At 57.4% G+C, this 115343-nt stretch carries 101 protein-coding genes and 8 pseudogenes (1 of these 109 cut by a window edge); 46 read left to right on the forward strand and 63 right to left on the reverse strand.

All coding sequences use genetic code 11. The features are described 5' to 3' along the window. Positions 1-128: 128 nt before the first annotated feature. Together C3L37_RS05090 and C3L37_RS05095 are read right to left on the reverse strand one after the other, a co-directional pair. Positions 129-458 carry a helix-turn-helix domain-containing protein gene (locus C3L37_RS05090; RefSeq protein ID WP_164974670.1) on the reverse strand — a complete coding sequence of 110 codons (330 nt, stop codon included), beginning with the start codon at positions 456-458 and terminating at the stop codon, positions 129-131. Between the two features lie 353 nt (positions 459-811). Further along, a complete protein-coding gene (locus C3L37_RS05095; protein WP_228546112.1) occupies positions 812-1315 on the reverse strand; it encodes a DUF2270 domain-containing protein in 504 nt (167 codons plus the stop codon). A 470-nt stretch (positions 1316-1785) separates the two neighbouring features. Between C3L37_RS05095 and C3L37_RS05100 the strand changes: the two genes are divergently transcribed. From C3L37_RS05100 to C3L37_RS05115, 4 genes are all read left to right on the forward strand, one after another. Further along, positions 1786-1992, forward strand: a complete 207-nt coding sequence (locus tag C3L37_RS05100) for a hypothetical protein (RefSeq protein ID WP_129113556.1) — start codon at positions 1786-1788, stop codon at positions 1990-1992. Then, positions 1993-3012 (forward strand): hypothetical protein, encoded by a 1020-nt coding sequence (locus C3L37_RS05105; RefSeq protein WP_129113557.1) that lies wholly within the window; start codon positions 1993-1995, stop codon positions 3010-3012. Positions 3013-4142: 1130 nt separating this feature from the next. Then, on the forward strand, positions 4143-4370 hold the full coding sequence (locus C3L37_RS05110; protein ID WP_129113558.1) for a UPF0175 family protein: 228 nt from the start codon (positions 4143-4145) through the stop codon (positions 4368-4370). Then, complete coding sequence (locus C3L37_RS05115; protein WP_129113559.1) at positions 4367-4891, forward strand: hypothetical protein; 525 nt, start codon at positions 4367-4369, stop codon at positions 4889-4891. The genes C3L37_RS05110 and C3L37_RS05115 overlap by 4 nt, the downstream gene beginning before the upstream one ends. Before the next feature lie 262 nt (positions 4892-5153). On the opposite strand, the gene C3L37_RS05120 is transcribed toward C3L37_RS05115, so the two are convergent. The 7 genes from C3L37_RS05120 to C3L37_RS24160 all read right to left on the reverse strand — a co-directional run bounded on the left by C3L37_RS05120 (position 5154) and on the right by C3L37_RS24160 (position 10199). Next, complete coding sequence (locus tag C3L37_RS05120) at positions 5154-5786, reverse strand: metal-dependent hydrolase (protein ID WP_228546157.1); 633 nt, start codon at positions 5784-5786, stop codon at positions 5154-5156. Between the two features lie 661 nt (positions 5787-6447). Beyond that, positions 6448-6771 carry a hypothetical protein gene (locus C3L37_RS05125; RefSeq protein WP_228546113.1) on the reverse strand — a complete coding sequence of 108 codons (324 nt, stop codon included), beginning with the start codon at positions 6769-6771 and terminating at the stop codon, positions 6448-6450. A gap of 71 nt (positions 6772-6842) precedes the next feature. Then, on the reverse strand, positions 6843-7880 hold the full coding sequence (locus C3L37_RS05130; RefSeq protein WP_129113561.1) for an NAD(P)/FAD-dependent oxidoreductase: 1038 nt from the start codon (positions 7878-7880) through the stop codon (positions 6843-6845). Then, entirely contained in the window at positions 7881-8240 is a 360-nt protein-coding gene (trxA, locus tag C3L37_RS05135; protein ID WP_129113562.1) for a thioredoxin, read from the reverse strand. 157 nt (positions 8241-8397) lie between these two features. Next, positions 8398-8802 (reverse strand): helix-turn-helix domain-containing protein, encoded by a 405-nt coding sequence (locus C3L37_RS05140; protein WP_129113563.1) that lies wholly within the window; start codon positions 8800-8802, stop codon positions 8398-8400. A gap of 184 nt (positions 8803-8986) precedes the next feature. Continuing rightward, on the reverse strand, positions 8987-10045 hold the full coding sequence (locus C3L37_RS05145) for a sulfite exporter TauE/SafE family protein (RefSeq protein WP_129113564.1): 1059 nt from the start codon (positions 10043-10045) through the stop codon (positions 8987-8989). Beyond that, positions 10035-10199 (reverse strand): DUF7512 family protein, encoded by a 165-nt coding sequence (locus tag C3L37_RS24160; protein WP_164974671.1) that lies wholly within the window; start codon positions 10197-10199, stop codon positions 10035-10037. Before C3L37_RS24160 ends, C3L37_RS05145 begins: the two co-directional genes overlap by 11 nt. A gap of 270 nt (positions 10200-10469) precedes the next feature. Here C3L37_RS24160 and C3L37_RS05150 point away from each other — a divergent pair, with 270 nt between their 5' ends. Both C3L37_RS05150 and C3L37_RS05155 read left to right on the forward strand, forming a co-directional pair. Next, the gene (locus tag C3L37_RS05150; RefSeq protein ID WP_129113565.1) at positions 10470-11315 is read left to right on the forward strand and encodes a universal stress protein; all 846 of its coding nucleotides are present in this window, start codon (positions 10470-10472) and stop codon (positions 11313-11315) included. 285 nt (positions 11316-11600) lie between these two features. Continuing rightward, positions 11601-12941: pseudogene (locus tag C3L37_RS05155) on the forward strand (RNA-guided endonuclease TnpB family protein). Between the two features lie 43 nt (positions 12942-12984). On the opposite strand, the gene C3L37_RS05160 reads toward C3L37_RS05155, so the two are convergent. From C3L37_RS05160 to C3L37_RS05175, 4 genes are read right to left on the reverse strand one after another with little or no spacing between them, the layout of a single operon-like run. Then, the gene (locus C3L37_RS05160; RefSeq protein ID WP_129113566.1) at positions 12985-14160 is read right to left on the reverse strand and encodes an inorganic phosphate transporter; all 1176 of its coding nucleotides are present in this window, start codon (positions 14158-14160) and stop codon (positions 12985-12987) included. Positions 14161-14175: 15 nt separating this feature from the next. Further along, positions 14176-14634, reverse strand: coding sequence for a YeeE/YedE family protein (locus tag C3L37_RS05165; RefSeq protein ID WP_129113567.1), 459 nt, complete (start codon positions 14632-14634; stop codon positions 14176-14178). Continuing rightward, on the reverse strand, positions 14634-15191 hold the full coding sequence (locus tag C3L37_RS05170) for a YeeE/YedE family protein (RefSeq protein ID WP_129113568.1): 558 nt from the start codon (positions 15189-15191) through the stop codon (positions 14634-14636). The genes C3L37_RS05165 and C3L37_RS05170 overlap by 1 nt, the downstream gene beginning before the upstream one ends. 8 nt (positions 15192-15199) lie before the next feature. After that, the gene (locus tag C3L37_RS05175) at positions 15200-16393 is read right to left on the reverse strand and encodes an MBL fold metallo-hydrolase (RefSeq protein WP_129113569.1); all 1194 of its coding nucleotides are present in this window, start codon (positions 16391-16393) and stop codon (positions 15200-15202) included. Positions 16394-16641: 248 nt separating this feature from the next. Here C3L37_RS05175 and C3L37_RS05180 point away from each other — a divergent pair, with 248 nt between their 5' ends. From C3L37_RS05180 to C3L37_RS05190, 3 genes are read left to right on the forward strand one after another with little or no spacing between them, the layout of a single operon-like run. Continuing rightward, the gene (locus tag C3L37_RS05180; RefSeq protein WP_129113570.1) at positions 16642-16887 is read left to right on the forward strand and encodes a sulfurtransferase TusA family protein; all 246 of its coding nucleotides are present in this window, start codon (positions 16642-16644) and stop codon (positions 16885-16887) included. A gap of 2 nt (positions 16888-16889) precedes the next feature. Then, positions 16890-17462 carry a DsrE/DsrF/DrsH-like family protein gene (locus C3L37_RS05185; RefSeq protein WP_129113571.1) on the forward strand — a complete coding sequence of 191 codons (573 nt, stop codon included), beginning with the start codon at positions 16890-16892 and terminating at the stop codon, positions 17460-17462. Continuing rightward, the gene (locus C3L37_RS05190) at positions 17462-17686 is read left to right on the forward strand and encodes a HalOD1 output domain-containing protein (RefSeq protein ID WP_129113572.1); all 225 of its coding nucleotides are present in this window, start codon (positions 17462-17464) and stop codon (positions 17684-17686) included. The genes C3L37_RS05185 and C3L37_RS05190 overlap by 1 nt, the downstream gene beginning before the upstream one ends. A 274-nt stretch (positions 17687-17960) precedes the next feature. On the opposite strand, the gene C3L37_RS05195 is transcribed toward C3L37_RS05190, so the two are convergent. From C3L37_RS05195 to C3L37_RS05205, 3 genes are all read right to left on the reverse strand, one after another. After that, positions 17961-19211 carry a M20 family metallopeptidase gene (locus C3L37_RS05195; protein ID WP_129113984.1) on the reverse strand — a complete coding sequence of 417 codons (1251 nt, stop codon included), beginning with the start codon at positions 19209-19211 and terminating at the stop codon, positions 17961-17963. A gap of 2 nt (positions 19212-19213) precedes the next feature. Next, positions 19214-20563 (reverse strand): FAD-dependent oxidoreductase, encoded by a 1350-nt coding sequence (locus C3L37_RS05200; RefSeq protein ID WP_129113573.1) that lies wholly within the window; start codon positions 20561-20563, stop codon positions 19214-19216. A gap of 76 nt (positions 20564-20639) precedes the next feature. Continuing rightward, positions 20640-21887, reverse strand: coding sequence for a hypothetical protein (locus C3L37_RS05205; RefSeq protein WP_129113574.1), 1248 nt, complete (start codon positions 21885-21887; stop codon positions 20640-20642). A gap of 198 nt (positions 21888-22085) precedes the next feature. Here C3L37_RS05205 and C3L37_RS05210 point away from each other — a divergent pair, with 198 nt between their 5' ends. Then, positions 22086-22670: a helix-turn-helix domain-containing protein gene (locus tag C3L37_RS05210; protein ID WP_228546114.1), complete on the forward strand. Its 585-nt coding sequence runs from the start codon at positions 22086-22088 to the stop codon at positions 22668-22670. A 301-nt stretch (positions 22671-22971) separates the two neighbouring features. Continuing rightward, a complete protein-coding gene (locus C3L37_RS05220) occupies positions 22972-23400 on the forward strand; it encodes a universal stress protein (protein WP_129113576.1) in 429 nt (142 codons plus the stop codon). Positions 23401-23876: 476 nt separating this feature from the next. Here the strand turns inward: C3L37_RS05220 and C3L37_RS05225 are convergent, their stop codons facing one another. The 5 genes and pseudogenes from C3L37_RS05225 to C3L37_RS05245 form a co-directional block, all read right to left on the reverse strand. After that, entirely contained in the window at positions 23877-25256 is a 1380-nt protein-coding gene (locus C3L37_RS05225) for a dihydroorotase (RefSeq protein WP_129113577.1), read from the reverse strand. Between the two features lie 112 nt (positions 25257-25368). Then, positions 25369-26418, reverse strand: a complete 1050-nt coding sequence (locus tag C3L37_RS05230) for an LLM class flavin-dependent oxidoreductase (RefSeq protein WP_129113578.1) — start codon at positions 26416-26418, stop codon at positions 25369-25371. A gap of 3 nt (positions 26419-26421) precedes the next feature. Further along, positions 26422-27657: a Zn-dependent hydrolase gene (locus C3L37_RS05235; protein ID WP_129113579.1), complete on the reverse strand. Its 1236-nt coding sequence runs from the start codon at positions 27655-27657 to the stop codon at positions 26422-26424. Positions 27658-28045: 388 nt separating this feature from the next. Next, a pseudogene (locus C3L37_RS05240) lies at positions 28046-29275 on the reverse strand (RNA-guided endonuclease InsQ/TnpB family protein). 3 nt (positions 29276-29278) lie between these two features. Next, positions 29279-29425, reverse strand: a complete 147-nt coding sequence (locus C3L37_RS05245; protein ID WP_129113580.1) for a DUF2080 family transposase-associated protein — start codon at positions 29423-29425, stop codon at positions 29279-29281. Between the two features lie 462 nt (positions 29426-29887). Here C3L37_RS05245 and C3L37_RS05250 point away from each other — a divergent pair, with 462 nt between their 5' ends. Next, on the forward strand, positions 29888-31249 hold the full coding sequence (locus C3L37_RS05250) for a cytosine permease (protein WP_129113581.1): 1362 nt from the start codon (positions 29888-29890) through the stop codon (positions 31247-31249). A 307-nt stretch (positions 31250-31556) separates the two neighbouring features. Here the strand turns inward: C3L37_RS05250 and C3L37_RS05255 are convergent, their stop codons facing one another. Together C3L37_RS05255 and C3L37_RS05260 are read right to left on the reverse strand one after the other, a co-directional pair. Then, entirely contained in the window at positions 31557-32045 is a 489-nt protein-coding gene (locus tag C3L37_RS05255) for a hypothetical protein (protein WP_129113582.1), read from the reverse strand. After that, a complete protein-coding gene (locus tag C3L37_RS05260) occupies positions 32045-32347 on the reverse strand; it encodes a CopG family transcriptional regulator (protein WP_129113583.1) in 303 nt (100 codons plus the stop codon). The genes C3L37_RS05255 and C3L37_RS05260 overlap by 1 nt, the downstream gene beginning before the upstream one ends. A gap of 638 nt (positions 32348-32985) precedes the next feature. Here C3L37_RS05260 and C3L37_RS05265 point away from each other — a divergent pair. From C3L37_RS05265 to C3L37_RS05280, 4 genes are all read left to right on the forward strand, one after another. Continuing rightward, positions 32986-33390 (forward strand): MarR family winged helix-turn-helix transcriptional regulator, encoded by a 405-nt coding sequence (locus C3L37_RS05265; RefSeq protein ID WP_164974672.1) that lies wholly within the window; start codon positions 32986-32988, stop codon positions 33388-33390. Between the two features lie 7 nt (positions 33391-33397). Next, the gene (locus C3L37_RS05270) at positions 33398-33784 is read left to right on the forward strand and encodes a nuclear transport factor 2 family protein (RefSeq protein ID WP_129113585.1); all 387 of its coding nucleotides are present in this window, start codon (positions 33398-33400) and stop codon (positions 33782-33784) included. Positions 33785-33980: 196 nt separating this feature from the next. After that, positions 33981-34883, forward strand: coding sequence for a VOC family protein (locus C3L37_RS05275; RefSeq protein ID WP_129113586.1), 903 nt, complete (start codon positions 33981-33983; stop codon positions 34881-34883). Then, positions 34873-35379: an SRPBCC family protein gene (locus tag C3L37_RS05280; protein ID WP_129113587.1), complete on the forward strand. Its 507-nt coding sequence runs from the start codon at positions 34873-34875 to the stop codon at positions 35377-35379. The genes C3L37_RS05275 and C3L37_RS05280 overlap by 11 nt, the downstream gene beginning before the upstream one ends. Before the next feature lie 48 nt (positions 35380-35427). On the opposite strand, the gene C3L37_RS05285 is transcribed toward C3L37_RS05280, so the two are convergent. The 3 genes from C3L37_RS05285 to C3L37_RS05295 form a co-directional block, all read right to left on the reverse strand. After that, the gene (locus C3L37_RS05285; RefSeq protein ID WP_129113588.1) at positions 35428-36546 is read right to left on the reverse strand and encodes a winged helix DNA-binding domain-containing protein; all 1119 of its coding nucleotides are present in this window, start codon (positions 36544-36546) and stop codon (positions 35428-35430) included. 110 nt (positions 36547-36656) lie between these two features. Continuing rightward, positions 36657-37241, reverse strand: a complete 585-nt coding sequence (locus tag C3L37_RS05290) for a YdeI/OmpD-associated family protein (RefSeq protein WP_129113589.1) — start codon at positions 37239-37241, stop codon at positions 36657-36659. Positions 37242-37257: 16 nt separating this feature from the next. Continuing rightward, positions 37258-37548 carry an SRPBCC family protein gene (locus C3L37_RS05295; RefSeq protein WP_129113590.1) on the reverse strand — a complete coding sequence of 97 codons (291 nt, stop codon included), beginning with the start codon at positions 37546-37548 and terminating at the stop codon, positions 37258-37260. A gap of 31 nt (positions 37549-37579) precedes the next feature. Between C3L37_RS05295 and tnpA the strand changes: the two genes are divergently transcribed. After that, the gene (gene tnpA, locus C3L37_RS05300) at positions 37580-37975 is read left to right on the forward strand and encodes an IS200/IS605 family transposase (protein ID WP_129113591.1); all 396 of its coding nucleotides are present in this window, start codon (positions 37580-37582) and stop codon (positions 37973-37975) included. After that, on the forward strand, positions 37972-39264 hold the full coding sequence (locus C3L37_RS05305) for an RNA-guided endonuclease InsQ/TnpB family protein (RefSeq protein ID WP_129113592.1): 1293 nt from the start codon (positions 37972-37974) through the stop codon (positions 39262-39264). The genes tnpA and C3L37_RS05305 overlap by 4 nt, the downstream gene beginning before the upstream one ends. 114 nt (positions 39265-39378) lie before the next feature. On the opposite strand, the gene C3L37_RS05310 is transcribed toward C3L37_RS05305, so the two are convergent. After that, a complete protein-coding gene (locus C3L37_RS05310) occupies positions 39379-40764 on the reverse strand; it encodes a M20/M25/M40 family metallo-hydrolase (protein ID WP_129113593.1) in 1386 nt (461 codons plus the stop codon). Between the two features lie 618 nt (positions 40765-41382). Between C3L37_RS05310 and C3L37_RS05320 the strand changes: the two genes are divergently transcribed. Then, positions 41383-42333 carry an LLM class flavin-dependent oxidoreductase gene (locus C3L37_RS05320; RefSeq protein ID WP_129113595.1) on the forward strand — a complete coding sequence of 317 codons (951 nt, stop codon included), beginning with the start codon at positions 41383-41385 and terminating at the stop codon, positions 42331-42333. Positions 42334-42424: 91 nt separating this feature from the next. Then, on the forward strand, positions 42425-43150 hold the full coding sequence (locus C3L37_RS05325) for an SDR family NAD(P)-dependent oxidoreductase (protein WP_129113596.1): 726 nt from the start codon (positions 42425-42427) through the stop codon (positions 43148-43150). A 24-nt stretch (positions 43151-43174) separates the two neighbouring features. On the opposite strand, the gene C3L37_RS05330 is transcribed toward C3L37_RS05325, so the two are convergent. Next, the gene (locus C3L37_RS05330; RefSeq protein ID WP_129113597.1) at positions 43175-44902 is read right to left on the reverse strand and encodes a M28 family peptidase; all 1728 of its coding nucleotides are present in this window, start codon (positions 44900-44902) and stop codon (positions 43175-43177) included. A gap of 53 nt (positions 44903-44955) precedes the next feature. On the opposite strand from C3L37_RS05330, the gene C3L37_RS05335 reads away from it, so the two are divergent. Further along, the gene (locus C3L37_RS05335; protein ID WP_129113598.1) at positions 44956-46101 is read left to right on the forward strand and encodes an amidohydrolase family protein; all 1146 of its coding nucleotides are present in this window, start codon (positions 44956-44958) and stop codon (positions 46099-46101) included. Between the two features lie 53 nt (positions 46102-46154). On the opposite strand, the gene C3L37_RS05340 is transcribed toward C3L37_RS05335, so the two are convergent. The 7 genes from C3L37_RS05340 to C3L37_RS05365 all read right to left on the reverse strand — a co-directional run bounded on the left by C3L37_RS05340 (position 46155) and on the right by C3L37_RS05365 (position 52415). Continuing rightward, positions 46155-47258, reverse strand: a complete 1104-nt coding sequence (locus C3L37_RS05340) for a mandelate racemase/muconate lactonizing enzyme family protein (protein ID WP_164974674.1) — start codon at positions 47256-47258, stop codon at positions 46155-46157. Between the two features lie 47 nt (positions 47259-47305). Then, positions 47306-47497 (reverse strand): hypothetical protein, encoded by a 192-nt coding sequence (locus C3L37_RS05345; protein WP_129113600.1) that lies wholly within the window; start codon positions 47495-47497, stop codon positions 47306-47308. A gap of 1 nt (position 47498) precedes the next feature. After that, on the reverse strand, positions 47499-48923 hold the full coding sequence (locus C3L37_RS05350; protein WP_164974675.1) for a sodium:solute symporter family protein: 1425 nt from the start codon (positions 48921-48923) through the stop codon (positions 47499-47501). An 86-nt stretch (positions 48924-49009) separates the two neighbouring features. Beyond that, complete coding sequence (locus C3L37_RS24165; RefSeq protein ID WP_164974676.1) at positions 49010-49162, reverse strand: hypothetical protein; 153 nt, start codon at positions 49160-49162, stop codon at positions 49010-49012. Next, the gene (locus tag C3L37_RS05355) at positions 49152-49895 is read right to left on the reverse strand and encodes a hypothetical protein (protein WP_129113602.1); all 744 of its coding nucleotides are present in this window, start codon (positions 49893-49895) and stop codon (positions 49152-49154) included. The genes C3L37_RS24165 and C3L37_RS05355 overlap by 11 nt, the downstream gene beginning before the upstream one ends. Positions 49896-50050: 155 nt before the next feature. Further along, positions 50051-51256: an RNA-guided endonuclease InsQ/TnpB family protein gene (locus tag C3L37_RS05360; RefSeq protein ID WP_228546115.1), complete on the reverse strand. Its 1206-nt coding sequence runs from the start codon at positions 51254-51256 to the stop codon at positions 50051-50053. 103 nt (positions 51257-51359) lie between these two features. Then, the gene (locus tag C3L37_RS05365) at positions 51360-52415 is read right to left on the reverse strand and encodes a zinc-binding dehydrogenase (protein WP_129113604.1); all 1056 of its coding nucleotides are present in this window, start codon (positions 52413-52415) and stop codon (positions 51360-51362) included. A 117-nt stretch (positions 52416-52532) separates the two neighbouring features. On the opposite strand from C3L37_RS05365, the gene C3L37_RS05370 reads away from it, so the two are divergent. Together C3L37_RS05370 and C3L37_RS05375 are read left to right on the forward strand one after the other, a co-directional pair. Next, a complete protein-coding gene (locus C3L37_RS05370) occupies positions 52533-54308 on the forward strand; it encodes a M28 family peptidase (RefSeq protein ID WP_129113605.1) in 1776 nt (591 codons plus the stop codon). 1 nt (position 54309) lies between these two features. After that, the gene (locus C3L37_RS05375) at positions 54310-55074 is read left to right on the forward strand and encodes an aspartate/glutamate racemase family protein (RefSeq protein WP_129113606.1); all 765 of its coding nucleotides are present in this window, start codon (positions 54310-54312) and stop codon (positions 55072-55074) included. Between the two features lie 427 nt (positions 55075-55501). Here C3L37_RS05375 and C3L37_RS05380 read toward each other — a convergent pair whose 3' ends face one another. After that, positions 55502-57115: an alkaline phosphatase D family protein gene (locus C3L37_RS05380; protein WP_129113607.1), complete on the reverse strand. Its 1614-nt coding sequence runs from the start codon at positions 57113-57115 to the stop codon at positions 55502-55504. A gap of 187 nt (positions 57116-57302) precedes the next feature. Between C3L37_RS05380 and C3L37_RS25655 the strand changes: the two are divergent. The 4 genes and pseudogenes from C3L37_RS25655 to C3L37_RS05400 all read left to right on the forward strand — a co-directional run. Continuing rightward, positions 57303-57665: pseudogene (locus C3L37_RS25655) on the forward strand (zinc ribbon domain-containing protein); the annotation flags it as partial. Positions 57666-57999: 334 nt separating this feature from the next. Continuing rightward, the gene (locus C3L37_RS05390) at positions 58000-58419 is read left to right on the forward strand and encodes a hypothetical protein (RefSeq protein WP_129113985.1); all 420 of its coding nucleotides are present in this window, start codon (positions 58000-58002) and stop codon (positions 58417-58419) included. A gap of 174 nt (positions 58420-58593) precedes the next feature. Further along, a complete protein-coding gene (locus tag C3L37_RS05395; protein WP_394345777.1) occupies positions 58594-60702 on the forward strand; it encodes an alkaline phosphatase PhoX in 2109 nt (702 codons plus the stop codon). 194 nt (positions 60703-60896) lie between these two features. Then, positions 60897-61286, forward strand: a complete 390-nt coding sequence (locus tag C3L37_RS05400) for a hypothetical protein (protein ID WP_129113609.1) — start codon at positions 60897-60899, stop codon at positions 61284-61286. 679 nt (positions 61287-61965) lie between these two features. On the opposite strand, the gene C3L37_RS05405 is transcribed toward C3L37_RS05400, so the two are convergent. The 5 genes and pseudogenes from C3L37_RS05405 to C3L37_RS05425 all read right to left on the reverse strand — a co-directional run bounded on the left by C3L37_RS05405 (position 61966) and on the right by C3L37_RS05425 (position 65250). Then, positions 61966-62268 carry a transcriptional regulator gene (locus C3L37_RS05405; protein ID WP_129113610.1) on the reverse strand — a complete coding sequence of 101 codons (303 nt, stop codon included), beginning with the start codon at positions 62266-62268 and terminating at the stop codon, positions 61966-61968. A gap of 395 nt (positions 62269-62663) precedes the next feature. Continuing rightward, the gene (locus C3L37_RS05410) at positions 62664-63158 is read right to left on the reverse strand and encodes an Lrp/AsnC family transcriptional regulator (RefSeq protein ID WP_129113611.1); all 495 of its coding nucleotides are present in this window, start codon (positions 63156-63158) and stop codon (positions 62664-62666) included. A 274-nt stretch (positions 63159-63432) separates the two neighbouring features. Further along, positions 63433-63945: pseudogene (locus C3L37_RS05415) on the reverse strand (zinc ribbon domain-containing protein); the annotation flags it as partial. Between the two features lie 122 nt (positions 63946-64067). Next, complete coding sequence (locus tag C3L37_RS05420) at positions 64068-64856, reverse strand: endonuclease/exonuclease/phosphatase family protein (protein ID WP_164974677.1); 789 nt, start codon at positions 64854-64856, stop codon at positions 64068-64070. 109 nt (positions 64857-64965) lie between these two features. Then, on the reverse strand, positions 64966-65250 hold the full coding sequence (locus C3L37_RS05425) for a hypothetical protein (protein WP_129113613.1): 285 nt from the start codon (positions 65248-65250) through the stop codon (positions 64966-64968). Positions 65251-66246: 996 nt separating this feature from the next. On the opposite strand from C3L37_RS05425, the gene C3L37_RS24170 reads away from it, so the two are divergent. Beyond that, the gene (locus C3L37_RS24170; RefSeq protein ID WP_164974678.1) at positions 66247-67089 is read left to right on the forward strand and encodes a creatininase family protein; all 843 of its coding nucleotides are present in this window, start codon (positions 66247-66249) and stop codon (positions 67087-67089) included. Positions 67090-67249: 160 nt separating this feature from the next. Here C3L37_RS24170 and C3L37_RS05435 read toward each other — a convergent pair whose 3' ends face one another. Then, complete coding sequence (locus C3L37_RS05435) at positions 67250-68497, reverse strand: threonine synthase (RefSeq protein ID WP_129113615.1); 1248 nt, start codon at positions 68495-68497, stop codon at positions 67250-67252. 117 nt (positions 68498-68614) lie between these two features. Next, on the reverse strand, positions 68615-69304 hold the full coding sequence (locus C3L37_RS05440) for a hypothetical protein (RefSeq protein WP_164974679.1): 690 nt from the start codon (positions 69302-69304) through the stop codon (positions 68615-68617). Between the two features lie 130 nt (positions 69305-69434). Here C3L37_RS05440 and C3L37_RS05445 point away from each other — a divergent pair, with 130 nt between their 5' ends. After that, positions 69435-70454: a dipeptidase gene (locus tag C3L37_RS05445; protein ID WP_164974680.1), complete on the forward strand. Its 1020-nt coding sequence runs from the start codon at positions 69435-69437 to the stop codon at positions 70452-70454. A gap of 761 nt (positions 70455-71215) precedes the next feature. Here the strand turns inward: C3L37_RS05445 and C3L37_RS05450 are convergent. The 3 genes from C3L37_RS05450 to C3L37_RS05460 are packed head-to-tail and all read right to left on the reverse strand — an operon-like array spanning position 71216 to position 76057. Beyond that, positions 71216-73246 (reverse strand): hydantoinase/oxoprolinase family protein, encoded by a 2031-nt coding sequence (locus C3L37_RS05450; RefSeq protein WP_129113618.1) that lies wholly within the window; start codon positions 73244-73246, stop codon positions 71216-71218. Beyond that, positions 73243-74994, reverse strand: a complete 1752-nt coding sequence (locus tag C3L37_RS05455; RefSeq protein ID WP_129113619.1) for a hydantoinase B/oxoprolinase family protein — start codon at positions 74992-74994, stop codon at positions 73243-73245. Before C3L37_RS05455 ends, C3L37_RS05450 begins: the two co-directional genes overlap by 4 nt. 43 nt (positions 74995-75037) lie before the next feature. Beyond that, a complete protein-coding gene (locus tag C3L37_RS05460; protein WP_129113620.1) occupies positions 75038-76057 on the reverse strand; it encodes an LLM class flavin-dependent oxidoreductase in 1020 nt (339 codons plus the stop codon). 129 nt (positions 76058-76186) lie between these two features. On the opposite strand from C3L37_RS05460, the gene C3L37_RS05465 reads away from it, so the two are divergent. After that, positions 76187-77671, forward strand: coding sequence for an amidase (locus C3L37_RS05465; RefSeq protein ID WP_129113621.1), 1485 nt, complete (start codon positions 76187-76189; stop codon positions 77669-77671). 105 nt (positions 77672-77776) lie between these two features. Here C3L37_RS05465 and C3L37_RS05470 read toward each other — a convergent pair whose 3' ends face one another. Both C3L37_RS05470 and C3L37_RS05475 read right to left on the reverse strand, forming a co-directional pair. Further along, a complete protein-coding gene (locus C3L37_RS05470) occupies positions 77777-78148 on the reverse strand; it encodes a M20/M25/M40 family metallo-hydrolase (protein WP_129113622.1) in 372 nt (123 codons plus the stop codon). A gap of 547 nt (positions 78149-78695) precedes the next feature. Beyond that, a complete protein-coding gene (locus C3L37_RS05475; protein ID WP_129113623.1) occupies positions 78696-79499 on the reverse strand; it encodes a DUF2848 family protein in 804 nt (267 codons plus the stop codon). Positions 79500-79501: 2 nt separating this feature from the next. On the opposite strand from C3L37_RS05475, the gene C3L37_RS05480 reads away from it, so the two are divergent. Further along, positions 79502-80212, forward strand: a complete 711-nt coding sequence (locus C3L37_RS05480; RefSeq protein ID WP_129113624.1) for a maleate cis-trans isomerase family protein — start codon at positions 79502-79504, stop codon at positions 80210-80212. An 11-nt stretch (positions 80213-80223) separates the two neighbouring features. Here C3L37_RS05480 and C3L37_RS05485 read toward each other — a convergent pair whose 3' ends face one another. The 3 genes from C3L37_RS05485 to C3L37_RS05495 form a co-directional block, all read right to left on the reverse strand. Beyond that, a complete protein-coding gene (locus C3L37_RS05485; protein ID WP_129113625.1) occupies positions 80224-81450 on the reverse strand; it encodes an RNA-guided endonuclease InsQ/TnpB family protein in 1227 nt (408 codons plus the stop codon). Between the two features lie 341 nt (positions 81451-81791). After that, entirely contained in the window at positions 81792-82367 is a 576-nt protein-coding gene (locus C3L37_RS05490; RefSeq protein ID WP_129113626.1) for a thiamine pyrophosphate-dependent enzyme, read from the reverse strand. Continuing rightward, the gene (locus tag C3L37_RS05495) at positions 82364-82876 is read right to left on the reverse strand and encodes a thiamine pyrophosphate-binding protein (RefSeq protein WP_129113627.1); all 513 of its coding nucleotides are present in this window, start codon (positions 82874-82876) and stop codon (positions 82364-82366) included. Before C3L37_RS05495 ends, C3L37_RS05490 begins: the two co-directional genes overlap by 4 nt. Positions 82877-83030: 154 nt before the next feature. On the opposite strand from C3L37_RS05495, the gene C3L37_RS05500 reads away from it, so the two are divergent. After that, positions 83031-84677 (forward strand): thiamine pyrophosphate-binding protein, encoded by a 1647-nt coding sequence (locus tag C3L37_RS05500; RefSeq protein ID WP_129113628.1) that lies wholly within the window; start codon positions 83031-83033, stop codon positions 84675-84677. 290 nt (positions 84678-84967) lie between these two features. Here C3L37_RS05500 and C3L37_RS05505 read toward each other — a convergent pair whose 3' ends face one another. Continuing rightward, positions 84968-86437 (reverse strand): sodium:solute symporter family protein, encoded by a 1470-nt coding sequence (locus C3L37_RS05505; protein WP_129113629.1) that lies wholly within the window; start codon positions 86435-86437, stop codon positions 84968-84970. A gap of 291 nt (positions 86438-86728) precedes the next feature. Next, a pseudogene (locus tag C3L37_RS25660) lies at positions 86729-87207 on the reverse strand (cell division control protein Cdc6); the annotation flags it as partial. Positions 87208-88104: 897 nt separating this feature from the next. On the opposite strand from C3L37_RS25660, the pseudogene C3L37_RS05520 reads away from it, so the two are divergent. Beyond that, a pseudogene (locus C3L37_RS05520) lies at positions 88105-88836 on the forward strand (IS6 family transposase). A 487-nt stretch (positions 88837-89323) separates the two neighbouring features. Beyond that, positions 89324-90097 carry a fumarylacetoacetate hydrolase family protein gene (locus tag C3L37_RS05525; protein WP_129113630.1) on the forward strand — a complete coding sequence of 258 codons (774 nt, stop codon included), beginning with the start codon at positions 89324-89326 and terminating at the stop codon, positions 90095-90097. 720 nt (positions 90098-90817) lie between these two features. Here C3L37_RS05525 and C3L37_RS05530 read toward each other — a convergent pair. Next, positions 90818-91501: a 4-carboxy-4-hydroxy-2-oxoadipate aldolase/oxaloacetate decarboxylase gene (locus C3L37_RS05530; RefSeq protein ID WP_228546159.1), complete on the reverse strand. Its 684-nt coding sequence runs from the start codon at positions 91499-91501 to the stop codon at positions 90818-90820. A 250-nt stretch (positions 91502-91751) separates the two neighbouring features. On the opposite strand from C3L37_RS05530, the gene C3L37_RS05535 reads away from it, so the two are divergent. The 9 genes and pseudogenes from C3L37_RS05535 to C3L37_RS05570 all read left to right on the forward strand — a co-directional run bounded on the left by C3L37_RS05535 (position 91752) and on the right by C3L37_RS05570 (position 101413). After that, positions 91752-93194: an amidase gene (locus C3L37_RS05535; RefSeq protein ID WP_129113632.1), complete on the forward strand. Its 1443-nt coding sequence runs from the start codon at positions 91752-91754 to the stop codon at positions 93192-93194. 198 nt (positions 93195-93392) lie between these two features. Then, entirely contained in the window at positions 93393-94184 is a 792-nt protein-coding gene (locus C3L37_RS05540) for a fumarylacetoacetate hydrolase family protein (RefSeq protein WP_129113633.1), read from the forward strand. Between the two features lie 97 nt (positions 94185-94281). Further along, positions 94282-95004, forward strand: a complete 723-nt coding sequence (locus tag C3L37_RS05545; protein ID WP_129113634.1) for a thioredoxin family protein — start codon at positions 94282-94284, stop codon at positions 95002-95004. 240 nt (positions 95005-95244) lie between these two features. Continuing rightward, positions 95245-95454: pseudogene (locus C3L37_RS25665) on the forward strand (hypothetical protein); the annotation flags it as partial. A 120-nt stretch (positions 95455-95574) separates the two neighbouring features. Further along, positions 95575-96150: an ABC transporter permease gene (locus C3L37_RS05550; RefSeq protein ID WP_228546117.1), complete on the forward strand. Its 576-nt coding sequence runs from the start codon at positions 95575-95577 to the stop codon at positions 96148-96150. Position 96151: 1 nt separating this feature from the next. After that, positions 96152-97195 carry an ABC transporter ATP-binding protein gene (locus C3L37_RS05555; protein WP_129113636.1) on the forward strand — a complete coding sequence of 348 codons (1044 nt, stop codon included), beginning with the start codon at positions 96152-96154 and terminating at the stop codon, positions 97193-97195. Continuing rightward, on the forward strand, positions 97192-98223 hold the full coding sequence (locus C3L37_RS05560; RefSeq protein WP_129113637.1) for an ABC transporter ATP-binding protein: 1032 nt from the start codon (positions 97192-97194) through the stop codon (positions 98221-98223). Before C3L37_RS05555 ends, C3L37_RS05560 begins: the two co-directional genes overlap by 4 nt. Positions 98224-98362: 139 nt before the next feature. Further along, a complete protein-coding gene (locus C3L37_RS05565) occupies positions 98363-99364 on the forward strand; it encodes an ABC transporter permease (protein ID WP_129113638.1) in 1002 nt (333 codons plus the stop codon). A 273-nt stretch (positions 99365-99637) separates the two neighbouring features. After that, positions 99638-101413 (forward strand): ABC transporter substrate-binding protein, encoded by a 1776-nt coding sequence (locus C3L37_RS05570; RefSeq protein ID WP_129113639.1) that lies wholly within the window; start codon positions 99638-99640, stop codon positions 101411-101413. A 291-nt stretch (positions 101414-101704) separates the two neighbouring features. Here the strand turns inward: C3L37_RS05570 and C3L37_RS05575 are convergent, their stop codons facing one another. Next, positions 101705-101929, reverse strand: a complete 225-nt coding sequence (locus tag C3L37_RS05575; RefSeq protein ID WP_129113640.1) for a hypothetical protein — start codon at positions 101927-101929, stop codon at positions 101705-101707. Next, positions 101926-102312 carry a MarR family transcriptional regulator gene (locus C3L37_RS24710; RefSeq protein ID WP_129113641.1) on the reverse strand — a complete coding sequence of 129 codons (387 nt, stop codon included), beginning with the start codon at positions 102310-102312 and terminating at the stop codon, positions 101926-101928. The genes C3L37_RS05575 and C3L37_RS24710 overlap by 4 nt, the downstream gene beginning before the upstream one ends. A gap of 290 nt (positions 102313-102602) precedes the next feature. On the opposite strand from C3L37_RS24710, the gene C3L37_RS05585 reads away from it, so the two are divergent. Next, on the forward strand, positions 102603-104123 hold the full coding sequence (locus tag C3L37_RS05585) for an aldehyde dehydrogenase family protein (protein WP_129113642.1): 1521 nt from the start codon (positions 102603-102605) through the stop codon (positions 104121-104123). A gap of 783 nt (positions 104124-104906) precedes the next feature. Here the strand turns inward: C3L37_RS05585 and C3L37_RS05590 are convergent. Further along, complete coding sequence (locus tag C3L37_RS05590; RefSeq protein ID WP_228546119.1) at positions 104907-106205, reverse strand: glutamine synthetase family protein; 1299 nt, start codon at positions 106203-106205, stop codon at positions 104907-104909. A gap of 237 nt (positions 106206-106442) precedes the next feature. Between C3L37_RS05590 and C3L37_RS05595 the strand changes: the two genes are divergently transcribed. After that, positions 106443-107069, forward strand: a complete 627-nt coding sequence (locus tag C3L37_RS05595; RefSeq protein ID WP_129113643.1) for a type 1 glutamine amidotransferase — start codon at positions 106443-106445, stop codon at positions 107067-107069. A 179-nt stretch (positions 107070-107248) separates the two neighbouring features. Further along, on the forward strand, positions 107249-109030 hold the full coding sequence (locus C3L37_RS05600) for a Na+/H+ antiporter NhaC family protein (protein ID WP_129113644.1): 1782 nt from the start codon (positions 107249-107251) through the stop codon (positions 109028-109030). A 144-nt stretch (positions 109031-109174) separates the two neighbouring features. Here C3L37_RS05600 and C3L37_RS25670 read toward each other — a convergent pair whose 3' ends face one another. The 6 genes and pseudogenes from C3L37_RS25670 to C3L37_RS05630 all read right to left on the reverse strand — a co-directional run. Continuing rightward, complete coding sequence (locus tag C3L37_RS25670; RefSeq protein WP_129113987.1) at positions 109175-109429, reverse strand: helix-turn-helix domain-containing protein; 255 nt, start codon at positions 109427-109429, stop codon at positions 109175-109177. A 368-nt stretch (positions 109430-109797) separates the two neighbouring features. Next, positions 109798-110925, reverse strand: a complete 1128-nt coding sequence (locus C3L37_RS05610) for an ABC transporter ATP-binding protein (RefSeq protein WP_129113645.1) — start codon at positions 110923-110925, stop codon at positions 109798-109800. A gap of 11 nt (positions 110926-110936) precedes the next feature. Continuing rightward, positions 110937-111773: a carbohydrate ABC transporter permease gene (locus C3L37_RS05615; protein ID WP_129113646.1), complete on the reverse strand. Its 837-nt coding sequence runs from the start codon at positions 111771-111773 to the stop codon at positions 110937-110939. Continuing rightward, positions 111773-112792, reverse strand: coding sequence for a carbohydrate ABC transporter permease (locus tag C3L37_RS05620; protein ID WP_129113647.1), 1020 nt, complete (start codon positions 112790-112792; stop codon positions 111773-111775). Before C3L37_RS05620 ends, C3L37_RS05615 begins: the two co-directional genes overlap by 1 nt. 264 nt (positions 112793-113056) lie before the next feature. Further along, entirely contained in the window at positions 113057-114250 is a 1194-nt protein-coding gene (locus C3L37_RS05625) for an extracellular solute-binding protein (protein ID WP_129113648.1), read from the reverse strand. Positions 114251-114534: 284 nt separating this feature from the next. Further along, positions 114535-115343: pseudogene (locus C3L37_RS05630) on the reverse strand (transposase) (its annotated part continues 1 nt past the right edge of the window); the annotation flags it as partial.

The raw sequence follows: 115343 nt of genomic DNA on the forward strand, positions 1-115343 counted from the left end.
TTTTCCTGGATCAAGCCAGTAGCACTAGATCAGTACCATCGGGCCTCAGCGAGCACTTGTGCGAGAGCACGACCGAGACTGCGTTTTTCGCCGGTGATGGTCGCTGTTTTCCCGTCGAATCTGGACTCTCAAAGACGCTGCTCTCGGGGAGAGGTGGCAGTTCTGCCACTCTTTGCGGAGAATTCCTTTGGTCTCCTCTCAACAGCCCAAATCTCCTTCTTCCAGGTCTTCAGGAACTGACTTCTCGAATGTTGTCTCCCCCATTGCACGAGAAGCGCCTGAACGCCACGGCGCATCCGCTCAGAAACTGCTTGTCCAGAGATCCCGAGTATCTGTACGAGTTCAGCCTGACTGGTCTCACGTGAGACCTCGAAGTACCCTTCCTTGAGGACGGTTGTAAGCAGATCGTATCGTGCTTGAGTGAGTCCCTCGTCAGCAGAATCGGTGAGATCGACCAAGTAGACCAGTTCCGTCGCGCTAATATGGACGCCGTTGACACGACAACGTTTATGAAACTCACCTTGGGAGCTTCGACTGAAGCAATCCAGGCAAATGTTCCATTATATGCTACCGATCCGATGGATTCAACGGAAATAGAAATATAAATTTACCAGTCTGTTTCTTTCCATCTTCCCGATTCCTGGCCGTGGAACTCACCTTTTGCCTCTCGTTTGCGTGGCCAGAACGTCAACATGAATAAGCTCAGATAAAAGATTCCAACGACACTGACGACAATTTCACCGGGAATACCAGGTATAGCCGCTGTTACGCTCCAAGTTTGGTTCGGGACAAAGATCGTGATGCGGAACAGTCAGGCGAGGCCAATCAGTACCAGTAGTGGAAGATAAATCCGTTTAAGACGGCGTGAAAGCGATTCTAGATACGATACTTTATATCTGGGGTTTTTCAGATCGTTTGCAATTTCTTCCCGCCAATTAGCGAGTGGAGCTCCTTCTGGATCGAATGCATTCGCAAGAACATTTTCCTCAATAAGACGAACGCGTGCACGGTAGGCATCGTACATCCGATATCGACGCACATCAAACAAAAGAAACATAGAGAGTGCAACCATTCCGATAAGCAATAAATAGGAACCCCGGCTTTCAAACGACAATGCGAGAATCGCTGTAACAACCGCAATAGCCCAATCAACGGTCAGGTCGAGTCGGCTAAGAAAGGTCGCTGATTGAGACATCTCGCCACGATAGTATTGTTGAAGTAGCGAAAGCAGCTCAGAGCGATCGTACGCAGCTTCTTCGGCCACCTCGCGTGCTTTTTCTCCTTCTGGTTTGAACTCGTCTGTGGTTTCCCCCATACAATACATCTGTAAGCTACTCACTGGCTTAACCAGCATTGCTAGAACTCGAATATATCTATGTAACCGTAACGTCATTTCTCGATTCGTCTATCTCCGAAGCTGATTACGACTTGGTGGATAATTAACAACTTGGATCCATTATATTTTCTTTATGAACTTGCGATCGCGTTTTTGTTCTCACGGTCATCGCCGGAATCCTTGAGGCGAGAGGCGTCGCTGGTCTGTCCATGCAGACTACGAAATAACAGAGAATCGAGCGCATGCCCACGTCTTCAGGCGCGGGAGGATGTCAATTGTGATTATCTTCCTCGTTCTCGCAGCCATATTATTCATGTCCGATATTTAAATTCCAACTTAAAAGAGAGGAATTTTTGATCTTCCTCTGCTAAGAGGTTGGCTACGGCATTCTCGCTCAATAGCACTCTCCGGGTGAAGGCTAATATGCTAAACACACGAAAAGTAGATTGATGTGCGCTCAGGCTATCACCCAGTGGGAGTATTACAGCCTCAGACCACCACGTGAGGAGACACAAAAAGAAGCGAGTGATCCAACAGACAAGCTCAACGAACTTGGAGCCGATGGGTGGGAGTTCGTCAGTACAATTGAGTATGAGGACGGTGGCACGAAATACCTCGTTCTAAAACGACCCCTGGAAACCGGCACGGAGAATTGAATGAGTAATAACGAGAGCGATATCAGTACTGCAAATACGATGCGAGGACGGGCGGAAGAGAGTCGGCTCAAAATATGGGTCTTATTCCGAATGAACCGATTTCTCCTTACTGGATTGCTTGCCCTCCTTGTTTTCTTTTCATTTCTCATGTTCAGTCTCACTCTCGATCCCTCACTCCCGAGTGAAATCAAATCCACCGACACAATTGAAACGATCTTTTCTGCGATGATTGGTGTCATCGTCACGGGGACAACACTTGTCGTCACTATCAGTCAGCTCGTTCTCTCACAAGAAAATGGGCCACTAGGTGACCAGCGTAAGCGGATGAGTGATGCGATGGACTTTCGCACCTACACAAAAGATTTGTTCAACTCTGTAGTCCCAGCTGACCCGTCTGCATTTCTTGGGCAACTCGTGAATGAAACTGAGCGACGAGCAGAGGTTCTTGATCGACTTGTCAAGGAGAGTGACAATGATGACTTAATCAGTCAAGTATCTGAATTTATCGATAGTCTGCATGGAAATGCTAAAGAAGTGCAAGGTGAACTCGAGGGAGCCCAGTTTGGCACCTTTGATGTCCTCTTTTCGGCGCTGAACTTCAATTACGGGTGGAAGATATACCAAGTAGAACGCATGAGTGACGAGTTTTCCGATTCATTGACCGATGACCAACGAATGGCCTTCGCTGATCTGGAAACAGCTCTGGCTATGTTCGGTCCAGCCCGAGAACACATTAAGACGCTGTATTTCCAGTGGGCGCTCGTTGACCTTTCCCAATATATTCTCTATGCAGCAATTCCAGCGATCATCGTTTCCGGTGGTATGCTGACCTTCATTGGAGCAGAAACATTCAGTGGTACATTTCTTGCAATCCCTATTATTACGTGGGTCGTGAGCGGGGCGTTCACTGTGACGCTTATTCCCTTCCTCTTATTTACCTCCTACATTCTTCGGATTGCCCCTGTTGCCAAACGAACGCTTGCTATTGGCCCGCTTATCCTCCGTGAATCTCAACGGTAGTAACATCCTCTCCGCCGTGAACGACGGAGCTTCCCACAATGGTCACCCTTAGTTCGGTGGGTGGTGGCAGGTTCGCACACTGACGAGGTGCTGGCAGTGTCGTTCGAAAGACGCTCCCGCCTTTCGTGATGACGAGACGGCGAAGCCGTCTCGAACCACGCTCACGCCACCTGAACGGCTCAGACGAACCATGACACTCAACAACTTCTTAGGCCTCACTCGTTCACCTCTCGTTGAGCCGTGGATATTCTTTTGCAAGCTCTTTCTCACTCATCACAGCGTGTGTGATCCGTCACATCCTTCGCGACGAACCGCACTCGCTCTTGGTTTGCCGTCAACTCCTCGTCGGCCATCGTATCCGGAAGTGCAACAATCCGTTCGAACGGCGTGCTGAGGGAAGCGGATCGAGACGCATCCGCTTTCGTCTCGGCTTCCGTCGTCTCACCGAGCGAGTCCTCCAGTCGGCGACCCACCGTCGAATTTCGGCCTTTCCTTTCTCGTTCTGCTCGCGGTACGCTTCGAGCTCGTCGACGCGCTTCGAGAGCGCTTTGGACCGCTTGCAACTCGAATCGAGAAGTCTGCCGACAGGCTGATCGGCGATCCAGATGTTGTCGAGTGCCGCGTCAGCATCGTCGTCGACATCACGGAGTTCGACGTGCTAGCGTGCTTCGAGGTCGTCGAGGCGTGCTTCGTAGGCGTCGAGTTGGGCGTCCTATTCGGTGAGTTGCTCTCGTAGACGCTCGTTTTTGGTCTGGAGGTGCTCAACCGTTGTTTCAAGCTCGCCAAGGTGCTCCGTGATCGCCTGAAGATCGATCTCGACAGACCAGTTCGAGCGACCTCTGGAAGAATGAGCGCTCATTCAGGCACCTCCTGTGCAGCGTGGTAGATGACGTATGTCCGGCGCGTGGTCTCGATAATCGTCGGACTGACGAGGACGGGCCAGGTCTGCTGAGTCTGGCCGTCTTGGGTGATCCCGATGCGTCCTTCACAGAGGAAGTGGGTACCGAGTGTGGGCGGGAGCTCCTCGAAAGAGAGGGGTGCACAACTCAGATAGTAGCACGCGGCGGGGTGTCACTTGAGGTTGGTAGTGGGTACATTGAAGGGGTCACGGCGCACATCTTTAAAAAGAGATGGGAACCCGAGCTGATGCCGGCGGAGGGGGAAAAACCGACCTTGCAGAAGCGATTGGGCTGTTTATCCTTGGAGAAATTTCTCTCGGAAAGGCAGCCGAACGCGCAGGTGTCTCCCGCTGGCAAATGGAATCTATCCTGCAGAAAGCCGGCGTAGAGCGCCGATACGGCCCTCAATCGCTGGAGGAGCTTGACAACGAGATTCAGACCGCATTACAACTTGAATGAGCGAGATAGGCTCAAGAGCTCTCGTTTTTGATTCAACGGCCCTCAGCAATTTCGCGAGTTCGAACGCTCTCGACTGGCTCACCGACGCATTCGACGAGTTGTATACGGTTCCTGCAGTAGAAGACGAAATCGCCCAGGGAATTGCTGCAGGGCACACGTTTCTCCGACCAGCGCAGGTTGCGCTCCAAGCGGGTGAATTTCAAATCGTCTCCATCGACTCAGCGCTCCGAACCCGATTCGAATCTGAAGCTAATCGGCTCGACCGTGGTGAATTTGAGGCCTATCTGCTGGCGTGGGAGAAGGGTTGGGCACTCGTCACTGATGATGCGGCTGGTCGTCGCGTTGCGAACGAACACGATGTCGCGGTCACTGGGTCGATTGGATTGCTGGTTCGTGGTGTTGTCAGCGATGATCTGTCACTTGCCCGGGCAAACAAGTGGCTCACGATGTGGACGACGGAGCGTGGCTATTTCGCCCCAGTCGACAGTGTAGATGAGGCGCTTCCGGATGACTACGAGTAGCGAATCACAGTTTCGTCGTCGTACCGTCTACGATTTTACGCTCAGAATTCAGTACTCGCGTTCATGAGATCGATACAATTCAATTGACACCGAGGCTCTCACCGTTGACGGAGGAGGCGAACCGAGGGTTCCCTCGACTCTCACTCATCACAGCATGTACGATCGGAGAAACCGACTGCTTCGCTCTCAATCCGGTTCTTTCCCGTCTCCTCCTCTGAAATCACGGGGGGTGACACGTCCCCGCCGGAGTCGGTAAGCTAATTTAGACGGAACTGTCACGGGATGCTCCAACGTACCTGGCAGGGATGTGGGAATGGAGCCAACTCGGTAGGCGATCGGTAAGAATACTAACGACCGTTACAGCGAGGACTGGGAGCACGCGCCGGACCAATGCATAGCTGATTGCGACCACCAGTAACACGAAGATCAGCCGCCGAAATACGCCATCCACTGTGAGTGCCAGCGGTCCGGCTAGCACGACCGACAAGCCCAGATCTTCAGGTGCCCCATCGTATCGAATCCAGCGGCGAGGAGCGATCCACCGGCCGGTGTAATGATTGTACACGGCGCGGTCAGACGAAGCCTCCCACGGCCGGAGTTCGAGCCCTCTGCCAAAAATATCCATTACGCTGTGCACGGCAGCTGCCGCAAGGAAAACCACGCTACATACAGTTACCGGCGTTGGCATAGTGATCGCAATTGCTCCGACCCCGACCGCCAGTACCGAGGAGTACACCGGGTAATGGAGCGTCTTTCGATGGCTCAAGTACATGTCGAAATCCGGGAAAACACCGCCGAGGAACCCTGCGGAAAGCGCGATAACTGCGTACTCAGGTGCGACTAACGTAAGCGGGAGGGCAAGCGCCATCCCGACGAGCGCATGAGTTGGCAGCATCATCGTGTCGAGACACAGACGACGGAACACTATTAGCGCATCGTTCGTCTTTGTCCCCTGAATCGTGACCATCTTTGTCAGCTTTAGCGGATAGCGCGGAGCCCCCTTCCCTAACCGCGAGCGAAGCGAGCGGTAGCGAGGGGAGGAGCGCGTTTCGCAACGGGTTAAGCCGATGTACTGCCGATCCTGAGTTACTGCTCTCCCGGCACACGTCCGGGTGGGTAGGAGCCACCAGTAAACTGGCTCCTGTGGTGCGATCCCAACGCACCCTCTACTCGGGGACGACGACCACGAACGGGTTCGATTCCCGTTCCCCGATTGGGGATAGAGCGCGAGAACAACGGGAATTAAATCGGCGGGACAATCCACGGAACGGGTCCGGTAGGCGGGTCGCAGCAACAACTCCGACGCGTCGCCCGTCCGTGGACGGTAATAGGAAGCCGGGCCGCGTCCATGCATGGGGTCGCGGGGACACTGTCGGTGCGGGAACGCCCCGTCCTCAAGGAGTGACCGACCGCCGCACGGCGGGAGCGAGCGAGTAGGGCGGGGTAGTTTACATTGCAATTCGTCACCTCTCGATATTCGGGAACACGAAACCGCATTCTTCCCCTGACAAAGGCGGTCTGACACCCAGAACCACTTGATACGTGACTGAAATAACCTACTGCTCGTCGTCAGTCGACGCGTCGAGAGAAACACTTTCGACGACAGCTTTCCGTGAGACCACTTCGATTGTCGTTTCCGACCCAATAGCCGTTCCACCGTTGATTTCCTCGACGCGGAGGATTACGTCCTCAGGACTGGCACATCCGCAGTTGACAAACTCGTCCCACTCGTCGCCAACTGCGACGGGCCCGGCATGAGTCCATCGAAGATACCGTCGGTACGTGTGTTCGATCATGTTCTCTTGCAGCCATTCGCTGTCTGCGACCCACCAGCCGTCGTCTTCGTCGGGATCGGTTTCCAGCGGCCGGAACGAGACCACGATCCGGTCAGCCTGCTTCTCGACCGTCGATGGGTCGGTCGTGTTGACGTTTCGCTGCTTAGTCGTTCCTATTAGTCTCCAGCCTCCATCGAGATCTGTCGTGCGCTATCACGTGAGGCTGCAGTGGTTGCTTCGAGCCACTCCTCTGCGTCCAACGCGGCCATACTGCCCGTGCCAGCAGCAGTCACTGCTTGCTGGTAGTCGCGGTCCATCACGTCGCCCGCAGTGAAGACGCCGTTGACGGCAGTCGCCGTCGTCGCCCACGCGTCGGCGTCAGTCGTCTGTGTATACCCGTCGTCGTCGAGTTCGATCGGTGTGTCCTGCAAGAAGTCAGTGTCCGGGTCGTGGCCGATGCCGTAGAATACGCCGCTAACGTCGACCTCTTCGACCGTGACATCTTCTCCAGCCTCGTACTTCTCCCCCGGATACCCGTCGGGGTGAGAGACGAGCGTCGCACCGGTTACTCCATCTTCCTGCGACCCCTGGATAGCGACGAGTTCCGTTTTCCAGGCGAACTCGATGTCCTTGTGGTCACGGGCGCGGTCAGCCATAATCTCCGAGGCCCGGAGCTCATCACGGCGGTGGACGACGGTCACGGAGTCGGCGAATTTCGCAAGGAACAGCGCCTCCTCCATCGCGCTGTCCCCACCGCCCACGACGAGGACATCGTCCCCACGGTGGAATGCGCCATCGCATGTCGCACAGGTCGAGAGGCCGTAACCCATCAGCTCGTCCTCGCCCTCGGCACCGACCCAGCGGGCACTCGCGCCGGTCGCGACGATCAGCGCGCGGGTCCGGAGTGTCTCCCCAGTCGACAGCGACAACTCTAACGGCTGTCCGTCGAGATCGGCGGCCTCGATGCTGTCGTGCTGGAACTCGGCGCCGAACTGCTCGGCCTGCTCCTTGCCACGCTGAATCAGTTCGATCCCGCCGACGCCCTCGGGGAACCCGAGGTAGTTCTCGACGTCGGTCGTCAGCGTCAGCTGGCCGCCTGGCTCGTCACCCTCGAGCACGAGGGGGTCGAGATCGGCGCGGGCGGCGTACACCGCTGCCGAGAGCCCAGCGACGCCTGAGCCAGCGATGACCAGTTCGTGTGTGTCCGAACTCATTTATTCCGTGTAGGACTCGATGAGCGTTCGAAGCTCCTCTTCGCCCTGAACGCCGACGATCTGCTCTACCTGCTCGCCGCCGACGAACAGGACCAGCGTCGGGACGCCCCGGACGCCATAGGCGGCGGCGAGCTGTTGGTTCGCGTCGACGTCGACCTTGGCGACGGTCGCGTCAGTGTTCTCGGCCAGATTCTCGACGATGGGTTCGAGCATCCGGCAGGGGCCACACCAGTCAGCGTAGAAGTCCGTGAGAACGACATCGTTCTCGGCGACGATGTCATCAAGTTCGGCTTCACCGTTAACGTAGAGCGGCTCGTTCGGGGGAATGTTGCCAGTGTCGGATGTAGTATCAGTTGCCATCACCAGTCTCTAGGCACCAGCGCCAAATAAGAGTTTTGGATGGTATTTACAATACTAACCAATACAGGAATGGGCCATAGTATCAATGATAGTATACTGCGTTGTCACGAGAGGAACCTCATCGATGTAGAGATCGCTACGTAGCGGAAAAGCGAAGTTAGCCTTCAGCAGCAGGGGCCGAGGTCTCGGACTGCTCGTGCTTGTTCTCGAACTCCTGAATCAACTGGCCCATCTTCGCATACCAGTCGTTGAGCATCCGCTGCATGTCGTCGGTGATCTTCGACGAATCGGTCGGCGAGTAGACGTGGTAGTAGCCGCCCTGGTCGTAGTTGATCTGCTCCTTCTCGATGAATCCCGTCTGGAGCAGGCGCTGGACAGCGCGGTAAGCGGTCGAGCGCTCACGATCCACGCGCTCAGCGAGTTCGTCGACAGCCAGTGGTTCTTTAGCCTTGACAAGCGCCTGGAAGCACTCCCTGTCGAGTTCCTTGAGCCCGTGGAAACACTCTAGAAGTCCCTCACACTCCATGTCTCGACGGAGCTGTTCGGACATCGAATCTGGCATTATTATCGATGCTACGTAGGCACTGGACCATTAAAAGGATTTTGTACGGATTGCACAATTGCGTGAGAATCTAGACCGGAGCGAAACGGAGACGCAGTGTAAACGGTAACCGTCGACCTGTGATTTCAATCGGGATAGCCGTATATACAAATACGGACAAGTTGTGTTTCAGGTCAAGACCGAACTAATCCGCGGTAGAAGTGCGTTGTCGGTGCGTCATACGTAGCGAGGAAATCGTCGTGTAGATAATCGCGAGTGCGACGATGACAGCTGCGCCAACAACGAGCACTAGACCGAGCAACTCAAGGTTCGGACTACCGATGTAGGAGCCAATCTCACCGACACCAACTGCTGCGGCACCGACCAGCAACATAGCGCCGAAGTAGATCTTGATACTGTTGGCGTCGACGACCGCGGTCGCTGCAGAGCCGATACGAGCGCCGAGCGCACTTCCGAACAGCAACGGCGCGACGATACCGAGGTCGACGCCGCCACCCTGACCATAGAGGTAACTCCCCAGACCACCGGAGAAGACGATCTCGAAGAGGTCCGTCCCAACGGCGACGGGGACCGGGACGCCGATCGCGTAAATCATCGCGGGCATTCGGATAAACCCGCCACCGACGCCGAGGAAGCCCGACAAGAGCCCAGTCGCGAACGCGACAGCCGTGATGACCCACGCGGAAACACGGACGTCACCGCGGAGCGTCACCATCGGTGGAATCCGAACCGTCCGCTGGATCGTCTTCGCGATCTCGGGAATCTCGTACTCACTGAGGTCCTTGACATCTGTCTCGTGGTCGATACTGCCGCCACCGTCGCCTCGCAGGGCGTCACGGGTGACCATCGCCCCGACGCCGCCAAGGAGGACGACGTAGGCGACACTGATGATACCATTAGCAAGTCCAAGCGACTCGAGGTAGTAGACGCTGGCGCGCCCGGCCTCGATACCGATGGTCGTCCCAGTAATCATGATCACGCCGAGCTTGTAGTCTACCTGCCCCAGGTCGTGATGTTTCAGGGTCGCGATGACAGCCGTCCCAAAGACGAACGCCATCCCGCTACCGACCGCAACAGGCGCCGGGTAGTCCAGCATCAGTAGGGCGGGGGTCACGAGGAATGACCCACCCATGCCGAAAAACCCGAACAAAACGCCGACGACTAGGCCAAACCCGACGAACAGGACCAGCATCTCGGGACTCGTCCCCAAGATCCCGAGTCCGTCGAGTAGCCTATCGAGCATTCTCTTCACCCCCGACCAAGAGGTCGACGAGATAGGGGCCGAACAACCGTTCGAGACCGCCGTATCCCACGTACAGTACGACCGCTTCCAAGAGGATGGTGCCGATGAGCAAGGCCGTCTCTGGATCCCATGCGGGGATCTCTAATCCTGCCATTGATCCTCCATCCAGTATCCGATTCCGGGAATTCGTTGTTGCCACATTTCTGTTCAATACTCCTTACCAGATTCGCACCCTTAACGGTTTTGGGTCTACTACACAATACTATATTCAGGTAACTTCTGCTGGAGTATCGATAACTTATAGAGAACATATCTGGCCGGTCGGCTCCAGAAACCGGCCACTGCCAGTCTACTCCGTGAACCATATAGATAGTGACAACAGCCGAACAAAACCGTGTTGGTATCGGTCGACAAACCTGTTCGTATGAGGGCGCTGTGCGCGACTGACCTATCGGCCGCAAGTGAGGCTGCAATAGAGAACGAGACCTGCCTTGAGTGTCTGGGCCGTATCGGCATCGATACGATCCACCTCGTGACTGTCGTTCCATCGAACGTCCACTCTGGGATGCCTGGTGTGAACTTCGACGAGCGACGCCAGCGGGGATTGGACCGATATCGGGCGGTGATAGAAGCTGCGGGATTCAGCGTCGAGACCCATGTTGTCCGTGGAACGCCCCATCGTCGTATCAACGGCATCGCCGAAACCGTCCGGGCAGACCTATCGATCGTGGGTTCCCGGGGTCAAAGTCCGCTGGAGAACCGGATCATCGGCTCGACCGCGCGTAACCTCGCACGGACGACTGTCGTTCCGTTACTGGTCAACCGCATCGAACGGGCAACCGAAGAGCCCACAGTCCTCCGCGAGCACCTCTTTCGGCGAATTCTCTTCGCTACTGATTTTTCGGAAAATGCGGACCGGGCGTTCGATGCCTTCTCCTATCTCCGCCACGCCACCGAGACGGCGACACTCGTTCACGTTCGGTCACCAAAAGACGGAGGGGTCGAAACCAACAGTGATGCTCGCGAGCAATTGGCCGAGCGTGCGAGAACACTCGAAAGCTGGGACATCGAGACACGAATTGAGGTCCGACAAGGGGATCCCGCAGACGAAATCCTCACCGTAGAGGAGGAGGTGAACCCAACCACGATCCTCGTTGGATCGAGAGGACGAAGCCGCATCCGCCGGCTCCTGTTGGGCAGTGTCTCGGAGGAGATCGTCGCGCGGGCGACTGGAAACGTCTTCCTCGTCCCGCCGCCCCGGGCGGTCTGAAACGGATTCTACAGAAATACAGCGAGAGTTCCTCGGGGCTTGACCCCGAGGTACTTCACCGGGTCACTACCTTTGACAGCGAGAGAGTCCCCGCCCTTCCCGTGAGTGACGAGTGTTCCGACGTTCAGTCGGAACCGAAGAGCAGGGCGAGAGTGAATCGCGTCCGCCCCGGTGAGAAACCGCCACGTTACTGCCGGCGTGAGTCTCCCACAGTCAGTAGCAATTTCGCATTCACCGTGGATCGCTGGCGTTCAAGGTTCCACGATCCGTACCGGCAGATCGCAGATGAAGCGTACCACGTTCACCGTGCGCCCACTCTCCGACACCGGAGAGCACCTGCTTCAGGATCTGTTGGACGCTTCCGCCGCTCTCTAGAACGAAACCAATTACCAGCGCCTCATGCGGTACAACGACGTGGACGGATTCGAGGGCGACGTATTCGAGGCCGATACTGGCAGTCTCGAAGGCCGGTACAAAGGCGTTCTCGGTGCGTCCACCGCCCAACAAGTGATTCGCAAGAATAGCGAAGCTTGGCGGGCGTTCTTCCGGCTGAAAGAGCAGCATAACGACGAGTCGAACACGTCGTCACGGACCACCCCGAACCGCCGGGCTTCCGTGGAAATGAGGACGACGGGCGACAAACCAAAACCGTCATTCGCAACACATCGTACACTGTCGATGGGGCGAGCGGTCCCGACTCGAGATACTTGTCGGCAAAAAGCTGAAAGACAGATACAACCACACCGGGCGGCTCCGGCTGGAAATCGCTGGCGACCCGAACTGGCCCGACTACGAGACACAGGCCGGTTGGACCTGTGGTACGACGAGACTGATAGCACCTTCCGAGCTTCCCAACCCGTGACTATTTCTGCCGATGCATGGGCGACTCCACTGGCCGACGAAACGGACGCTCTGGACATCGGTGCGAACAACCTCGTCGCCTGTACCACCACGACCGGCGAGCAATATCTGTACGACGGCCGCGGGTTGTTCTAGCGATTCCGTGATACAACCTGGCACATTGCCGAGTTGCAGTCGAAACTCGAAGACGGGCGGTACAGTAGCGAGCACATCCGGCGGCTGTACCGCAAGCGAACACGTCGCCGTGACCATGCCCAGGAAGCGTTGTGTCGTGACCTGCTGGACCGACTCTACGAGAAGGGCGTCAATACCGTGTATATCGGTGGATTGACCGACGTGCTGGACACGCACTGGTCGGTCGAAACAAACGCGAAGACCCACAACTTCTGGTCGTTCAAGAAGTTCACCGAGCGGCTGGTCTGTACCGCCGAGGAATACGGTATCTCGGTCGAGGTGCGGTCGGAAGCGTGGACAAGTCAAGAGTGTCCACGGTGTGGGGGCACAGACCGAACGTCACGGCACGAGGACACGCTCACCAGCCCGTGTGGGTTCGAAGGCCACGCCGACCTCACAGCATCAGAGACGTTCTTAGAGCGGCAGATAGAACAGGCAGTCAGGCCGATGGCATGGCCCGTGCGATTCGAGTGGGACGACCACGACTAGTCGGAGTCACCACGCTCTCACCGTCCCAAAGAACAGCGCACAGACCCGAGTACCGTCCACCTCGACGGGAATGTTGCCTCCGGCGAGTCGGAAACCGGCTGAGACTCCCACGGAGGAAACCACTCCCTTCAGGGCGCGGAGGATGTCATAGGAAGACAACAGCGGCAGCGTACGCGAGCACGAACGAGAGTGAGAACGACCCCGCCCACGCTCCCAACGTCACGAGAATCTTCCGGGCGTCGACCGCACCCCAGCCGCCGACTGCGGCACCACTTCCGATAATCGAGCTGACAATAATCTCGTTGAACGACACGGGGACGCCCAGCAGGACGGCCAGTTGTGCAATCAGGAACGACGGGACGAGCGCCGAGATAGCGCGTCGCGGCCCGAGCGACGAATAGTCCTGCGCCAGGGACTTGATCATCCTGGGAGCGCCCGTCCACGAGCCCGCGAGCATCCCAAGACCACCTCCGACGAGCACCACGACCACCGACACCATCTCAACCTCGTCGAGGAGTGGAATCAACGGCCCGACTGCAAGTCCGACCTGACTGCCACCCGCGGAGAACGCAACGAGCGATCCGAGTACGAGCAGTACGTGCTGCAGTCCCCCGCGTTGGTGGCGACCAACATCCCACCAGACGACGGCAGCGACAGCCAGCGCCGCACCACCGGTAACGACGACCGCCGACGCGGGTCCCTCGACCGCTAGCGTGTGCTGTCCGACTTCTCGGACGGTCCCCGCGGAGTTCGTCCCACCGAGGAAGCTGAACTCGACGTTCACGAGGACGACAGTGACGAGGCCGACGAGGACGGGGATACTGTACCGTTCAGGTACGTCAGGTCGTGGGAGGACGCTCGCAATAGCGAACGCGATCCCACCGCCGACGACCGGCGTCAACACCCAGACGGCGGCGATCTGCTGGTACTTCGACCAAACCGGCGTGCCACCGAGCGCGAGACCGACGCCGATGACGGCACCGGTCACGGTGAAGGCGGTCGCAATCGGGTACCCCGTGATGATGCCGATCGCCATCAGTCCAGCACCCAACACCAAAACTAGGATGACCCCAGCGACGGGCATACTCAGACCGCCGACGAGGCCGCTCCCGACGGCCTCTGAAACGTTTCCGCCCTGCGTGACTGCGCCGACGAACCCGAAGATGCCAACCAGGAGAGCGGCCCGCATCGTGCTAATGGCGTTCGCGCCGACGGCGGGCGCAAAAGGGGTCGCTCCGCTTGATCCGGCACCGATAACCCACGCCATGAACAGGCTGGCGAGCGATGCACCGACGAAGAGGGCGATAAGAGCGGGGTCCATCTGAACAGGGGGGAGTTAGTCAGCGCCCGCTGGGGTGGTGTCGGGGGCTTGGCTGCGACTGCGCCAGTAGCCCTGGATGTAGGCGCCGATGAACATCCCGGCGAGCGCCCACAGGATGGTAACATTCCCGACACCGAGGCTAGCGTACGCCGCGCCCGGGCAGATGCCGGAGAGCCCCCAACCGACGCCGAAGATGGCGCCGCCCACGAGGACGTTCCGGTCGAAGGGCTTCAGCCGCCGCTCGTAGAGGTCGCCCGTGAGCGGTGCGGCGTCCCGAATCCGAGGGAGCAGGGCGAACGCAACCCCGGAGACGATTGCGGCACCGAACATGACAAAGAGGAGTCCGAGATCGTCGAACTGGAGGAAGTCCAGCACGACCTCCGGTCGCGCCATGTGGCTGAATCCGAGCCCGAACCCGAAGATCAGGCCGCCGACGAAGATCAGCGGCTTGAATAGGGGATGTCGGTCCGCCATTACGGGCTCACCCCCAGTGCGGCGACGATCTGTGCCGTCCCGATCGCCACGGTCAGGAACGTCAGCACGCCGACGAGCGACGTCTTCGACGCCGATCCGACGCCACAGACGCCGTGACCAGACGTACAGCCTTTGCCGATCCGGGTGCCGATACCGACGAGGATGCCACCCAGGAACAGTCGCCACGGCTGGACGTCGGTCATCCACAGCGTCACGCCAGCGACCTCGTACAGCTGTCCGGTAGTTCCAGGCTCGTACAGCGAGCTCGATAGTAGACCGGACTGGAACGTTGTAGCGAAGACCAGCCCGCCGAGGATGATGCCGGCCGTGAACACGAGCCGCCAGTCCCGCGAGGCAACGTACTGCTGGAACCGCGACTGGTCGGAGAGGTACGACAGCGTCGACTCGAGGAACGTGCTCGCCCCGGCGGGGATGCCCGTCCCGAGGTAGATGACGACGGTGCCGAGGCCGACGAGTAACCCACCGACGGCGTACCGACTGATGCCGTTGGGGAACAGCTCGGCGGCCATCTGGAGCGGGACTGGATCAGTCATCATCGGCGTCGTTAGTCACCCGCGAGCGACTCTTGGCTCGCTGCGCAGTTGTTCGGGCCGAGCTCCAAGGTGAATGCTTCCTCGTCGTCGACGGCGTTCTGGCCGAGGTTCGTCGCGATGATGTCCTCGTAGTTGGCCGGTCTAGGCGGCATATCCGAGAGGATCAGCTCGACGAACTCGTCTTCGTCCATTGTGAGTGCGTCCATCTCCTCGACGAGGTTGCCGATAGGCGCGGTGTAGGTGCCGTCAGCGGCCGGTTCAGCGGCATCACTGAAGTGCGCACCACCGATTAGCGTGTCGTCTGGCAGCGTCAGCACGCGTTCCTGGAGGGACTCGTAGAGCAGGCGTGCCGCGTCGGGCGCGCCGTCGTCGCCTTCCTCGAGGTCGGGGCGGGCGACGCTCTCGATGAACAGCCCGTCACCGGTCGCAAGTAGGCTGTCGTCCACCAGGTAGGAGGTCATCCCCGTGGTGTGGCCGGGCGTGTAGACGGCCTCGATGGTAGTATCGCCGACCTGGAATTCGTCACCGTCCGCGGCGGTGGTCATGTCGTCGGCGTACGTGACGCCGCGGTCGACGGCCGCCTCGGGGATGACGCCTTCGACGCCCTCGGCGTCGAGATCACGCACACCCGAGATGTGGTCGGCGTGGATGTGTGTGTCCAGCGCGAACTTCAGGTCGACGTCGAGGTCGTCCGCATCCGCGAGGTAGCGGTCGGTGAACGCGCGAAGTGGGTCGATGATCGCGGCTTCGCCGTCGTCGTAGAGGAGGTAGCCGAGACAGCCCGAGGAGGGGCGCTGGTACTGCAGGAGCGTGCCAGTACCGTCATAGTCGGTGACTTCGACGGTCTCGTAGATGCTCGCCCAGCCGTTCATCCCGTCTTCGAGGTGGTTGACGTCGTACCCGCGTTCCGCGAGCGTGCCTGCGACGTACTCGCTGGCACCGCCCTTCGCGCACAGGACAGTCACTTCGCGGTCGTCGGGGATTTGGTCGAGGACGTCCTCTCCGATCTCGTCTTCGAGGAACTCGAAGTACGGGATATTTATCGACGTGACGTTCTCGCCGTCGATACGCCACTCGTCGTAGTCGGATTGCATACGTGCGTCGAGGAGCGTGATGTCCTCGCCGGCGTCGATGCGGTCCTTCAGTGCTTCCGGTTCGACCGTTTCCACGGCGACATCCGGAGTTGGGAAATCGTCAGCGTTCATCTTGTGCAGTCGCTTCTACCGGTCGGATACACAAAAGCATTCTCATAGTATTTCCTATATCGAACAATACTAATCGGGGACGTAGACGTCAGATTTTCTCAAATATGCCCTATATCGCCCTATCAGAGTGTGTACTGAGAGAACTATACAAGTGAGTGTTTGCAGTAGACACAAGAACCGACAATCTTTTGGTCGGGTAGTGAGTATTGTGCGATAGCTCCAATACAAACCATCGGAGCAGATAACCAATGAGTGCCGAATTCAACACCGCAGAGACGCTCGACGTGAAAGGTGCATCGTGCCCCATGCCAGTGGTGAAGACGAAGTCCGCCATCGACGACCTCGCAGCCGGCGAAATCCTCGAAGTGCTGGCGACTGATCCCGGCAGTATGAGCGACATCGACGGCTGGGCGTCCGGAACCGATGGCGTCGAACTAGTCGCCCAAGAGGAAGGCGACGACGTGTACAAACACTACGTGCGCAAGACGGAGTAACGATGAGCACGGATATACCTGACACGCCGTCCAACGACGTCCCCTCCCGCGAGGAGCTGGCCGCACGCATCGACGAACTCGAAGATGCGCTTGCGGAGGCCACAAGCGAGGACGACACCAAGAAGATGAGTATCATCGCGACGAAGGGCACGCTCGACATGGCGTACCCGCCGCTCATCCTCGCCAGCACCGCGGCCGCATTCGGCTACGAGGTGACCGTCTTCCACACGTTCTGGGGACTGGACATCCTCCACGAGGAGCGCTCGAAGAACCTCAAGCTGAGCTCCATCGGCAACCCCAACTTGCCGGTCCCGAACGCGGTCGCCGCGCTCCCCGGCATGGACCACGTGACAACGAAGATGATGGAGAAGAAAATCGCGGACAACGACACCGCGACCATCGAGGAACTCATTGAGACGAGCCTCGACATGGGCGTGGAGTTTCAGGCCTGTCAGATGACCATCGACCTGATGGACTACGACGAAGACGACTTCTACGACGGCGTCACCACCGGCGTCGGCGCCGCGACGGCGATCCAGGACATGGCTGAGGCCGACATCCAGCTCCTCATCTGATGGCGGTGACTACTTTTCCTCCGGCTGTTAGAATCGTCGACGCCATCGCCAACGAAGCCAACGTCGATCCCGGGGAGCTATCCCCGCCACTCGCTGACGTTATCGATCCAGATGCGCTCGATGTGCTCCTCGAACAGGCGGACCCGTCCGCGCAGGTCGAAGTGCGCTTCACATACCGGGGGTACGAAGTCGTCGCCCACCCGAACGGCGATGTCGACGTCTAGGAGTTCTCAGTTCCGGCTTCTATCCCGCAACGTCCGGTTGATAGCCGTCATTCGGCGGACTCGTTCGTCCGAGACGCCGTCAAGATCCTGTCTGAGGGAACAAGAGCATCTGAAACCGAGAGAATTGCGCAGCGCCCGTATCCGCGGAGAGGAGTGATCACGCACCCAGAAACTACGAGATCGTTCTAGTGCTCGTGGTCATGATGATGGTGATGGTTCCCATCGTGTCCCTGATGCGTGAATTGCCCTGTAATAGCGCCGGACGGGCGGTGATCTAGTCATCGACCGACTCTGACCACGCGGCCGGGAGCCTGATGTACACGGCTGCGTTCTCAATCAACGCGCCAACGGTCGTGTACTCGTCGACGGCGTGGACGGTATCGGTCCCGAGCGCAAACTCAACCGTCGGGATTCCTTCCTTCCGGAGGCGCTTCGCGTCGCCGCCGCCCGTCGCGCTCCGGAGGTAGACGCGCTCATCCGTCACGTCCTCGGCGGTCGACGCGACGGCCTCGACCAGCGGGCTATCGATCGGCTCCGCCGTCCCGACGCTCCAAGAGACGTCGGCGATCTCGATTCCCTCGCAGTCCGCGACACAGTCCCGGATGTCCGCGAGGACGGTCGAGGTGTCCACGCCCGCGGTCAGTCGGATGTCGACCTCCGCGCGGGCGGACTGCGGGACACTGTTTATCGCCTCACCGCCCTCAAGGACGCCAAGGTTGATAGACGGGTACCTGAAGAGTTCGCGGGCAGTCGCCTCGCCCATACTTGGCGCGTAGTACTCGACGGACTCCTTGATGATCGGCTCCATCTCAGGGGCAACACGGAGTTCGCGTGTCCCGAAGCGCTCGTGCATCGTCTCGACGGCCTCGTAGAGCCGGTCAATCGCGTTCTCACCCAGTACGGGCCGCGAGCCGTGTGCAGCCTCACCAGTCGCTCGGAGCGTCAACCAGATACTCCCTCGGTCGGCGACAGTCACAGAATGATGCCCCGCCTCGCAGGTCGGTTCGCCGATAACGCAGGCGTCCGCGTCGAGTCGGCCAGCCTCCAAGAGTGCCGGAAGACCCGCGTCGCCTCCGATCTCCTCGTCGCTGACGAACGCGAACAGGAGGTTCACCGGCGGGGTGGTCCCGGTCTCGGCGTAGGCCCGGAGGGCAGTCACCATCGCCGCGACCGCGCCCTTCATGTCGGTCGCGCCGCGGCCGTAGACGTGATCGCCGTCGCGCTCGCCCAGCGGATCGTGGGACCACTCGTCGGTATCAAACGGGACCGTGTCTGTGTGGCCGTTGAATAACAGCGTTCGGTCTCGCTCGCCCGGCACGAACGCGAGCAGGTTCGGCTTCGCTGGGTCGACCGCGAACCGTTCGACGTCGACGTCGAGCAGGTCTAGCCGCGACTCGATTACGTCGACGATTTCGCGCGTGTCGCCAGGCGGGTTTGACGTGTCCACAGCAAGCAGGTCGAGCGTTAGGTCTACGAGCTCCTCTCGATGGACACTTGCGTACTCCTCGGGGTCCACGTCCTTCATGCTCATTCCAGCTGCCCCTGTAGGACCTTCGCGGCCGTTAGCACCGGATCCCACACGGGGCTAAACGGCGGCGCGTACGCCAGGTCCGCGTTCTGTAGCTCGGTCACGGTCATACCGGCGTGCAGAGCCATCACGACGGTGTCGATGCGCTTGGCGCCTTCCGCGCCGACGACGCTGCCGCCGAGCAGCCGCCCGGAACCCCGATCCGCGACGAGCGTGATCCTGATCTCCTCGCTGCCCGGGTAGTAATCCGCTCGCGACTCATCGGTGATAGTCACAGTGACGGGCTCAAAGCCGGCCTCGCGGGCCCGCTCCTCGTCGACGACTCCGGTTCTCGCAGCGCCGAGGTCGAAGGCCTTCACGATGGCTGTGCCCGCGATGTCACCGGTCGGCGTCGGCGAGCCCGTCACCGTCTGTCCGATGGCCCGGCCGGCGCGGTTGGCGGTCAGCGCCAGCGGTACGTGGTCTGGCTCGCCCGTCACGACATGGCGGGCCTCGGCGCAGTCGCCCGCCGCGTAGACGTTCTCATAGCTCGTCCGTCCGTACTCGTCGGTCGCAATGGCCCCAGTCGAACCGAGGTCTATCCCGGCCTCCTCCGCAAGGTCAACGTTCGGCATCACGCCCACGCCGACAATGACGACCTCTGCCGGGTCAGCCTCGCCGTCTTGGAGGGCGATGCGGTCGACGTGGCCGTCACCGTCGAACCCCGAGACGGCGGTGTCAAGGCGCAGGTCGACGTCTCGCTCGCGAAGGTGGTCCTCGACGATCTCGGCGACCGGCTCGCCGAACGGCTGCAGGACGTGCGGCAGCATCTCGTAGAGGGCAACGTCAACGCCGCGGGCCGACAACGCCTCGGCCATTTCGACGCCGACGTAGCCGCCGCCAACGATCGCAGCCCGCTCCGGAGACTGCTCAGTGACGTACCGCTCGATCGCCCCCGCTTCGTCCATGTCGTGGATCGTGAACACGCCGTCGAGCCCGATCCCGTCGAACGGAGGGACGTTCGCGCTCGCTCCGGTCCCCACGAGGAGGTCGTCGTACGGCTGCTCGAACTGCTCGCCGTCGCTCTCGACAATGACCGTCTCGCCTTCCGGATCGATGCTGACGACTTCGTGGCCGGTCCGAAGGTCAATGTCGCGCTCTTCACGGAACTGCTCCGGCGTCATCGCGACGAGATTCTCCAGCTCGTTGACCTCGCCCTTCACGTAGTAGGGCATCCCGCAGGCGGCGTAGGATACCCACTGTCCCTGCTCGAAGACGATCACGTCCAGACCGGGGTCCTCGCGCTTTGCCTTGCTCGCCGCGCTCATCCCCGCGGCGTCCCCGCCGATGACCACGAACGTGTCGCTCATACCTCGTAGTTAGAACGGCAAAATCAAAAATATTCTGTGGTATACCCAATATTGAGATAGACTGCCCTATCGCGGGTTACCTGGACGGGGTATCGGTCGCGGGACTAGTCGCTAGAGATCGCGAGACCAATGCAGCCCAGATGTCGACGACGAGATAGGCCCACCCGACGGCGATCAGCAGGTAGCCAACGAGCGTCAGTGAATCTGCGAGTCCCGTGAGTGGGGGCATCGCTGTCGCCCAGAGCGCGAGCATCCCGAGATTCACGCTCGTGATCTGAAGCCACGACGGCTGGCCGACAATCTCACTGGCAGCATCCAGCCGGCTACTGAATTCCCCGGTTTCACTACTGAGGGTAACTACGACAGTGGGCAGGAATGCCATTGCCAGCTGAAGCATCCACCCGAACACGAGACCATTAATCGCTGCTATCTCGATCGCTCCCGCAGGCACGGTCTCAGGGAACAATAACACGAGCGGTGCCCACGGAACCGGGAACGCCAGCCAGAGATACGCTCCAAGGATGAGAGCGAGCCGCCTGGGTTGAGCCCGAGTACCGGTGCGGTACGTACCGATGACGTTCGCTAAAAGCGCCGCGGTCCCGATGACATACACCACTAGTCCTGCCATCGTGAGTTCGTGACGCGCGAGCCACGGTCCTGCGACGAGTCCCGCCGCCCCAACAATAATCCCCCAGTAGGCGACGTCCCGGAGGCGTGGATACTGGAGGTCAGCCTCGAACAGCCGCGGTGTCGTGGTGAGGAGTGCGCCGGCGGCGACCAACGCGAGAAAGCCCCAGACATTCGCGTGGACGTGTGCCTCGATCAAGCCAAAATATCCACCAGGCCCGTGGATATTCAGGAGCATCCCGAACGCGGCGAGGATACCGATGACGAGAAACCACGGCGCAGTTCTGAAGAACCGCGTTCGGGAATTACTTGATGTAGTCGAACGGTAAACCGTTACCAATAGTCCAGCCAGCCCGATGAGGACGAGCGTCGCACCAACTACCGTAGTAGTCGTGTCCCCTGTTGCCATACCGATCAAGATGAGTGGGTAGCCCGCGTTCAAGGAAAGCCATTGCACCCACCGGTTCCGGGTAGACGCGGATCCTGCCGTCGACGGCACACTCCCCAAAGCAGGAAGCGCGCCGAATAGGGCCTGCGTCAAGCCTCCGATTGTGACGAAGTGAATTGTTAACCACCGGAGGCGCGGCAATGCATCTACCGCCCCGACCTCGACGCCAAGCTTGCCGACGACGACTAACAGGCCGACGGAGAGGTACAGTCCGGCCATTAGGAAAAACGGATTGTTCCGTACGTGCATCGGATGAACACCTTCCAAATGCTAATCACTCATGCTAAGTAGTGGTTCGTCCGAACCCGTTGGTAGGAATCGAACATGTTGGTCTCATGCGAACGTGTCAGGGGATAGTTCAAGGGAATTCGGAGGAGTCGGTTCAGTATGCCCCGAGCTCAGCTCTCGATCTCGCTTCCCGAGGACGTCTGGATGCGAGAAATATCGATGGCTCACGACGCGACCAAATTCGAAGTCGTCACCGCACTTGCGGGCGAAGACGCAGGAATTGCGCTTCTCCGGATCGAGAGTGACGATCCCCTCACGATCCTCACGGATATCCGCGGTCAGTCGGATATCCTCGACGTCGACCTGCTCTGGAACCGTGCGTCGACCAGCTTAGTGCAGGTCGAAACCGAGAGTCCGCCACTCCTCTTACCTCTGTGGCAGGCCGGTGTCCCCGTCGAGATGCCGTTTTCCGTTCGCGATGGGACCGCGATTTGGGAGTTGACGACGTCATCAGATCGACTGTCCGATCTCGGCGAACACCTCGATGAGGCGGGAATCGAGTGCGAACTCCAGTCAGTCGTAGAAATCGGTTCATCGGAAGCTGACCGACTATTGACGCCTCGACAGAGACAGGTGTTGACTGTCGCAATTGAAGCGGGCTACTATACTGTCCCCCGCGAGGTGACACTCACCGAGGTTGCTGAGGAACTAGGCGTCTCGAAGTCAACCTGTAGCGAGATCCTCCATCGGTGTGAGAGTAACATCGTCACGTGGTTCGCCGCGGAGGAGTTCGGCCAGCCCTGAGGAATGCCTGAGCGGGGTGTGCCAGGGTTCGCAATCATTTTGAGTCGTGACGGGGAGGACGAATTCGAGTGTCTGAAGTACGGAACGGAGTTGCACGCAGCTTACAACGCTGCGTGGAACGTGGCGTGGCGTCTTGTCCAGAACTGGCTCAAGTATGGTTCTGGAAAGGCCACCAGTCACTGACCCTGAAGTCAGGAACGGTGAACGCGACCGGCGATTTCAACGCCTCCGCGTAAGTGCAGCATAGTAGGAGTTCACTTGTATGCCTCGAGGCTTGACCCCAAGGTAGTTAACATTTACCATGCCTACCGACGTTCTGGTCGCTTTTGACGGGTCTCCGCTTTCCAAGCGTGCACTGACGTACGCTCTCGAGACGTTCCCGGATGCGACTATCACGACGATCTACGTCATCAATCCGCTCGACTCGGTTATCGACGTCGAGGCTGGTGGCTTGCCAGTCGCTGAAGACTGGCACGAGAAGGCCCAGGAACGAGCAGCAAACATCCAAACGACGGCCGTAGACTTCGCGGCAGAACACGGGATCGACCTCGATACGGTCACGGAAGTCGGCAGACCTGCACGAGTGATCCTCGACTATGCTGACGACCATGACATCGATCAGATCGTTATGGGCAGCCACGGCCGCTCAGGAATCGATCGTGCGCTCCTCGGAAGCGTTGCCGAGACCGTCATCCGTCGAGCATGGACTCCAGTGACAATCATCGGATAATCCGACCGTATTAGAACGAGTAGAACTAGATGATCTCTGAGGACTTAAGAACTCGAACTCGATTACAGTCGGACGGAGACTTGCTGGCGTTCCTAAAACGTAAAACCCAACCAAAGCAGAGGTATAGAGACCGTGGCCGTTACAGAGATTCGAGGAGAAAGCCCACGACTGTCGTCGTGAGATGAATCCGACATTGTTACGTTTTATGCCAACAGTTTGCATGGCACGGGAGGGATGAGTAGAACCGACCCGACCCGAACGCCTCTAGAGACTGAGACCGCGTTGCCGCCTGTTGCGGTGACAGTCCTGTCGTGGAACGAGGAAGCCCACGACTGTAGTCGTGGGAGACTATCACTACTCGTGATCGGTCACCTTTCCCGTTGCCGTGAGCGGTATTTCGAGGTGACTTCGGCTTTCTCAGTGCGAGTTGCGTGTGACCACACCTCCTACTATCTCATTCCCTCCCGTCGACGGTGTTAGACGTCCCAGTCGGGACGCTCGCGGTTGATGAACTCGCCGTGGCCAGCATCGGCGACGATCTTTCCGTCGTCGGCCACAAGTTGGCCGCGAACGAACGTCTTTTTTACGCGTCCCGTGACCTCTCGGCCCTCGTAGATCGAGAAGTCGGCATTCGACGCGTTGTCTTCGGCGGTGATGGTGTACCTCTCATCGGGGTCAAACAGGACAATGTCAGCGTCGGTACCGGGGTCGAGAGTGCCCTTGTTCGGCATGCCGAAAATGTGCGCCGGGTTCCGACTCATGACGCGTACGAGGAAGGGATACGAGAATCCCCGTTCGTTCACTGCCTCGTCGTGGAACACCGGCAGCGACACCTGTAGTGCATTTGCGCCGAACGTGGAGTCCCACCAGTTCTCTACCTCTTTCGACTCGCGCTTGTAGCCGCAGTGATCTGTCGACACCACGTCGAGCGTGCCGTCTGACAGGTGCGTGAACATCGCCTCAACGTCGTCCTGCTTCCGAATGGGTGGCGCTATCATTGGGAGGTTTCCGAGTTCCTCGAACACGTCGTCTGTAAGCGTCGTATAGTGGGTACACGTCTCGGCACGGATCTCCGAGCCGTCCTCACGGAAGCTCTTTATTACCTCTGCCGACTTCCGACACGATGTGTGGATGCCGTAGTACTTCGCCCCCGTCTCCTGGGCCATCCGAACGGCATCCTCGGCCGCCATCGCCTCGGCGTAGTCCGGGCGAGATTGTGGGTAATCCGTCGGATCACCTCGACCTTCTTTCTTGAACCGTTCGGTGAGCATGTCGGTGACCGAGGAATCTTCCGTGTGGTAGACGCCGACTGCGTCAAGGTCGGCTATCTCCTCTATCACCTGGTGCATGAACCCGTTCGAGAGCCCGTGTTCGTAGGCCGTGAACATCTTGAACGAGGGAACGCCGGCCTTGATCGCGTCCGAAAGCTCGTCCAGGACCGCAGGATCCTCCCGGGTAATGGCCCCATGGAAGCTGTAATCGACGTAGGCGTCCTCGGCCTTGTCTCGTTTACGTTTGATGCCCTCCATCAGCGTCCCCTCCTCGGAGAAGATTGAGAGGTCGCCTTCCCACGCTTGCCACGCGAAGTCGATGTACGAGGTCACGCCCCCGAGCGCCGCCGCCGCCGAGGCTGTCTCGTGCGTATCGATGGAGAACATGTCGTCGACGTGGACGTGCGGGTCGATGACGCCAGGCATAACCAGAAGTCCGGACGCGTCAATATGCTCGTCGGCGTCGGGCATCGACGATGGCACGCCGACGCCGACTATCTCTCCCTCGTCGACCGCAACGTCGGCCTCGAAGGTCTCTGTCGCCGTCACTATCGTCCCATTAGTGATGATGGTATCGATTGGCACGATCCTATGGAGAATCTCGATTAAGTAAAAAGTTCACTATATAGTGGCAGATCTACCATGTGTTCTACCCCAAGGGCGTTCTGCTGGAGGATGTTCGAAGACGATTCGACGACTACGTCTCGGCTTTGGCCTCGGCCAGCGCGTCGACAACGTCCTCCATGTTGTCCGTCAGCGGATAGACCACCGGTTCGGTACAGCCGGCCGCACAGTAGTCCCGAACGCGTTCGATCACGTCATCGCGGGTCCCCGCTGCGACGATATTAGTGACAATGTCGTCGCTGACGTACTTGGAGGCCTGTTTGATGTCGGCAGCGGTGGCCGGCCAACCGCCCAGCTCTGCCTTGACCTTCTCCGCCTGCTCGTCATCAATGCCGCACGCCTTCGTGATATGCGGTTGCTGGCCGATATACTGCGTGGCGAGGTTGCGCGCTTGGTCGATAGCATAATCGACATCCTCGTCCATCGACACTGCGATGAGCTGTGGCCGGTCGACGTCTTCCAAAGATCCGTCCTGCTTCTCGACTCCCTCTTTCAGTTTCTCCAGACCTCTGAGGTTGTGCTCGGGAGGGATAAGATAGTTCATGAATATCCCCCCGGCGATACCGCTTCCAACGAGTTCGCCGGTGAGTTTGTGCATCGTCTCGCCGGTCGCTCCGACGTATATTGGTACGTCGCGCGGTTCGGCGTTGGAGCGGACGAGATCCAGTTCGATGTCCTCGACACGGAGCGTATTACCCTCGTAAGTGACGTTCTCGAGGTTGAGCAGGCGCTTGGTCACGGTACAGTACTCCCACATCCGCCGGAGTGGCCGTTCGCGGTCGATCCCGACTTTCGAGGCCAGCGGGTCCCACCACGCGCCGATACCGAGTTTCATCCGCCCACCCGAAAGCTCGTGAAGCGTCGAGAACGTCTGGGCCATCAGCGCCACGTTCCGCGTGTAACAGTTCGTAACACCCGGAGCGATATCTATCTCGTCGGTCACCTGCGTGTACGCGCCCATCAGGGTCATAGCGTCCCGGACTAGTCGCGATTCGCCTTGCCACACTGAGTCGAGACCCGCCTCTTCCGCGTATTGGGCGTGTCTCACCTCATCTTCGACGTGCGGTTTCTCCCAGTTCCAGATACCGGCCCGCGTGAATTCGCGATCGAAATTGGCTTTCATGAGTTATGGCTCCGTTGTGAGTTCGAAAGCCGCGTTCGCGAGCGTGTTCGCCGCCGCGTAACAGTCCGACCAGCTCGTGTATTCCTCCTCGGTGTGACTTTTTCCATTCTCCGAGACGGAGAACACCATCCCGGTGTCCATTACCTTGTGCGTGTGCGTTGCGTCGTGACCAGCACCACTGAAGATCCGCATACCATTGTAGTTGAGCTGCTCCGCCGCGCGCGCTACGGCGTCGACGCATCTATCTGCGAAGTGAACGGGATCGGCCCACATACGGTCTTCATAGTCCCAGTCGACCCCCTCGCGTTCGGCGGCCCATTCGGCCTCAGCAAGGATTCGGGTCCGCGCCTCCTCAATCACGTCGGTGTCAGGATCTCGAAAACCCCAAGTAAACGTCACTTCCTCAGGGATGGTGTTGATAGAGTTAGGTTGAGCGTCGATGTAGCCTGTAGTTCCGACAGTGCGTTCACCTAGGGTGCCCGGAATCCGTCGGATCTGGGAAATGACGTCGGCGGCCGCCACGAGTGCGTCACTCCGGTAGTGCATCGGGGTCGGACCGGAGTGGTCGGCTTCACCGTGGAAGGTGATCGCACCCCACGTGAAACCCACGATACCCGTGACGATACCCACATCTGTGTCGTTCTCCTCCAAGTACGGACCCTGTTCGATGTGGAGTTCTAGATACGAGTCATACCCTCTTTGAGGTTCCGCTGACGTCTCGCCCTTGTAGCCGATCCGCTCGAGTTCCTCCTCGAAGATATCTCCGTTCGCGTCAGTCTTAGCATGTTCCTTGTCGATATCGTGTGAGCCCGCCCATACGCCGGATCCCTGCATAGCAGGCTGAAATCGTGAGCCCTCCTCGTTCGTCCAGTTGACGATCTCAACCGGACGTTCCGTTTCGATACCTTCGTCGTTTAGCGTTCGGACCAGTTCGAGCGCTGCGACGACGCCCATCGCACCGTCGTAGATCCCGCCGTAAGGCTGGGAATCCAGGTGCGAACCCACGAGGACGGTATCGGCGTCGGGATCGGTTCCCTCTCTGTACCCAAACATGTTGCCGAACTCGTCGACGGTGATCTCGAGCCCTTCGCTCTTCATCTGGGTCGCGAACCAGTCACGGATCTGCTTGTCTTCGTCAGAGAGGGCAAGCCGGTGCAGGCCGCCACCATCCGTAGCCCCGATTTCCGCTTGCTCATTCATCGTAGCTACAAATCGTTCTCTGTCTATCTCTATCGGCATTGCTCACTATTTATGAATAATATACTAAAAAACTTTCTTCCAATCGGATCATATTCATAGTTCGACGAGGTAGGGTGTATATCGTAGAAGGTCACCTATTTCGCCGTAAAATACTGAGGTGGCTATCAACCGTCCCGATCACAGGGTGAAGTACCTCGGGGACAAGCCCCGAGGCGTCACCGTTTTGGCCCGCATCGCCACCGCAGGTGAATGTAATTCCCCTCGGGCTTCCCTTTCGGGTCGCCTTCGAATTACCACCCGAACGCCCGATACGTCCATGAGGGTCGGCGGCTCCACCCCGCCCGACACCACCCGTCTCACCGGCCGTAGCAAGGTGTTGAGAGGTGCCGCATTCCTCCGCAACTGCATGCAGTTGCGACGAAGTGAACTACCCCGCCCTGCTCGGCCTGACGGCCTCGCTGAGGACGGGGCTTCCTGTTTCCAAGACGCGCTCTGCAGGAACCGCAACGGTTCCCGGAGGGAGCGCAGTCTCCGCAGGCATTGAATCGGGGTGAACCACCCCTACTTGATCGAATCCGCGTGAAAGGATGTTGTACGCCGCGTTGAGGTCCCTGTCCGCTTCGAATCCGCACGAGGGACACGAGTGTTCGCGCACCCACAGCGGCTTCTCGGTTTCGACGCCGCACTTCGAACACTCTTTCGTCGTTCCGCGTGGATTGACCGCGACGAAGTGCGTGCCTTCGCGGTCGCATTTGTATTCGAGCATACGAAGGAACGTTCCCCACGCCGCTCCCGCACGGTTCCGACTGTTGGACGGGAGTTCCATCAGACCTTTGGCGTCGAGATCTTCGACCGCTACGAGGTCGTACTCCCGAGCGTAGTAGTTCGAGAGTTTGTGCAGGAAGTCCCGACGCTTTCGCTTCAGGTCGGCATGGCGACGGGCTACTACGCGCTGTTGCTTCTCGTAGTTCGCCGAGCCGTGATCCTTCCGCGAGAGGTCGCGTTGCGCGCGTTCCAACCGCTCGCGTTCGTCAGTTAGGTCGGGACCTTCGACGGCGGTTCCGTCGCTGTCGTGAGCGTACTTCAGGATACCTACGTCGATCCCGACGCACTTCTCGGGATTCTCGGGCTTCGGTGGTGCTCCGTTCTCGGTTTCGATCCCGAGAACAGCGAACCACTCGCCCGTCGGCTCCTGTTTGACGACGACCTCTTTGATCGTCGCGTCGGCGGGAACCTCGCGGTGGGAGATCATCGGAATGTCGCCGATTTTGGAAAGAGAGAGTACAGGCCGACCGCTCGTGTTGTTGAGCTTGAAGCCGGTTTGACTGTACGTGATCGAGCGATATTCCTGCGGGGCCTTCTACCGGAGTTCGCCGACGCGGTAGCCGTTGTCCTTCCGCCCCTTCAGAGTTGAGAGGTTGTCGTACAACCGTTGAACGACTTTCTGAAGCACCTTCGAGTGAACGTCCTTCAGCTCGGACCACTCGCGTTTGAGGTCGGGGAGAAGCGACTGTTCGGAGTAGGCGGACGTTCCGTCTACTCGGTTGAGCCGGTGAAGGAAGTGGTTGTAGACTTGCCGGCAGGTATCGACGGTCCACGCTAACCGCTCGTGAAGTTCGTCGGTCGGTTTGAGTCGATACCTGTAGTTGTAGCGCATAGTCTACTCGTCTTTGGATGGATCGGTGACGCGAACGACCTTGACGGTGGCACCTCGCCACCGCTTCGGAACGAGGACGTGAGCACCGTTCCCGGTGGGTTTGACCTCGCCTTCGTGGACTTCGCGCCCTTCGATCTCGTATCGATCCATTACCGATGTTTACACGAGGTAGAAACATAAAGCTACCGGTAGCGTGGGCCTGCGGGCCGGCAGTATCGCATTGATGAAAGATGATGACGGCGCTGTATCCTCTCCCTACTCGCTCCCTGCGGTCGCTAGTTGAGGAAGGGGCCTTAGCGCCTGCGTTCAGGTAAGGTCTTTAACTCGCCCAACTGTGCCGTGAGAGACGGTTGAACGTGCATTACCCATGTCGGCATTCACCCCCGAGGTCAAGCCTCGGGGCACTCTGCCTTGAGTTCTGTAGAAAATCCTCGTACACCAGTGAAGCGAGTCGTACTATCGAATACCCTAACGACCATCCCCCGTTTGGATTTCTTTTTTCCTTGCACTTCTTTCTCTACCGAGTTTCTACAAATCGGTTCAACTCTCCAAAAGAATTAAGCGAGGTCCGAAACACGTTGATTGTTGTCTCATGTCATGGAGGACTGAGCTATGAGTGATAGCACCGAACTTGAAGGCTTAGAACCGATCTCAAAGGACGAACGGACCATGGGACTTCTCCACTACATTCCGGTATGGTGGTCGTCTCTCATCATCGTCCAGGCGTTCGCTGTTGCGTTCTTCGCAGTGTATCCACACGGGACTCTCAACCTACTGCAGGCGGGAATCGCGATCGGAATCGGTTCCCTAATCGTGACTGTAGGGTTCATCGCGAATGGATTCCCGGGATATGAAAAAGGAATCCCTTTCGTGGTTCAAACCCGATCGGCGTTCGGAACCAAAGGCTCCATCATCCCCAATTATCTGCGTATCATCCCGGCCATCGGATGGCTCGGAATCGGAAATTGGATCGGAGCTCTCGCTCTTGAGAGCATTACCAGTACACTCTGGGGGTTCGGGAATGTCTGGGTGTACTTTGTCCTGTTTCTCCTCCTTAATCTCCTGTTAGCCCTGAACGGGGTAACCTCGATAAAGTGGTTCGATTCCTTAGCCGCCGGCGTCCTCACGATTTTGCTCGGGTATACGATATACGCGGTTCTGACCACGCAGACGATCCCGGCGGAAGTGATCAACTATCCTGGATCATGGGGTATGCAATTCTTTGCCACCATCACCGCAACCGTCGGGTTCGTCGTGACGGGTGCGCTAAACGCCTCCGACCTCAGTCGGCACCTGAAGAATCCAGGTAGCAGTCGAAATCAGGTGTTCGGTCATCTCTTCGGTATCGCGCCGCCGATGCTGTTCATGTTGGTCGTCGGACTCGTGTTCGGAGTTTCGACCGGAAATCCGAATCCGGTAGACGCGATCATGATCGTCGCTCCGAATCCTCTCATGGGTAGTCTGATGCTCCTCTTCATTCTCGGCGCCCAGATATCGACCAATCTGACATTGAACATTCTCCCTCCGACACACGTGTTTCAGGATTCTCTCGGACTGAGTTGGAGACAGGGCGTCGTTCTTACGAGCGCACTCTCTGTCGTCTCGTTCCCATGGGTACTGTTCACGAGCGATATCTTCTATGCCTTCATCAACACCTACGCGGCATTTCTCGGCCCTGCGCTCGGCGTGCTTCTCGCGGACTACTGGATCATCAGGAACCGAGATACCGATATCGACGCTCTCTATCGGACGGACCGGGAATCGAAATTCTGGTTCGTCAACGGTTACTCTGTAACGGCCATCATCAGCGTCCTCGTGGGGGCCGTGGTGAGTCTCCCCCTACTGAACATTTCGCTTTTGATCGGACTGCCGACCGGGTTCGGCATCTACACTGTTCTCCGACGGACGGACCTCGATGCGACCATCCAGTCGTACCTATCGGACGGGGACAGAGCCGCCTCCGGTGCAGACTGAGGCGGTATCTTCAGTTTCCCTCGCCGAGTGTCGACTGAGTGCGGGCAGCCACTTAAGCGACCTGTACAGGCGCTGTCTTTCTCACCTCTCGTTGAGCTGTGAGAGATCCCCTGTACGCTCTTCCTCGCTCATCACACCATGTGTGATCCGCGAAACCGACCGCTTCGCTCTTGTGCGCGCTGTATCCCCTCCCTGCTCGCGCCTCCCGTTCGGTCGGCGCTCGCTGAGGAAGGAGGCTTAGCGCCTCAATTCAGCTAACTCACGCTTTAGGAAGCGTTTCGTGCCCGTTCTCGGAGTGAGACGTCACTCAGTCGAACAGCTGGCGGGCGTACCGATAGATAGGCGCACCGAGCCAATCTCTTCGGTCAGCAATCGTGCGGAGTGCGGTTGTCGCTTCTTCCTCGCTGAGTACATTTCGTTTGACCAACGCGCGAAGCACAATAGGAGACAGTGCGACTTCTGCGTCGATGAGGTGCCGGAGTTCTGGAAGCGCGCGGTAGTCGTCGGTGATGAGGAATGCAGCTCCGACTTCTTGAACGGCGACAACACAGCTTGCCTCGCCCACATCGATACGGCTAGTTACGAGATCTTGGCCGTCGGTCTCGATGAGCTCGGCTTTGTCCACGAGAGCGAGTGCGGTAGATGCGCCTCGTCCATGGGGGTCATCGTAGTCAGCTGTCTGTTCGAGTTCGTCGATGACCGTGTGGGTCGTCACGATGACGAATTCCTCAAGCGTCAATTCGAGAACGTCACCGACCGCGAGCGAGATGAACGCACTCGTGTCGACAACGAGCATTAGAGATCCGCGAGTTTATCCGCTAGCTCTTCACCTCGGTCGAGTACCTGTTTTGACGCACGGACAGCTTCAGCGTCTTGTCGCCCGATAATGTCGGTGAGCGCTTTGAATTCGATCTGATCGCTGAGATAGAGGTCGACAACCGCTTCTCGGAAGCTCTCCTCTGACCCCTTCTCTTCGAGATACTGACGAAGCGCCTCGATGAGGACCTCTGTTCGATTCTTGTGTGTGACTTCTGCAGCGATGTCCGCGTGCGTCAGTAACTCCTCGGGAAGCCGGAAGTTGATCCGCTTCGTGCTCATGCTGTACGTACGTTGTACGTACAGATGTAAAAGCGTGTTGCTCATCGGAACGACTTTCACAGAACAAAAGAGCAGGAGATCGATTAGGTTGATGTGGGGACATATACGGTTCGTGATAGTCACCCACGACTACAGTCGTGGGCTTTCTCCTCGAATCTCTGTAATCACAGCTCACAGGGTTGGTCCATGTTGAGTAGCGCTGGTAGCGATCACACTCGTTCACGCATTGCTCAGCTCGTTAGGACCACCAGCTGAACGACGTCGTCCCTCTTCCTTACACGTTAAGTGGTGATTCACTGACGATGGATTTATATCGCTCAACCTGAGGACCGAGTCCAGCCGTAAGATCACGTCTGAAACCAATCCTGGGATAGATTACTCATAAGCCAAAAGTTCCACGGAACGAGAACTCCTCGCTCGTGGGCTTCGCAGATCTAGATAGCTGTGAGAACGTTGCCAATTGACGCCCAGGATGCCTCCTGAATCGGCTTTCGTGACCGGGGAATCAGACACACATGCTTTGCGCCAGTCAACATCGACACGACCTACATCGAGTAGGCATCCGGGGAGAGCTGACGGTGGAAGTGCCGAGCGAAGCGGACAGATACGTGTATATACACGTACAGCGTTCTAGTGCCGTGGATCTCTCCGCCACTAGGAACTGTCACTGTCTCGCTGCGCGCAAACACGCACGGGAAATCACGCGGCTCTACGACGAGAAGCTCCGTCCGCACGGGCTCCAGTCGACACAGTTCTCCGTCTTGGCTGTACTCGGAGTCAGGGGCCCGACGCAGCTCGGAGAACTCGCCGACATCCTTGGCCTAGAGCGGACGTCGCTCACGCGTAGCGCGGATCGCCTCGAAGACGAGGGGTGGGTCACCGACGCCGAATCGGACGATGCGAGGGTGCGCCGATTGAAACTGACCACCGCCGGTCGCGAGAAGATCGAGCACGCCTATCCTGCCTGGAAAGAGGCCCAGGACGAGATAGAGCGCCAGAAGACACACTCGGAGACGGAGTATTCCACGACAGGAGAAGTGTAACGACCCAATGACGACGATCAACGTCAGCGAGGAGTGCGGAAACGCCCCGAAGAAGCGGGTGCTCCGGGACCTGAACATCGCCTTCGCCGAGAATGATGCCGAGTTCATCCTTGACACCGTGGCCGACGATGTCAAGTGGACCACCGTCGGCGACGAGGAGATTCGCGGGAGAGACGGCGTTGCCGACGCACTGAAGCGAATGCAGGATGCGGACGTATCGGAGTTGACCATTCACGACGTCATCACGCACGGCACAGCTGCTGCGGTCGACGGCGAGTTGAAGATGGCGGACGGAGCGACCCACGCGTTCTGTGACGTCTACGGATTCACCAGCCACGCGAGGGACGCGAAGATCCGGTCGATACGATCCTACGTGCACGAAGTCAGTGACTGAGCGTACCAACACCGAAGGAAGACACTACCCATGACGATTCACGACACGAAACCGCTGGAAGTTCCCGGCCGCGATCGGTGGCGCGCGACTCCGGAAGCGCCGCTCGATACGACAGAGCGTTGCAACCGTCCGAGAAACGAACTGAACGCCGAACGGCCCGAGCCGATGTCGATCGCGTTAGATGGGGCGTGATCGCATGCAAAAGATCACTCCGAACCTCTGGTTCGACGGCAACGCAGGAGACGCAGTGGAACGGTACACCAATATCTTCGACGACGCGCGGATCGGAGATAGCACCCGATACGACGCGGCGTCGACAGCCGCCTCGGGGCAGCCGGAAGACAGCGTCATGACCGTGGAGTTCGAACTAGAGGGGCAGTCGTTCGTCGCGCTCAACGGCGGTCCCCAGTTCCAGTTCACGCCCGCCATCTCATTCGTCGTCAACTGTCCCACGACGGACGAGGTGGATGAACTCTGGTCGGAACTGTCCGAGGGCGGCGAGGAACTCATGCCCCTCGACTCGTACCCGTTCAGCGACCGGTACGGATGGACCACCGACGAGTTCGGCGTGTCATGGCAGGTGATCCACGCCGACTACATCTCGGAACGGAAGATCGTCCCGTCACTCATGTTCGTCGGCGAGCGGTGCGGCCAGGCAGAAGAAGCGATCGACTTCTACACCTCGGTGTTCGACGATTCGGCGGTCGGTGACATCGCTCGCTACGGGCCGGGTCAGGAGCCGGACGAGGAAGGGACAGTCATGTTCGCCGACTTCACGCTCTGTGGCCAGCACTTCGCAGCGATGGATAGCGCCCAGGATCACGACTTCGACTTCACCGAAGCGATCTCGTTCATCGTCGACTGTGCGGACCAGGTGGAGGTCGACTACTATTGGGAGGAACTCACGGCCGAGGATGGCGAAGAGGGCCAATGCGCCTGGCTTAAAGACAAGTACGGTGTGTCGTGGCAGGTCGTTCCCAGCGTGTTACCCGAACTCCTGCAGGACGAGGACGCCGAGAAAGCCGGGCGGGTCACGGAGGCGATGCTCCAGATGCGGAAGATCGATATCGACGCGTTGGAGGAGGCGCATGCCGGGTAGATCGAGAGAGGCACGCGTCCCGACTGGGGGAGCGAGCACGACCGTGTCGCAGGTCATTTACGCCCCCCGAGAGGACGTCTATCGAGCGTTCCTGGATCCGGAAGCGATGGCTGCGTGGCTCCCGCCGGACGGAATGACCGGCCACGTGCATCGCTTTGACCCACGCGAGGGTGGCGAATTCCGAATGTCGCTTACGTATCAGGATACAGGGGCTTCACCGGGGGGAGCAGGTGGGAAGACCACCGAGGACACGGATACTCATCGAGGACGGTTCGTGGAATTAGTCCCCCACGAGCGGATCGTGGAGGTCGTCGAATTCGAATCGGACGAGCCGAGGTTCGCAGGGGAGATGCGGATCACCGTGACGCTAGCGGACATCGAGGACGGAACCAAGGTCACCTACCGCTGTGAGAACATTCCGGAGGGGATTCGACCCGAGGACAACGAAGCCGGCTGTCGGTCGTCTCTCGGGAAATTGGCGAAACTCCTCGAGTAGGTAGATGCGGGATATCGACCCGGATTGCGCGGAGTGCGATTATGCCTCTCACGTCAGTTTGGTGATCCGGTACTCGACATCTCTGCCAAGGAAGCGTCCGATGTCCTCGACCTCGGCTTCGATTCCAGTTTCGACGGCTTCCGCGAGTGGCTCGAACGGTTCGACCACGACCGTTGCTACCGGCCTCGTCTGGTCCAGAGTCCAGGTCCCAGCGGCCAGCCCGTCGACGGTCACGGTAGCGCGTATCACGCCACCTCCCGGATAGACGCGGTCGATATACTCGTCCGGGACGACGAGCTCGCGATCCTCGTGACCGAGAAAGTAACTGTCGTACATCGGAAGGAGCCGAACGATCGGGGTGTCGTCCGGTTCGACTGTCGCCGGTGCTGAGAGCGTCCAGGCCCGCTCGCCTGCGATGTCTACCTCGGTCAGTTCGTCCTCAATCGCTTCCCATCCGGATCGAACGTCGCGCTTGTATAGCCCCGACCACGCGTAGAAGTCGTCCAGGGTCGCAGGCTCATAAGCGGCGACGTACCACCGTGCGAGTTCGGCGAGCGCGTCTATCTGCTCCGGGGCGGGATCGAGCGACAGCCACTCGTCGAGGAGCCCGTACCGCTCCCGGTCGTCAGCGGCTCCGACCTCAATCGCGATTCCCTCGAGACAGGCCCGCCGAACGACGTGAATCGGCGCCTGCCCGTCGGGATCGAATGCGAACCCCTCGGCGAGGAGTCGTTCGGCAATCTCCCCCCGCGTGAGTGGTCCATGATCGGCGAGTGCGCTCCGAACGACCGCCATGGCACGCTCGCAGTCGTCTTCGTTCAGGCCCAGTTGGGTGAGGCGTCGCTGGCCTCGGTCGACGTACAGCGGACCGAACAGTGGGAGAAGCCACGACACATCCTCGGTCGTAAGATAGTGGAGCGTGCCGCGCATGCACCACGTCCGGATGACCGATCGATCCTCGATTCGGGCCGCTTCCACGTCGGCAACCGTCACCTCACGACTCCGTGCACGAATAGCAAGTGGAGCCTGTCTGGCATCCTGTGCCTGTACCCCGCCACAGTCGTGGATGACCGTGGGGATGGCTGCCGCTGGGTTATCATCGTTCACGAGACTCTGCGCTCGCAAACGGAACAGTCGGGCCTGCTCGCCTGACAACCCTGTCACCATCGTTCGTTGAATGGGAATCGAACTGTGATAGTCGTTCGCTGCTCCGATTAATAACTCGACCCTCTTACCCGAAGGGTCAGATGAATCGAGGAGCGGGCGCTGTCGGGTGCTCAGAGCCGCCGCTTGTTGTTTTCATCGTACGCCCGGAGATCCTGTTCCGCGAGTTCGACGGTTCGCTCGATCCGCTTCTGCTTCGTCTCCGCCGTCTTGGCTGCCTCGACAAGCGCGATGAACGCGTGCTGATCCGTGTTCGAGAACGCCTGGAAGTGCTCCCAGGCCGTGTCGTTCTTCCGTAGGGCGCTCTCGAGTTCGTCCGGAATCTCGTGGTCGTCGGCCAGCCGATAGGCCTCCTCCCACTCTCCAGATTCCTTGGCCGCCTCGACGAGTTCCATTCCGGCAGGTGTCATCTTCCCGGCGTCCATCATTGCCTTGACGCGTTCCTTGTTCTTCTTCGACCACTTGCTGTCGGGCTTCCGTGGCGTGAACCGCCGCTTGTACGTCTCGTCGTCGATCCCATTGATGAGGCCGTCGATCCAGCCGAAGCAGATCGCCTCCTCGACCGACTTGTCGTAGCCGATGCCGGACTGCTCCGCGTCGGCCTTGTAGTAGCCGACCCACAGCTCGTCCCTGGTGTCGTGGTGCTCCTCGAGCCAGTCGCGGAACGCCTCTCGGGTTTCGAAGAATATCGGATCCATCGTCAGGGGGTACGACTCACGACTCCAGCAGCTCCTTCAGGTTGCTCAGCACCATCTCCCAGTTCTCCTCGGAGTGGGCCCGTGCTTCCTCGGTATCGTTATTATCCTGGGTGAGCGTCACGTCGGTCTCATCATCTCGTCCGGTAAGCTCCCACGTAACCGTGTGGTAGTTCTCGTGCACGTCGGGCTTGTCCGAGATTGGTGACGTGAATTTCGAGCGCAAGCCTCGCCCTTCAGGGCGGGGTCGAGCGGACACTCCGGCCACACCGTCCACCGAGATGCCATTGCCGGGGTTCGACCGGAACACTTACCGCCCGTGCTAACGATGGTATACACACATGGTAAAGAGCACCCGTCACGCTGTCTACGAACTCTACTACCACGTAGTGTTCATCCCGAAGTACCGGGAGCAGCGCCTCACGGGTGCGACCGCCGACCGGCTTCGGTCCATCTTCGAGGAAATCTGCGATGGCAAGGACCTCGAACTGGTCGAAGCCGAAATCATGCCCGACCACGTTCACTTGTTCATCGGCAGCCCGCCGAAGAACGCCCCGTCACTCATCGTCAACTGGGTGAAGGGCATTTCCGCCCGGTGGTACAATGAGCGGTCCGACGACCGTATCAAGTGGACGCGCTCGTACTACGTCGGGACTGCCGGCAGCGTCTCGAAAGATGCCGTCGAGCAGTACATCCGCGAGCAGAAGGACAAGCAAGACGGAGAGTGGACCGCATGAGGCGCGTCAACTCCTTCACCGTCGTCCCGCGCTCCGACGCCGACGAAGAACTGCTTCGCCGGCTATTGGACGCCTCTGCCTCGCTATGGAACCAACTCACCTACGAGCGCCGGCAAAACTTCACCGACCCCGACATCGACAAGTCGGTGTGGGACACCGAGGACTACCGCAAGCAGTACGTCGGTGTCCTCGGGAGCGCCACCGCCCAACAGGTGATTCGCAAGAACACCGAAGCGTGGCGGTCGTTCTTCGCCCTGAAAGAGAAGGGGGAAGCCAACGGCCTGCCGGGCTACTGGGGCAACGAGGAAGAAGGACGGGAGTTGCGGACGTACATTCGCAACGACCAGTACACGCTCCGCTGGGGCGACCGTTCGACCATCGAAATCACGGTCGGCAGCGACCTCAAGGACGAATACGGAATGGGCTACCGCGAACGGCTCACGCTCGACGTTCGTGGCAAGCCGAAATGGTCGGGCGACCAAGGCCGGCTGGAACTGTACTACGACGAGTTGAGCGACCAATACAGGGCCATACAACCTGTCACCACGGACGATTCTCGACAGGACTCACCATTAGCCGACGAGACGGCTGCTCTGGATATTGGCGCGAACAACATCGTCGCGTGTACGACCACAACCGGCCAACAGTACCTCTACGAAGGGCGCGACTTGTTCAAACGGTTCCGCGAAACGACCCGGCGAATCGCGGAACAACAGTCGAAAGTGAAGCGCGAAGAGGGACGGTACACGTCGAAGCGAATTCGACGCCTGTACCGACGCCGGACGCGACGGCGCGACCACGCGATGGACGCGCTGGCCCGCGACCTCTTCGAGCGACTGTACGACGAGGGCGTTTCCACCGTGTACGTCGGCGACCTCACCGACGTACTCGACACGCACTGGTCGGTGCGGGCGAACCAGAAGACGCACAACTTCTGGGCGTTCCGCGCGTTCATCGACCGGCTGGCGTGTACCGCCGAGGAGTTCGGCATCACCGTCGAAGTCCGCCCCGAAGCGTGGACCAGCCAAGAGTGTCCGCAGTGCGGTTCGACCGACCGGACGACTCGGCATCAGGACACGCTCACCTGTCCGTGTGGATTCGAGGGCCACGCGGACCTCACGGCGTCGGAGACATTCCTTCGACGGCACGAAACAGACGTACCACGGCCGATGGCACGGCCCGTATGCCTCAAGTGGGACGACCACACTTGGTCGGAGTCACCACGCTCTCACGAAAGTCTCAACGAGGAGCATACGAACCCGCAAGTTACCGCCGGGAACTCGGCATAGCCGAACCCCCACGGTGGAATCCTCGCGCTTTAGCGCGGGGAGGATGTCAACACCAGTGAATATGATTCGTTTTCTCGTCACCTTTTCGCGGGAGCAGTCGATTAAAGAGGTCAATCACTCTCGCTCGCCGTCGGCAAACTCTGCAAGCAGCCGTATCGTCGTTCGAATACCATTGCGGAAGCAATCAAGTGCGAGGTTCTCATTTGGCGAATGGTTGTTCTCGTCCTCGTTCGCGTATGGGACGGTTATCACAGGAAGGTTCAGCTCGCGTTCGAAGACGGCTGTCGGAAGCGATCCGCCGAGTGTCGGCTTGAGGATGGGCTCAGCCCCCCAAGCGTTCGCGACGGCTGCCATCACGGAGTCGGCGGCCGGGTGGTCAAGCGGTGTGCGCTGCGGGGACATCGTTCCCAGGCGAGAGACCTCTAAATCCACGGCCCCTGAGGCATGTTCGTGGACGTGCTCGCGGTACTTCTCCCAGATATCGTCAGGGTCTTGGTCGGCGACGAGGCGCATATCCATCTTCACCTGTGCCTTGGACGGGACGATCGTCTTTGTTCCCTCACCGCCGTATCCTGACGTGAAGCCGGCAATATTGCACGTCGGATAGTAGAGCAATTGTTCTAAATAGGACTCACCTGGACCCAAGGTGAAGTGGTCAACGCTGAGGTCTTCCTTTACTGCCTCCGCGTCGAATGGCATCTGGTCAAGGGCTTCGCGATCACGGTCGGTGATCGGACGGACATCGTCGTAGAACCCGTCGATGGTGACGTGGCCATTCTCGTCTTTCATCGACGCGAGTATGCGGACGAGTTCCCACGCTGGGTTTGGAACGGGACCGCCATAGTTTCCTGAGTGGAGGTCACGATTTGGCCCTTCGGTGTCGATTTGGACATAGAGCATGCCACGGGCACCCATCAACACGTGTGGTGTTCCCGAAGTGTCGATAGGGCCGTCGGCGACGAGCGCGAGGTCTGCTGCAAGAACGTCGGCATACTCTCGGACGACAGTGCCGAGGTTGGGGCTCCCGCTTTCCTCTTCGCCTTCCAGCAAGAGTATCACGTTGACTGGTATATCATCTGCCTCGCTCCATGCTTTCACGGCACAAAGGTGTGCGAACCACTGTCCCTTGTTGTCTCCAGCGCCACGGGCGTAGATACGCTCACGGCCATCGGGCCCAGCGCGTCGGGTAGGTTCAAACGGCGGCGACGTCCACTGCTCTGGATCAACTGGTTGGACGTCGTAGTGGCCGTAGATGAGGAGCGTCGGCGCATTCGGATCTACTGCCTCGGCATGGGCGATGACAGATGGTTGCCCGTCGGTGGAGACAGTGACCGCATCGTCGAACCCATACGCGAGACAGAGCTGTGTGACCAGTTCCGTGCACTCGTCGACGCCTTCCCCGGTTGCGGAGATAGACGGCTGGGCGAGAAGCTCCTCGAGATCGTCGAGGAAATCCTCGAAGGTGTTGTCAACGTAGCTGTCCGCACGTTCGACGGTCATCGTTGCCTCACCATGATATCGTGACTCATGGCCACCGATTGGATACCGGCTGCCAAAGGGTGTCCGTTTGCGGCAGGTCACGGAATACGTTGGTGAACTGCCCCGCCCCCCCTCCGGCGCTTCGCGCCTTTGTTGAGGACGGGCTTCCTATTTCTGCGACAGGACGTGTACCCGTCGCACGGACGGGCGTAGCGGTCCCAGTCTCCGCAGGCGTTCTAAAATCACGTAGTGATTTTTGCAGCCCATCAGAAATGCTTCGCGTTTCTGAGGACGTTGGGTTCGGAGTATCCCACTCCTCCCTGTTGGACACTCAGGCCATACGTCCGACGCACGCTTCTATCGCGTATTAACGCCGGACGCACTGTGACAGAGCATCTTACTACCCAATTCGACCGTGCGGATAGTAAATATGCCACATACAGTGACAGTACACTGTGCGGGCGCTATGCTTCCTCCCTCAGCGAGCGGCGAAGCCGCGAGCAGGGAGGAAGCATAGCGCCCTCGATTAAAGCTAAATCGGAGAAGGAGGGGGTTCCGCAGGGTCAAGACAGGCGGGAGTCAGAGCCTGTCGATTAGTGTGGTGAAAGCACTCATGTGCGTTGTGGTGAAAAGCCAGACATGGACTTCGCCGTCAACATACCGACCTGCGTGGGAAGCTCGGAGTACAGTTCGCTTGCATTCTGCGACTCGATTTCGTGGGAGAAACAGCAGAAGTTCGGGGTCGACATAGAGGGGCTGGGCTTCAACGGGCTCGCAGTCCCTGATCACCTGATGGCCGGCGCTGGGCCCACTACTGAAGGATTGGCCACGGTCGCCGGATTCGCCGGTGTCACCAAAGAGGTAACACTCTACTCAAAAACGTTCAACGACCAGCTCCGACACGGACCGCTCTTGGCGAAGGCAGCGGCGCAACTCGATCACATTTCCGGAGGGCGGCTTAAATTCGGCATTGGCGCGGGATGGAAGGCAGACGAAGCCGAGGCGTTCGGGTACGAGTGGCCCGCCGCCCCAGAACGCCTGCGTCGCCTCGAAGAAACGATCGAAGTGACCAAGCGCCTCTGGTCCGAGGAATCCGTCGAGTACAACGGCGAATTCTATCAACTCGACGGCGCCGATGGTCGCCCGCACCCGGTCCAAAATCCGCATCCACCGATTATGGTCGGCGGTGGGGGTGAACAGTTCACGCTCCGCATCGCTGCTAAACACGCCGATGTCTGGAACTACTGGGGCGATCTCGACATGCTCCGGCACAAGTTGGCTGTCCTGCGTGATCATTGTGAGAGCTACGGCACCGACTACGATGCCATCCAAAAGTCGTGGTTTTCCCGCTGTATCATCCGCGAGACTGAGGCGGAAGTCCAAGAACTCCTCGAGTATGTCCCTCGGTTCAAACCAGAGAACACCGAGGATGACGATTATCACCTTATTGGAACGCCCACTGAGATTGTGGAAGACTTAGTGCGCTATCGAGAGGCCGGGTTCGAAGAGATCGTCCTTGAGTTCGTGGATTTCCCTGGAACCGAAGGCGCAGACCTCTTCGCCGAAGAGGTAATGCCTGAGTTTGTTTGAGAAAACCGATTTCGTCGGTATAGAAGCGAGCTTTGCTCTGGCTCCTTCTTGGAGGCAGTACTGGTAATACGAGTGCCCGCCACCGACGAGTATGACCGACGCAGCACTTGTAACTGGAGCGGCAAGCGGTATTGGGCGGGCTACGGTCGATCTATTCCGTGAGCGCTATGATCTTGTCGTCGGTATCGACGTTGATCCTGCTATCGAGAAGATTACTGTAGATATCGACGGCGTCAGAGGGTATGTCGCGGACGTCCGCGACTACGACCATATCCACGAAATTATCGACGAGATAGAAGACCACGCTGACATCGTCGCTGTTGTCAACAACGCCGCAGTCTCGCGATATTACTGGATTGGTGATCTCGATCCCGACGAGTGGCAAGCGGTACTTGACGTGAACCTCACCGGCCAGTACAACATCGTTCGCGCGGTCGGGCCATGCATGTATGAGCGCAGAGAGGGTGCCATTGTCAACGTCTCCTCGGGCGCCGGCAAACAGGGCTCGGCAAGTGCTGGCGTCCATTACTCTGCCTCAAAAGCAGGAATTTTCGGTCTCACCAAGGGGCTAGCCAAACAACTCGCACCTCATGTCAGGGTCAACTGCGTCGTCCCCGGGTTGATGGACACACCCTTGACCACAGATTCCGGTCTCTGGGATGAAGAGGGTATTGAAGCATTCATAGATCGTGTCCCGCTCAAACGCCTTGGACAACCCAAGGAAGCTGCTGACCTTATCGACTTCCTCTGCTCTCATCGCGCGAGCTACATCACTGGTGCTGTGATCGATGTGGACGGCGGGGCTGCGCTCATCTGACTAAGCGGGCCGCCTATCGCATATTCAGCTGTTTGCAAGATACTGCTTGGTTTGCTTTCGTGCTCGGCGAAGGCGGTGGCGGAGTCGCGTCTCCTCGCGGATCAGCGTCGTCTGAGCGAAGCGCTTCTCTCGCCGCGTTCCCTCAACTCGGGTAGCCTCCCGCAACCCCGGCAGTGGTTCATGAGGGAGAGCTGGCTCTTGGTCATAATCCCGTCGAGTCATATACAGCGCCGGAACAAGTTCGTTGCCAAGGCCGACCTGAAGATCCTCTGTCGCACGGCCGGCTGCTGAATCGATAGCTGTGACACCCTCGATTTGATCGTAGGCCTCGTTCAGCACAGATTCAAGTGCATCTAGCTCCTCAAAGACTGCCTCAAAGATGTACTCTGTCTTTTCTTCGATAGCGGTAATCTGGTTGCGGATATCAGTCACTGTCGCGCGGAAGTCATGAGGAAGCACAGGCGACGTACAGATACGCGCGGCGAGCGTCACTGCAATACGTGTTTCCTCAACGAGCACATCGATGTCTACCTTGTCCCGCGTGTCTGCAGGTGTATGCCACCACCAACCGCCACCGATAGGCCCCCCTTCCTCTCCTGGCTCCATGCGGGCACCAGAGAGAAGTGAGGAGAGCCCAGCACCCCAGAACGATTGATCGGAGTTGCGTGCCGGTCGATCTGAGCCGAGGAAGCCGGCATCACCTGCATCGAGCATCGGTAGCTCACTCGCGGTCTCGAGGATATCAAGGTGCTCGTCAGCAAGTTCCGCCATCTCTTGGCGCCAGAGCCCATCAGCGTCCCGCAATCCGTTGAGATCAAGGTGGTAGTAGGCGACACCGTTTTCCCTGAGGTCGAGCCATTCCTGGTCGGCCCACCACGCGCTCCCCGCGTACCGACCGGTCGAGTGAGCTGGCCAAAAGCCGAATACAAGCCCTCGCTCGGACGGATCATCGGCGAAGAGGCGCGCAACTTCGAGTGTCGCGGCCATCGCCGTCGCGTTGTCAGTAATTCCCTCGTACCAAGAATCAACGTGGTTGCCGATAACCATGTAGCGGTCGCTGATGGATCCCTCGATCCGACCGACCGGACAGGGGAGTGTTACTAATTCGGTGGTAACCTCGGTTGTCACCGTCGCCTCAACAGGACCCTCTTCGCAAGCCGCGAGCAACCAATCACCGGCGGACTGGGTCACCTGCGCCACCGGAATGTCTGGAATCTCGTCAGCTTCACTCAGCGCCGGTGTCCCCCACACAGGCGTCACGATCATTTCGTGGAGATGCTCGGCGTTGACAGACTGATAAATGATTGCAGTGACACCGGCGTTCTCCAGTAACCGAACGGGATTTGGAGTGGGAAGGCCAGTCATGAAGGCGATCTTCCCCTCCAAGTTGGCCGTGGCGACAGTCTCTTCGTTCACTGTCTCAAGGCGAACAACTTCGCCGGAAACGCCTGCCGGTGGCGTACTCGCGCCGAATGACGTAGTAATCGCCTCATCGAATGTACGCCGAGTTGGGACTGTCACGTCAACGGTCGCGGCCTCTGGGACACTGATAAGACTCTCAAATTCCAGGAGTTCCGCGTCACAGCCGTACTCCTCAAGCACTTCGACAACGTATTCGCTGGCCTCCCACTCGTCGCTCGTTCCAGAGACGCGTTCGAGGCCGTCGAAGGCTTCCACGTGACGCTCTAGTTCATTGGGGTCAACGCGATCTCGTAGCTTCACCTCTCTTTCTCTGTCCACGGGGGTGAGCATGATGGTGGGGATGACCGACGAGACTAAAGCCCTTGGGACAGAGGCACACACCCATGCGATGTGTTCGCACGGAAGGGGTGTATCATCCCGATCGGGAGGTCATTGACGGTACCGTCATCTGTATTGAGAGAGGAGAGGTTGTCGATGTCGGTACCAATGTGCCTGCTGGGGCTGAACTGATCTACGACGGCCAGGGATATGCCCTCCCTGGATTCGTCGATGCTCACTCTCACGGGTCCATCCGCCCTGGCGAGGGTGACCAACTCGGCCAAATGCGCGCAGATCCAGCGGTTCAGGCAGTACGGGCAGCACATAATCTTCGCTGTGATCTCGAGGCGGGAACAACTACAATGCGACTGATGGGCTGTGAACACCGACTTGATCTCCAGCTACAGAATTTAGAGCGGATGGGTGAATTGACCAGCCCGCGGCTGCTCCCCTGTGGCGGCCACCTTACCCCGACGAATGGTCATGGCCACGCTATCACGGCTACCGACGGTCCGGAGATCTGTCGTAAGCGCGTTCGCAAGCTCCTGGCTGCGGGGGCGCATCATGTGAAGTACTTCGCAACTGGCGGTGTTTCTTCAACGTCAGGTGGACTTGACCGGGTGCCTTATTCGGACGCTGAGGTGAAAACCATCGTAACTGAGGCTCACCGACAGGGCGTCCACGTTGCTGCTCACGCCCACGGCGGTGTCGGCATGCGCCAAGCCGTCACTGCCGGTGTCGACACGATTGAACACGCTGCCGCACTCTCGGCAGATGAGGTGGCACTGCTTGCCGATGCCGATGCGCACGCCGTCGGGACGTTCACTATCCTCTACGACCCCACAGGCATCGAAGCTGGTGATGCCGACAATCCTGAGGTGATGGCGAAGGTTAAGGAGGCTCGCACTCGGTCTCGTGAGAGTTGGGAACGCATCCTTGACGCGGATATCCCTGTAGCACTCGGTACCGACAGTATGCACGGGAACCTTTCCAAAGAGGTAACACATTTAGTCAACCTCGGCGCTGACCCTGCGCTTGCAATACGTGCGATCACGAGTGAGGCAGCTCGTGCAGCGCGAGCGGAACGGGCAGGCACCCTCGAGCCGGGCGCTCACGGAAACGTAGTCATTCTTCCGAAGCATCCACTCGAAGACCTCGAAGCCCTTGCGAACCCCCTCGTGGTCATCAAGTCCGGTGAGCGAGTCGCTTGAGTAGACGAAGAACGATTTTACCCGTCTGAGGAGGCGCTGTTCTCCAGAGAAACCTATTCAAAGAGTTCATCGGAGAGATCAACGCCAACGCCTGGCCTCTCAGGGACCGGGGTCTCCGGCGTGACCTTGAGAGAGTCAACCGCGGGATCACCAGTCACGAGGCCCGGGACGACCTCAGCGGCAGCTGAGAGCCGAGGGACGGTCGCACTGAGGTGCAGTGTCAGTGCCACGCCTAATGACGTGTCGAATGCACTGATTGGCGTCACTGGGTGGCCCGCAGCGCCGGCCAGCTCCGCCATCGTCGTCCATTCACGAAGACTCCCGGTCTTAGCAAGTTTTAAATAGATGCCTGTAACAGCTGCTGGCTCCCGAGTTAGGTTACGAGCGTCTGCCAATCCATGAACCGATTCGTCGGCGAAAATAGGGATTCCGACTTGCTGACGGAGAAGCCGAAGGTCGGCGGTTGCATTCGCGGAGATGGGCTGCTCGATGTATTCGATGAATTCGGGGGACTCAAACGCCTCGACAGCATGACGGGCTTGTTCTGCGGTCTTCCAACCCGTGTTCGCGTCGACACGGACCGACAGTTCGTCGGCCGATCCGTGGGAGGCAAGGACGTTGGTGACTTCGTTAACCCGGGTAGCATCGTCTGCGAGGTTGCCGTCTGCTTTCACTTTAAAACGTGTGTAGCCAGCATCAAGACCGTCTTCGACGCGTTCAACAGCTTCTGTAGTGGTGAGGGCACCTATTGCGTAGATGCATGGAACAGTCGTCCGACGTGTCGGTCCAAGGAGGTCTCGAAGGGGGATCCCCGCCTGACGTGCCTTGAGATCAAGGATGGCTGCCTCTACGCCGACCGCTGCACCAGGATGGCCTGGGATGTGCTGAGTTATCTCCTCTGAAGCACGTCGAGCAGCATCGGGCGGGTGTCCCTCTATGGCGGGTGCGTAGTGTTCCCGTGCAATGAGGGCCATTGTCTGGGCCGTTTCACCTGTGAACGTTCGCAGTGCCGACCCCTCTCCATAGCCAACATGATCGCCGTCAGAGACGCGGACGTAGAGGTGGTCGGTAGGCAGGTCACCGTAGCTTGTCGGGAACGCATCCGCTAGGGGGAACTCGCAGGCGGTTACGTCGACGGTTTCGATTGGATCTGTCATCGGTGGGGGAGCAGTCATTTCTCGGCTGAGGTTAGCCGCGGCCGTATCTACCTCTCTTGCTTCTTCCGTTCTTCGCGCCGTGCGAGCTCCTCGTCGCTTAGCTTCTCTTTGCCGAGACCGATGAACTTCGTCTCGTCTTTTGGTGGGTTTGTTGTCACGAGATACACCCCAAGGGCGACACAGATCACCGCGAGAACGGCGATGACGACGAGTGCGAGCCCGGCCGACGACGCGAGCATACTATTCTTCCTCGTTCCCTCCGTCGGCACGGCTAACATCGAAAAACGGTTCAAGGGTCCTTCGAGACGGTGGATCGGTTGCCAGCGAGACTGCGACGACCACAATCAGGCTCACGGCGACCCCGGGGATGACTGGATCTGTAATGACCGTCGAGATACTCTCCGGGATCCATGTATAGATACTCGTCCCGATGTGCCAGAGGACGACCGTTGAAAAGCCAGCTATCATGCCGGCGATACCGCCTTTTGTGTTGGCCCGTTTCCAGTGAAGTCCCAGTACGAGTGGGATGAAGAACATTCCACCCATCATCGACGCTTGCAGGACGACAATGAGCTGGACAAGACCGCCGAGGAGGCCGCTGTTGAGTGCTAGTATGAACGGGACAGTGCCGAGGATCAACACGGCAATTCGGTTGGCCCAGACCTTCTGTTTCTCGGTCGCCTCGGGATTAACGAGTTTGACGTAGATGTCGTGTGCGAGTCCTGCCCCAGAGACAATCATAATGGAGTCGACCGTCGAGAGGATAGCCGAAAAAACGGCGGCGATAAGTAACGCGCCCAGGACCGGCCCAAGGACATTGATGCTCATGATCACGCTGGCGAAATCCGGCGTCGAGAGTGCAGGGAACATGACCTTCATGATCACGCCCAAAAGTGCGACTGACGTGCCGATGATCGCTTGGAAGATAAGAGTAATTCCGATCGCCTGACGCACTGTCTTCTCGTCTTTCATCGAGTAGATGCGCGTGATTTCGTACGGGGCCGCGGCGATGGAAAACCCAAACGCAGCCATGAACCCGACGATTTCGGCCGTCGAGAGTGCTATTCCGACGAACGAGGGATTATACGATTGGAAGATGGCGTTTATCGTGCCTATCCCGCCTGTAAAGTACAGACCGAGTGGAATAGCTACCACTACTGCGACGGCCATCACGACCGCCTGCACGAAGTCAGTGAGGATGCTTGCACGCATTCCCCCAAATGCGGTGTAGATGACAGCAGTGAGCACCATCACGAACATACCGATCTCTTGACTGATACCCAACAGCGTCTGCAGAACGATCCCGCCGGCCGTGAACTGCGCGCTGAGGTAGACGGTGTATGCCGCGACGATGAGAAATGCGCCGATCGCGCGCGCATAGTCACCGTTTGCACCGTCGTCGCCGTAGCGCTCTGCAACGAAGTCCGGAACCGTAACCCGACCGAATCGACGCATCTGAGGCGCCACAAGTACGAGCGAGACAATCCAGCCTGCCCAGAGGCCAGGCCAGATCCAAATAAAGCCGAACCCGAGTAAATAGTGGAGCCCGAAGGTCCCAACCAGTGTGCCGGCGGACATCTGTGTCGCCGAGAGCGTCGCGCCCCCGACGAGTGGTCCGATAGAACGACCTGCCACGAGGAAGTCTTCCTCGGTTCGTGTCTTCACGAAGCCGTAATACCCAATGGCGAGAATAACAGCGAAGTATAACAGAAGAATCCCTGAAAATAGGGGACTGAGGCTAATTTGTGCGATCATGCTCTCTCACCTCTCTCAACGGCTTCACTGTGTTCAGGCTCCTCTTCTTCGTTCTCTTCTCGACCTTTGTACCATCCCCATACGAAGGCAAATCCGATGTAGATCGCCGAGACGAGCAGGAATTTGGCGATTTCAACACTAAGCGACATGGGCGTCACCTCCTAGATATCCACGGGTCCAAGCGAACCAGCCACCCAATATACCCACAATGAGGGCGACACCGATGACAGTCGACAGTAACTCGATGGTGAAGAACGAGCTTGCTCCACTCCCATAGTTGAATTTCACGAATCCGGGCATGTGAAGCAGATTTGCAGTAACCACATTTCCGTTCTGATCGTTCAGCTTGGGAAATGCTGAGCCCTGAACCTGCTGGCCTTCTGGGAGCGTTATCGTGAGAGAGACAACGGGGTTGGAACCCGTTGTCTCATACTCTGGGACCCATAGTGGAACGTTGAGTGAACCGGCCTCACCGCTGACGCTGTAACTCATTCCGACGGTGACTGTCTCGCCGGCCGATACGTCCGAAACAGGGACCGAGACAGTCATGTACCGATCCGAACGGTCGACGGTTGGCTCGACTGGCTGGCCGTTGACGGAGGCTTGGACGTTTTGCACCTCAGTTCCAGGAAACAACCAAATCGTACCAGAGACCGCCGATAGAGCCTGTTCTCCGCTTCCTGGTTCTTCGACGGCAAATTCGTAATTCGATGTCACTTGAGTTGTCTCACCGACGGTAAGATCACCGTTCGCAGCACTCAATGTCACCACTGGTCCTTCCCCCTCTTGGCCCGCTACAGGCGCGGTGACGGCTGAGAAGGCGACCATCAGCACGAGGCCGTATAGTAGTATCTGTGGTTTTCTCTTCGGTAGTTGTACCATAGTTTTCCTTGCGATACCACACCATACCGCATACACATTCCTTAAACCTGCCGTAAGATATCGAAATCCGATCATTTCATATTCTGAACGATTTACAATCTCGCCTGCTGTCAACTACCTCGGCGTTTATGCCGGGCTTGTCGGTGAACTCCCGTTCAAGCCGAAACTTCGGCGGACGTAAACTCGTCGCTCACGTTCAACGTTCCCGACTTTAGGGCCAGTTGACGGTTGGCCCGTCCACGCGGAGACATCTGCCCCGCGCGGACATGCTTGATTCCGATGTTCTTCGCCGCGTTGTAGTCCGCGTGAACTTCGTAGCCACACTTCCGGCAACAGAACCGCCCCTGCTTGGGTCGGTTCCCGCGTTCGGTGTGACCGCACTTTGAACAGCGTTGGGACGTATACGTCGGGTCTACCTGTTTGGTCGTGATACCGAACTCGGCGGCTTTGTACTTGACGTACTCGTAGAGCCGCCGGAACGCCCATGCGTGAAACGCTTTCGCGCCCGGCATCCGCTCGCGTATATCGGTTAGGTCCTCGAAGGCGATTATAGAACAATCGTGCGTAATCGCCTCTTGGACGAGGGCCTTCGATATGCGGTGAAGGTAGTCCTCCGCCCATCGACTCTCCCGATCGCCTATCGTGTCGATAGTGCGGTGAGCTGATTCCGTCCCTGTCTGCTGTAGCGACCCGCGTATCTGCTCGTATTCGCGGCGTCGATGGTTGAGGTATCCGCCAGACCACATGCGGCCCGTTGAGGTGGCGGCTATCGTCTTCACGCCAAGGTCTACGCCGAGGACCGTCCCGCCCTCGGCTTCCTGCGGTTCGTCGTCTTTGGCTACGCCGACGTGAAGGTAGTAGCCGCCATCGCGGTAGTGAAGCGTCGATTCCCGAAGCTCCCACTCGTCGTTTCGTAGGTACGTCGTTTGTGGATTCTCGCCTTCCGGAGGAAGAACGTACTCGGCTTTTACGCGCCCGTTGACCGCCGCGAGCGTACAGTGGTCGTCGCGGTACGTTACCGCATTCTTATTGTAGACGACCGTGTTCGCGGTGAAGGTCGGTTGCGTGGCGTACTTTCCGTTCTGCCACGCCGAGGTAACGCCCTTCACGGAGTCCGCTGCGTAGTTGCGAGCCGCACAAACGAGGTCGGCGTTCAAGCCGTCGGTGGCTTCGCGGACCTGCTGATACGTGAGTTGGTGGAGCTTCGTTTTCGACGTGATAACGTAGCCGTCGTCGTTGCGCTCGAAAGCGCGGTCCGCGACCATTTGGGCGGCTTGACGGAACCGCTCGGTGGTTTCGCGGAGGTCGTCGCGCCGCTCTTGTGGAACGGCTAACTTCACAACGACGGTACGCCGTATCACAATCCCATGCGCTTAGAGGTGTATTATAAACGTTTGGGAGTTGGCCGGCTGTATACGGCGGTTGCGTAGCGGGACTTACGCGATTCCCGCCCGCCCTTCGGCCTCAGAACGGGATTCCCTCGCTGTTTAAATATGGTCGGATTACCACCTTTCCAATGACTTCTCGATTCTCAAGCGCCTGGTGTCCCTCAGCGATCTGTTCTAACGTGAGCACACGGTCGATCTGGGGAACCAATTCCTCGCGCGAGACCAACGAGAGAACATCTCTGAAATCCTGGCGATTACCCATCGGTGCTCCACGAATCTGACGGTGGTGCTGGTACACCGATCGGATATCGATCTTTGGGACCGGCCCTGATGTCGCCCCGCAGATAACCATCTGACCCCCCATCGCCAATGAATCAATACTGTCCTGCCACGTCTCCTGGCCGACGTGGTCGGCAACGAGATCAACTCCACGACCGTCTGTGAGTTCCATTACCGCATCATCGTGGGGAATCTCGGTGTAATCGATGACCTCATCTGCCCACTCACTGACGACGGCTGTCTTCTCCTCGCTTGAGGTCGTTGCATAGACGGTCGCCCCCAGGCGCTCGGCAATCTGGAGTGCAGCATTGCCGACACCACCACTCGCTCCCAGAATAAGCGCTGACTCCGCGGGTCGGAGTTCTCCAGTGACGACAATCATTCGCCAAGCCGTGGTGAAGGTGACTGGAGTAGCAGCTGCGGTTTCCCAGTCAAGCGTGTCGGGCTTTGCCTCAAGACACCATTCTGGAACGATAACGTACTCGGCGAGACCACCTGGGCGATCCTCTCCGATGATTTCGTACTCGTGGCACATCGTTTGCTCGCCAGCCATGCAGTACTCACACTCTCCACAACTGACGCCAGGATAGACGATGACGTCGCGGTCAAGCCACTCGGCGTCAGCAGCCGTTCCCACGGCATCGACGACGCCAGCGATGTCACAGCCGCTGCGCTTGGGGAATGATCGATCATCTTCGGGGTGCCCCACGCGAGCGAAGATGTCTAAGTGATTGAGGGCGACCGCTTCGACGCGAATTCGGACTTCGTTCGGACCAGGTTCGGGAATTTCGACATCGACCACTTCGATCGCCTCGGCTGGGTCACCGTACTGAGTAATGTGAGCAGCTCGCATGAGCTGCAGTCGCGGTGCATATGAATAAAGATCTGGTTCGGAGCGAGCGGGCTGAGTAGAGATGGCGTTACTTCCTCTTCGCCAATCCTTATGCTGTATGCTATCAACCCGTGTGGTATGACTCAATCATCAGTCGATACCGAATCGCTGAGCGAGTTCGAAAAACAGCTTGTCGATGAGATCTCCATCGACGAACCGTGGGCCCTGGTAGAAGAGTTCTCCGAACTCACTCGCGTCTCTGGAAGCGACGACGAGGTAGCGGCTGCTGAGTATATCACTGGACGCCTCGACGCTCTCGGGGTAAGTTACGAACGCCATGATCCAGAGCTCTACATCAGTCAGCCGCATGGAGCGGAGCTGACAACGCTGAACAGGGAGTTCAAACCCGGACCGCTCAAGACGATCTCCTTTTCAGCAGCGACGACTGTTGCTGGCGAGGTTGAATATGTCGGCTCAGCCGGTGGTGATCTCCTCGAAGACGACGACGACCCCCATGAGCCCTACCACGATATCGGCGACTTGACCGGTAAGATTGCGCTCACAGCCACGGGTTCGTTATCCATCCGCGCAACGAGAGTTCTTGAGGAGAAAGGCGCTGTCGGCGTCATCGCTATCCACAAGCACGATCGTGAACCCCATAGCGGTATCGCTACCCCCATTTGGGGTGGTACCCCTCGACTCGACGAGGTGGACAACATTCCCACCATCCCCATTGTCAACGTCAACAACCCTGACGGTGCGACGCTGCGCGAGTGGGCAGAGAGCAATGAGGGATTAGTGGTCGAACTCTCGACGGATCTCACAACCGACTGGATGGAGTGTCCCATCGTCGTCGCCGAGGTAGAGGCAGGCGCAGCGGACGCCGATGCCTTCGTCCTACTACATGGTCACTATGACTCTTGGTTCGTCGGAATCGCTGACAACGCCACCGGCGACGCGGGCCTGCTCGAACTTGCCCGTGTCTTTGAGGAACACAGCGACGATCTCGAACGAAACATCCGCATTGCTTGGTGGCCCGGCCACTCGACTGGTCGGTACGCCGGTTCGACTTGGTACGCCGATACGTACGCTCACGACATCGCCGACAACTGTGTCGCGCAAGTGAATATGGACTCACCGGGGGCTAAGGATGCCACTGAGTACACCGACATGTCCTGTTGGTGTCCTGAAGCCCATGACCTCGTCGGTGAGGCCATCGACGACGTTACCGGTGCGTCCTATGAGGAGCACTTCCCATTCCGTGCAGGCGACTACTCATTCGATAATCTCGGGGTTACCGGGTTCTTCATGCTCTCATCGAACATCCCGACCGAGGAACGCGAACGCCGGGGGTATCACGCTGTTGGCGGCTGCGGCGGCAACTCCGATGCCTGGCACCTTTCGACAGACACGCTCGACAAGGCCGGCAAAGAGGAACTCGTGCGGGACATCCGAGTCTACGCGGTAGCACTCGCCCGTGTGCTCAACGCTGACGTGCTCCCCTTCGACCACGCTCGTAACACCGCGAAGATCACCGAGGCAGTCGCGGCGTATGACAACGTGGCCGGTGATGAATTCGACTTCTCCGCCACGCTTGAGCAACTGGATGCCTTGAAGTCGGAGATTTCTGCGTATATGGAAGCGGTTCACGCGGGTGAGATTTCACCAGAAGAAGCGAACGACACCATCACACGCCTCTCTCGGATTCTGACGCGGCTCTACCTCGTTGAGGATGAGCAGTTCGAGCAGGACCCTGCGACAAGCCGAGATCCAGTACCGAAGCTAGCGCCGGCCCAGAAGTTCCCGATTCTGAAGGGTGATGACCGGAAGTTCCTACAGGTACAACTCACTCGCGAACAGAATGCAGTTGTTGGCGAACTAAAGCGAGCTCGTCGACTCGTGGCGGAGAGCTGAGATGGTCGACATCTGCTATCTCGTCCCTGGGGTCGGCCTCGCGGACAACGAACTCTCTCGTCGCGAACGGGTCGCAAATGAGCTGACGCCTGACGGTGTCGATGTGACGGTCCTCGAAGCTGATGGCCCCGGTCCGACCAGCATCGAAAGCGCCGTCGAGGAGTTCTGGTGTGTGGTTGGGTCGATGAAGACTGCCCATCGAGTACAATCGGAGTTCGACGCACTGGTCATCGGCTGCTTCGGCGATCCTGGCCTCCGACCGTTACGAGAGTTATTGGAAATTCCCGTTATTGGTCCAGCCGAGGCGACGATTCACACGGCCGCCCAAGTAGCCGACCGCTTTACCTGGCTGACTATCCTCGATGAGACAGTGCCGATGAGTCACGAACAGGTTCACGAACACCATCTATCGGACCGCTGTGTCAGTGTCCGCTCGGTAGACGCACCTGTTGAGAGCATCGATCATGAGTCCGATGACCTCGTTGAACGAATGGTACAAGAGGGAACGGTGGCGATCGAGGAAGACGGAGCAGAAGCATTGTTCCCCGGCTGTATGAGCCTCTCGTTTGCCCAGCGGCATGGCGAGATCGAAGAGCAGGTAGGAGTTCCCTTTCTCGACCCAGCAACCATTGCGCTTGAGCAGGCGGCCGCCTGGGCACGCCACGGCGTCGTCCAAAGTCCGAAAACATATCCCGAACCCAACTGGGAGAAGCTCGACGATCTCTTAGACACTAAGACGGCCTCATCTGCGAGTACCCAACGTTAGCTACGTTTCTTCATAGGGGCGATGTATTTCGAAGCCCAGATGTCGCCGTCTTCGCGCCACTGCTAGGAGGAGTACTGGCGATCGTCGATTCGTTTGATCATCACGTACACGTTTGAGGGGACTGCGTCGTGATAGTCTCCCACGACTACAGTCGTGGGCTTCCTCAGTCCACGACAGGACTGTCACCACAACAGGCGGCAACGCGGTCCCAGTCTCTAGAGGCGTTCGGGTCGGGTCGGTTCTACTCATCCCTCCCGTCCCATGCGAATGGCTGGCATAAAACGTAACAATGTCGGATTCATCCCACGACGACAGTCGTGGGCTTTCTCCTCGAATCTCTGTATATCTCCTCCACTTCCACCTATAGAGGCAAACTCACCTCCCCTCATGTTCAGGATAGCCGAAGTTCGGTTCGGTTTCTAGCCGATCAATTTTCGATCTGTTTTGCTCCCGGTTCGCCTTCCTCTACAACGAAAGTGGCAAGCGTGGTGACGTCTGCGTTTGGATCGTCACGGGTTTCGTATTTCGATTTGTTGCCATTGGCGACCACCCTAAAGTCTGTTTGCCACTTCTCTGGCGTAACAGTAAAGCGGAGATATCCATTGTGATCTCCATCGAAGAACTGCACATGGGGATTCTCTGAGAGAGCTTGTTCTACATCATCCGCCCACGATTCCCCAGAACTGATTGACGTTGTGAGGAACTCAGTTGCGAGCGTTTCTGAGTCGGTATCGTCAAAGTCTGCTTTCAGGTTATTCGCCCAGTTAGTATGCCAGTCACCAGATATGACAACGGGATTCATGCCAGAATTTTGCTCGAATACGTCGAAGAGCCTGTTGCGAGCGGCGACGTAGCCGTCCCACTGGTCGACGTTGACGACTTTTCCCTCATCGGGATCGTAGTCGTATTCGGACATCATTGTCTGTTGTGCAAGCACGTTCCAGGTTGCCGGTGATTCCTCCAACCCATCCTCCAACCACTGTTCCTGTTGAGAGCCTAGCATCGTCTGAGAGGCGTCGAACCGTTCCTCACAGTTCGCCGACAACCAATCACCACAGGGTTGGTCGGAGCGATACTGGCGAGTGTCGAGGACGTGGATCTCGGCCAGGTCGCCGAACGAGAGTCGACGATACATATCGATATCAGGACCATCGGGTTTTGAGGAGTCTCTCAGAGGCATGTGTTCGTAATACCCCTGGAAGCCGTTGGCTCGTTTCTCGAGGAACACCTGCGGATCCTGATCCGCCTCCCCGTCCTTTTGCGATTGTTCATCTGCCCAGTTGTTCTCGATCTCGTGATCGTCGAATGTGACGATGAATGGGAATGCTGCATGGGCAGCCTGCAGGTCTGGCGACGTTTTATACAACGCGTGCAGAAGACGGTAATCGGTAAGTGTTTTCGTGTCACCTTTTTCGTAGATATAATCGCCGACGTGCACGACGAAATCGAGATCTTCCTCCACCATGTTCCGGTAGGAAGCGTAGCGACCTCCAACCCACGCCTGACACGAGGCGAGTCCAAACTGTAGCTCGTCTATCTGAGAGTCAGCTAGCGGTGCCGTTTTGGTCCGACCGACGCGACTGACCGCATCTCGTGCCAGAAACCGATAATAATACTTTTTGTCGGGCTGTAAGCCGTCGACGGTCACATGCACTGAGTGGGCTTGTTTCGGCGTGGCGGAGACAGTCTCCCGGTCTACAATTTTATCGAACGTCTCGCTCTCGGCAACTTCCCAGATTACGCGAACCTTTTGGTCTGGCATTCCACCTCGCCCATCTTCGGCCAACGGCTTTGGAGCGAGTCGGGTCCAGAGTACCACCGAATGTGGGTGCGGATCACCGGAAGCGACACCAAGGGTGAAGGGATAGTCGCTGAACGAGCTAGAGCTATCCTTCTCGGAAGCGGCTATTCCGCTCGAACCGACGGTAGCCATCACGGCGACACCCCCGACTTTCCGGAGGACGTCACGCCGCCGTTCGAGGAGTACTCCCGTGTCCGTCGTTTCGTGAGTTTGTTGATCAGTAGTGTCAGTGTTGCTCATCTCGTTTACACCATCTGATCATTCTCTAATTTTGAGTATCAAATTTTATAATACTTCTCAATAATAGAAATTGCTGATAGGGAGTGTTCATTCTCTCATAGAACTACTGTAGCAAACGGAATACCTCCGTAGTTCCCTATAGCACGATTGTGAACCGACGCCTGTGGCGCGAGAGTATCGCGTCCTATACTCGGGAAACTTGTACGGCACGCACGTCGTCCGCGTCGAAGCGGCGGGAACGACCAAGGAGTGCTCGCGGTGTGGAGTGGAAACGTCAAAGCCGGTTTGGATTCGGGAACACTCCTGTCCGGCGTGCGGTCACACGGAGGACAGAGACCTGAACGCGGCGAAGAACATCGGTTATCGGTATCTCCGTCGGAGGCAAAACGCAGCCGACGGAGGCGCACCCGTAGACGTGCGCTTAAATCGCGGGACGCTGAACGTGAGTGGGGAGTACGTCCCCCCTGCTACCACGGACGGTGGCATAGAACGGGAGTCCACGCGAAAGCCCTCCCCTCAACGAGCGAGGTCGTCAGACCGAGCGAAGTAGGGGAGGGTAGTTTACAGAGAAAATCCTGCCGTTAGGGCGGGGAGGATGTCAACCCATTCACCACTTCGACGTCAAAGACGGTCATACGAGCCGGAGCAGTCGGAGATGAAGGACCAATCTGCGTGGACCTGTTCGGTGCTCTTGTACGTTCGTCCCGGACTGTATATGGCCCCCCGTACTCTCCTTTCCGACGTGTTGATTGCCTTCAGCTATATATATGACATAGCATGACTTATAGCCTGAATTTCCCAACAACAGCATAGAAGTGCCGCCGACCGTCCTCGAAATGACGGTCCCTACCGACAGGCGTCGACACCCAACAACGAGTCCTGCCATGTCTCGATCCAACACACCGACTTCCGATGAACCGACTGTCTACTGCCAGTACGTTCTCGACGTGCGAATCGTCGAGTTAGAGACCTCGACTGGCGACGTGAGGTACCGGTTCGAAGACGGCGACTACGAGGGTCGGACGTTCGAGGACCCGGCGACGGCAACGCTGTACGCCGACATCTATTTTTGTACCAACGGCTTCGAAGAGGAGGGAATCGGAGAGCGAGGCGTCCCCCCGGAGATCATCGCAGCGGGACGGGCCGTTCTCGCCGCGTATTTCCTGACGCAGCCGAGCATAAATCACCAGTGGGTTGCCTCCTTCTTCGGGATGAAACCTCACCGGATTAGAGAATACGCCGACTGGGTCCGCGAACGCGCCGAGCAGATTCGGACCCGTGCAGAAGTGCGGGGCATCGAGTAGCGTCGTAGTCGCGTTCCCTGTCGAAGGGGTGGCGTCGATTCGACAAGCAGTCGGATATATAGAATACTGATTTCACATGAGATTTGGTGCTTCAATTAGATAGCTGAGGTCTCTATACTATTCATGATAGGTATTATAAACGTCCTTTAGTTGAGACTGTGGGGGGACAATTGCATGGTAGATCTCACCAGGCGTAACCTAATGGAGAAATCCGTCGCTGCGGCGGTCGGTGCGAGCGTCGCTGGGAGCAGCGTCGCAGGAGCGAGCGCGAGCGAAATCGACGAGTCGAACACGGACGGCGCGCCAAGCGTCATTGGTGGCGAATTAAAGCGGTTCGCGAACACAGCCTTCGGCGCGGAGGTGACGGGCCCGTACGTCTTCGACGATGGCGTCCTGTTGTTCAGCAACCAGCACCCGGCAGAGGACAACCTCAGGGGATTTAAGAACCCTGGTGTAGGCTACTTCAGCGGCTTCAACTTCAACCTCGACGGCAACGGTGACAACGACGACTTCGACGAACTCACCATCCCCACGACCGAGAAGGACCGACGACAGATTCGCTCGAGTGAAGGAGAGTATACGTACCTCATCAAGGGTCGTGACCGGATAAACAACGGCAAGGAACTCCTCGGCGTGACGCAGACGCCAGACGATACAAACGTCACGCTCGAGAATTTCGAGGGCACCCAGTATGGCGCGGCGGCGACGAACCCCGACTGCAACCAGTTCGTCCCGACGAACGAACAAGGCACCGAGGGGTACCTTTACACGAACTGGGAGAACAGTCCCGGCAACGTCACGCGTGTCCCTCTTGAGAAAAACGGCGACGAGTGGGAAGCCGACCTCAAGAATGCCGTCAACCTCGCGAACACTGAGGAACTGCGCGCACTCGGCGGGACGCGCATCAACTGTTACGGCGACAAGACGCCGTGGGGGACGATGGTCTCCTCGGAGGAAAACTACGCACACCCGCGGGTCACCTTCACCAACACGGTGGGCGATATCGTCGAGAACGGTGGGGAGGGTCTCACCGGCGCGTGCCAGTTCTGGAACCGGCCGAACCCGATGGAAGTCAGCTCCTCTGAGTGGTCTGACGAGTACAACGGCGGTGTCTACACGCAGGGCGCCTTCGCGCTGGCTGGCGTCGAGTTCCTCGCGTACTACCTCGGAGCGCAACAGGTTAACCAGGGAGACGACGAGAACACGCAGCGGCCTATCGACGACATCTACCCGAACCCGTACCGTTACGGCTACCATCTCGAGTTCCGCGAACGCGACGGCGACGTGCCTGAACCCATCAAACACTACGTGATGGGCCGCGCCTCGTGGGAAGCCCCGGACTTCCAGAACGACCACAAGACGGTCTACGGCTGCTCGGACGGCGACAGCAAGGGCATCTACAAGTTCGTCGCCGACGAGGAAATCGACCACTACGACGACCCGATAGACGTCGCGGGGACCCTCTACGCGCCCAAGATCACGAATACCGAAGAGACGACGGCCGATCCCCGATCCTCACCTGCGACCACCAACCTCGAAGTCGAGTGGATTCCGCTCGGTCACGCCTCCAACGGCGAACTCGAAGCGGCCATCGCCGAGTACGACGACGTCACGCAGGCCGACTACCTGCAGGCCCACGCGGAGAGTCAGGGCTGGCGAAACAGCGCCAACAGTGATAATCCGGATGACGGAAAGGACAAGCAGAACGCCCAGGAGAAACTCCAGCAGGCCATCGAGGAGGCCGACCGCGAGGTCATTAAGAACGGCAACCAGAACTATATCACGAATGAAGAGATCGTCGAGTGGGCTAGTCAGTGGGAGGAACGCGGCCACGATGGCGTCGACGACGGCCTGAAGCATATCCCGTTCCTGGAGACTCGCGCCGCAGCGAAGGAGATCGGCGCGTCGATCGAGTTCAACAAGGCTGAGGGCGTCGACAGCGCTCCCGACGCCGACGACGAGGGCGGTTCCTACATCTACTTCGGCATCTCCGAGTTCAACGACGACCTCGCCGACGAGACCGGCGATATCCAGATGGACCGCGTCGACGGCGGCGTCGTCTACCGCGCCGAAATCGAGTCGGGGTACGACGTTTCGACGCTCGAGCCCGTCATCGTCGGTCCGGACTTCACCGACGGCGCTACTGATGCCGACGATGCCCTTCGGAACGTCGACAACGTCTACGTGATGCAAGACGGCCGCGTCCTCTGTTGTGAGGACGGCTTCGGCGAGTCCCAGCGGTCCTACCCCAACGACTGCCTGTACGTCTACGCGCCCGAGTGAATTTCTGTAACGACCTGCACCGAGGGTTTGGAGCTTCCCTGAATCGACCGCCGTTGCCGATCAGAGACGGAAGGTCTCTGTGGCACTCTCATTCCATACAACGGTGGTAGAGACAGCGATAGCCTCGTTTCCTTCCACTGGCTCTCGACGTTTCGCGGCCACAGAGTTATCCAACTTCGACTCCTCCATCCTACATGGCAGACACGAAACAAAGCCGAGACAAGAAAGCTCACGATAAAGAGAATCGGCAGCGAGAGCGGGAACTGGAGGAGGCACGTGATCGTCTCAATGAAACTGAGCCGCCACGTGACCACCAGGAAGAACCAGACGAAACCCAATCCAAAGAGACAAATTCCCCGGACCCTCCTCGTACGTGTCACCGTCGGGGCTGTGAAGAGCCAGCAACCTTTGTCGTCCTTGAACGGTATCAAGAGGAAACAGGACACGGTGCCGTCGAGGCGGAGGCGCTTCTCTGTCAGGAGCATACCGTCGAGGAACATCCTGTAAATCTTGAGAGTTCCTATGCGGACTATGTATTCCGCATTAAGCCACTTCCAGAAACAGAGAGCACCTTCGACACCTGAACCGGTTTTAACGGGTCACTGATAGAGATGCAAGCGCATACCTCTGTCTTCAGCGGAGGGCGAGCAGCACTCGTCCTCGTTCTCCACTGGAATTTCTTTGTTGTGGTCCACGTAGCACGGGATACGATGGATTCGGTGAGATGCCGTCTCCGAATCACAAGGGATGGCGAACCGTCGGTGGTTCGCACGGCGATGACATGGAATCCGATGGGGCCTCAGTGGCCGGGCCACAGCCCACCGAGGGAGACAAACCTGAGAAATCGAATGTTGTGTATTGAATGCGCATTGGGTGCCTCTGATTGCCCACGCGATCATCGATTGTCGCTGGTGCGTGCCCCCAACCGAGCACTCACCGCTAACGGAGTCGATAATACCCTACACTTCTCCAACTCATATCTCGACATTCTCTAGATACTTTACTCCTGGTGTTAAAAGTACCGTTCTTATCTGGGCCCTGTCTCATTTTTAATTGAGAATGTAGTTACTCGTTCAACTCATCCCACCAGGATCGGTCCCCACTGCATCGTCTCCAATCCGAGTTGCAACGCACTCTCCCCATTTGAAGGCGTTTTGAACCCAACAGCCGGTTTCAGTATGATCTCAGACGGAACCTTCATCCTTACAGAAAGACCGAAGCAAGCGAGTAGAACGAGACAGTTCACATCCCTTCGGTCGGGCGTTATTCGTCTGACGGCTCATCTCTGGACTGTGATGAACCATCCCAGAGCGGCTGAATCTCCTCGAACGTTGGTCCTGCAGAAACTGTATCGGTCTCATGATCCCAGTCGACAACACCCCTCTCCACCAACGTCGGAAGCGTGGATCGGATCAGTTCCTCTTCGACGACCGCCTCCTCAATCGAGACAAGCCCATCATCCGGACGCTGCACAGCGGCCTCACTTTCTGCGCTGTGACCTCGGAGTGCGACCACGACTCGATGCTGGGATACCGCGCGGAACGCGTTGACTAGTTTGTTGGACATTTTAGATCACGACTCTATAAGGTATGGTTCGATGATTTCGCGGTCGTTCTCGGATCGAGTCACCTCCCATGGTTCACTCCCCCTACCACCATCTCCATGGTCAGTGGTCGCCCCTCCGTGTCGAGTCGAGCCTGTAAGAATCGGTGGTGGATGAGCCAGCACACCGAAGGTGGTACCCAATATCTTATCACTGAATTTAATATCTGAACAATTACGAGTAGTCATCACCTCATAGTCGAGTGCCCAGACTGAAAGCGTTGTCTATGACTATTCTGTCACATTGTGATTATCGGCATGTACCGCAGCTCACTGTGGAATTCCACGACGGGAGTTGTGGGAATCCCAAATAGACTGGTAGAATCTGCTACACCCACAATCAGATAGATATCCAATAATTACTCATCTGATTGTTCAGTCTCTGAGGTGTGATCTGCACTCAAGTAAAAGTGGTTAAATGGCTGGACGCGGCGTTGGCGCATGATTTCTGAGCTTTCGATTTCGAGGCCCAGCGCGTGGATCGCGTCGGTGATGCGAGTGATATCCTCAGTCGACGTCCCGATAACCTCGACGTAGAGGTTCCGGTGGCCGGTCAACATCTCGCGGACGTCGATGACGCCTTGCACGCCGAGTACGTCCTCAACCATCGAAGTTCGTTCAATGGGATCTGCTGTGCAGACGAAGAGAATCTGAAGCGGGAGAGTGGCCTTTTCGTAGTCGATTTTGGGATAATAGCCCTCAATAACGCCCTCGTTTTCGAGGTGCTCGATGCGATTGCGGACAGTGCTGGCCGAGACGCCGACCTTGTCGGCGATCTCCTGGGCTGTTTTCTTTCGCGCATCTACCTGGAGTTCGTGGAGGACCCCACGATCCACGTCGTCGAGTTCGACCATGCGTCTCAGAGGGGGGACAGCGCCAAAACGTCTTGGGGGCGAACCTGTCTCGGTGATCACACGCCGTTTCGCATCACCACGCCCGAATTCCAGCAACACGGTATTTGTAGCCCCGAGAGGGAACGATAGCAAACATCCCGTTGCGGATATATTGCGCTCGCTCGTCGGCAGAGGGGATCGGGAGCGTATCGGGAACAGTGGCCTGACCACAGACGACGTTAATACACAATCGAGAAGTATCTCATACATAGTGTGAACTCTTCATCTTGCATCGGTGGTCGTCCCACTTGAGGCGCACGGGACGTGCCACCGCCCTTACATCCTCGTTCAGTTGTCGATTCAGGAACGTTGCCGACGCGGTGAGGTCTGCGTGGCCCTCAAAGCCACACGGGCAGGTGAGCGTATCGCCGTGACGTATCGTTTCGTCGCGTTCGCCACAGCAGGGACACTCTTGGGAGGTCCATTCTTCCGACCGGGCTTCGACTTCGATGCCGTATTCCGCGGCGGTGTATGCTAGTCGGTTCAGGAACGCGCAGAACGTCCAGAAGTTGTGCGTCTTTGCGTTCGTTTCGACCGACCAATGTGTTTTGAGGACGCCCGTGAGGTCGCCGACGAACACCGTGGAAACGCCTTCAGCGTGAAGGCGCTCCACCAAGTCGCGAGCGAGCGCGTCCATCGCATGGTTTCGCCGGGCTGTTCGCTTTCGATACAGCCGCCGTATCCTATTGCTCGAATACCGTCCTTCGTCGGCTCTGACGAGCGACTGGAACTCGGCGATGCGTTCCGCGAGGTACTGTCGGCGGAAGCCGTGCTAGGGGGTTGAGGAAGGGCCCTTTAGTGCTACGAGCAGGTGAGGGCAGCAGCGCCACATGGTGAAGGAGACAAAGCCGAGAGTACAGTGCTACCAAGTCATTCGTTCGGTGTAGGAAGCGTTACATCGGCACAGACAGGAAGGTGATCAGATGGGTACCAGCCGTTTTCATAGGTGTCGCTTAAGATTCCATGAATGCGAACGCCAATATCGTCTGACACGAGAATATGATCGAGTTGTTTATCGGGAACAAGCGCATGGAAGTCGGTCATGGTTGTTGAAGGTCCATGGTGGCCGTGTTTTGATGCTTGAGAGGCGTCGGCAAGAGCGAACTCTGTAGTTTCCGAACGCTGGGTAAGTCGCTTGTAGGGCGGTGATGACACTCGACAATTAAAGTCGCCAGTAAGGATCACTGGCTTGTTTGACGCTCTCTTTGCGATACGCCTCTTCATTAGCTTCGCGCTTTCGAGGAGCGCAGTGTCGCCAACATGATCGAAATGCGTGTTGAAGTGTGCAAACGTCACCTCTGTCGTTTGCTCACACAAGATCGCATAGTAAACGAGTCGAGGAAGGGCTGCGTCCCATGCTGGGCCGCTGGGCTTATCTGGCGTCTCGGATAGCCAAAAGACCCCTTCGCTTTGGAGGGTAAATCGAGACTTTTTGTATCCTAATGCTACAAATTCTCCAGGCTCAAGCGTTTCTCCGGGACTTCGCCATTCATACTGAGAAAGTTGTTCGCGAATGTCCTGGAGCTGTGCTGGCCATGCTTCTTGGAGTCCAATAAGATCTGGGTTGTGAAAGCGAATCGCGCTTACGACAGCGTCTCGTCGGTTCTGCCAGATATTTGTTCCGTCATCTGGGTTATTATATCGGATGTTGTACGACATCACACGCATGGTAGGGAGCATGGTTGCGTATTTAAGCCACTGGGCGGGTGAGCAAGAGGGTACCGAGTATTGAGAAGTGCCGGGTCATCTGCGATAGTAATTTTCCACATTACGAGTACAGTTGTCCCGCAATTTTCGCCTCGTGTTCATCGACAAGCTCGGTTACCTCGTCAAGATCAGCGGGGGAGATGTTTGGATTTCTGGCGCAGCAGCTCCGGAGAAGCATGAGTCGACTTGCAACAAATCCCCTCACCCACATCAATCCCAGATCGGTGAGTTCTCTCTGGCTCTCAAGGACCTCTTCACTCGTAAACCCCTCCCGGAGGAGATAAGCAATACTGACGGAACAGGTTTCAAGGGTCTCGGTTAAAAACTCGCGTTCGTACGCTTTCATCAGCTCTATTTTAGTGCTCGGTCTCAATCCCCTTAACGGCCAAGAGCGTCAAACGATACAATATTCGAGGCTATAACACTGAGACAGATATCTTGATTCTACCCCACATGCGGTCTCGGCCAACACCGCCATGATGAGTGCGTCTGGTATCACAATTGAGTCAGTAAGTTACCCACGGCAGCTCTGGTGAATCACTAGATGGCGTCGGATTTGTTCGTTAATCCGAAGGAGTTGAAACGGAAGACTATCGAGTGTCCATGTCGAAAATCTCCCGCTTCACGAGCAAAGCGGTCACGTTGGCTAAAAATGCTGGTGGTGGCCGAGACGAAGTCGCCGAGAACGATTGACTACATTCAAAAATTCCGATAAGTAGAGGGAAGGAACGTTGGCTTTCGGCGGGCCCGAATGCAACCGATTGATGGGAATTGACATCCTCCCCACCCTGAAGGGCGAGGATTCCCACGAGCGACGGCCCGCTGAGTTGGGATGTTTACGGTTCGCACACCGACGAGGTGCTGGCCATGCCAAGTGGCCGTTACTCCTATCCTCGACACGTCCGTTCCCGTCGTTTCCTCGGGGCTTCGGGCGTGCGTCGGCGGATTCGGAGGTACTTGGGTCTGTAGCGTCGGTACCCGACGTGAGGTATCCCGACGGGGTACCGTCGAGCCTCGGTCGGGAGGTCCGAATGTGTCCGATTGTCCCGGTATGGGCGCGGGCATGCCGCGTCGGATAGGTATAGAACCGCACGGAGAGCACCTAAACCCTTTCCACGCACTGAAAGTAGACAATGACGGCGATTCATCCCCGCCCTCAAGGACGGGGCTTTCTCGCCTGTTTCCACGTAACGTCCGGAGATCGAACGTGATCGCGCCGTCACGGTTCTCGATGTGGTTCTCTACCTCCTCGATGTACCAAGTTGCACAACTCGTGCGTCCACAGACAGTCTCGTGGCCCGTCCATACCATTATGGTTACTTCCCTACGTACCCCGAATTGTATGTCCCGAACCGACCGTTCAGTCTGGCTGCAGGAGCTTACGTGGCAGGACGTCGAATCGTACCTCGAATCAGAAGATGATCCAACCGCGATCGTCCCCATCGGATCGACGGAACAGCACGGACCGCACCTTCCGCTAGGTGTCGACAGCTACCAGGCACTCGGCGTAGCCGAAGGAATTGCCGAGGGGGCGGGAGCACTCACGACACCACCGCTCTGGTTCGGCGACGCCGGCCACCACATGGCCTTTCCTGGGACGATCTCGCTCTCTCCGCGGACGGTCATCTCGATGCTCGAGGACGTTTACGAGAGTCTCCTCTTCCACGGATTCGAAAACATCCTCACGGTCAACGGTCATCGGCTTGCGAACCTCCCGGCGATAGATATCGCCTCCAAGACCGTCCGGAAGGACTACCCGGACGCTATCCTGGCGTCGTTCGACCTCGTTCGGGCGAACGTCCGCATCCACAGGGAGCTTCGTGAGGGTGGCGACGAGGATGGCATGCACGGCGGTGAGTTCGAGACGTCGTTCATGCTCCACCGACACGGGGAACTCGTCAAGGAAGAGGAGTTCACACCCATGGTCCACACTGGCGACTGGACGCGATTCAGCTCCAACGATTACGTCTCGATGGACGATGCCGTACCGACCGCGAGTTCACGTCACGATTGGGGCGAGGACGCGCTGGGCCACCACGGCGACCCGACGAAAGCGAGCAAGGAGAAAGGCGAGCGCCTCTATGAGGCGTTCGTGGAGAACGGCGTGGAGTTCATAGAGGATGTCCGCGCCCGTCGGGAAGCCGAACGGACGGAAGGCGATGTCGAACAAGGGTTGACGTACTGACCCCCAACGGCTCGCTTTACGATGTAGACACCTTCCCTACCCACTGTTCAGGTTCTCGCGGCATGGACAAGCGCTCCCTCGCCCAGTTAACCTGGAGTGAACGAACGCTTGTCGACCAGAAACCGTCCTCTAGTTCCGAATGTAGCGGTGTTGATGGTACTCAGCGGACGGGTTCGTCAAGTGAGAACGGGACGGCCGCCTCGAGTGCGTCGAGCGTCGGCTCGATGACTGACGTCTCACCAGTCGCGTCGGACGTGTGTCCGGGCCACTTCACCCCCGCACCGGTGACGACGCAGACGGCCGTCTCCCCAAGGTTGAGTGTCCCGTCGGCGACGGCACTCCGGAGCCCCGCAACCGGAAGTGCGCTCGCCGGCTCAGGGTAAATCCCTTCCCGCCCGAGGTCGCGAATCGCTCGCTCGACGTCTCTCTGTTCGACTGCGAAGGCGGTGCCGTCCGATTCACGGACCGCCCGCACGGCGTGGGGTCCGACGGACGTCGTCCCCGTCGAGAGGGTCAGCGGCAAAGGCCCATCGATCGGTCGAGGTTCTTCACCGGACTCGACTGACCGAACAAGTGTAGGACGCTCTGTGGACTGGACGCCGACCAGTCGCGGGACCGAATCGGTCACGCCGAGTTCGATGAGTTCGGTGAACCCCTTCCACATCCCGTAGATGCCGTCACCGTCACCGACGCCAGTGAACACTGCAGCCGGCATTTCCTCGAGTTGCTCGTAGATTTCGAACGCGATGGTCTTGTAGCCCTCGACGCCGTAGGGCTGACCGATGTAAGAGCGGTCGGAGGTGTTGATCGTGGGGTACCAGCCTCGTTCGACGAGTTCGGCAAGCAGCGGTCGGCGTTCGTCGAAGTCGGTGACGATTGCCTGTCCGCCGTAGGCACGTATCTGTGCCCGACAAGCTGCTTCCGTCTCGTGAGGAAGCAGAACGATGACGTCGTCGACACCGGCACGGCTGGCGTACGCTGCGGTGCTCGCTCCGTGGTTGCCGGTGCTCGCCGTCGCGATTCGTGGTTCGTCCTCGCGAGCGACGACGTTCGAAACCAGTAGTGCGTTCAACCTGTCCTTGTACGACCAGGTTGGGTTTGTCGTCTCGTTTTTCAGATGCACGTCGACACCTAGCTCGGTGGAGAGCCCCGTGGCTGGGACGAGTGCTGTCCACCCTTCCCCAATGGTGACCGGTTCGTCCCCGAGCAGGGGGAGGAGTGCCTCGTAGCGCCACATGCTAGTCGGGGCGTCCGGAGATGGGGGGAGCGCGTCGGCCGCGGCAGTCGTGTCGTATTCGACCTGTAACCAACCGGCTTCGCCCTGTTCGTGACAGGCGGGACAGCCGGTCCGGTAGTTCCCTGGGGGAAACGACCCACCACAGACCTGACAGACGAGTTCATGCTCCATACCCGAAGGAATCGAACTCGTAAGATAAGTGTTATCGCATGCCGAACGATTGTCCGTGGACGACCCGTTTCGACGCCCTCACGGCTGCTTCGACGGTACTAGTGAATCCGCCGGTTGTCATCCCGAGGACGCCTCCTCGAGGTCGTCGACCATCGGTTCGAACCGACGGCAAAACGCCGAGACTTCCTCGGCGAGATTGTCGATGTCGACCGAATCGATGGACACCGATGGGAGGTTGAACTGGTGCTCCGCGGCGGCGTCGCTGGATCGATATTCGGCGCCGCCGCCGTATGCGATGTCAACGACGGCTGCCGGCCGGGTCGGCGAGAGTCGCTCGTGAATGTGGAGGCCGACGGTTACCCGACCGTCGTTGGTGAGGACTCCGACGTGTGCATCCCACATCGAGTGGGGGTCGAATCCGAACGTGATCCAATCGAAAATAACATCAAGGTGACGTATATCGCGGGCCTCGGGAACGTCGGCGTCTGCGTATTGCTCGCCGAAGTAAGCTGAGACGCGAGAGAGATCCGTCGACAGTTCGGCGATCACACTGTCGGCAAGTTCTTGGTGAAACTCTACTGCGTCCCTATTCGGAGACATAGGGGTAGATCCCGACCGAAACGTGTTAGTGGTTGCCCCTGTCTCAGCGGTATTGGTTGGGCGAGACTCGGTAGCTCTGAGCCGAGGAAGTCCTCGAAAGCCCCCGAACTCTCGGGGAAGATGGCCGATGCAAGCACCGCAGCCCGGGTCCGAGACGTGCAGTGAGGCCCTCGATCCGAGAGTCCGACCCCTTTCGGTCCCATCCATAGCAGTTCTCAAGCCTGTAATCGCTCAACTAAACGCGACCGTCCGAGCTGGCCACGCACCCGGGGATAGATCTCGAACACTGCTGGTTGTGCCGATGCGTTTAACACGCTGTCGCGGAAGCAGACAACGCATGACGACCCACACCCTTCACAAGGAGGTTGGCGTCTTCGACGCTCACGCGGACCTCCTCTACACGGTCGTTCGCGAACATGAACTGGGTAACGAACGGGTGATCGAAGACCGGTTTCTCCCCGGAATGCGAGCCGGTGGGATCGACATGCGTGTCGCGCCAATCTACCTGGACGCTGGACAGGCGCGCGAGTCCGCCACACGTCTCGGATTACGCATGGCAGAGTCCTTCCACAGAGAGATAGAACAGACGGCCGAACTGGAGAGCGCCAGGACTGCAAAGGAGGTGGAATCCGGTGCCGAGTCGGACGAAGTCACACTCATCCTGGGAATGGAAGGAGCCGAGCCCCTCAAGGGCGATCTCGCTGTGCTCGACACGTTCTATCGTCTCGGCCTGCGAGTACTCGGACTCACCCATAGCCGACGGAACATGGCGGCTGACGGTGCTTTCTTCGAACCGATACGAACAGGCGAGCCCGGGGGACTCTCAGCGTTCGGCGTCGACGCGGTCGAACGATGCGCAGAACAGGGAATCGTCGTCGACGTGTCTCACCTCAACGAACCGGGGTTTTGGGACGTGATCGAGTTCGCCGAGGGACCGATCATCGCGTCCCACTCCAACTGTCGTGAACTCCGAGATCACCCACGGAACCTTCGGGACGAACAACTTCATGCCATCGCCGAGAGCGGCGGCGTCGTAGGGATAAATGCGCTGCAGGCCTTCCTCCACGGTGACGATCCCGGTGTCGAGACCGTCGTCGATCAGCTCGAACACGCCGTCGACGTAGCAGGAGTCGATCACGTCGGGGTCGGGTTCGACTTCTACGAGTACAACCTCGAGTACATGTCGCCCGCGGAGCGAGCGTACATGATCAACGTCTCTGCTGCAGACGGGCTAGGTGAGGATGGAGACGTCGGAAATCTCACACCGGCCCTCCTGAAACGGGGGTTCGACCCCGACGATGTCCGGAAGCTCCTCAAGTGGAATCTGGTGCGTGTCTTCCAGCAGGTGCTCGATTGACGTGTATTTCGAGCGCAAGCTTCGCCCTTTAGGGCGGGGTCAAGCGGTAGACTCGGCCGACCGACCGCAACGCTTAGACTGGCCGGCGTCGTTTGTGAACGCAACTCACTGGGCGAAAATATGGCCGGTTGGATTGGGTTCCGGCCGCCGGAAGGCGAACCAAAACAGCAGCCCTTGCCCGGTTGGGACCTGCCGACGTGGCTTCGAGGCAGGTACGGCCGATGGCCCGGCCCGTGCGCCACAAGCGGGGGAGTCCGAACGGACTGGCGTCGCCACGCGCCCATCGCCCCGACGTGGAGCGCACGAACCCGCAAGTTACCGCCGGGGATTCGGACGGCCCGACGTGGTTCGGAAGACCGAAGGTCTTCCGTCATCACGAAACGGCGATGCCGTTTCGAACGACCCCACGGGGAATCCTCGCCGTTTACGGCGGGGAGGAGGTCAAGCCGACTGCGCTCTCGCGGTCCTTGAAACTCCCCGTGAGATTCTGCCCCTCGTTTTCTGCCCCTCGTTTTCTGAGAGCCGACAGTCAGCGTAGTCTCGAACTGTTCCGTACGGGCGAGGGGTGTGTCGCCGGAACTGCTCCCCAGGCTAGCGATCAGTTCGATCGGGAGAATGGAAGTGTACCGCCAGACCTCACGGGCCTCACGGACGTCCGACCAGTCGAAGTCGTTCGTATCAACCTGAACCACGCCGGCTCACCACACGCACATCGCTTCGAAGAGAAGACCGCTCAAAGACTCGTCTAGAGGAACCTCGTGCTACAGAGAGATGACGACTGAGCCGTTCTCAGAGAATTCGGCAGTCGTCTTGGGCGGGATGATCGACGTAGAGCCGTTCTCCTCCAGAATCGCCGGTCCAGTAACCGTTCTACCCGGTCCGAGCGCATTTCGGTCGTAGATCTCGGTCGAGAGGTAGCCCGACTCGGTAAAGTAGACGTCGCGTTCACCGCGGTACGCGTCCTGATCGCTGCGTGTGAGCATATCTTGCACACGAGCCGTGGGAACGGTACCGTCCACGCGGAGCGTGACGGCCTCGACGGGTTCGTCACGCATGCTGTGACCGTAGAGCCGGGCATGCCGCTCGTGGAACGACTCGGTGATCTCGTCGAGGGTCTCCCCGTCGACATCTCCCTCGGGAACGGGGACCGTGAGTTCGTATGCCTGACCCTGGTAGCGGACGTCGATCGACCGGTTGATCTGAATCTCGTCGGAGCCGAATCCTTGCTCGCCAAGCCGGTCGATGAGGGTCGCCCCGAGTTCGTCGACCTGTGTCTGGATTTCGTCGGCGTCAAGCCCCTTGCTCCGGTAGGCGTGGGATTCATCGACTCGGACGTCAGCGATGAGCAGTCCTCGGGCGGAGAAGACGCCAGGGTTGCGCGGAATGATGACGGTCTCCATGTCCATCTCCGCGGCCGCAGCGGGCGCTTGGAGTGGGCCGGCACCACCGAAGGCGACGAGCGCGAAGTCTGCCGGGTCGTTCCCTCGCTCGACGGTCACACGGCGAATCTCTCGGGCCAGGCTGGCATTGGCAACTCCGACGACGCTGAGAGCTGCCTCTTCGACGGTCTGGCCGAGCGGATCCGCGATCTTCTCCTCGAAGATCTCGTGCGTTCGTCCGACAACCAGTTCTATTTCGCCTTCCAAGAAGCTCTCGGGGTCGAGGCAGCCCAAGAGCAGATTGGCGTCGGTGAGCGTCGGCTGCTCACCACCGCCGCCGTAACAGATCGGTCCGGGGTCGGCGCCCGCGCTCTTCGGACCGACGCGGAGTGCACCCCCCTCGTCGATCCAGGCGATCGAGCCGCCACCGGCGCCGACGGTGTTGATGTCGATCATCGGCGTCTTGACCGGCAGATCGTTTATCTCACCCTCGGTCGATCGAACGAGTTCACCGTCGCGCACCAGACTCACGTCAGCGCTCGTCCCACCCATGTCCATGCCGATGGCATCCTCGTATCCCTCCTGCTGGCTCACGTTCTTGGTCGCGACCGCACCGGCTGCGGGTCCCGAGAGCACCGTCCTGATGGCTCGATCGGTCGCCTGTGACGTGCTGAAGATGCCCCCACCAGAATGCATCACGTTGAGTGGCACGTCGATACCACGCTCGTCGATGCCGTCGTCCAGTCGAGCGAAGTAGTCTTGAACTGTGGACTTGATGGCTTCGTTGAGCACAGTGGTGATGGTGCGCTCGTACTCGCGGATCTCTGGATGCACTGCCGAGGAGAGTGCGTAATCCATCTCGGGTGCCCGTTCTTCGATTAGCTCTCCGATACGCTGTTCCTGGGAAGGGTTGAGATAGGAAAAGAGCATGGAGACCACGACAGAGTCGATATCTTCCTCGAGAAGTCCATCGATCACAACCTCTACGGCGGCCTCGTCGAGTTCATCCACGACGTTCCCCTGCGAGTCGATCCGTCCGGGGACCTCCTTGCGGAGATAGCGTGGGACGAGGGACGGTGGTTTGTCCGTCTGAAGATTGTAGAGTTCCGGCCGTGTCTGGTCACCGATTTCGAGAACGTCTCGCAGCCCCTCGTTCGTGATGAGCCCTAGGTCGGGTATCTCGTTTTCGAGCACCGAGTTGGTTCCGACAGTCGTCCCGTGGCTGAGAAACGAGATGTTGCAGCCAGCGATATTTTCACGCTCTAATATCTTGTCGATGCCGTTGAGTACTCCACGATCGAACTCAGGTGGCGTCGAGGGCGTCTTCGTGGTGCGTACCTCGCCGGTTTCCTCGTCGTAGATGACGACGTCGGTGAACGTCCCACCGGTGTCAACGCCGATACGGTAGCTCATTCGTCCTCACCCCCGTCAGTCGTCCTCGCTTCGGCCAGTTCGGCACGTTTCCGCTCGGTCGCCGCGTCGTCGACCGTCCGAGTCTCCAGATCGACGACGACGCCGTACTCCTCGCGAGCGGCTCCGACCGAAACCTTCTCGTTTAGCACGTCCTCGAGGACCTTCTCGGGGGGGCGGTCGGTCGGGTTCCCGTAGCCGCCGCCGCCAGGTGTCTGCACGCTCGCAACGTCGTTCGGGTCGAGTTTCGTTGTCGATTTCGAACTCACGGTCATCGGGTCGTCGCTATCTGGATTGATCAGGTACTTTGCCGCGTGGCCACTGTGTCCGCCGAAGAGTCCCCATGGCTTGGACTTGGCGCGTTCGGTGAGGAGCGAGAAGGAGGCGGAGTGGTCGTAGAACTCCATGTCTCGGCGGACCCCGAGCCCACCGCGCGTGCGACCCGCACCCGCCGAATCCCCGATCAGTTCGTACCTGCGGACGTAGAGGGGGACCTCGGATTCCAGTTCCTCGATCGGGCTGTTCGCCGTGTTCTGGAAGTGCGTCTGGACGGCCTCCATCCCGTCTTTCGTCGCTCGGGCGCCGTAGCCCCCCGCCACGGTTTCGTAGTAAACGTACTTCTCGTCGCTGCGCGGGTCGCGCCCGCCGTAGGCGATGTTACAGACGATTCCTTTCGTCGCTGCGATCGTCTCCTCGGGCATGGCCCCCGCCATCGCCTTCGTCACGAGTTCGCCGGCACGCATTGCGATCTCCCAGCCGCCCGCGACGGGTGCGTCGTCGACAGGGTTGACCATCGTCCCTTCGGGCGTGATCGTCTCGAACGGCCGGTAGAACCCGTCGTTCTTCGGCAGGTCCTCGCCCAGCAGGGACATGATGACCGCCATCGATCCTGCAAATGCCATCGCGGGCGTGCAGTTGAGCGGTCCTGTGTTCTGCTCTGCGGTTCCGGTGAAGTCGATCGTCATCTCATCGCCGTCGACCTCCAGCGTGAGACGCAGGAGGACGGGTTCGTCGACGACGCCGTCACCGTCCATGTAGTCCTCGGCCTGGTAGGTACCATCCGGGAGAGCCGAGACCGCGGCCCGAACCCGCCGCTCCGTGTAGTCGAGCAACGCGTCGAGATGTTCGTCGACGGCACTGGCGCCGTACTCGTCGAGTAGGTCGCCGAGGCGCTCTTCACCGATCTTGTTGGCGCCGAGCTGGGCCCGATAGTCCCCCAGGCGCATGTCCGACCCACGGACGTTTCGGGTGACGAGGTCGAGGATTTCGTCGTCGAACTCCCAGTTCCGGATGGCCTTAACGCCGGGCAGGATGAGCCCCTCGGCGAACAGTTCGGTGCTGTCGTTGGGGATGCCTCCGGGTGTGGAGCCACCGATGTCGACGTGGTGGGCCGAGTTCGCCGCGTAGCCCGCGATCTCCCCGTCGTGATATAGCGGGGAGATAATCATAACGTCTGGCAGGTGTACGGCCCCCTTATACGGGTCATTGATGAGGATCCCGTCTCCGGGATCGAGATCTCCAGCCCGCTCGCGCATGTTCCGGGGGACGACGGACACCATCGATCCAACGTGTTGCGGAGCGACGTCGTGTTGGGCAATATGACGGAGGTTCGAATCGAAAATAGCGCAAGTGTGGTCACGGCGAATCTTGATGTTCGTCGAGTAAGCGGTGCGCTGGAGCGTCACGCCCATCTCCTCGACAATACTCTTCAGCGAGTGGCGAAATATCTCCAGCGCTCCTGCGGTTGGCATTGAGTATGCGCTCTTCGCCAGCCAAAATAAATCTGTGGCCGGATCAGACGTTCGGTGCGACCTCGGTACAGAGGAGTTCGAGCTGGTCCATCATGTCTCCATGGGACATCCCCTCGAAGTAGATACGGGTGACAACGTGGTTGACGTCGAGCACGTCCTCGTAGGACCGAAGCTCCTCGATCCAGTCGTCGGGGTCACCCACGATGAAGCGATCCTCGACGAGGTCCTGCGGGTCGTAGTCCTCGTGGATGACGTCGTGACCCAGGTCTCCACGCTCTGACTCCTCGTGTCCACGGCCTTTGTATTGCTTTTCGTACCCGGAGACGAGATGCTCGTGGGCCAACTCGACCGCCTCTTCGGTCGTTTCGGCGATGATTCCATCCCTGAACAGTGGTTGGTCGACCTCGTCGGAAGGGACACCCTGGCCTTCGAGCATCTCGTCGAACGTGTCACGGCGAGCGGCGAGTCCCTCCCGGTCGGGCTGGGTCCCTGGAAACCAGCAGTCGACCAGCCCTTTCGACCGAAGACGGGCGGTTCGGTCGAGAACGACGTCGTGGTAGCCCCCGACCCAGATCCGGGGCCGCGGGGACGATGCCGGCCGAGGGGTACACCGGAACTCCTCGACACTCCGGAACTCGCCATCGAAGGTCACACGCTCCTCACTCCACAATCGGGAGACGAGTGTGAGGTACTCTTCGTACATGGTGCCGCGACGGTCCCGGTCGACTTCGTACAGGTCGAACTCGCGAGGCCGATAACCCACTGCTGCGCCCAGGATGAACCGGCCGTCGGAGAGGCCGTCGAGTATCGCACCGCGCTCCGCCAACCGTACGGGGTCGTAAAGCGGGAGCAGGAGGATCGCTGTCCCCAAGTCAATCTCGCTCGTGACGGGCGCGATACCCGAGAGCACCGTGAGTGGGTCTGACCAGTACTGGTCGACCTCTGCTTCGTGATGTTCCTGCAGGAAGACCGAATCGAGGCCGTTCTGCTCGGCGTACTGGACCTCCTCGATCAGTTCGTCGTAGTGGTGGTCACCCTGAATCGGTGAGAATCCGAGCCTCATAGCTATCCTACCGGTGACTGCTCATAAAAACGTACTGCGCTCGAAGGACGGCTGACCGCCTCGGAGCCCTTTATGGGGTCATCACCGAACCGGAGAAAGATTGATTATTCGACCGGCAGGTGACAAGCCATGACCCGAATGCGTTCTGTCGACGAAGCGGATGTCGAGGCGTACGCCGACGTCATCGATCTCGAGTTCGCTGCCGGTGAGGTAACAGCCGCCGCCGCCCGAGTGAACACCCTTGCAGACATCTACGAGCAACTCGAGAGCGTCCCCGTCGAATCGATCGAACCCCGGGATACTCGCAGCGACGTCTTCGAAACGCAGCCGTACCGGCCCGGTAACGACGAAGATCCGCATAATGCCTGGCTTTCGAAGTTCGGTCTGGAACGCCCCGAATCTGGTGATACGGTCGCGGATCTCACGGTCGCCATCAAGGACAACACGTGCGTCCGAGGCGTGGAGCTCACGTGCGGGTCGCGGGCGTTCGAGGGGTATATCCCGGGCGAACATGCGGAAGTGGTCGATCGCCTCCTCGACGCTGGTGCGCGAATCGCCGGCAAGACTAACATGGACGAGCTTGCGTTCGGTCCAACTTCCGAGACGAGTGCGTTCGGCCCAACCGAGAACCCGGTCAACACCGACCACGTTGCGGGCGGCTCCTCCTCCGGCAGCGCGAGTGCTGTCGCTGCGGGTGACGTCGACCTCGCACTCGGCACCGACACGGGTGGTAGCGTCCGGATTCCGTCGAGTTACTGCGGAATCGTCGGTATCAAGCCGACGTTCGGCCGTGTACCGCTGCAAGGCATCGCCGAACTCGCGTTCTCGATGGACCACGTCGGGTCGCTCGCGCGCGACGTTGAAACGGCTGCACGGGGGCTCGAGGTCATGTCCGATCCTGCGCCAGATGGTTCAGAACTAGACTACACGACCGATCTGGGAATCGAAGCTGGGGATCTGACGGTTGGTGTCTGTGAGGCCTTCTTCGCGACGCACGTCTCCGATGCGGTCGAGCGGAGCGTTCGGGCGGCTATCGACGACCTTGAGGCGCTCGGAGCGAGCATTCGTGAGGTTGAGATACCGGCGTTAGCGCACTCTCGTCCCGCGTGGTGGGGGATCGCACCTGTGGAGTTCGCCGCCGCCTATGCGACGAACAACGTGGATCTGTGGCGCCGCGGTCGACCAGAGCCGACGTTCTCGGCCGCGTCCGCCCGCGTTCGGCAGGCGTCGAGTCGGGGACTCGGGACGAATATCAAAGAGATGCTCGCACTCGGCACGCATCTACTCGAGACTCATGACGGGTACCATTACGTCCGGGCGCGACGGCTCCGGGCACTGCTTCGCGACCAGTTCGAGGCCGTCTTCGAGGATGTTGACGTCCTGGCGGCGCCCTCGACACCGACCACCGCGCTGAAACTCGACGGGTTCGAACGTGGCGTGACCCCGCCGGTCAACTGGGATACCCACCCTACCAATCTGACCGGTCATCCGAGCATCTCTGTTCCATGTGGGGAGACCGAAGCGGGGCTTCCGGTTGGATTCCAGTTGATGGGCGCTTGGCACGGCGAGCGGACCGTCATCGACGCAGCCTACACCTTCGAACAGGAGTGTTGAGGGGGCATCAGTGCCCGGAGTATCTCGGCACTCACCGTTCGTTGGTGCCAGTTCGGAGGCGTCGGTTAGGTACGCGATGACAGTACCCGAACGGGACGTGAGAGGTCAGTTCGCGAGGTTGAGTACCGTGTTCGCGAAGACGCGAGTCCCACCGAGGACGTCTGTCCACTCAGTATACTCCGCCTCCGAATGGGTCTTGCCGTCTTCACTTGGAACGAACACCATCCCGGTCGCCGTGTGTTCGTTCAGGTAGCTCGCATCGTGGCCGGCACCGTTGACGATACGCTGGTGGGACGTGCCGGTCGATTTAGCGGTCGTCTCGATCACGTCCCGGACGTCCGGTGAGAACTCTGTATGCGTGATCGACCAGAGTTCCTCGAGGTCGTAGGCGGTCCCCTCGCGCTCGCAAGCGGTGGCGATCTCGAACTCGACCGCCTCGACTGCCCTGTCGACTACCTCGTCGATCGTTAGCGTCATAGGACGTCATCGCGGTGTGGTACAATATAACGACGGGTCAACACGCTCTTCCATCCCGTAGATCTTGATGACGGGACGTGGAATCGGGTGTCACCTCGCTGTTCGAATAGCTGGGTGATGTGACCTACCCCACACCCTACCGCACACCCTTGCGGGTTCGCGCTTGCGGGTGGGGCTTCCTGCTTCGGCGTCGGCACGTGCATCCGACCGTGGACACAGCGGTTCCAGACTCCACAGGCATTCATTCGAAGTGAACCACTCCTATCTGAACGCTTCCCTACGGAACGTTCATCCGAGCCGCACCGCGCAGTGCGTGGGGAGCCTCGGGGTCTCCGCTTCTCCCACTTCACGCACGGGCGGTGCTACGGGAAGAGAGTATCAAGCTACCGATGGTGCAAACAGACGATGGCGGCGCTGTCTCCCCTCCCTACTCGCTTGTGCTTCCGACGCGTGTCGGAAGCCCTGCGCTCGTTGAGGAAGGGGACTTAGCGCCTCAATTCAGTTAATCTGAACAAACAGGGATCTAATCGAGACGCCAATCGTCGCGTCAAATCGGTTCGACATCGTAACCGACTGCGATCGATCGTTCGCGAACGGGGTCGTTGAGTTCGACCTCAAATCGGTCGCCTGGAGTTAGCTTTCCCTCGACTGTCGGCACCGTTCCGGAGAGGATGGCGGTGCCGTTGAGATCTCCGGGATAGCGTTCGTGGATCTCTTCGATGACCTCTTCCGGTGGGAGAATGGAGGCGAGCGTCGTGTCCTGGTATCGGCGACAGTCCCCGTCGACTGTGTTCCACGCTCGAATCTCGATCTCGTCCCAGTGTTCCCGGACATCTGAAAGCCGCCATGCCTGCTTAGAAACGACGTTTGGGGCGATCTGCTTGGCGAGCTGGATGCCGTGTTTTTCGAGTGCGCGGTCGGTCTGGTCGCTCGCCGCGGCGACGTACGTTTCCCGTCCCGTGACGAAGAGCGCGTACTCCGCCTCTCCGGACGTATCCTCACCGACAGTCTGGACCTGTCCCGGATTTGAGAGCAGGGTGTAGGGGGCAACCTGATACGCCGTCGGCACGCTCTCGGGTTCTTCGCTGATGACGTCGTCTTCGAGCATCTCGCCGATGTGTCCTCGAACCGATTCCTGATCACGACCACTGTACCCCGCGTTGATGACGCGGTCGAGTTCGATCGATACACGCTCCCCATCGACGGTGAGTGTTACCATCTCGAGTGATGGTCGGACGTATCCTACATAGGTTTTCGCCCGCAGTGATCGATGTCTGCTGTCCTCGGTCTCTGCAAGTTGAAACCCCATCCACGGGGGAGAAATGTTAACAGGGCGTGCGACCAGATACACGTATGAATGGTTGGCGCGGCCGCCTCGGCCTCATCGTCCCGTCGTCTAACACCACGAACGAACCCGAGTTTTACCGAACCCTACCGGATGGTGTCTCGTTGCATACTTCGAGGATGCGGCTCGAAGACGCTGACGCAGGCAACCTGACGGAGATGGCCGACGAGGTCGAACGGTGTGTGGAACTTCTCTCCACTGCAGACGTCGACGCCATCGCCTACGGCTGCACTACCGGGTCGCTCGTGAAAGGACCAGGGTACGACGAGGAGATAGAGTCACGAATCCGCGAAGCGGCAGGGGTTCCCGGTGTGGCGACCGCCGCCGCCATCAAGCGGGCGTTCGACGCGCTTGGTCTCGAGTCATTGGCGATTACAACGCCGTATATCGAGGATCTCAACAGACGTGAAGACGAGTTTCTCGACGCCGCTGGCTACGATGTACACGACATAACCGGACTCGGCATCAAGCCGAACCTTACGATCGGCGAGCAGCAACCAGAGACGGCGTACCGCGAGGTGCAAACGCTCGCACACGCGGACGCTGACGGCGTCTTTATCAGCTGTACGAACTACCGGACCTTCGAGGTCATCGAACCGTTAGAGCGCGACCTCGACAAACCGGTCGTGACGAGCAACCAGGCGACGCTGTGGAACGCCCTCGAAATGCTCGGCGTCGATCCGCCGAAGAACGCTCCCGGACGGCTGTTCGACACGTGAACTACCCCGCCCTACGCGCTTCGCGCGTTGAGGACGGGGCTTCCTGCTTCTAAGACACGCTTTGCAGACACAACAGTGTCCGTAGGGAGCGCAGTCTCCACAGGCGTTGAATCGGAGTGAACCACTCCTACTTTCTTGAGACCACGGGCAAGGATATTCCATGCCGCGTTCGCGTCTCTATCCGCTTCGAACCCACACGACGGACACGAATGCTCACGTACCCACAGCGGTCTGTCCGTCTTCACGCCGCAAGACGCGCATTCCTTCGTCGTGTGTCTCGGATTCACTGGAACGTAGTACGTGCCTTCGCGTTCACACTTGTATTCGAGCATCCGCAGGAACGTTCCCCACGCCGCTCCGGCGCGATTGCGGCTGTTCGACGGGAGTTCCATCAACCCCTTCGCGTCGAGGTCTTCGACCGCTACAAGGTCGTACTCTTTGGCGTAGTAGTTCGACAGCTTGTGCAAGAAGTCACGGCGCTTCTGTTTCAACTCCGCGTGACGGCGTGCAACGACATGCTGTTGCTTTCGGTAGTTCGCTGACCCGTGTTGCTTCCGCGAGAGCTTCCGTTGTTCGCGTTCCAACCACTCGCGTTCGTTCGAGAGGTCAAGTGATTCGACGGCAGTTCCGTCGGTATCGTGAGCGTACTTGAGAATACCAACGTCGATTCCTACCACGTCGGTGAGTTCATCGGGTTTCTCGGGAGGGTTGCGGTCTACTTCGACGCCGAAGGTTGCGAACCACTCGCCCGTCGGTTCCTTCTTGAGCGTGACCTGCTTGAGTTTCGCGTCGTCAGGAATAGCGCGGTGAAGTCGTATCGGAATATCCGCGAGTTTCGAAAGTGACAGTACGGTCTGACCGCCCTTCTTGTCGAGCTTGAAGCCAGATTGACTGTACGTGAAACTGTGGAACTCCCGTGGTGGTTTCCACTTGAGCATTCCGACGCCATAGCCGTTCTCCTTGAGTTTGGAGAGGCCTTTCAGGTTGTCGAACAGGCGTTCTACGATGGTTTGGAGAACCTTCGAGTATACGTCCGAGAGGCCGTCCCACCACTGTTTGAGGTTTGGTAGTTCCGACCGAATCGTGGTCATAGACGGGAGTTTTCCGTTGTTCTCTCGGTGCTCGTTGAGTCGGTAGAGCGCGTGATTGTACAGTTGCCTACAGATATCGCGGTGGCGGTCCAACTCCTCGCGGTGGGCGTCGGACAGGTTAAGACGATATTTGTAGGCGTAGTACATGCTACTCGCGTTCCTCGATAAGTTCGTCCAATTTCTCGCGGATAAATGACGAGAGAATCAGATGATTCTTCTGAATCCACTCATCTTGGTCTTCGCGGATGTTGATTGTCTTCCGCTTCACTGTATACATGTATTGCATGGTGTATGCATTAAATGCCTCGATTGCGTGGACCTGTGGGCCTGCAACAAAACAGCGTACGAACAGACGATGACGGCGCTGTATCCCCTCCTGCTCGCGCCTTCCCTTCGGTCGGCGCTCGCTGAGGAAAGGGGCTTAGCGCCTCGATTAAGCTAAAGTCGTGGGCTTCCGCTCGTTACATGTCACCCACGTCGGTGTACTGCTACTCTCCAGTCAGTGCGTCACGCACGCGCCGCTTGATGTGTGCGAAGTCGAACGGTGGTCGGGACTCAGGTTCGACCGGCTCGACGCGGCAGACGATGAGTTCCGCATGGTCGCTCTCGATCGCTTCACGGTAGGCTCGTTCGAACGCGTCGTCGCTTTCGACGCGTGTCGCGGAAACGCCGCAGCTCTCCGCGACTCCGGCGAAGTCAGTGGTCGCCGAGTAGGTCGGCTGCCCGCCGGTCGTTCCGTAGACGGCGTTGTCCCAGAGGACGACCGTGAGATTCGGTGGGTCGACGGTACCGACCGTCGAGAGCACGCCAAGCGACATGAGGAGCGAGCCGTCACCCTCGAAGACGACGACGGGCTCGTCGATCGCCAGTGCGAGACCGAGACCGGTCGATGTCGTCACACCCATGCTGCCCCACTGGTAGAAGTTCCGCTCACGGTCATCGACGCCCGCGAGGACGTACGAGCTAACGCCGAGATTCGAGACGGCCGCAGCATCTGGCGTGGCCTCGAGGGCTGCCGCCGTGCACGCGTACTGGTCGGCTCGTCCGCCGTTCTCCCCCGTCATCTCGCCTCCTCCTTGTAGCCCGTCACCGTCGACTCCAGGAGGATCACGTAAGGCGTCTCCGTCGTAAACGCCGTCTCCGAGGCCATCTGGACTCGCTCCCCGACGAGTTCCTCGTCTTGGATGGCGTGATTGCGCACGCCCACGTCGTCGAGCAGGTCGGACATGTTATAGCCCGACGCGACCTGTGCGAGGTTGAACTCACCGAGGTCACCCCGACGCGTGGCGATCCCGACGAAGGGGATGCGCGCGGGCACGCTCAGCGACGCGAGCGCGTTGAACGTGTTGGCGAGCCCGCTCGATTGACAGAGGAGCACACCGCGTTTCCCGCCGAGCCACGCCCCGGAAAGAACGCCGACTGCCGCCTCCTCCCGCGTTACGAGCACCGTCTCGAAGTCGTCATCGCTCTCCGCAGCCTCGATGAGCGGTGCCATCTTTGTGTCCGGAAGGTGCGCAACCAGTTCGACCTCTGTCCGTTTCAATGCCGCAATCGTCTGCTCTATCCAATCCATGGTTGAAACCGTCCCGCATTCGGCCCGAAAACGGGCGTATCAGACACCTCTTCTACCGTGGTCCGACCTATAGAGGCTATGGGTAACTACGGTTGTCGCCGGTTCCGGGCTGCCACCCTGTGTATTCATACAACCACAGGAGCGAGTTCTTCCCATGCCAGCGTCTCACACGAGTGACGTCGAGACGGGGAGCGACTACGTCCTCTCGGCACTCGCCGCAGAGGGGGTCGATCACCTGTTCGGTCTGATCGGCGAGGGAAACAGCCACCTGCTCAATCGGACACACGACCACGACATCACCTACACCTACGCCAGACACGAACAGGTCGCTGTCTCGATGGCCGACGGCTACGCCCGACTCACCGGAGACGTCGGCGTCTGTACCCTCACACACGGGCCGGGAGTCACCAACGGTGCCACCGGAATCGTCATCGCCGATCGGAACAGCGTCCCGCTCGTCGTCCTGATCGGTGACGCGGGAACCGAAGGTCGGGAGACGTCGCTCCAGTATCTGGACCACAAGACGTTCACGTCACCCATCTCCGTTCACCAGACGCGTGCGCCGACGCCAGCTACCGTCCCCGAGACCATCCGGCGAGCCTTCGACATCGCACGGACGGAGCGCGGGCCGGTCATCGTTGAACTGCCGACCGACGTGCAGTCGGCCCCGGCTCCCGAATCGGAGTACCTGCCGAAACCACGCTCTACACAGCGCCCTCGTCCGGACGTCGAAGAACTCGCCGAGGCGACCGCCCTGCTAGACGGCGCTGACCACCCGGTCGTCCTCGCCGGCGGGGGTGCTGCAGCCGCAGATGCCGGGGACGCCCTCATCCAGTTCGCGGAGACGATCGGTGCCCCTATCGCCACGACCCTTTTCGCACAGGGAGTGCTCTCGGCCGACCACCCGCTCCACACAGGGGCATCGGGGACGTTCATGACACCGGCGAGTGACGCCCTGCTGTGGGACGCAGACGTGGTGGTCGCCGCCGGGGCTCGACTCTCGGGGAAGACGACACGCTACGGCGAACTCTATGCCGACGCCGACGTGATACAGGTCGACATCGACTCTGCGGCATTGGGGACCTACCGCGACCCAGCCGTCGGCATCGTCGGCGATGCGCGCACGACGATCGAGGAGTTGGCCGAACGCGTCACACCGCATCCGGACCGGACGGAGCGCGTCAGGACCGTCATCCGAGAGGCTGGCACACCGGCGGACGTTGAGACTCGGTCCGACCCCAACCGCATTGATCCGCGTGCGTTCACGCGTGCACTCGCGGCACGGATCCCTGGCGATAGCATCGTCACCGTCGACTCCGGCAACAACACGGGGTTCCCGGCAGTGTTCCACCCCGTGGACGCTGGCGGCCGTCTGTTGCTCGACGGCAATTTCGGGACAATGGGATACGCACTGCCGGCCGCGCTGGGCGCGCAGGTCGCCGATCCCCAGCGAACGGTCGTCTGCTACATCGGTGACGGCGCGTTCATGCAGGTCATCCAGGACGTCGAGACGGCGGCGCGCCTCAGTCTTCCCATCGTTGTAGCTGTACTGAACGACGGGAGTTATGGCATCATCAGACACCGCCAATACATGGAATTCGGGCGGGAGACAGCCTCCTCCTACGAGAGCCCTGACTTCGTCCGCGTGGCCGAGGGACTGGGCGCCCAGGCAGCTACGATCCGCGACGTCGATGACCTCTCCGCGGTCGATGAGTTCCTCGACGGCGACCCGACCAGACCGCTCGTGCTCGACGTGCGGACGATACCCCACGTTTCCCGACCCGGATTCCCCCCATACTGAACGGATCTTGGAGCCTCGCTCACCATTCCCCGGCGATGTCGCCTTCGATGTCGCGTTTCGGCCCACATTATATGCACTGCGGCACAGGGCGCTACAACCTCGCCGTTGACGGCGGGGATACAGTGCCCGTCATCGGTTACCAGGCGCCAATAATCGTAGCGACCCGCCAGGGAGTGATGCCGAATAGGTCGCACGACGGCGAGGTTCTGCTCTCTGCGTCCCACGAGTGGGTCGCGACCGGCGACGTATTCTGCGAACGCTGTTCGAAAAGAGAGGGAGGGTGCGGAGGATCAGTCGTCGGCAGGACTCTCAGAGAGGGTTACGTCATCGAAGATCGGCGCGAGGTTCTCGTCGTCGACCCGGTCGGTTATAAGGCTCACGACCACCATTCCTAAGATGGAGAGGATGGTCGCGAAGATGATCTCGTGGAGCGGCCAGATACCTTGCTGTGCGAGGGGCCGTCCGACAACTCCGCCGAGGAAGCCGAGGACGACCGCCGCGATGGCGCCCTCCGTGGTCGCACGCTTCCAGAACATCCCAGCAGCGACGGCGACGAACAGCGACCCGCCAAGCGTCCCCCAGCCGTAGGCACCGATGACGGCGATCAGTTCGAGCTCTCCGAATGCCGCCTGATACGTCGCGATGAAGACGACGATGACGCCGAACAGGCCGGTGAAGATGCGGGACCACCGAAGGAGTTGCTTGTCAGACGGGTCGTCGGCGAAGTACACAGCGTAGATGTCGTTCGACGTGTAGACACCGACGATGTGCAATAGCGAGTCGGTGGTCGACTGAACGCCGGCGAGAATGGCCATCATTGCTATCGCACCGATAACGCCGCCCACGAGTTCGGTGATGATCGCCGGAGCCATCGTGTCACCCGTCTGCTCCGGGAGATAGAGGGCGCCACCGATACCAATAACCGTGATGAGCAAATAGAACAGTATCACCGCCATGGAGTTCACGGCGGGGACGAGACGTGCGGTCTTGATGTCCTTCGCGGCGATGACGCGCTGGACGTAGTAGGGGTGGATAGCGATGCCTAGCCCAAACACGAGAAAGAGTGCAAAGACGCCGAGGTTGTCGGGCGTACTCCCACCGTAGACGTCGTTGTACGACGCCAGGTCGGTGAAGGAGTTGGCAGGATCGTTGAGCACGCGCCCGATGACCACGACAGCCATGATGAGGACGCCGAGCCCCATCACGCCCGCCTGGAACAGGTCGGTCCGGGCGACGCTCTTCATCCCGCCTAGGATGGTGTACACGATGAAGAACAGCCCGACCGAGAGGATTCCGATAGGCATCGAGATTCCGATAATACCTTCCACGATGAAGCCGATGCCGAACAGTTGCGCGATGAGGATGATGGCGTACGTGAACACGATGATGGCGGCGGTCAACGCCTGCAACAGGTCGGAACCGTACCGGACACGTATCATCTCCGAGAGAGAGTTGACCTGGATGTTCTGCCACTTCTTGGCCGTCAGCGACAGGAACATCATCCCGCCGACCGCCCCGACCGTATACAGCGTCATGAACGCCCAGCCGTACTCCGAGGCGTAACCGATGCCACCAATTACCGTGAGCGCACTCATGAAGGAGGCGAACAACGACCCCAACGCCAGCGGCAACGAGAGACCCTGACTGGCAGTCGCGAAGTCAGCCTGCGTACTGGTGTTTCGCCACCCCCAGATGCCGATACCGAGAACGATGAGAAGGTAGAAGACGAACCATCCGAGATAGAGCATGTTAATGGCCATGGGTTAGCCCTCCACCTCCCAGCTCCGCTTTTCATCCGGTTCCGTTCGATTCTTCCATACGGCCCACGCAATGAGCGCCGTAGACCACACGATCAGCCCAACGACTACGGCAATCACGCTTATGCCTATTGACAACATATGTCACTCATCTCATGTTGGTGAATATAGCGATATAATTCTTTCTGCGGGTAGTTTGGTCAGGTTGACTTACCTGGATCCCACCAGACGGTATCGACTTGCAACCACGTTTCTGCGGTCGCTGGATTGGCGTAGAGGGTGTAACCGGTCGAACTACATCGTAGCAAACGCTTCACCGGAGTCAGGAAGGTATTCGATGATACTCCGGTGAGCACCGAATTCGCTGATGATCGTCTGCAGCACGTCGACGACAGTCGCAATGTCGCGGTTGAGTTTATGTTCGCGGTACATACCGCCGTCCTGACCCCGGTGTTCCATGTGCGAGAGCGTCAGATTGAGAATCTCAAAGTCAGACAGGAAGCTACGTATTCGGCGGGCTGTTCGGGGATCTCGGCCCTGGAACTCGCAGAGTTCATTATAGCGCTGGTAGATCATACGCGAACGGGTTGGTGTAGCGTCTCGGCAGTGAGCGTGGTCAGCGCATATAGAGTGAGTTGCTCGTGTTCGGTGAGGTCGAGCACGATATCCATGCTTTGTTGGGCCTCGAGTTTCTCTTGGGCACATTCAACGTGGTTGGTCGTAACCGACTCTGTATTCCGGGTACGAGCGAGATCGCCAGCCTTCCGGAGGAGTGGCTCTGTTGAATCCGCAGGGGGTGGCAGGATAGCGTTGCTCTGAAGGCCGAAGCGGAAGAAGTGATTGTGACTAAGCTACTTTTCCGCTTCGTCAAACGAGCAGCGTCGCTGGCACAAAAGCGCTGTGCCGCCAGTCCAACGGTCGTGAGTCATCAGACTGGCAACGGATACGACGGCTGGAAGCTAAAGAAGCGACTCGGAGTTCCTACGAAACGAAGGAAACAAACTCTTGTGAACGACTCCTGCGATCATCGAGGCAAACATAGGATACCAGATTTCGCGTTTGACATCCTCCCCGCCCTGAAGGGCGAGGATTCCCACGAGCGAAGGCCCGCTGAGTTGGGATGTTTAAGGTTCGCACACCGACGAGGTGCTGGCCATGCCAAGTGGCCGTTACTCCTATCCTCGAATCGGACGCTCCCACCGTTTCCGGCAGGGTACGAACGATTGTCGGCAGATTCGGAGGTACTTGGTTGTTTAGCGTCGGTACCCAACCTATCCCGAAGGGGTACCTTCGAGCATCGGTCGGGAAGTCCGATTTTGTCCGATTGTCCCGGTATGGGCGCGGACAGGCCGCGTCGGATGGACAGAGATACGCACGGAGAGCACCTAAGACTGTACCATACAGTGAAAGTGAACAAAGACGGCGATTCATCCCCGCCCTTAAGGGCGAGGCTTTCTCGCCTGCAATTACGCAAACTTAATTCAGTAGGCTTAGTTGAATATTACGACAAGAAGCAAAAAATATATCCTATCTCCGAGAAGGGTGCTGCATTTCTTCACGGAGAGCTATCCGCTGAAGAACTCGAATTCGGGGACAAATAAGCTGTATTACCCAATACGGTTTCCAGCACTGTCTAGATAAGGATGAGCAGGTCGAAGAGCTAGTGATTGATGCTACTCTCAGACCTGCGCAGAGAGAGTTTAGACACGGCTACGCTTGATGTTGGCAGCGCGAGCGGATGGCTCTCAGACGCCCGTGAGGGCGTTCGCCGTCGGTCTCCACGCTGCCGGGTTATCGCTCAGAGAGACAGAAGCGATTCTTCGGTTACTCGGCGTAGAAGCTCGTTTCAAGCAATTTTCCAATAGACATGTCGGCTGACTGGCGGCGTCTCGGACCCGCCGACGGCGCAGCCGAGGCGGGTCGCGGTCCACAAGACCGCTATCACAATCAATGGTGGATGGTTATGGATGTACGCTACAATAGACCTCGACACAAAACTGATTCTTGTCGTCGCGCTGTTCAGGCATCACGGGACTGATCCGACGGCTGCGTTTCGCCATAGAGTCTGTGAGAAACACGAGTACTCAGAGACTGTGTTTCTCGCAAGTGCTTTCAATTACCGGACTGCCTTTTCTCGATTAGGACTGAACGGTCAGGTCAACTACACCGAGCGAAACTTAATCGAAAAGTGGTTTCACACGTTGAAGATGAGAGTCGACTAGTTCCACAGCTCATAGGTGAGCAGTCGGCTGAGCGTTCGCCAGTGACTTGTGATGTTTATCCACTACTGAAATTTTCAACGGCGGCATCAATCGTTTGGCGGTCAAACGCCAGCTCAGGGGGAAGTACTGGTCTTCTCATTCACGGTGCTCTCTGAGGCCGTTGCGACCCTCGGTCGGTGATCTGATAGAAGTTTGTGCGCTGGTCATGAATCTGGAAGCCTGGAATTACAGTTGTATAATTGTAAATACAATGTCAATTGGTGTCAATAAACGTGCCACTCGATGTCAAAGACATCATTATTATGTTTAGATAGTTTATGCGGAATTCACAACGAAATCGTCTATATTTCGAGGTAATATCCCAGAGTCGAGGAAAACCTCTTTCTTTGATTTATTTTGACTTATTTTGACTGAATACGATTACGGACATTGGTTTTCATCACCGGATCATTAATGAATAGATGTTCCTCTGATTTCACAGAACGCAATGTGAGTGGATGAACGCCATACGGCGAAGCACGGGTGATTGGAGGGTGATTCACACGTTATTTATCTTCAAAAAGTTCATCTCACTATATCAAGTCGTTTATCTTATTTCATATATATTGTAATAATCCACTGGTAACTAGACACATTTATGTTGCTCTCTGCCAATGATTGACTCGACATGCGAAAGGTAAGATTTCTTGACCCTGCAGACAGCGCTCGTGTTGGTGAATGGGTTGACGGTTCAGTGGTGTTCGGCAGTCAACGATTCGACCTTGAGGATATCTCAATCCTGCCACCAACTAATCCCTCAAAGATTATCTGTGTCGGCCTAAACTACGCAAGCCATGCCGAGGAGACTGATTCAGATATTCCAGAACGACCGCTGTTATTCATCAAAACCACGAACACGCTTGCCGGCCATGACGCTACCATCACACTTCCACAGTCGAAAAACCGCATCGATTTTGAAGGAGAACTCGGAGTCGTTATTGGGGAGCAATGCCGGAATGTCGCTACGGAGGACGCCAGGAAGGTCATTGCAGGGTACACCTGCGTCAACGACCTTTCAAACCGTGACGACCAGCGCATAGAGCAGAATTGGGTGCGCGGAAAGGCGTTCGACAACTCCGCACCTATCGGCCCAGTACTGGCAACACCTGAGCATCTCCCAGACGGGGCGACCATCGAAACCCGCCAGAATGGAGAGGTAAAACAGTCTTCATCCATTGACGATCTCATCTTCGAAATTCCAGAACTCATCGCAGATATTACAGAACTCATGTCGCTCGAGGCTGGCGACGTCATTGCTACAGGAACGCCGGCAGGCGTCGGACCTATCAGTGGGGGGGACGAGGTTGAGGTTGAAATTGAAGGCGTTGGAACGCTCAAAAATAGTTACGTTGCAGGTGAGTTTTCTGGGGAGAAGACGCACGACTTTGTTCCAAATCAGTAACTCGATTCGGTGCCTCCGAACCAGACATCGGTTCTTTATTCTGTTGCAAGACAGTAGTCCTGTGTATTCAATGACGAGGTCGACTATCGTCCACCTCATTACGTAGCCGTGTTCAAGCGGACTTTGCTCTCATCTGCGGGAGCTGATACTGCGGTATCTCCTGAGAGCGATGCTATTCGACGCCATCTGATATCTCATCGCCCTCCTGAGTGTGAACATAGGTACTGTGTCATAGCGAGGTGCATGCTTGAGGAAGCGACACCACACGAGTATGACTTGAGGAGAGTGGTCAGCCTGGATGAGATACCGCTCCTACGAAATACCACTAACCAGTGAACTACTCCGGCCTCCCGCATTCGGGCCTACCCGGCCCTCGCTTGTTGAGGTCGGAGCTTCCTGTTTCTGCGTCGGAACTTATACCTGAAGCCACAGCGGTTCCAGACTCCGCAGGCGACTTCCCGTTACGGGCGGGTCGGAGTGTCCCACTCCTCCCGACTCGACGCTCGGCCACACGGCCGGTGCACGCGTGTGTGTGCGTTCTCACATCGGACGCATCCTGGCCGAGCATCTTACTATCGCATACGTCCGCGGGGGGTAGTAAGCCTGCCGAATTCGTGGATTCAGACGATGACGGCGAGTGTATCCCCTCCCTCACTCGCGAGCGAAGTAAGCGATAGGTAGGGGATACACCCGCCTGCAATTCAGGTAAAAAAATCAGTATCAGAGATCGTTGAGGGAGTCTACAATCCGTACGTCACGATCAGCGATTTTCTCATCAATGTTAAGAAGTTCATAGAGAGTCCTCCCCTCACGTATTTGCCTACGCAGGTACTCCTCGTGTTTGACTTTCGCCTCGGTAGCTTCTAAGACTCTGTGGGCATCACCGCGGGGGACGACAGTAACACCGTCAGCATCACCTACGATAATGTCCCCAGGAGACACGGTGACTCCTCCTACAGCGACAGGAACATTCACAGATCCAGGGGTTTCTTTAACTGCACCAGCCTGCGAGATGGCGGCCGCAAAAACAGGGAGGTCGCTGTTAGAGAGGTACGCTATGTCTCGGACATTACCATTGGATACGAGCCCAGCAAGACCCTGCATCTGGGCATTTTGCGTAGCTAGCTCGCCCCACGTGGCCGCATGATCTGACTCGGCTGCAACGATGAGTACATCCCCCGGGTGTGCATATTCAACTCCAGCGTGCACCATCATGTTATCACCTGGAGGGACTCTCACGGTGCAGGCAGGCCCGTAAACGTTCTTTGGCCCACCTACATGGCCGATGGTGGATGCCATCGCGTTCTTTTTTCCCATTGCCTCGTGAACGTCGGCCGCGCTGTGGTCGGCAAACCCCGCGACGACGTCTTTCGGCGGCCGGTTAAAATCACGTACGATAACCATGAACTGCACGTGAAGTGGATAGCACGGTATAATACTGTATGTATTTTCATGATTATCTGGGCCATCTGCGTACAGTCAACTGGAGGATTTCACTTCTAATTCTGATACCACATTCCATTTTGTGAATTATGCCCAGACAGAGGGACCAACCATCTAGATCTAGTCTACTGGTAGCTGTAAGTGGTAGGTTGTTCTTCCCATCATCTCCGGTGGGGGAACCTTTTTGAGGGCCTCAACTCCCTTTATAGGGGTGACAGAAATACACACACTCTCAGCTGTCCAACTTGCCCGAGAGATACGCGATGGGGAACGGTCGCCAGTAACGGTAGTCAACGCGCTCTTGGACCGCATTGAGGCCCGCAATGATCGGACAAACGCCTTTATTACTGTTACAGCTGAGCACGCCCGCCGAACTGCTCAGGAAGCAGCGCGCGCTGTCGCGGAGGGTCAACAGCTAGGCCCACTCCACGGTGTCCCGGTAGCAGTGAAAGATCTGGATAATGTCGCTGGCGTGCGGACGACGTTCGGCTCAAGACTCTTCGAAGATTACGTCGCTGATGAAGATGATGAGTTCGTGCGCCGGCTGAAAGCAGCCGGTGCCATCATCATCGGCAAAACCAACACACCAGAATTTGGTCTCGGATGTACAACGGACAACCTTGTAGTCGGACCAACGGGAACGCCGTTTGACACGACAAAAATCGCCGGCGGTTCATCGGGCGGCGCTGCCGCGGCACTAGCAGATCGATTAATCCCGCTTGCACAAGGATCAGATACCGGCGGTTCGATTCGCACGCCGTCTTCTTGCTGTGGTGTTTTCGGTCTGAAACCCTCCTTCGGACGTGTCCCGCGTGTAAACCGACCTAACGCCTTCTCTGATGTCACACCCTTCTCTCACACTGGCCCAATGGCTCGCACAGTAACAGACGCAGCACTGATGCTCGACGTGATGGCGGGCCCGGATCCAGGCGACCCATTTAGCCTTCCCGACGACAAGACGGACTATGTTGCAGCCACTGAGCGTTCGATCGACGACCTGCAGGTAGCTTATAGTCCTAACCTGAGTATCTACCCAGTCGAACCGGTTGTCCGAGACGTTGTGGACAAAGCCATCGATGCATTCGTTGACGCGGGCGCCACGGTTGAGCATATTAATCCTACCTTCAATTGTGAGCAGAAAGACGTGCTTGACGCATTCTACACGTTTGCCAAGGTCCGCTGGGAGTCGCTGTTTGACAACCTCGAGACCGCTCATGGGCTAGACCCACGCGGTGCCGACCGGGGGAAACTTCGACCAATCACCGTCGAGACGATTCTAGAGAGCACCTCGGTGACGACCCGGGAGTACAAGCGCGCAGATGTTGTCCGTACGAAAGTGTACGATGGCATCTTAGACATCCTTGCCAAGTACGATGTACTCGTAACGCCGACGCTTGGGGTCCTACCGTTTGAACACAGTGAATTCCCAACTGAGGTAGATGGGGCTGACATTGAACCATTGCGCGGCTGGTTGCTCACCCAGCCATTCAACTTCTCTGGACATCCGGTAGGTGCCGTCCCTGCGGGGTTGACCTCAAATGGCCTCCCAGTTGGGATGCAGGTGGTAGGTCGCAGACATGCCGATGGCGATGTGTTGGCGGCGAGCGCTGCGGTCGAACGGGAACGTCCTTGGCAGGACACGTATCCGGAATGATGCGGCTTTGGGAGGATATAGGCTAATCCCCTCCCTCTAGGAACGAGCCGCGTCAGCGGCGAGTAAACCGCTTCTTTTGTTCACATTCCGACAGACATTCGTCAGATAACGCTACACGACAATTCAGGAAATGTTCATGATACAAAAGTATATATAGGTTCAACACACCGCTTAAGTCGAACCAGGAGAGTCTGGACAATGAGACAAGTACGATTTAGAGACCGCGGAGGCTCCGTACGGCAGGGTGAATGGAATGACGTCATCGAATTTGGCGGTGAAGAGTACAATCCAGAAACAGTCGATATCCTTCCCCCTGTAGAACCATCGAAAATCGTCTGCGTAGCAGCAAACTACATCGAGCATATCAAGGAAGCAGGTCGGAGCATTCCTGAGGACCTTCCACCTCGTCCGAGTTTTTTTCTTAAGGGACCAAACGCGATCGCCAGTCATGGCGATACCGTGACCCTGCCAACTCCTGCTGCGACCCAAGAAGAACTCGCTGGACGTGAGAAAGGTGACATCGAACTTGGGCAGGGACGAATAGATTACGAGGGAGAGTTTGGCGTCATTATCGGGGAACAGTGCCGGAACGTCTCTGAGGAGGAGTATCTGGATGTTGTTGGCGGGTACACCTGCCTCAACGATATCTCAAACCGCGATGACCAGGACGTTGAACGAAATTGGATTCGTGGAAAGGCGTTCGACAACTCTGCGCCTATCGGGCCCGTGCTGGCCACACCGGATGAAGTTCCGGAGGAACCGAGAGTCAGGCTTTGGGTGAATGGTGAGAAACGACAAGACTCCGTCAACGACGAACTAGTCTTCTCTGCCGGACGGGTCATCAGTGAGGTCTCTAAATTCCTCACATTAGAGGCTGGGGACATCATTGCAATGGGTACCACCGTCGGAGTAGGGCCACTAAGCGACGGTGACCAAATCGAAATTGAAGTTGAAGGGGTTGGAAAGCTGAGACATGATGTTGAGGCTTAATGACTCCTCGACAGCCCAAAACTCCCCGCATACCCACTCTGAGCACGAGCTCAGGATTCAATTCAACCACTGAGTATGTACCACAACTGGAGAACTCATGCGTGACACGGGTGCAGAGCATTCAATTAAGGACGGAAGTACGGCCAACGAGGTGCTATTCACTGCTGGAGTACTAACTACTCGCCGTGGAGAGGTAACAACAACTGACCGCTTTGAGTCCACGGTTGACAAGTACACAGACGACGTGACTGGCCTCTCAACAAAGGAATTGGTTAGCTTCATTCAGAAGCACGTCAGACGAGAGAGGCTCATCGGACCATTCGTGGACCTCTGTTCCAAAGATCAACGAACCATCGCCGAACTTTGTGCGCTTCAGGATCACCTTGAATCGACTGGTAATAACGGAGTAGTGTCCGACACCTCTGTATTGTTGCTCCCTGTATTACGGCTGTTCCGCTCTATCACGTCACCACTCGATGACGTTCCTCAGCCGTTCATTCCGGTGCCAGCATCGCATATTCCACATCTCACACGGGTTTACTCGCCAGTGGTCGTTTACATTTGGCTTGACGACTGTCCACCGTGTGATATTTTGAAAACTGACCTCGAGTCGATCTTCGAGAATTCTCGTGAGGTGATGCCATTCGCGGTGTACGGTCCAGATCACCAGGACGTTCTTGCTGATGAGTTTGAGGTAACCGCTGGGCCAGCGCTGCTGTTTATGCGTGATGGGGCCGTTGACTCACGGTTGTACGGGGCTCAGGATAGCGGCGCCATCGAAGCTGAATTGGGAAAACTACGAGAGAGTTACAAGAACTGAATTGGCTGTCGGTCAGGCATATGCTCCTAAACAGGCTTCATGAGGGCGTGATACGGCCCATTTTGTAGCACTTATTGATGTCTAACGTATGACTGAGCTAGGTGTTTTACCGAAAAATTTATTACTATACCTTGTTTGGGGATTGTTGACATACATCTCGATGACTCCAAAATGTGAGGATTGTTGCGATTTCGGTGCACAGTTTGAAATAACCCGTGTTGGAGGTTACATTGCAGCGCCATGAGAATTGTAAGCAAACTACGGGGGTTTAACGGTAGTGATTTAGACATTATCCTCAAGAGGACGTTACGGAACTTGTTACGAGAACGGATTACCAAGTTCGCGTTCATTTGCTTGATTGTTATTTTCCTGATCGGACTCCTGGGGCCGGCGCTCGCGCCATATGATTATAATGAGCAGCAACTTACCGCAGACGGTCAACTGAACAGGTACGCCCCCCCATCGATTGATCACCCATTAGGTACAAACGATCGCGGTGAGGACGTCCTCTCACGGCTCCTCGTTGGGGCGCGGACTACCCTCATTACTGGACTACTTGCTGGGAGCCTGATGCTCATCCTTGGGTTGTCTATTGGCGTAACAGCAGGCTACGTTGGCGGACGAACAGAGAGTCTGTTGATGCGTTTCGTCGACTTCATGTATGGGATTCCGTTCATACCATTCGCTATCGTCCTCATCACGTTCTTTGGCGCTGGTTTTTACACTACCATCGCTATCATTGGACTCGTCCTTTGGCGGTTCATCGCACGTGTGATACGCTCGCAGGTATTACAGATAAAACAACGGCCGTACATCATGGCGGCTAAGGCATCTGGAGCGAGTACACCGTGGATTATTCGAAAACATATTCTCCCAAATATAGCAAACATGGCAGCACTTTTTTTCGCCATGGGTGTTGGGCTAGCAATTCTTGAACAAGCGGGCTTGTCCTTCATCGGTGTTACTGATCCGTTCACGCCAACCTGGGGAATAATGATTCGCAACGCCCATCAGTCGGGTCGCATTGCCGAAGCGTGGTGGTGGTCGTTTCCACCAGGGATCATGATTTCGCTGACCGTTCTGTCGCTGTACCTCCTTGGTCGAGGCTATGAAAGCGTCACTGGTGAGGACGAGGTGATCGTGTAATATGTCTTCTCCGATACTGGAGATCGATGGAATTGATATCGAGTACCAGACTCGAGGAGATACCGCCGTACACGCTGTCAACGATGCCTCGTTTGCAATCAATGAGCACGAGTACTTCGGACTCGTTGGCGAAAGTGGCTGTGGGAAGAGTACGATCGCAGATGCCATCGTCGGCGGCCTCGATGACAACGGCAAGATAACCTCAGGTAGCATTCGCTACAAAGGGAAGGAAATCCAGAATTATTCGGAGTCTCAATTCAACAAGGAGATTCGCTGGAAAGAAATTTCAGTCATTCCTCAGTCGTCGATGAACAGTCTCGATCCAGTCATGAAGCTGAGCCAGCAGGCCATCGAGATGGCGAAGTATCACACTGACCTCTCGAAGGGTGAGGCAATGGCTCGACTCCGAGAACTATTTGATGTCGTTGGGCTCTCCGAATCACGCATTCATGACTACCCTCACCAGTTCTCTGGCGGGATGCAACAGCGCGCCATCATTGCGTTCTCACTGTTCCTTCAACCCAGCCTCATCATTGCGGATGAACCGACGACAGCACTGGACGTCATCATGCAGGATCAAATTCTTGACCATATCAACAGTTTAAAAGACGATTGGGAGATCAGCATGCTGATGATCACCCACGACATCTCCGTTGTCTTCGAAAATTGTGACACAATGGCGGTGATGCACGGTGGACAAGTTGCAGAGGCAGGAAGCGTGATAGACGTGTTCGATCGCCCGCGACACCCGTACGCAATCTTGCTCCAGAATGCGTTTCCGGACGTTCGGTATCCTGACCGCGAGCTGGCAATCATCGACGGTCATCCACCTCAACTGCGTCAAAAGCCTGAATTCTGCACGTTTGCAGACCGATGCCCGTGGGCGGTTTCTGAGTGTCACGACAGTGCTCCTGACCCTCAACGAGTCGAAGGGGACGATGATCACCAGGCATGGTGTATCCGGGCCGATGAGATGGACGAACTGGCTGCAGAGCACCTTGAGAAGCCATCTGAGACAACGAGTATTCTGGAGGACACCAAATGAGCAACGATGTACCGGTTCTTGAGCTTCGAGCGTTAGAAAAACACTTCAGCGCTTCTTCGGGCCTGTACGATACGGTCAAACAGCACCTCACTCGCGAGAAACCATCGTTCGTTCGGGCTGTCGATGGCGTCAATATGCGACTGGAAGAGAATCAAGTCCAAGGTGTCATTGGCGAGAGCGGCTGTGGAAAGACCACGCTACTTCGGACGCTTATCGGTCTCTACAAGCCTACTGACGGGAAATTACTCTTTCACGGGGAGCCGGTATCAGAATTCACAAAAGAGGAGTGGAAGGAGTTCCGACGCCGCGTCCAGATAGTCTTTCAAGACCCATTTAACTCGCTGGATCCAAAATTCAGTGTCCGACGAACGCTGGCTGAGCCCCTCGAAATTCACAATATTGACTACGATCGTGACCGCATTGAGGAAACGCTAGAGTCAGTAGGATTGACGCCGGCCGAGAAATACCTAAGCCGGTTCCCTAATCAGCTTTCCGGCGGTGAGAAACAGCGCGTCGCCATCGCACGCGGACTCATCACTGAACCGGATGTCATTCTCGCGGATGAGCCAGCGTCGATGCTTGACGTCTCAACACAAGCGGAGATCCTAAACTTGCTGAACAGGCTGACCGACGAATTCGGTGTCTCAATGGTGTACATCTCTCACGATCTTTCAACGGTCTCATACATCTGCAATAAGATAAACGTGATGTACCTCGGTCGGATTGTCGAGGAGGCACCGACTAAGCAACTACTTTCGAATCCCAAACACCCCTACACGAAGGCACTCATTCAGTCTATTCCGATTCCAGATCCGCATTACGAACGCGAGCGAGCGGCCATCGGTGGCGAACCGGGTGATCCAATCAATATGCCAAACGGATGTCGGTTCAAAAACCGATGCCCCGAGCGAATGGGGGTGTGTGACTCTACCCCACACGATATTGAGTTAGCGGACTATGAGGATCACACGGTTGCCTGTCATCTGTACTATGACCATGTAGCCCAGACAATGGGGAAGACACAATGAGATTGATCACACGCGAGAGCCATCACTTGAGCATCCGTGGACATGCCTTAGCTGAGTACAATACTAACACACGTACATACTGGATACTACCACATGAGTATTCAGTGGCACTGACGACGGCAACCAGAGGTGAGGTTGTATGAGCCGCCTGCGCTACTTCGCTCAAAGGACGGCGATCACCATCGCGCTTATTTTCCTAGTGGCGTCGTCGCTGTTCTTATTTTTCCGGCTAATGCCAGGTGATTATTCGTCTTTGCTCGTCCAACAGGGGATGTCGGCTGATCAAGTCGCTCGTCTAGAGGCAAAATGGGGGTTGAATGCACCGCTGCACGAACAATACATCAGTTACATCACGAACCTACTGACTGCAGACGCTGGTCAGTCGTTCCGTCACAGCACGCCTGTTTGGGCATTAGTTCGACCTCGAATCATTAACTCGGCTATTCTGGTCTTCCCAGCCATAACAGCGACGTACATCATCGGCAGTCTCATTGGGACAGTCATCGGTCGCTACCGCGACGGTTTCTTAGAGAAGTCGAGCATTATTACCGTCTCAGTGTTCCACTCGATTCCAGACTTTTTCCTGGGTATCCTGCTCATTGCGGCGTTTTCGCAGAATTTAGGGCTGTTCCCCACGTCAGGGATGCTCTCGACAGAAACAAGTATTATGCTGAGAGGCGAGCCCTTCTGGCATCGGTTCTTCCTGAAGGAGTTCTGGCTGCACTATGCGTTACCGTTCATTACCATCACGTTGTACTTCATGCAGTACCCAGCACTCATTATGCGCAATAGCGTTGTGGAAGTGAGCAATCAAGAATTTCTCCACTACCATCGTCTCAAGGGGCTACCACGGATGAGATTGCTGAGCAAGCTCATGCGACACGCCTCACTACCGGTTGTGACACTGTACCCAATCTCACTCGCCAGTTCCATCAGCGGTTTGGTTCTGATAGAAATCGTGTTTAACTGGCCTGGTATCGGACGATTGCTGGTCGACTCAGTGCTGGCCCGTGATTTTCCCGTTATCCAGTTCGTGTTCCTCGTTGCTGCTGTGTGGGTCATCTTAGGCAACTTCCTTGTAGATCTGCTCTATGGGGTCATCGATCCTCGCGTGTCTGTCGGAGGAAAAGAAAGCGAATAACGGCCACGTGGCAGGACCAGCACCTCGTCGGGGCGCAAACCGTACATCTCTCAACTCAGCAAGCCTCCGCTTGTGGGAAGCCCCGCCGTAAACGGCGGGGAGGATGTCACCCAATGTCGCTCATCGGACACACGCAGTCAATAAATGTATCAAACACATAACCGAGTTCTCAGTCGCAAACAACCATACGTCTGTGGACCAGATATCAAAAACGGGTACTAGACTTTGTCCGATACCGAAACCTTTTTGTAATCTTATGTAACTTCTTGTGGTATGCCATCAAGTGGCAAACAGAGATCTGATCAGAATGCGAGCAGACGGCGAGTCTTGCAGACGGTTGGGGTGGCCTCGACTGCTGCGCTCGCAGGCTGTCTCGGGAATATGGGCGGTGGTGGTGGTGATTTGGGTGAACGAGTCCCAACATTAACGTTCCAGTATTGGTCCGATCAAGGCCCGCCGACAGTGCTGTTTGAGGAAACCATCTCGAATATCCGGACCGCTACCGACGAATTGGGTATTCAGATCGAAACGATGCCGATGACCACAGCCGAGGGGTTGGACGCAGTCGCGAACGATACGCGCGGCTTTCACATCGCGGTAAACAGCCACGGACCCTCTCCAGGGAGACTTGACCCAAACGAACTCTTAACCAATTACAGTATCGACTTTGCAGGCGCCAACGGCGACTATAATCCGACCAACTATGCAAGTTGCGAGTTCTCTAAATTCGCTGCACAACAGGCAAACGCTGGTGATTCTGCCAAGCGGCGTGAAGTGGTTGGTGAGGCAATGCGCGTCTTTTCAAAGGACCTCGCCTTTATCCCGACCATTGAACGGCCAACGACGGCCGCCATCAACACTAGCCAACTCCAGTCCATTGAAGCCGGCTCAGCCGGACTGACCGACACCCATTGGTCTGCACTCGTCGAGGCCGGAGTGAGCGCACAGAGTGGTACGGACAGCCTGGTCGCTAACCTGCCGTCAGAGCATCTGACGAGTAGCTTCTACCCGACCGTCGCTGACGGAGACTCCATGGGGTTGTACACGAGTTTAACACACTCGCCTCTACTTATGTACGACTCGAACTACGAACTGACGCCTGTCCTCGCAGAGGATTGGGAAACGTCTGCCGACGGGACATCAACGACATTTAACCTCCGTGAGGCAACCTTCCACAATGGCGATCCGGTTACACCCGAAGATATCAAGTGGACCTACGAGTTCCTGAGCGAGCAGTATCACGGCGGTAATTACCAGTGGACCAATCTCCCAGAGGATCTCACTGTCGAAGTCATTGACGAGAGCACCGTCAGCTTCAACACCGAAAGCCCTGCACCGACGCTCCTTACGGCAAGTCTCTCAATTTATGGCGTCCTCCCTCAGGGCCCCTACGTTGATGCCGGTATCGAGGATAATCCGACCGATTTCGACGATCCGATGATCGGTGCAGGACCCTACCGAATTGCGGCCTACAACAACCAAGAGAACATGCAGCTCGAACCACATACTGGCCATCCGATCTACGAATCTGATACACAGATCTTGCTACAGTTGTACGACAGTACGGATGGCGTGGTACGTGCGTTCCAAAATGAGGAACTGAACGTCGCGGTTTCACTACATCCTGAGGCTGGCCAACAACTGCAAAAGTCGATGGGCGATAACGTTCAGATCATCACTGGTGTGGCCCATCTCCCGTTCGGAGTCATGCCCCAGATGTCGTTCGCACCGGGTATGTTTCCTGAATTCCGTCAAGCACTCTCGCATATGATCGACCGACAGACCCTGAACGCGACATATGCATTCGGTGAGTCTCAGGTCGTAACTCATGCTACGTTCAATTCTCAAGAACATCCATGGTATAACGAAGAGGTTCTCACCCAAATTGCGGGTGAGAGAGCAGACGTTGACCAAGCAAAACAAGTTCTTGAGGATGCCGGCTGGGGATGGGATAATAGCGGTAATCTTCACTACCCTCAGGATGCGAGCATGGAAGCTTGGCCACAAGGCGAAGGGCCTCGTTCTGAGGACTTCCCTTGTCTCGGATGAGCCCCTAACGTCGGAACCCATCCCATCGGCGCTGGCAGCACCCACAAAACATATAACCGACACCACAAAATCGCTCAGCCGTCCGTGGCGACGGGTGCCTCTGACAGAACTCTCCAGCCCACGAACTCCCCACAGCCCTGAATAGCCCTCGCTGCACGCTTCTATGGTTGGAGTGGATTCTAGCATGCAGGAGGAGAATTCCACTGTTTTTATCAGTCCCAGCGTGACTAACAAAGCTCATGGAATGAGGGGTGTCGAGGCCTATTTGTGCGGCGGAGCGACGGACCCCAATTAGGTGATCCAGACCTGATCGTCAACGAGATAGATGTAGCCGCGCTTATACAGAATCTCAAAAAGTCCCTTTGCAGATCCCTCGCTAAATTTCGCAGCAAGAAGTGACCGATGTTCCTCGCCGAACGGGTGAGTATCGTTGTTCAGAATCAGCCACGGACGTGGGTTCTCACCGGATTTGAACGGGTCCGATCCCCAGACGACATCGCCGCGCTGGTAGCTCATTCAGTTGCCTCGTCCTCATCCTCGTCCTCGTCGTCGACAGCGTACTCCAACCACTCGTCCATGTCCTCCTCGCCGAAGCGGTCGTTGGCCGCCCGGGTACTCTCGAGCATGCTGGTGTAGGCCGCGATGTCGTCGTCTTCACCGAGCGCCCAATAGTTGCCCTTGTGCCGGACAAGTTCGCGATCCTCAAGGCGTGAGAGGACGACGCTGATGCTTCCGGCGTTCACGTCGGTCGCATCTCGAATCCCGCTCTGTGTGAACGCTTGGTCTGGATGCGTAGCGAGGAAGCGCATAACGCGATCGGCGTTCGTCTCTCCGGTGTGCTGGAGTCGGTCCGGTGGCGACTGACTCGGCTGAGGATGGGGGGCGTTTGACCGCCCCACAAGACAGCCAAGCCGATGCTACCCAGCAAGAGATGCTTGGAACGTATGCGTCTTGAAACCAGAGGGCCACGCTCGGCCTCAAATCCCGTGGTTGGATTCCCGCGTCTGAAGACGCGGAAGGAGGTCAGTAACTGGCCGGAATCGAATGAGAATAATCGCCGGTAGGAGGGGGTATCCAAAAGCAGTTACAAAATCGGCTAGAAAGACAGAAAATGGAACGTATATCAGTTACGATCGGATCTGTTCTTGGGAAATATTTATGGGGGTCGTTTGGCAATAATGGGCTACCGATGTCAACTGACTCCCAATCGAGTGCGAAGGGAAAAAACGAAATTTTGAATCGACACAACGATGCGGCAGCGAATGTCGTCCCCGAGACTGTCCAACTCTACATCGGCGGACAGTGGATGGAGAGCGCCTCTGGCGAGACGTTTGAAACGCGCGATCCGACCACTGGCCAAACACTTGCTACTCCTCAAGCAGGCAATTCGACGGACATTGATCGAGCCGTCGACGCTGCATGGAAAGTGTACGACGAGACATGGTCGGGATACTCGCCCGCAGACCGGCAACAGATTCTGAATACGATAGCTGATCGGGTTGATGAAAACGCGGAGGACTTCGCGACGCTGGAAACACTCGACAACGGCAAGCCGATTAGCGAAGCTCGAATCGACATGAAACTTGTCGCGGATCACTTCCGATACTTCGCGGGTGCAACTCGGATTAACGAGGGCATGACGTTACCCAGCGACGATCGACGGCATGTGCAGACACTCCGCGAGCCGTTTGGCGTCGTCGGGCAGATCATCCCGTGGAACTTCCCCCTCCTCATGGCGGCATGGAAGCTCGCTCCCGCTCTTGCTGTGGGGAACGCTGTCGTTCTCAAGCCTGCTGAAGAGACGCCGCTAACGGTGCTGAAACTCATGCACGAAATCGATGATGTCCTTCCCGATGGGGTTGTCAACGTCGTCACTGGCTTCGGCACAGAAGCGGGCGAACCGCTCACGGCGCATGAGGGGATTCGGAAGGTCGCGTTCACAGGCTCAACAGAAGTCGGGCGCGAAGTCATGAAGAACGCTGCCGAGAACATCACCAACATTACGCTTGAACTCGGCGGCAAGAGCCCCCTGATTGTCTACCCAGATGCTGATCTCGATCGTGCGGTCCAAACAACCATCACCGCGATTTTCTTCAATACTGGTGAATGTTGTTGTGCAGGATCGCGACTATTCCTCCACGCTGAAATCAAAGACGAGTTCCTTACGAAGTTGGCCAAGGCTGCCGAGAATCTGACTGTTGACGACCCCCTACTTGAGAGCACCCAACTCGGGCCGAAAGTGACAGAAGAGCAGGTCACACGCACAATGGACTACATTGACGAGGCTCGGAAGGCTGGCGCTGAATTCGTTACAGGTGGTGAGAGGCCGGATGACGAGGCCCTTGCAGAGGGATGTTTCGTTACACCCACTCTTATCGATAATATCGACCACGATAACCGTGCAGTGCAAGAAGAGATCTTTGGGCCTGTCCAAGAGGTCTTCGAATGGACCGACTATAATGAAATGATTGACCTCGCAAACGACGTGGATTATGGACTCGCTGCCGGGGTCATTACATCTGATCTCACTGAGGCCCATCGAGCAGCACGAGACCTTGAAGCGGGGAACATCTGGATCAATCAATATAACGACTTCCCAGCGGGACAGCCGTTTGGTGGTTACAAACAATCTGGTATTGGGCGTGAGACCGCATTTGAGGCCGTCGAGCACTACACCCAGACGAAGACCATCAACATGGCACTGGACTGAATAGTTTCCACGAAAGAATTTTTTTGTGTTATCCTCCTCATATGAAGACAATCCACCGCTCCACACTAACCGCTGATTCTTGATAGGGATGGCTGGCTGGCGGTCAACTACGGACGCTACGGCGTGAAGACCATGGCCCGGGCGGCAACCGCCTCACTCGGCCGTCGAGAACCCCACCAACCGGGAGAGGTTCTCCAGGCACATACCTCAGCCCGTAGCGGCGTCCTCTTCGGGGATTGGTTTGGGGATACCCTCTTGGCGCACGGTCACCTTGGACCTACCCTTGACCGCTTCGAGGGTGATGGTCACGGGGCTACGTCCGTGAACTACTCCGACCTACCGCACTCGGGCCTCCCCGGCCCTCGCTTGTTGAGGTCGGGGCTTCCTGTTTCTGCGTCGAAACTTGCACCCGACGTGGGCACAGCGGTTCCAGACTCCGCAGGCGACTTCCCGTTACGGGTGGTTCGGAGTGTCCCACTCCTACCAAATGGACACTCGGCCATACCCGACGGTGCGCGCTTATTGTCGCGCTTGAACACCGCCGGGAGCGTGGTGAGCATCGTACTACCTGCTTCGACCGCGCGGGTAGTAAAGTCGCCGCAGACAGTGAACGTGAACTATGCGGGCGCTGTCTCCCCTCCCTGCTCGCGGCTTCGCCGCTCGCTGAGGAAGGAGGCGTAGCCCCCTCGATTAAAGCTCAACATATACAACTTTTATTTGTACATTTGGTGACATCTGGGACAAAGGGCGCTACACCATATCAGATCGTGTGAAACCGAACGATCAGAGCGTCTTCACATACTGATCGCGCTCCCACTGTGTGACGTGGTTACGGAAGGCTCGCAGTTCACACCGTTTCGCTGCAGTGTATACTTGAATGATTTCTGGACCAAGAATCTCACTGAGCGTTTTGTCGTTCTCTAACGCCTTTAGAGCGAGTTCGGGCGAGGGAGGAAGATTTGGCCTTCGTCTAGTGGGATTCCCATTAACAGGCTCGGACGGCTCAATTGCTTCCTGGAGGCCATGTAATCCTGCCGCAATAGTGCTTGCGATGACAAGATATGGATTGGCATCAGCGCTGGCGATGCGGTTCTCTATACGGGTTACCCCGGGTGGGATTCGAATGGCAGTCATTCGGTTATCATACCCCCATGAGGCAGTATACGGCGCGAACGATCCAGGTTCGTAACGCTTGAAGCCGTTGAGGTTCGGCGTTCCAAGTGCTGCGAGCGAGTCTGCGTGCTCTATCAGCCCCCCGACGAAGTGACGGCCGTGATCGGATAGTTCCCCATCATCAGCGAAGACATTCACGTCGTCGTTGAACGCACTGACGTGCAGATGATAGCCGTTGCCAGCTCGGTTTCCGTACGGCTTCGCCATGAACGTAGGCCACTGATTCTGATCGCGACCCACTTGCTTAACCAATCGCTTGAAATCGAACGTCGTGTCGGCTTGCGCGAGTGGTCGTCCGTAATCGAACAGGACCTCGAGCTGACCCGCTCCGTGTTCATGCTGAAGCGAGTGGATATCGATGCCATAGTTTGCAGCTAATTTGGTGAGCCGATTGTAAAACGGCGAGACTTCCTCGGTTGCCCAAGTAACACATTCGTGGTTGTCTGCAGTCGTTGGTCTGTAGTCTTTGTCCGTCTCTTCAAGCAGATAAAATTCGAGCTCACTTCCGACGTAAAAGTTGAAATTGAACTTATTTTGATCTAAGACACGCTTCAAAACCGTTCGAGGGGCTCCATTCACCACTTTTCCCTCGTGTTCGAAATCGCATATGACCCGAGCAGCATCATTCCGCCACGGAATGACGGAGAATGTCCTCGGATCCGGATGGACCACACCGTCGCCGTAATTAATCTCCGCGCCGAAGCCAGTTCCATCAGGAACATCGTTTCGTGGTGTCTGTGCAAGTAGTAGAAGATTCATCGCGAACCCATCTTCCCAATTTTCGAGGAAGTAATCGGCTGCGAGCTGTTTGGATCGCGAGATACCGTTTATATCCGGGAATTCAATGAAGACGTGATTGATGTCATCGTGTTCGATTCGAGAAACCATCTCTGCAGATGCGTCTGACACGTCGATCACCTCCCACCAGTAGGTAGTATTGGTCTCCTTGAGATGGTAGCGGAGCGGTAGTGATAGAACAATAGAATATCTAAGAACTCGTACGTACTGGACATCCAATCACCCCACTGAGTTTTCACATCTGGTTTTCTAAAGAGTACCATGGGAATTGGTCACTATCGTTTCCGTAACTGCTCAAATACAATCGAGGTACTATAATTTATTGCTCTCCCTCAATATCGAGTACTCATGATACTCGTCCTCGACGACGAAGTTAGACCCGCGTATCGCTATCTTGGGCCAGAAATTGTCCGCCTTATCGATGAGAGTGATTACCATATTTATGCTGAAGACAGAGATCACCCCCCGATCGAGAAGTACGACGGGGTCGTCATCAGTGGTAGCACGGCAAGCGTGTATGAAGAAGGATATCCTTGGATTGAAGCACAGATAGCGCTTATTCAAACTTGTCTTGAGCAACAGGTGCCGCTTTTGGGCATCTGTTTTGGACACCAACTTATTAACGCTGCACTTGGGGGGGAGGTCATCAAAGATCAGCGTCGAGCGACGTTCGTCGAGATGACGGCGGTTGATTCAGGCGATCCAATCCTTACAGATGTTGGGTCGATCGTACCTGTCCTACATTCGGATTTGGTCGTCGAACTAGGTACGGATATGGAAGTTATCGCAGAAACAGAGTACAATGAATACTTTTGCACTCGTCATGTTGAGCAACCGGTCTGGACTGTTCAATTCCATCCCGAGTTTACTGTTCGCGTACGAGACCAGCCAAGCGACTGGTCAGATGGAGATCATTCATTCGACGAGTGCAATGCAACGAAAGCAATCAAGAATTTTGTCACGTACTGTCACTGATTACATCTCCTGTGAGTTGACAATTTGACCGATAGCGTGCATGTACGGATAGAATCAAGTCCAATATTTCAATTCTATAATGAACTCCAGAGTAATCTGGGTTGGATTATTAAATGTCGTTTTATACAATCCGAAATATTTGGGTAAATTTATGGGGAGGCATAGTCAATGGTTGGCACATGCCAGCCGAGACATATGGTGCGTGGTCACTTGTGCCACTCCTACTGGCGATTGGACTCGCCCTTATAACTAGAAAAGCAGCTTTGGCGCTGTTTATAGGCGTCTGGTCTGGAGGGATTATTCACAAATATCAAAAGAGTACAACCCTACTCGAGGGTTATTTCGAGACGGTTGGGGCTCCCGGTGCCGAAGTGTTGGGACAAATCCTAGGGGTGTTTGTCGCCGGTATTTTGGGTCTCACTGAGGCCTTGCAATGGATCACCGAGTCTGCGGGTGACAGCGTGTTCAATATGCAGATTATCATTTTTTGTCTCCTCTTAGGCTCTGCGATAGCGATGATTTGGAAACTTGGAGGAACGCATGCGGCAGCAAATTGGGCCACGAATTATATCAGCACGAAACGAAAAGCGGGGCTCGTCGCTTGGGGACTTGGTCTAATGATGTTCTTCGATGATTACGCTAACTCTGCGATCGTCGGCACCACCATGAAAGATATCTCCGACAATCTCCGAATGTCGCGTGAGAAACTCTGTTATATTGTGGATTCAACAGCCGCCCCGGTCTCGACGATAGCTCTCTCTTCGTGGGTAGCATTCCAGATGTCAATGATTGACGCCGGTTACAAAGCAACGGACATCGCGCAAAATGAAGTTCCATCATCATTTGTCATTTTTGTCCAATCAATTCCTTTCAACATGTACTCAATTCTGGCAATATTTATGGTTGGTATCATTGTCGTTACCGGCTGGGACTATGGGGCCATGCTGACCGCCGAACATCGCGCAGCAACAACTGGAAAGGTCAATAGAGACGATGCCGAACCGCTGCAGGACATCGAAGGAGAATTCGGTGAGCCAGACGTTAATAATCCTCGACTACGCGTGTTTGGGGTACCGGTTCTCGTGCTCGTCATGGTGATGATTATTGGGGCTCTCAGTACTGGATACTCTGAAGGTGCGGGATTGTATGATATGATTTTAGAGGCTGACTATGCCGCCGCGCTCGTGATTTCAGCATTCGCCATGGTCGCTACTACGTTCTATTACGCATACAAATACGATCTCCAATCGGTTGGCGAAAGTGTGGATACCACGATCAATGGATTCAACATGATGATGACTGCGTTGACGGTCCTTGTCCTTGCTTGGTCGATTGGTGAGGTCGTCAGCGTGCTTGGGACTGGTGAATTCGTCGCAACATATGCTGATAAATTTCTTTCACCAGAGATACTACCTATTATCGTATTAGCTCTGGCAACGTTCATGGCATTTACGATGGGTGATTCATGGGCCGTGATGTCCATTTTGACGCCCATTGCCGTGCCCGTCGCATGGAACCTCACTAGCGATCACGTAATGGTCTCCGTTATCGTAGGGGCCGTCTTCTCCGGGTCGATTTTCGGGGATCACACATCGCCAATCTCACCGACTACAGTTCTCTCTGCAACATTTACTGGTGCCGATCTCATCGACCATGTCCGAACCCAGATCTATTATGCGATTCCCGTGGTCGCCGTAGCAGGTTTGCTCTTGCTTCTCTGGGGGTATGGCGGGTCTATTTGGGGACGTTCGATTTGGGCAGCCGTCGCTTTGATTCCGATCGGCGTTCTGATCTTGATTGGTTTGACCTACGGACTTTCACGATTTGATGTGAAAAGGAAGAACGTTGATTTGTCCGAAATCCGCCTTACCCATTCATCTTCCCCCGTACGCCCGGATGGTGATGGAAGAATGGGTAAAACGAAACGCGATGAGTTCAACTCATCATCTGATAATCATTAATACCATTTTTCTTAGTTTTATTTTATTTATAGATAAATCGCGTGTGTAGAGTGCGTTCTCGCAGTGCAGAAAGTAAAACGAGGTCAGTGGTCGGACCAGATTCGACACCTCCTGCATATACATGATTGTTAATCTGTTAGGTATTCACGTGAGTGGAAACAAGGATCGTAGGAGTTTCGACTCGGCCTTTCGTAGATGTTCGGCTGCTGTGCTGGGCGCACACCCCATCTGTGCGGCGACAGTCTCATAGTCACCTTTACGAGGAATACCGTAGTAGCCGACATCAATGGTGACTGTTACGGCTTCGTGCTGCCGCGTAGCTTTAATCGAGGGCGATACGTCCCCTTCCTCAACGAGCGCCGAAGGCGCGAGTAGGGAGGGAAGACAGCGCCCGCACAGTTTACTTTCACTGTCTGGGCATCTTTACTAACCGCGCGGTCGAAGCGGGTAGTATAATGCTCACCACGGTTCCACTGGTGTTCACACGTGGTTCGAAACGGCTTCGCCGTGTCGTCATCACGAAAGGCGTGTCGCGCCTTTCGAACGACGACAAGACGCGTGCATCGGTTGGTGTGGCCGAGTGTCGAATCGGGAGGAGTGGGTCACTCCGACCCGCCCAGCGAGGGAACCGCCTGCGGTGTCTGGAACCGCTGTGTCCATCTCGGATGCACGTTCTGACGCAGAAACAGGAAGCCCTGTCCTCAAGGAGCGAACGGCCAACGCTGTGAGCGAGTAGGGTAGGTCACGAGGTCACTTAGGCAGGAAGATCAACGCCCCGCCTGGACATACTGATCGTAGTTAGCGTCAACGTCACCCGTCTTGGTCTTGATTGCCTCGGTTGTCTCCGTGTCAAAAAGATACAGATCATCCTCATCGAAGCCGAATGTGACGGACGCTCCCTCTTCAGGACGGATCTGGCTATCAATTCGAGCTGTTAGATCAATATTACCCATGTAGGCGTAGAGGAAATTTTCGTTACCCATCTCCTCGACGACAGAAACGTCGCTGGGTATGCTCCCCCCAACAACCAAGTTCAAGTCTTCTGGTCGAATCCCGACGCGAACGCGATCTCGATCCTTGATGAGTGAGGCGTCACTCATCGTGTACTCAAATCCGCCTGGGCCGGAGAGCGTGTCTCCCTCGATGGTGACGGTGAAGAGGTTAATGCTCGGACTCCCGATGAATCCGGCGACAAACTCATTCGTCGGAGACCGGTAAACCTCACTCGCTGTTCCGACTTGTTGGAGTTCGCCTCTGTTGAGAACTGCAATTCGGTCACCCATAGCCATCGCTTCCGTCTGGTCGTGCGTGACATATGCCGTTGTGACACCGAGTTTCTGCTGGAGTTCTTGGAGTTCAGTCCGCATAGTCGAGCGGAGTTTAGCGTCGAGGTTCGATAATGGCTCGTCCATCAGGAATACCTCAGGATCGCGGATAATCGCCCGACCGAGTGCGACACGCTGTTGCTGCCCTCCAGAGAGTTCCTTCGGCTTCTGACCGAGAAGTGGCTCAAGGCCGAGCATTTCAGCAACGTTTTCGACTTCAGTATTGATTTCCTTGGACGATCTCTTGGTCGAGAGTCGGAGCGGGAATCCAATGTTCTTGCGCACGGTCATGTGCGGATACAGTGCGTAGTTCTGGAACACCATCGCAACGTCTCGTTCACGTGCGCGTTTGTCAGTGACCTCCTCACCGTTGAACTGGATCGATCCGCTCGTCACGTCTTCCAATCCGGCAATACACCGGAGGGTCGTTGTCTTCCCGCAGCCGGACGGCCCGACGAAGACGAGGAACTCCCCATCCTCGATGGTCAGGTTGAAGTCATCGACTGCAACGATCTGTTCACCGCCGTCACCGAATTCCTTGCGTAGGTTTGTGATGTCGATTTTTGCCATAGGTGATCACCTTATTGTTTGACCGATCCTGAAAGAATTCCTTTGATGAAGTATTGCTGCATGGTCAAGAACACGACAAAGATCGGCGTCACAGCAAGTGAGGTTGCGACCATAATTTGGTCGAAGTACACGCGCTGTTGGCCGACAAGTTCCGCAAGAGCAAGCGGAATTGTATACATTTTCGGATCCTGTAAGATCACCAGTGGATACAGGAACGCCTGCCACTGATTAAGGAACAGGATGATCGCCAACGCCGCTAGCGACGGAAGCATCGTCGGCAGCGCAATCTTATAGTACAATTGGAACTCCGTCGCACCGTCCATGCGGGCTGACTCCAGTAAAGAGTCAGGGATCGCCTTCATGTTCTGTCGCATCAAGAATATTCCGAGCGGATTCGCCGCCCAGGGCAGAATTACCGCGAGATACGAGTTCGTCCAGCCAATCTGGACCATCAACAAGAACAACGGAATGATTAGCAGTTGAATCGGAAGCACCAGCGTAGCCAAAATAAAGTAGAACAGTGGTTCCTTGAACCGAAACTCGTACTTCGCGAACGCGAATCCGGCCATCGAGCACAGTACCAACGAGAGGATCGTGTATGAGACCGAAATCAGAATGCTGTTGCCCATACTTCTGATGAAGTCCACGTTTTCCTGGAGTTGTTGGAAGTTCTGGAACCACTGAGCTCCCGGAAGGAGTTGCGGTGGCCATGAGAAGAACTCTGACTGGGGAATCGTCGCCGCAACGATCATCCAGTAAAGGGGGATCATCACGAGTACGACGATCGTGAGCAGGAAGATGTAACTTCCGAATGTCCAGAGGGCTTCCTTTCGATCGGCTGAACGCATTATTCTCCACCTCCATATTTGATTTGGACAATCGACATGATGCTCACGAGAAGGACGAGAATAACCGAAACGGCACTCGCGTATCCAAGATTCAGTTGGAGGAACGCTTGGTTGTAGATGTACTGCACGATCGTGATCGTTGCGTTTGACGGACCGCCACCGGTGATAACATACGGCTCTGCGAAGATCTGGAAGGTACCGATTGTCGAGGAAACAACGACGAATAATAATACCGGTCGGATCTGCGGCAACGTCACGAACCGGAACTTTTGCCACCGGGTCGCACCGTCGATCTCAGCAGCCTCATACAGCTGTTGGGGAACTGTTTGGAGGCCGGCCAAGAAGATGATCATATTATACCCAAGCCAGCGCCAAGTGACTGCGATCACCAGCGTCATGCGTGCGCCCCAGGTGCTCCCTAACCACGCGACCGGTGACAGGCCAAGCTCTGTAAGGACATAGTTGACCAGTCCAACTTGGTCGTTGAACAGTAACAGGAAGATCGTCGAATACGCAACCAAACCAGTCGCGACAGGTAGCGCAATCAGCGTCCGAAACAGGCCCTTCGCTCGGATGAATTTTGAATCCAATACGAGTGCGGTTGCCAGCCCCAGAATCACCATTAGCGGCACCTGCACGAAGAAGATGAACGACGTGTTGAACAGGGATGTATGGAATAGCGAGTCTCTGAAGATAAGTCGCTCGTAGTGGGCCAGCCCGACGTACTCTAGGTTCGCGATTTGCGGGATCGTGAGCACCAGTGGGCCCATCTGGATTTCGAGGAAGATCTCGTTCGAGACGCTGACGTAGTCAAAGAATGAAAGATAGAATGTGTATACCGCTGGAAATAACAGGAAGATGCCGAAGAGGATGAAAAACGGTGAGATGTAAGCATACGGGAGTCCCGGAATCGTCGGCACGACATGAGAGATGTCCTGCCGGGTGTACCGGAACCGATCGGAGAGTCTCCTGTACGCCCCTGACGAGCGGACTCTCGATTGAATAGCGGTGCGGACCATCGGTGTCAGCTGCCTCCACGGCTTACTTCTTCTGTCTGGGAGTCGCTGTCACATACCGAAGCGACGGATACTATAGCATCAACTGACAGGACGGGTGGCTGTAAACCAGTTACATCGCCGGACAGCAGCCCATCGCGATCGCGCTGCCCTGGGCGGTAATGCAACGCCGGGTGCGTCATTTCATTCCTGATGTGTGGTGTCTCAGTAGCCATGAGTTTTGGTATGAAAGACGTTCTTGGATCTGATGAGAGCTGATTTGGGTTCTTAGGCCAATTCACGGTCAGTACGGTCTGCGACAGTTTGGGCGGCCGCTTCGACTGCTTGCTGCGGTGATTTGTTCCCGTTAAGCATGTTCCCGAGTTCGGTCTCTATCGCGTCCTGCACCTCGGGCGTGTCTGTCGTGTACCGGTAGGGCTGAATCTGCTCGGCAACTTCTGCGAAGATGCTGAAAATAGCCTGTCCGCCGTAGAAGTCGAGCTCCCGTTCGTAGATATCGGCCTCGTACGCCGTAGTCAACGAGGGGAACAGCCCGAACTCCTCAAGCATCTTATTTTGCACCTCAGGAGTAGTCATCGCATATAGGCAGTAATCGAAGGCACGATTGACCGTTTCCTCGTCGTCGATCTGTGACGGAATCGCCATGTTCGACCCACCACGGTTCGACGCACGGTTTCCGCCCTCTTCGAACGGAGGGAGTTTGTAGACGCCCCAGTCCCCCGCCGTATCCGGGAGTTCCGCACGCAGCGTCCCGTCCATCCACGCCGCACTCGGGAGGGACGCGAGGCTTCCCTCGGCGAAGGACGTAAACCATCCACCGGACCACAGTTCGATGCGTGTCGTGATACCGGCGTCGGCCATATCCTTGATCAACTGCGCAACGGCAACACTGTCCTCACTGGCGACGGAAATAGCGCCGTCGTCGGTGAATGCCTGACCACCACGCTGGCGAAAGAGCATCCGCCAGAGTTGAGACATCTCCTGTGGAGGGAGATTGATCATTGCGACATCGTCTGGGAGTTTCTTCCCAGCTTCAATGAAGTCGTCCCACGTTTTGATATCGTCGGGATTGATACCAGCATCCTCATACACATCTCGCTTGTAAAAGATGCCAGTCGGGCCGATGTCCCACGGGATGGCGTAGTAGGTGTCGTCGTGACTGACCGTCTCCCACTTGCTCTCGACGATGTTCTCTACGATACCCGCTTGCTCAATTCTGGACGTGAGATCCAGCAGCCCGCCGATACTGGCGTAGTTCGTCACGTCGTAGTTCTGCACGGCCGAAAAGTCAGGCGCACCGCTCCCGCTCGTGACGGCCGTTTGGAACCGTTGTTCCCAAGCATCGCCGCCCAGCTCTTCGACCTTTACGTCCACATTGTGCTCCTTGTTGTAGCTCTCTGCTGCTCCTTGAAGGGATCTGGCCGCGATGTTCCACGCCCAGCCAGTGGCGGACTGTGCCATCTTTCCTGTTCCTGTTCCTGTGCCGTTACCACCGTCATTCTCCGCACTGCCGCCGGTTCTGACACTGCACCCTGCCAACCCGGCCACTCCCGCAACTCCGAGCGATCGCAGTAGCTGTCGGCGCCGTGCGTTCAATTCTGAAGGCTTTTCCATGAGGTATACAGTGTCACGATGTAGAGAAGGTATATTAAAATAACGGTGACAACAATTCCGGGTACGGGAGTTGCAGACAATGACATCCTCCCCGGCGTAAACGCCGGGGTTCCTCGCGCTGAGGGTATCGACTACCGACCCACGGAGGCAACTTGCGGGTTCGTGCGCTCCACGTTGGAACAAGAGCGTGGTGACTCTGACCATGAATGGTCGTTCCACTTGAGGCGCACAGGCCGTGCCATCGGCCGTGCTACGTTGGTTTGCGGTCTCAGGAACGTCTCTGACGCCGTGAGGTCCGCGTCCCCCTCGAAGTGGTTCGAGAGACCAAAGATCTCTCGTCATCACGAAAGGCGCGGAGCGCCTTTCGAACGACCGCACGGGCACGTCAGCGTATCGCGGTGGCGTGTTGTCCGGTCGGTCGAACCACAGTTCGGACACTTTTGAGAGGTCCACGCTTCCGAGCGAAGCTCCACCGAGATACCGTACTCCTCGGCGGTACACGCGAGCTGGTCGATGAACTGCCGGAACGCCCAAAAGCTGTGCGTCTTGGTGTTCGCTTCGACCGACCAATGCGAGTCGAGTACATCGGTGAGCGCCCCGACGTACACCGTGGAGAGACCCTCGCTGTGCAATCGTTCGATGAGGTCGCGGGCGAGTGCGGCTTGGGCGTGGTCGCGGCGGCGCGTCCGGCGTCGGTACAGCGAGCGTATCCGATTCGAGGAGTACCGGCCATCGTCCAAGAACGACTGGGGCCGTGCGATTTCTCGCGTCGTCTCGCGGAGCTTGTCAAACAGATTGAGCCCTTCATACAGCAGTTTTGTGCCGGTTGTGGTCGTACAGGCGACGAGATTGTTCGCACCAATTTCCAGCGCGGCGGTTTCGTCCGCCAGTGGTTGTGCCAGTCGAGAAGTGTCGATTGTGATTGGCTGAAAGGCCCTGA

Source organism: Halegenticoccus tardaugens, assembly GCF_004116405.1.
Taxonomy (GTDB): Archaea; Halobacteriota; Halobacteria; order Halobacteriales; family Haloferacaceae; genus Halegenticoccus; species Halegenticoccus tardaugens.

Excerpts from the sequence above, each read along its gene's own strand:
- C3L37_RS05145 (WP_129113564.1), bottom strand. The coding sequence starts at position 10,045 with ATGCTCGATAGGCTACTCGACGGACTCGGGATCTTGGGGACGAGTCCC.
- C3L37_RS05280 (WP_129113587.1), top strand. The coding sequence starts at position 34,873 with ATGCCGGGTAGATCGAGAGAGGCACGCGTCCCGACTGGGGGAGCGAGC.
- C3L37_RS05570 (WP_129113639.1), top strand. The coding sequence starts at position 99,638 with ATGCCATCAAGTGGCAAACAGAGATCTGATCAGAATGCGAGCAGACGG.
- C3L37_RS05460 (WP_129113620.1), bottom strand. The coding sequence starts at position 76,057 with ATGAGGCTCGGATTCTCACCGATTCAGGGTGACCACCACTACGACGAA.
- C3L37_RS05465 (WP_129113621.1), top strand. The coding sequence starts at position 76,187 with ATGACCCGAATGCGTTCTGTCGACGAAGCGGATGTCGAGGCGTACGCC.
- C3L37_RS05210 (WP_228546114.1), top strand. The coding sequence starts at position 22,086 with ATGGCTCACGACGCGACCAAATTCGAAGTCGTCACCGCACTTGCGGGC.
- C3L37_RS05310 (WP_129113593.1), bottom strand. The coding sequence starts at position 40,764 with ATGACCGTCGAACGTGCGGACAGCTACGTTGACAACACCTTCGAGGAT.
- C3L37_RS05160 (WP_129113566.1), bottom strand. The coding sequence starts at position 14,160 with ATGGACCCCGCTCTTATCGCCCTCTTCGTCGGTGCATCGCTCGCCAGC.
- C3L37_RS05230 (WP_129113578.1), bottom strand. The coding sequence starts at position 26,418 with ATGAAAGCCAATTTCGATCGCGAATTCACGCGGGCCGGTATCTGGAAC.
- C3L37_RS05120 (WP_228546157.1), bottom strand. The coding sequence starts at position 5,786 with ATGCTGCCAACTCATGCGCTCGTCGGGATGGCGCTTGCCCTCCCGCTT.
- C3L37_RS05290 (WP_129113589.1), bottom strand. The coding sequence starts at position 37,241 with ATGGATCCGATATTCTTCGAAACCCGAGAGGCGTTCCGCGACTGGCTC.
- C3L37_RS24160 (WP_164974671.1), bottom strand. The coding sequence starts at position 10,199 with ATGGCAGGATTAGAGATCCCCGCATGGGATCCAGAGACGGCCTTGCTC.
- C3L37_RS05390 (WP_129113985.1), top strand. The coding sequence starts at position 58,000 with ATGTCTCGATCCAACACACCGACTTCCGATGAACCGACTGTCTACTGC.
- C3L37_RS05495 (WP_129113627.1), bottom strand. The coding sequence starts at position 82,876 with ATGGATTGGATAGAGCAGACGATTGCGGCATTGAAACGGACAGAGGTC.
- C3L37_RS05305 (WP_129113592.1), top strand. The coding sequence starts at position 37,972 with ATGAGGCGCGTCAACTCCTTCACCGTCGTCCCGCGCTCCGACGCCGAC.
- C3L37_RS05200 (WP_129113573.1), bottom strand. The coding sequence starts at position 20,563 with ATGAGCGACACGTTCGTGGTCATCGGCGGGGACGCCGCGGGGATGAGC.
- C3L37_RS05325 (WP_129113596.1), top strand. The coding sequence starts at position 42,425 with ATGACCGACGCAGCACTTGTAACTGGAGCGGCAAGCGGTATTGGGCGG.
- C3L37_RS05180 (WP_129113570.1), top strand. The coding sequence starts at position 16,642 with ATGAGTGCCGAATTCAACACCGCAGAGACGCTCGACGTGAAAGGTGCA.
- C3L37_RS05555 (WP_129113636.1), top strand. The coding sequence starts at position 96,152 with ATGTCTTCTCCGATACTGGAGATCGATGGAATTGATATCGAGTACCAG.
- C3L37_RS05190 (WP_129113572.1), top strand. The coding sequence starts at position 17,462 with ATGGCGGTGACTACTTTTCCTCCGGCTGTTAGAATCGTCGACGCCATC.
- C3L37_RS05095 (WP_228546112.1), bottom strand. The coding sequence starts at position 1,315 with ATGGGGGAAACCACAGACGAGTTCAAACCAGAAGGAGAAAAAGCACGC.
- C3L37_RS05435 (WP_129113615.1), bottom strand. The coding sequence starts at position 68,497 with ATGGAGCATGAACTCGTCTGTCAGGTCTGTGGTGGGTCGTTTCCCCCA.
- C3L37_RS05110 (WP_129113558.1), top strand. The coding sequence starts at position 4,143 with ATGGGAACCCGAGCTGATGCCGGCGGAGGGGGAAAAACCGACCTTGCA.
- trxA (WP_129113562.1), bottom strand. The coding sequence starts at position 8,240 with ATGGCAACTGATACTACATCCGACACTGGCAACATTCCCCCGAACGAG.
- C3L37_RS05255 (WP_129113582.1), bottom strand. The coding sequence starts at position 32,045 with ATGCTCGTTGTCGACACGAGTGCGTTCATCTCGCTCGCGGTCGGTGAC.
- C3L37_RS05530 (WP_228546159.1), bottom strand. The coding sequence starts at position 91,501 with ATGGTTATCGTACGTGATTTTAACCGGCCGCCGAAAGACGTCGTCGCG.
- C3L37_RS05370 (WP_129113605.1), top strand. The coding sequence starts at position 52,533 with ATGACTCAATCATCAGTCGATACCGAATCGCTGAGCGAGTTCGAAAAA.
- C3L37_RS05600 (WP_129113644.1), top strand. The coding sequence starts at position 107,249 with ATGCCAGCCGAGACATATGGTGCGTGGTCACTTGTGCCACTCCTACTG.
- C3L37_RS05130 (WP_129113561.1), bottom strand. The coding sequence starts at position 7,880 with ATGAGTTCGGACACACACGAACTGGTCATCGCTGGCTCAGGCGTCGCT.
- C3L37_RS05320 (WP_129113595.1), top strand. The coding sequence starts at position 41,383 with ATGGACTTCGCCGTCAACATACCGACCTGCGTGGGAAGCTCGGAGTAC.
- C3L37_RS05235 (WP_129113579.1), bottom strand. The coding sequence starts at position 27,657 with ATGCCGATAGAGATAGACAGAGAACGATTTGTAGCTACGATGAATGAG.
- C3L37_RS05615 (WP_129113646.1), bottom strand. The coding sequence starts at position 111,773 with ATGCGTTCAGCCGATCGAAAGGAAGCCCTCTGGACATTCGGAAGTTAC.
- C3L37_RS24170 (WP_164974678.1), top strand. The coding sequence starts at position 66,247 with ATGTCCCGAACCGACCGTTCAGTCTGGCTGCAGGAGCTTACGTGGCAG.
- C3L37_RS05595 (WP_129113643.1), top strand. The coding sequence starts at position 106,443 with ATGATACTCGTCCTCGACGACGAAGTTAGACCCGCGTATCGCTATCTT.
- C3L37_RS05565 (WP_129113638.1), top strand. The coding sequence starts at position 98,363 with ATGAGCCGCCTGCGCTACTTCGCTCAAAGGACGGCGATCACCATCGCG.
- C3L37_RS05525 (WP_129113630.1), top strand. The coding sequence starts at position 89,324 with ATGCGAAAGGTAAGATTTCTTGACCCTGCAGACAGCGCTCGTGTTGGT.
- C3L37_RS05330 (WP_129113597.1), bottom strand. The coding sequence starts at position 44,902 with ATGCTCACCCCCGTGGACAGAGAAAGAGAGGTGAAGCTACGAGATCGC.
- C3L37_RS05505 (WP_129113629.1), bottom strand. The coding sequence starts at position 86,437 with ATGGCCATTAACATGCTCTATCTCGGATGGTTCGTCTTCTACCTTCTC.
- C3L37_RS05450 (WP_129113618.1), bottom strand. The coding sequence starts at position 73,246 with ATGAGCTACCGTATCGGCGTTGACACCGGTGGGACGTTCACCGACGTC.
- C3L37_RS05195 (WP_129113984.1), bottom strand. The coding sequence starts at position 19,211 with ATGAAGGACGTGGACCCCGAGGAGTACGCAAGTGTCCATCGAGAGGAG.
- C3L37_RS05545 (WP_129113634.1), top strand. The coding sequence starts at position 94,282 with ATGCGTGACACGGGTGCAGAGCATTCAATTAAGGACGGAAGTACGGCC.
- C3L37_RS05220 (WP_129113576.1), top strand. The coding sequence starts at position 22,972 with ATGCCTACCGACGTTCTGGTCGCTTTTGACGGGTCTCCGCTTTCCAAG.
- C3L37_RS05380 (WP_129113607.1), bottom strand. The coding sequence starts at position 57,115 with ATGAGCAACACTGACACTACTGATCAACAAACTCACGAAACGACGGAC.
- C3L37_RS05405 (WP_129113610.1), bottom strand. The coding sequence starts at position 62,268 with ATGTCCAACAAACTAGTCAACGCGTTCCGCGCGGTATCCCAGCATCGA.
- C3L37_RS05410 (WP_129113611.1), bottom strand. The coding sequence starts at position 63,158 with ATGGTCGAACTCGACGACGTGGATCGTGGGGTCCTCCACGAACTCCAG.
- C3L37_RS05375 (WP_129113606.1), top strand. The coding sequence starts at position 54,310 with ATGGTCGACATCTGCTATCTCGTCCCTGGGGTCGGCCTCGCGGACAAC.
- C3L37_RS05185 (WP_129113571.1), top strand. The coding sequence starts at position 16,890 with ATGAGCACGGATATACCTGACACGCCGTCCAACGACGTCCCCTCCCGC.
- C3L37_RS05485 (WP_129113625.1), bottom strand. The coding sequence starts at position 81,450 with ATGTACTACGCCTACAAATATCGTCTTAACCTGTCCGACGCCCACCGC.
- C3L37_RS05455 (WP_129113619.1), bottom strand. The coding sequence starts at position 74,994 with ATGCCAACCGCAGGAGCGCTGGAGATATTTCGCCACTCGCTGAAGAGT.
- C3L37_RS05400 (WP_129113609.1), top strand. The coding sequence starts at position 60,897 with ATGGCAGACACGAAACAAAGCCGAGACAAGAAAGCTCACGATAAAGAG.
- C3L37_RS05425 (WP_129113613.1), bottom strand. The coding sequence starts at position 65,250 with ATGAAAGCGTACGAACGCGAGTTTTTAACCGAGACCCTTGAAACCTGT.
- C3L37_RS05440 (WP_164974679.1), bottom strand. The coding sequence starts at position 69,304 with ATGGATGGGACCGAAAGGGGTCGGACTCTCGGATCGAGGGCCTCACTG.
- C3L37_RS24165 (WP_164974676.1), bottom strand. The coding sequence starts at position 49,162 with ATGTCGCTTAGTGTTGAAATCGCCAAATTCCTGCTCGTCTCGGCGATC.
- C3L37_RS05395 (WP_394345777.1), top strand. The coding sequence starts at position 58,594 with ATGGTAGATCTCACCAGGCGTAACCTAATGGAGAAATCCGTCGCTGCG.
- C3L37_RS05205 (WP_129113574.1), bottom strand. The coding sequence starts at position 21,887 with ATGCACGTACGGAACAATCCGTTTTTCCTAATGGCCGGACTGTACCTC.
- C3L37_RS05470 (WP_129113622.1), bottom strand. The coding sequence starts at position 78,148 with ATGACGCTAACGATCGACGAGGTAGTCGACAGGGCAGTCGAGGCGGTC.
- C3L37_RS05620 (WP_129113647.1), bottom strand. The coding sequence starts at position 112,792 with ATGGTCCGCACCGCTATTCAATCGAGAGTCCGCTCGTCAGGGGCGTAC.
- C3L37_RS05365 (WP_129113604.1), bottom strand. The coding sequence starts at position 52,415 with ATGCGAGCTGCTCACATTACTCAGTACGGTGACCCAGCCGAGGCGATC.
- C3L37_RS05335 (WP_129113598.1), top strand. The coding sequence starts at position 44,956 with ATGCGATGTGTTCGCACGGAAGGGGTGTATCATCCCGATCGGGAGGTC.
- C3L37_RS05245 (WP_129113580.1), bottom strand. The coding sequence starts at position 29,425 with ATGGATCGATACGAGATCGAAGGGCGCGAAGTCCACGAAGGCGAGGTC.
- C3L37_RS05340 (WP_164974674.1), bottom strand. The coding sequence starts at position 47,258 with ATGACAGATCCAATCGAAACCGTCGACGTAACCGCCTGCGAGTTCCCC.
- C3L37_RS05445 (WP_164974680.1), top strand. The coding sequence starts at position 69,435 with ATGACGACCCACACCCTTCACAAGGAGGTTGGCGTCTTCGACGCTCAC.
- C3L37_RS05610 (WP_129113645.1), bottom strand. The coding sequence starts at position 110,925 with ATGGCAAAAATCGACATCACAAACCTACGCAAGGAATTCGGTGACGGC.
- C3L37_RS05355 (WP_129113602.1), bottom strand. The coding sequence starts at position 49,895 with ATGGTACAACTACCGAAGAGAAAACCACAGATACTACTATACGGCCTC.
- C3L37_RS05585 (WP_129113642.1), top strand. The coding sequence starts at position 102,603 with ATGTCAACTGACTCCCAATCGAGTGCGAAGGGAAAAAACGAAATTTTG.
- C3L37_RS05500 (WP_129113628.1), top strand. The coding sequence starts at position 83,031 with ATGCCAGCGTCTCACACGAGTGACGTCGAGACGGGGAGCGACTACGTC.
- C3L37_RS05270 (WP_129113585.1), top strand. The coding sequence starts at position 33,398 with ATGACGACGATCAACGTCAGCGAGGAGTGCGGAAACGCCCCGAAGAAG.
- C3L37_RS05170 (WP_129113568.1), bottom strand. The coding sequence starts at position 15,191 with ATGATGACTGATCCAGTCCCGCTCCAGATGGCCGCCGAGCTGTTCCCC.
- C3L37_RS05345 (WP_129113600.1), bottom strand. The coding sequence starts at position 47,497 with ATGCTCGCGTCGTCGGCCGGGCTCGCACTCGTCGTCATCGCCGTTCTC.
- C3L37_RS05250 (WP_129113581.1), top strand. The coding sequence starts at position 29,888 with ATGAGTGATAGCACCGAACTTGAAGGCTTAGAACCGATCTCAAAGGAC.
- C3L37_RS05420 (WP_164974677.1), bottom strand. The coding sequence starts at position 64,856 with ATGTCGTACAACATCCGATATAATAACCCAGATGACGGAACAAATATC.
- C3L37_RS05115 (WP_129113559.1), top strand. The coding sequence starts at position 4,367 with ATGAGCGAGATAGGCTCAAGAGCTCTCGTTTTTGATTCAACGGCCCTC.
- C3L37_RS05575 (WP_129113640.1), bottom strand. The coding sequence starts at position 101,929 with ATGAGCTACCAGCGCGGCGATGTCGTCTGGGGATCGGACCCGTTCAAA.
- C3L37_RS05490 (WP_129113626.1), bottom strand. The coding sequence starts at position 82,367 with ATGACGGGGGAGAACGGCGGACGAGCCGACCAGTACGCGTGCACGGCG.
- C3L37_RS05540 (WP_129113633.1), top strand. The coding sequence starts at position 93,393 with ATGAGACAAGTACGATTTAGAGACCGCGGAGGCTCCGTACGGCAGGGT.
- C3L37_RS05150 (WP_129113565.1), top strand. The coding sequence starts at position 10,470 with ATGAGGGCGCTGTGCGCGACTGACCTATCGGCCGCAAGTGAGGCTGCA.
- C3L37_RS05175 (WP_129113569.1), bottom strand. The coding sequence starts at position 16,393 with ATGAACGCTGACGATTTCCCAACTCCGGATGTCGCCGTGGAAACGGTC.
- C3L37_RS05285 (WP_129113588.1), bottom strand. The coding sequence starts at position 36,546 with ATGGTGACAGGGTTGTCAGGCGAGCAGGCCCGACTGTTCCGTTTGCGA.
- C3L37_RS05625 (WP_129113648.1), bottom strand. The coding sequence starts at position 114,250 with ATGGCACAGTCCGCCACTGGCTGGGCGTGGAACATCGCGGCCAGATCC.
- C3L37_RS05480 (WP_129113624.1), top strand. The coding sequence starts at position 79,502 with ATGAATGGTTGGCGCGGCCGCCTCGGCCTCATCGTCCCGTCGTCTAAC.
- C3L37_RS05260 (WP_129113583.1), bottom strand. The coding sequence starts at position 32,347 with ATGAGCACGAAGCGGATCAACTTCCGGCTTCCCGAGGAGTTACTGACG.
- tnpA (WP_129113591.1), top strand. The coding sequence starts at position 37,580 with ATGGTAAAGAGCACCCGTCACGCTGTCTACGAACTCTACTACCACGTA.
- C3L37_RS05560 (WP_129113637.1), top strand. The coding sequence starts at position 97,192 with ATGAGCAACGATGTACCGGTTCTTGAGCTTCGAGCGTTAGAAAAACAC.
- C3L37_RS05140 (WP_129113563.1), bottom strand. The coding sequence starts at position 8,802 with ATGCCAGATTCGATGTCCGAACAGCTCCGTCGAGACATGGAGTGTGAG.
- C3L37_RS05100 (WP_129113556.1), top strand. The coding sequence starts at position 1,786 with ATGTGCGCTCAGGCTATCACCCAGTGGGAGTATTACAGCCTCAGACCA.
- C3L37_RS05165 (WP_129113567.1), bottom strand. The coding sequence starts at position 14,634 with ATGGCGGACCGACATCCCCTATTCAAGCCGCTGATCTTCGTCGGCGGC.
- C3L37_RS05275 (WP_129113586.1), top strand. The coding sequence starts at position 33,981 with ATGCAAAAGATCACTCCGAACCTCTGGTTCGACGGCAACGCAGGAGAC.
- C3L37_RS05105 (WP_129113557.1), top strand. The coding sequence starts at position 1,993 with ATGAGTAATAACGAGAGCGATATCAGTACTGCAAATACGATGCGAGGA.
- C3L37_RS05550 (WP_228546117.1), top strand. The coding sequence starts at position 95,575 with ATGCTCATCCTTGGGTTGTCTATTGGCGTAACAGCAGGCTACGTTGGC.